This window comes from Pseudobacillus sp. 179-B 2D1 NHS (assembly GCF_045370945.1).
In the GTDB taxonomy this organism is placed as follows: Bacteria; Bacillota; Bacilli; order Bacillales; family Domibacillaceae; genus Pseudobacillus.
Genome location: NZ_JBIQDP010000002.1, coordinates 1 through 115,343 on the forward strand (window position 1 = coordinate 1; position 115,343 = coordinate 115,343).

The 115,343-nt window shown below is 41.5% G+C and carries 111 protein-coding genes and 5 riboswitches (1 of these 116 running past the window's edge); of the genes, 33 read left to right on the forward strand and 78 right to left on the reverse strand.

Going from position 1 to position 115,343, the window contains the following annotated elements; all coding sequences use genetic code 11:
- Nucleotides 1-203 precede the first annotated feature (203 nt).
- A complete protein-coding gene (locus ACH0BF_RS02355; RefSeq protein WP_340854836.1) occupies nt 204-674 on the reverse strand; it encodes a pyridoxamine 5'-phosphate oxidase family protein in 471 nt (156 codons plus the stop codon).
- A gap of 132 nt (nt 675-806) precedes the next feature.
- On the opposite strand from ACH0BF_RS02355, the gene ACH0BF_RS02360 reads away from it, so the two are divergent.
- Complete coding sequence (locus ACH0BF_RS02360; RefSeq protein ID WP_340854838.1) at nt 807-1,007, forward strand: YlaI family protein; 201 nt, start codon at nt 807-809, stop codon at nt 1,005-1,007.
- Between the two features lie 52 nt (nt 1,008-1,059).
- Here ACH0BF_RS02360 and ACH0BF_RS02365 read toward each other — a convergent pair whose 3' ends face one another.
- Both ACH0BF_RS02365 and typA read right to left on the reverse strand, forming a co-directional pair.
- The gene (locus ACH0BF_RS02365) at nt 1,060-1,371 is read right to left on the reverse strand and encodes a YlaH-like family protein (RefSeq protein WP_406908790.1); all 312 of its coding nucleotides are present in this window, start codon (nt 1,369-1,371) and stop codon (nt 1,060-1,062) included.
- Nucleotides 1,372-1,392: 21 nt separating this feature from the next.
- On the reverse strand, nt 1,393-3,228 hold the full coding sequence (gene typA / locus ACH0BF_RS02370; protein ID WP_340854840.1) for a translational GTPase TypA: 1,836 nt from the start codon (nt 3,226-3,228) through the stop codon (nt 1,393-1,395).
- Nucleotides 3,229-3,384: 156 nt separating this feature from the next.
- Between typA and ACH0BF_RS02375 the strand changes: the two genes are divergently transcribed.
- Complete coding sequence (locus tag ACH0BF_RS02375) at nt 3,385-3,570, forward strand: YlaF family protein (RefSeq protein WP_120037011.1); 186 nt, start codon at nt 3,385-3,387, stop codon at nt 3,568-3,570.
- 85 nt (nt 3,571-3,655) lie between these two features.
- Here ACH0BF_RS02375 and ACH0BF_RS02380 read toward each other — a convergent pair whose 3' ends face one another.
- Nucleotides 3,656-4,450 (reverse strand): inositol monophosphatase family protein, encoded by a 795-nt coding sequence (locus ACH0BF_RS02380; RefSeq protein WP_120037009.1) that lies wholly within the window; start codon nt 4,448-4,450, stop codon nt 3,656-3,658.
- Nucleotides 4,451-4,618: 168 nt separating this feature from the next.
- Nucleotides 4,619-4,810: a hypothetical protein gene (locus ACH0BF_RS02385; protein ID WP_120037007.1), complete on the reverse strand. Its 192-nt coding sequence runs from the start codon at nt 4,808-4,810 to the stop codon at nt 4,619-4,621.
- Between the two features lie 159 nt (nt 4,811-4,969).
- Here ACH0BF_RS02385 and ACH0BF_RS02390 point away from each other — a divergent pair, with 159 nt between their 5' ends.
- Nucleotides 4,970-5,590 carry a YktB family protein gene (locus ACH0BF_RS02390; protein ID WP_340854844.1) on the forward strand — a complete coding sequence of 207 codons (621 nt, stop codon included), beginning with the start codon at nt 4,970-4,972 and terminating at the stop codon, nt 5,588-5,590.
- A gap of 74 nt (nt 5,591-5,664) precedes the next feature.
- Here ACH0BF_RS02390 and ACH0BF_RS02395 read toward each other — a convergent pair whose 3' ends face one another.
- A complete protein-coding gene (locus tag ACH0BF_RS02395) occupies nt 5,665-5,937 on the reverse strand; it encodes a UPF0223 family protein (protein WP_340854846.1) in 273 nt (90 codons plus the stop codon).
- A gap of 149 nt (nt 5,938-6,086) precedes the next feature.
- Here ACH0BF_RS02395 and ACH0BF_RS02400 point away from each other — a divergent pair, with 149 nt between their 5' ends.
- Nucleotides 6,087-7,556, forward strand: coding sequence for an aminotransferase class I/II-fold pyridoxal phosphate-dependent enzyme (locus ACH0BF_RS02400; protein WP_120037001.1), 1,470 nt, complete (start codon nt 6,087-6,089; stop codon nt 7,554-7,556).
- 72 nt (nt 7,557-7,628) lie between these two features.
- On the opposite strand, the gene ACH0BF_RS02405 is transcribed toward ACH0BF_RS02400, so the two are convergent.
- A complete protein-coding gene (locus ACH0BF_RS02405; protein ID WP_120036999.1) occupies nt 7,629-7,745 on the reverse strand; it encodes a GapA-binding peptide SR1P in 117 nt (38 codons plus the stop codon).
- Between the two features lie 301 nt (nt 7,746-8,046).
- Here ACH0BF_RS02405 and ACH0BF_RS02410 point away from each other — a divergent pair, with 301 nt between their 5' ends.
- Nucleotides 8,047-8,913: a protein-glutamine gamma-glutamyltransferase gene (locus tag ACH0BF_RS02410; protein ID WP_406908792.1), complete on the forward strand. Its 867-nt coding sequence runs from the start codon at nt 8,047-8,049 to the stop codon at nt 8,911-8,913.
- Nucleotides 8,914-9,056: 143 nt separating this feature from the next.
- On the opposite strand, the gene ACH0BF_RS02415 is transcribed toward ACH0BF_RS02410, so the two are convergent.
- From ACH0BF_RS02415 to ACH0BF_RS02445, 7 genes are all read right to left on the reverse strand, one after another.
- The gene (locus tag ACH0BF_RS02415) at nt 9,057-9,860 is read right to left on the reverse strand and encodes a polysaccharide deacetylase family protein (RefSeq protein ID WP_340854852.1); all 804 of its coding nucleotides are present in this window, start codon (nt 9,858-9,860) and stop codon (nt 9,057-9,059) included.
- Between the two features lie 42 nt (nt 9,861-9,902).
- The gene (locus ACH0BF_RS02420; RefSeq protein ID WP_120036993.1) at nt 9,903-10,163 is read right to left on the reverse strand and encodes a hypothetical protein; all 261 of its coding nucleotides are present in this window, start codon (nt 10,161-10,163) and stop codon (nt 9,903-9,905) included.
- 116 nt (nt 10,164-10,279) lie between these two features.
- Nucleotides 10,280-11,689 carry a dihydrolipoyl dehydrogenase gene (lpdA, locus tag ACH0BF_RS02425; RefSeq protein WP_120036991.1) on the reverse strand — a complete coding sequence of 470 codons (1,410 nt, stop codon included), beginning with the start codon at nt 11,687-11,689 and terminating at the stop codon, nt 10,280-10,282.
- 4 nt (nt 11,690-11,693) lie between these two features.
- Entirely contained in the window at nt 11,694-13,046 is a 1,353-nt protein-coding gene (locus ACH0BF_RS02430; protein ID WP_120036989.1) for a dihydrolipoamide acetyltransferase family protein, read from the reverse strand.
- Between the two features lie 111 nt (nt 13,047-13,157).
- The gene (locus ACH0BF_RS02435; RefSeq protein WP_120036988.1) at nt 13,158-14,135 is read right to left on the reverse strand and encodes an alpha-ketoacid dehydrogenase subunit beta; all 978 of its coding nucleotides are present in this window, start codon (nt 14,133-14,135) and stop codon (nt 13,158-13,160) included.
- Between the two features lie 3 nt (nt 14,136-14,138).
- On the reverse strand, nt 14,139-15,251 hold the full coding sequence (pdhA, locus tag ACH0BF_RS02440) for a pyruvate dehydrogenase (acetyl-transferring) E1 component subunit alpha (protein WP_120036986.1): 1,113 nt from the start codon (nt 15,249-15,251) through the stop codon (nt 14,139-14,141).
- A 480-nt stretch (nt 15,252-15,731) separates the two neighbouring features.
- A complete protein-coding gene (locus tag ACH0BF_RS02445) occupies nt 15,732-16,367 on the reverse strand; it encodes a YkyA family protein (RefSeq protein WP_182917117.1) in 636 nt (211 codons plus the stop codon).
- Between the two features lie 182 nt (nt 16,368-16,549).
- On the opposite strand from ACH0BF_RS02445, the gene def reads away from it, so the two are divergent.
- Nucleotides 16,550-17,104 (forward strand): peptide deformylase, encoded by a 555-nt coding sequence (gene def / locus ACH0BF_RS02450; protein WP_120036983.1) that lies wholly within the window; start codon nt 16,550-16,552, stop codon nt 17,102-17,104.
- Nucleotides 17,105-17,271: 167 nt separating this feature from the next.
- Here the strand turns inward: def and ACH0BF_RS02455 are convergent, their stop codons facing one another.
- Complete coding sequence (locus ACH0BF_RS02455; RefSeq protein WP_406908793.1) at nt 17,272-18,042, reverse strand: Cof-type HAD-IIB family hydrolase; 771 nt, start codon at nt 18,040-18,042, stop codon at nt 17,272-17,274.
- A 535-nt stretch (nt 18,043-18,577) separates the two neighbouring features.
- Here ACH0BF_RS02455 and ACH0BF_RS02460 point away from each other — a divergent pair.
- Both ACH0BF_RS02460 and rnjA read left to right on the forward strand, forming a co-directional pair.
- Nucleotides 18,578-18,787, forward strand: coding sequence for a DNA-dependent RNA polymerase subunit epsilon (locus ACH0BF_RS02460; RefSeq protein WP_120036979.1), 210 nt, complete (start codon nt 18,578-18,580; stop codon nt 18,785-18,787).
- 3 nt (nt 18,788-18,790) lie between these two features.
- Nucleotides 18,791-20,458: a ribonuclease J1 gene (gene rnjA / locus ACH0BF_RS02465; RefSeq protein ID WP_120036977.1), complete on the forward strand. Its 1,668-nt coding sequence runs from the start codon at nt 18,791-18,793 to the stop codon at nt 20,456-20,458.
- Between the two features lie 145 nt (nt 20,459-20,603).
- Here rnjA and ACH0BF_RS02470 read toward each other — a convergent pair whose 3' ends face one another.
- From ACH0BF_RS02470 to ACH0BF_RS02520, 11 genes are all read right to left on the reverse strand, one after another.
- Nucleotides 20,604-21,266: a potassium channel family protein gene (locus ACH0BF_RS02470; RefSeq protein ID WP_120036975.1), complete on the reverse strand. Its 663-nt coding sequence runs from the start codon at nt 21,264-21,266 to the stop codon at nt 20,604-20,606.
- Between the two features lie 79 nt (nt 21,267-21,345).
- The gene (locus ACH0BF_RS02475) at nt 21,346-22,365 is read right to left on the reverse strand and encodes a cytochrome d ubiquinol oxidase subunit II (protein WP_340854860.1); all 1,020 of its coding nucleotides are present in this window, start codon (nt 22,363-22,365) and stop codon (nt 21,346-21,348) included.
- Nucleotides 22,366-22,388: 23 nt separating this feature from the next.
- Complete coding sequence (locus tag ACH0BF_RS02480; protein ID WP_120036971.1) at nt 22,389-23,720, reverse strand: cytochrome ubiquinol oxidase subunit I; 1,332 nt, start codon at nt 23,718-23,720, stop codon at nt 22,389-22,391.
- A gap of 158 nt (nt 23,721-23,878) precedes the next feature.
- A complete protein-coding gene (locus ACH0BF_RS02485; RefSeq protein ID WP_340854862.1) occupies nt 23,879-24,337 on the reverse strand; it encodes a TlpA family protein disulfide reductase in 459 nt (152 codons plus the stop codon).
- 92 nt (nt 24,338-24,429) lie between these two features.
- Nucleotides 24,430-24,972, reverse strand: a complete 543-nt coding sequence (gene ahpA, locus ACH0BF_RS02490) for a biofilm-specific peroxidase AhpA (protein ID WP_120036967.1) — start codon at nt 24,970-24,972, stop codon at nt 24,430-24,432.
- A 323-nt stretch (nt 24,973-25,295) separates the two neighbouring features.
- Nucleotides 25,296-26,417, reverse strand: coding sequence for an N-acetyldiaminopimelate deacetylase (locus ACH0BF_RS02495; RefSeq protein ID WP_340854864.1), 1,122 nt, complete (start codon nt 26,415-26,417; stop codon nt 25,296-25,298).
- Nucleotides 26,418-26,493: 76 nt separating this feature from the next.
- Nucleotides 26,494-27,204 (reverse strand): 2,3,4,5-tetrahydropyridine-2,6-dicarboxylate N-acetyltransferase, encoded by a 711-nt coding sequence (dapD, locus tag ACH0BF_RS02500; RefSeq protein ID WP_120036963.1) that lies wholly within the window; start codon nt 27,202-27,204, stop codon nt 26,494-26,496.
- 121 nt (nt 27,205-27,325) lie between these two features.
- Complete coding sequence (locus ACH0BF_RS02505; RefSeq protein WP_120036961.1) at nt 27,326-28,192, reverse strand: transcriptional regulator CcpC; 867 nt, start codon at nt 28,190-28,192, stop codon at nt 27,326-27,328.
- 31 nt (nt 28,193-28,223) lie between these two features.
- Complete coding sequence (locus ACH0BF_RS02510; RefSeq protein ID WP_406908794.1) at nt 28,224-29,714, reverse strand: MDR family MFS transporter; 1,491 nt, start codon at nt 29,712-29,714, stop codon at nt 28,224-28,226.
- 121 nt (nt 29,715-29,835) lie between these two features.
- Entirely contained in the window at nt 29,836-30,276 is a 441-nt protein-coding gene (cbpB, locus tag ACH0BF_RS02515; RefSeq protein WP_120036956.1) for a cyclic-di-AMP-binding protein CbpB, read from the reverse strand.
- 168 nt (nt 30,277-30,444) lie between these two features.
- Nucleotides 30,445-30,696 carry a YkuJ family protein gene (locus ACH0BF_RS02520; protein ID WP_120036954.1) on the reverse strand — a complete coding sequence of 84 codons (252 nt, stop codon included), beginning with the start codon at nt 30,694-30,696 and terminating at the stop codon, nt 30,445-30,447.
- A 172-nt stretch (nt 30,697-30,868) separates the two neighbouring features.
- On the opposite strand from ACH0BF_RS02520, the gene ACH0BF_RS02525 reads away from it, so the two are divergent.
- From ACH0BF_RS02525 to ACH0BF_RS02535, 3 genes are all read left to right on the forward strand, one after another.
- Nucleotides 30,869-31,111 carry a glutaredoxin family protein gene (locus tag ACH0BF_RS02525; RefSeq protein WP_340854868.1) on the forward strand — a complete coding sequence of 81 codons (243 nt, stop codon included), beginning with the start codon at nt 30,869-30,871 and terminating at the stop codon, nt 31,109-31,111.
- Between the two features lie 269 nt (nt 31,112-31,380).
- Nucleotides 31,381-32,256 (forward strand): metallophosphoesterase, encoded by an 876-nt coding sequence (locus ACH0BF_RS02530; protein WP_340854869.1) that lies wholly within the window; start codon nt 31,381-31,383, stop codon nt 32,254-32,256.
- Between the two features lie 125 nt (nt 32,257-32,381).
- On the forward strand, nt 32,382-32,843 hold the full coding sequence (locus tag ACH0BF_RS02535; protein ID WP_340854871.1) for a YkyB family protein: 462 nt from the start codon (nt 32,382-32,384) through the stop codon (nt 32,841-32,843).
- Nucleotides 32,844-33,043: 200 nt separating this feature from the next.
- Here ACH0BF_RS02535 and ACH0BF_RS02540 read toward each other — a convergent pair whose 3' ends face one another.
- Both ACH0BF_RS02540 and corA read right to left on the reverse strand, forming a co-directional pair.
- Nucleotides 33,044-33,946, reverse strand: coding sequence for a chemotaxis protein (locus ACH0BF_RS02540; protein WP_120036945.1), 903 nt, complete (start codon nt 33,944-33,946; stop codon nt 33,044-33,046).
- A 97-nt stretch (nt 33,947-34,043) separates the two neighbouring features.
- Entirely contained in the window at nt 34,044-35,024 is a 981-nt protein-coding gene (corA, locus tag ACH0BF_RS02545) for a magnesium/cobalt transporter CorA (protein WP_340854872.1), read from the reverse strand.
- A 91-nt stretch (nt 35,025-35,115) separates the two neighbouring features.
- On the opposite strand from corA, the gene ACH0BF_RS02550 reads away from it, so the two are divergent.
- Nucleotides 35,116-36,273 (forward strand): aminotransferase A, encoded by a 1,158-nt coding sequence (locus ACH0BF_RS02550; RefSeq protein ID WP_120036941.1) that lies wholly within the window; start codon nt 35,116-35,118, stop codon nt 36,271-36,273.
- A 48-nt stretch (nt 36,274-36,321) separates the two neighbouring features.
- Here ACH0BF_RS02550 and ACH0BF_RS02555 read toward each other — a convergent pair whose 3' ends face one another.
- The 3 genes from ACH0BF_RS02555 to ACH0BF_RS02565 all read right to left on the reverse strand — a co-directional run bounded on the left by ACH0BF_RS02555 (nt 36,322) and on the right by ACH0BF_RS02565 (nt 38,755).
- The gene (locus tag ACH0BF_RS02555) at nt 36,322-37,188 is read right to left on the reverse strand and encodes an NAD(P)-dependent oxidoreductase (protein ID WP_340854875.1); all 867 of its coding nucleotides are present in this window, start codon (nt 37,186-37,188) and stop codon (nt 36,322-36,324) included.
- 239 nt (nt 37,189-37,427) lie between these two features.
- Entirely contained in the window at nt 37,428-38,213 is a 786-nt protein-coding gene (locus ACH0BF_RS02560) for an SDR family oxidoreductase (protein ID WP_120036937.1), read from the reverse strand.
- A 347-nt stretch (nt 38,214-38,560) separates the two neighbouring features.
- Entirely contained in the window at nt 38,561-38,755 is a 195-nt protein-coding gene (locus ACH0BF_RS02565; RefSeq protein WP_340854879.1) for a hypothetical protein, read from the reverse strand.
- A gap of 220 nt (nt 38,756-38,975) precedes the next feature.
- Here ACH0BF_RS02565 and ACH0BF_RS02570 point away from each other — a divergent pair, with 220 nt between their 5' ends.
- Together ACH0BF_RS02570 and ACH0BF_RS02575 are read left to right on the forward strand one after the other, a co-directional pair.
- On the forward strand, nt 38,976-39,167 hold the full coding sequence (locus ACH0BF_RS02570; protein ID WP_120036935.1) for a YkvS family protein: 192 nt from the start codon (nt 38,976-38,978) through the stop codon (nt 39,165-39,167).
- A gap of 220 nt (nt 39,168-39,387) precedes the next feature.
- Nucleotides 39,388-39,996, forward strand: a complete 609-nt coding sequence (locus tag ACH0BF_RS02575) for a CPBP family intramembrane glutamic endopeptidase (protein ID WP_120036933.1) — start codon at nt 39,388-39,390, stop codon at nt 39,994-39,996.
- 72 nt (nt 39,997-40,068) lie between these two features.
- Here the strand turns inward: ACH0BF_RS02575 and ACH0BF_RS02580 are convergent, their stop codons facing one another.
- A complete protein-coding gene (locus ACH0BF_RS02580; protein ID WP_120036931.1) occupies nt 40,069-41,097 on the reverse strand; it encodes a YkvI family membrane protein in 1,029 nt (342 codons plus the stop codon).
- Nucleotides 41,098-41,283: 186 nt separating this feature from the next.
- Here ACH0BF_RS02580 and ACH0BF_RS02585 point away from each other — a divergent pair, with 186 nt between their 5' ends.
- Nucleotides 41,284-43,434 carry an ATP-dependent Clp protease ATP-binding subunit gene (locus ACH0BF_RS02585; protein ID WP_406908795.1) on the forward strand — a complete coding sequence of 717 codons (2,151 nt, stop codon included), beginning with the start codon at nt 41,284-41,286 and terminating at the stop codon, nt 43,432-43,434.
- A gap of 44 nt (nt 43,435-43,478) precedes the next feature.
- Here ACH0BF_RS02585 and ACH0BF_RS02590 read toward each other — a convergent pair whose 3' ends face one another.
- Nucleotides 43,479-45,185 (reverse strand): M3 family oligoendopeptidase, encoded by a 1,707-nt coding sequence (locus tag ACH0BF_RS02590; RefSeq protein WP_406908796.1) that lies wholly within the window; start codon nt 45,183-45,185, stop codon nt 43,479-43,481.
- 36 nt (nt 45,186-45,221) lie between these two features.
- A complete protein-coding gene (locus ACH0BF_RS02595; RefSeq protein WP_406908797.1) occupies nt 45,222-46,796 on the reverse strand; it encodes a bifunctional metallophosphatase/5'-nucleotidase in 1,575 nt (524 codons plus the stop codon).
- 166 nt (nt 46,797-46,962) lie between these two features.
- Here ACH0BF_RS02595 and ACH0BF_RS02600 point away from each other — a divergent pair, with 166 nt between their 5' ends.
- From ACH0BF_RS02600 to ACH0BF_RS02615, 4 genes are all read left to right on the forward strand, one after another.
- Nucleotides 46,963-48,483, forward strand: a complete 1,521-nt coding sequence (locus ACH0BF_RS02600; RefSeq protein ID WP_340854892.1) for an ATP-binding protein — start codon at nt 46,963-46,965, stop codon at nt 48,481-48,483.
- A gap of 155 nt (nt 48,484-48,638) precedes the next feature.
- On the forward strand, nt 48,639-49,070 hold the full coding sequence (locus tag ACH0BF_RS02605) for a hypothetical protein (RefSeq protein ID WP_120036921.1): 432 nt from the start codon (nt 48,639-48,641) through the stop codon (nt 49,068-49,070).
- A 197-nt stretch (nt 49,071-49,267) separates the two neighbouring features.
- Nucleotides 49,268-50,299: an acyltransferase family protein gene (locus ACH0BF_RS02610; RefSeq protein WP_340854895.1), complete on the forward strand. Its 1,032-nt coding sequence runs from the start codon at nt 49,268-49,270 to the stop codon at nt 50,297-50,299.
- Between the two features lie 14 nt (nt 50,300-50,313).
- Nucleotides 50,314-52,065 (forward strand): B12-binding domain-containing radical SAM protein, encoded by a 1,752-nt coding sequence (locus ACH0BF_RS02615; protein WP_406908798.1) that lies wholly within the window; start codon nt 50,314-50,316, stop codon nt 52,063-52,065.
- Nucleotides 52,066-52,136: 71 nt separating this feature from the next.
- Here ACH0BF_RS02615 and ACH0BF_RS02620 read toward each other — a convergent pair whose 3' ends face one another.
- The 4 genes from ACH0BF_RS02620 to ACH0BF_RS02635 form a co-directional block, all read right to left on the reverse strand.
- The gene (locus tag ACH0BF_RS02620; protein WP_406908799.1) at nt 52,137-52,883 is read right to left on the reverse strand and encodes an anti-sigma factor domain-containing protein; all 747 of its coding nucleotides are present in this window, start codon (nt 52,881-52,883) and stop codon (nt 52,137-52,139) included.
- Complete coding sequence (locus ACH0BF_RS02625) at nt 52,884-53,438, reverse strand: RNA polymerase sigma factor (protein ID WP_406908800.1); 555 nt, start codon at nt 53,436-53,438, stop codon at nt 52,884-52,886.
- A 104-nt stretch (nt 53,439-53,542) separates the two neighbouring features.
- Nucleotides 53,543-54,007: a COG4315 family predicted lipoprotein gene (locus tag ACH0BF_RS02630; RefSeq protein ID WP_406908801.1), complete on the reverse strand. Its 465-nt coding sequence runs from the start codon at nt 54,005-54,007 to the stop codon at nt 53,543-53,545.
- 23 nt (nt 54,008-54,030) lie between these two features.
- On the reverse strand, nt 54,031-54,813 hold the full coding sequence (locus tag ACH0BF_RS02635; RefSeq protein ID WP_120036908.1) for an extracellular solute-binding protein: 783 nt from the start codon (nt 54,811-54,813) through the stop codon (nt 54,031-54,033).
- Between the two features lie 1,238 nt (nt 54,814-56,051).
- Here ACH0BF_RS02635 and ACH0BF_RS02640 point away from each other — a divergent pair.
- Nucleotides 56,052-56,552: a C40 family peptidase gene (locus tag ACH0BF_RS02640; RefSeq protein ID WP_340854911.1), complete on the forward strand. Its 501-nt coding sequence runs from the start codon at nt 56,052-56,054 to the stop codon at nt 56,550-56,552.
- A gap of 129 nt (nt 56,553-56,681) precedes the next feature.
- Here ACH0BF_RS02640 and ACH0BF_RS02645 read toward each other — a convergent pair whose 3' ends face one another.
- From ACH0BF_RS02645 to ACH0BF_RS02665, 5 genes are all read right to left on the reverse strand, one after another.
- On the reverse strand, nt 56,682-57,461 hold the full coding sequence (locus tag ACH0BF_RS02645; protein ID WP_340854913.1) for a TerC family protein: 780 nt from the start codon (nt 57,459-57,461) through the stop codon (nt 56,682-56,684).
- 100 nt (nt 57,462-57,561) lie between these two features.
- Nucleotides 57,562-57,664: riboswitch (yybP-ykoY riboswitch) on the reverse strand.
- A 69-nt stretch (nt 57,665-57,733) separates the two neighbouring features.
- Nucleotides 57,734-60,823 (reverse strand): efflux RND transporter permease subunit, encoded by a 3,090-nt coding sequence (locus ACH0BF_RS02650; protein ID WP_406908802.1) that lies wholly within the window; start codon nt 60,821-60,823, stop codon nt 57,734-57,736.
- A 158-nt stretch (nt 60,824-60,981) separates the two neighbouring features.
- Nucleotides 60,982-62,358, reverse strand: coding sequence for a Na+/H+ antiporter NhaC (nhaC, locus tag ACH0BF_RS02655; RefSeq protein ID WP_406908803.1), 1,377 nt, complete (start codon nt 62,356-62,358; stop codon nt 60,982-60,984).
- Nucleotides 62,359-62,533: 175 nt separating this feature from the next.
- Nucleotides 62,534-64,120 carry a peptide chain release factor 3 gene (locus ACH0BF_RS02660; RefSeq protein WP_120036897.1) on the reverse strand — a complete coding sequence of 529 codons (1,587 nt, stop codon included), beginning with the start codon at nt 64,118-64,120 and terminating at the stop codon, nt 62,534-62,536.
- Between the two features lie 92 nt (nt 64,121-64,212).
- Nucleotides 64,213-64,455, reverse strand: a complete 243-nt coding sequence (locus ACH0BF_RS02665) for a YueH family protein (RefSeq protein WP_120036895.1) — start codon at nt 64,453-64,455, stop codon at nt 64,213-64,215.
- A 356-nt stretch (nt 64,456-64,811) separates the two neighbouring features.
- On the opposite strand from ACH0BF_RS02665, the gene ACH0BF_RS02670 reads away from it, so the two are divergent.
- A complete protein-coding gene (locus ACH0BF_RS02670) occupies nt 64,812-65,870 on the forward strand; it encodes an FUSC family protein (RefSeq protein WP_340854922.1) in 1,059 nt (352 codons plus the stop codon).
- A 148-nt stretch (nt 65,871-66,018) separates the two neighbouring features.
- Nucleotides 66,019-66,276 (forward strand): GlsB/YeaQ/YmgE family stress response membrane protein, encoded by a 258-nt coding sequence (locus ACH0BF_RS02675; RefSeq protein WP_120036891.1) that lies wholly within the window; start codon nt 66,019-66,021, stop codon nt 66,274-66,276.
- A gap of 42 nt (nt 66,277-66,318) precedes the next feature.
- Here the strand turns inward: ACH0BF_RS02675 and metC are convergent, their stop codons facing one another.
- The 5 genes from metC to ACH0BF_RS02700 all read right to left on the reverse strand — a co-directional run bounded on the left by metC (nt 66,319) and on the right by ACH0BF_RS02700 (nt 71,400).
- A complete protein-coding gene (metC, locus tag ACH0BF_RS02680; protein WP_406908805.1) occupies nt 66,319-67,488 on the reverse strand; it encodes a cystathionine beta-lyase in 1,170 nt (389 codons plus the stop codon).
- A 5-nt stretch (nt 67,489-67,493) separates the two neighbouring features.
- Nucleotides 67,494-68,600, reverse strand: a complete 1,107-nt coding sequence (locus tag ACH0BF_RS02685; protein WP_406908806.1) for a methionine biosynthesis PLP-dependent protein — start codon at nt 68,598-68,600, stop codon at nt 67,494-67,496.
- Nucleotides 68,601-68,671: 71 nt separating this feature from the next.
- Nucleotides 68,672-68,775: riboswitch (SAM riboswitch) on the reverse strand.
- Nucleotides 68,776-68,844: 69 nt separating this feature from the next.
- Nucleotides 68,845-69,846, reverse strand: a complete 1,002-nt coding sequence (locus ACH0BF_RS02690; protein WP_406908807.1) for an aliphatic sulfonate ABC transporter substrate-binding protein — start codon at nt 69,844-69,846, stop codon at nt 68,845-68,847.
- 26 nt (nt 69,847-69,872) lie between these two features.
- Nucleotides 69,873-70,631, reverse strand: coding sequence for an ABC transporter permease (locus ACH0BF_RS02695; protein WP_340854932.1), 759 nt, complete (start codon nt 70,629-70,631; stop codon nt 69,873-69,875).
- Nucleotides 70,615-71,400: an ABC transporter ATP-binding protein gene (locus tag ACH0BF_RS02700; RefSeq protein WP_340854934.1), complete on the reverse strand. Its 786-nt coding sequence runs from the start codon at nt 71,398-71,400 to the stop codon at nt 70,615-70,617. The genes ACH0BF_RS02695 and ACH0BF_RS02700 overlap by 17 nt, the downstream gene beginning before the upstream one ends.
- Nucleotides 71,401-71,624: 224 nt before the next feature.
- Between ACH0BF_RS02700 and ACH0BF_RS02705 the strand changes: the two genes are divergently transcribed.
- Nucleotides 71,625-72,881, forward strand: a complete 1,257-nt coding sequence (locus ACH0BF_RS02705) for an NAD(P)-dependent malic enzyme (RefSeq protein ID WP_406908808.1) — start codon at nt 71,625-71,627, stop codon at nt 72,879-72,881.
- A gap of 536 nt (nt 72,882-73,417) precedes the next feature.
- Here ACH0BF_RS02705 and ACH0BF_RS02710 read toward each other — a convergent pair.
- Together ACH0BF_RS02710 and ACH0BF_RS02715 are read right to left on the reverse strand one after the other, a co-directional pair.
- A complete protein-coding gene (locus tag ACH0BF_RS02710; RefSeq protein ID WP_340854939.1) occupies nt 73,418-74,227 on the reverse strand; it encodes a pirin family protein in 810 nt (269 codons plus the stop codon).
- 56 nt (nt 74,228-74,283) lie between these two features.
- Nucleotides 74,284-75,123: a TetR/AcrR family transcriptional regulator gene (locus tag ACH0BF_RS02715; RefSeq protein ID WP_340854941.1), complete on the reverse strand. Its 840-nt coding sequence runs from the start codon at nt 75,121-75,123 to the stop codon at nt 74,284-74,286.
- A 185-nt stretch (nt 75,124-75,308) separates the two neighbouring features.
- On the opposite strand from ACH0BF_RS02715, the gene ACH0BF_RS02720 reads away from it, so the two are divergent.
- Entirely contained in the window at nt 75,309-76,805 is a 1,497-nt protein-coding gene (locus ACH0BF_RS02720; protein ID WP_406908809.1) for a DHA2 family efflux MFS transporter permease subunit, read from the forward strand.
- A gap of 76 nt (nt 76,806-76,881) precedes the next feature.
- Here the strand turns inward: ACH0BF_RS02720 and ACH0BF_RS02725 are convergent, their stop codons facing one another.
- From ACH0BF_RS02725 to ACH0BF_RS02735, 3 genes are all read right to left on the reverse strand, one after another.
- On the reverse strand, nt 76,882-77,652 hold the full coding sequence (locus ACH0BF_RS02725; protein WP_120036872.1) for an IclR family transcriptional regulator: 771 nt from the start codon (nt 77,650-77,652) through the stop codon (nt 76,882-76,884).
- A gap of 120 nt (nt 77,653-77,772) precedes the next feature.
- On the reverse strand, nt 77,773-79,950 hold the full coding sequence (locus tag ACH0BF_RS02730; protein WP_406908810.1) for a malate synthase G: 2,178 nt from the start codon (nt 79,948-79,950) through the stop codon (nt 77,773-77,775).
- Between the two features lie 250 nt (nt 79,951-80,200).
- The gene (locus ACH0BF_RS02735) at nt 80,201-81,439 is read right to left on the reverse strand and encodes a helix-turn-helix domain-containing protein (protein WP_120036869.1); all 1,239 of its coding nucleotides are present in this window, start codon (nt 81,437-81,439) and stop codon (nt 80,201-80,203) included.
- Between the two features lie 135 nt (nt 81,440-81,574).
- Here ACH0BF_RS02735 and ACH0BF_RS02740 point away from each other — a divergent pair, with 135 nt between their 5' ends.
- Both ACH0BF_RS02740 and ACH0BF_RS02745 read left to right on the forward strand, forming a co-directional pair.
- Nucleotides 81,575-81,946 (forward strand): hypothetical protein, encoded by a 372-nt coding sequence (locus tag ACH0BF_RS02740; protein ID WP_340854951.1) that lies wholly within the window; start codon nt 81,575-81,577, stop codon nt 81,944-81,946.
- Nucleotides 81,943-83,511: a sodium/solute symporter gene (locus tag ACH0BF_RS02745; protein WP_120036867.1), complete on the forward strand. Its 1,569-nt coding sequence runs from the start codon at nt 81,943-81,945 to the stop codon at nt 83,509-83,511. The genes ACH0BF_RS02740 and ACH0BF_RS02745 overlap by 4 nt, the downstream gene beginning before the upstream one ends.
- Before the next feature lie 69 nt (nt 83,512-83,580).
- Here ACH0BF_RS02745 and ACH0BF_RS02750 read toward each other — a convergent pair whose 3' ends face one another.
- Both ACH0BF_RS02750 and ACH0BF_RS02755 read right to left on the reverse strand, forming a co-directional pair.
- Nucleotides 83,581-83,745, reverse strand: coding sequence for a hypothetical protein (locus tag ACH0BF_RS02750; protein ID WP_182917114.1), 165 nt, complete (start codon nt 83,743-83,745; stop codon nt 83,581-83,583).
- A gap of 2 nt (nt 83,746-83,747) precedes the next feature.
- A complete protein-coding gene (locus tag ACH0BF_RS02755) occupies nt 83,748-84,515 on the reverse strand; it encodes a TraR/DksA C4-type zinc finger protein (protein ID WP_120036865.1) in 768 nt (255 codons plus the stop codon).
- Between the two features lie 162 nt (nt 84,516-84,677).
- On the opposite strand from ACH0BF_RS02755, the gene ACH0BF_RS02760 reads away from it, so the two are divergent.
- The gene (locus ACH0BF_RS02760) at nt 84,678-85,412 is read left to right on the forward strand and encodes a YqjF family protein (protein ID WP_340854958.1); all 735 of its coding nucleotides are present in this window, start codon (nt 84,678-84,680) and stop codon (nt 85,410-85,412) included.
- 35 nt (nt 85,413-85,447) lie between these two features.
- On the opposite strand, the gene ACH0BF_RS02765 is transcribed toward ACH0BF_RS02760, so the two are convergent.
- The 10 genes from ACH0BF_RS02765 to ACH0BF_RS02810 all read right to left on the reverse strand — a co-directional run bounded on the left by ACH0BF_RS02765 (nt 85,448) and on the right by ACH0BF_RS02810 (nt 95,417).
- Complete coding sequence (locus ACH0BF_RS02765; RefSeq protein WP_406908812.1) at nt 85,448-87,262, reverse strand: PAS domain S-box protein; 1,815 nt, start codon at nt 87,260-87,262, stop codon at nt 85,448-85,450.
- A 154-nt stretch (nt 87,263-87,416) separates the two neighbouring features.
- Nucleotides 87,417-88,073, reverse strand: coding sequence for a thiamine phosphate synthase (gene thiE, locus ACH0BF_RS02770; RefSeq protein ID WP_120036859.1), 657 nt, complete (start codon nt 88,071-88,073; stop codon nt 87,417-87,419).
- A complete protein-coding gene (thiD, locus tag ACH0BF_RS02775) occupies nt 88,060-88,881 on the reverse strand; it encodes a bifunctional hydroxymethylpyrimidine kinase/phosphomethylpyrimidine kinase (protein ID WP_120036857.1) in 822 nt (273 codons plus the stop codon). Before thiD ends, thiE begins: the two co-directional genes overlap by 14 nt.
- Nucleotides 88,844-89,707, reverse strand: coding sequence for a hydroxyethylthiazole kinase (gene thiM / locus ACH0BF_RS02780; RefSeq protein ID WP_120036855.1), 864 nt, complete (start codon nt 89,705-89,707; stop codon nt 88,844-88,846). The genes thiD and thiM overlap by 38 nt, the downstream gene beginning before the upstream one ends.
- 224 nt (nt 89,708-89,931) lie before the next feature.
- Nucleotides 89,932-90,747, reverse strand: a complete 816-nt coding sequence (locus tag ACH0BF_RS02785; protein ID WP_340854967.1) for a uroporphyrinogen-III synthase — start codon at nt 90,745-90,747, stop codon at nt 89,932-89,934.
- A 90-nt stretch (nt 90,748-90,837) separates the two neighbouring features.
- Nucleotides 90,838-91,845: an ABC transporter substrate-binding protein gene (locus tag ACH0BF_RS02790; RefSeq protein ID WP_340854969.1), complete on the reverse strand. Its 1,008-nt coding sequence runs from the start codon at nt 91,843-91,845 to the stop codon at nt 90,838-90,840.
- The gene (locus ACH0BF_RS02795; protein ID WP_340854972.1) at nt 91,845-92,594 is read right to left on the reverse strand and encodes an ABC transporter permease; all 750 of its coding nucleotides are present in this window, start codon (nt 92,592-92,594) and stop codon (nt 91,845-91,847) included. The genes ACH0BF_RS02790 and ACH0BF_RS02795 overlap by 1 nt, the downstream gene beginning before the upstream one ends.
- The gene (locus tag ACH0BF_RS02800; protein ID WP_340854975.1) at nt 92,591-93,388 is read right to left on the reverse strand and encodes an ABC transporter ATP-binding protein; all 798 of its coding nucleotides are present in this window, start codon (nt 93,386-93,388) and stop codon (nt 92,591-92,593) included. The genes ACH0BF_RS02795 and ACH0BF_RS02800 overlap by 4 nt, the downstream gene beginning before the upstream one ends.
- Entirely contained in the window at nt 93,360-94,034 is a 675-nt protein-coding gene (tenA, locus tag ACH0BF_RS02805; protein WP_120038165.1) for a thiaminase II, read from the reverse strand. The genes ACH0BF_RS02800 and tenA overlap by 29 nt, the downstream gene beginning before the upstream one ends.
- A gap of 102 nt (nt 94,035-94,136) precedes the next feature.
- On the reverse strand, nt 94,137-95,417 hold the full coding sequence (locus ACH0BF_RS02810) for an acetylornithine deacetylase (RefSeq protein ID WP_406908813.1): 1,281 nt from the start codon (nt 95,415-95,417) through the stop codon (nt 94,137-94,139).
- Nucleotides 95,418-95,544: 127 nt separating this feature from the next.
- Nucleotides 95,545-95,649: riboswitch (TPP riboswitch) on the reverse strand.
- Between the two features lie 310 nt (nt 95,650-95,959).
- On the opposite strand from ACH0BF_RS02810, the gene ACH0BF_RS02815 reads away from it, so the two are divergent.
- Nucleotides 95,960-96,367: a YuzC family spore coat inner layer protein gene (locus ACH0BF_RS02815; protein ID WP_120036845.1), complete on the forward strand. Its 408-nt coding sequence runs from the start codon at nt 95,960-95,962 to the stop codon at nt 96,365-96,367.
- Here the strand turns inward: ACH0BF_RS02815 and thiW are convergent.
- The 10 genes from thiW to ACH0BF_RS02865 all read right to left on the reverse strand — a co-directional run bounded on the left by thiW (nt 96,364) and on the right by ACH0BF_RS02865 (nt 106,605).
- Entirely contained in the window at nt 96,364-96,861 is a 498-nt protein-coding gene (gene thiW, locus ACH0BF_RS02820) for an energy coupling factor transporter S component ThiW (RefSeq protein WP_406908814.1), read from the reverse strand. The genes ACH0BF_RS02815 and thiW overlap by 4 nt on opposite strands.
- A 62-nt stretch (nt 96,862-96,923) precedes the next feature.
- Nucleotides 96,924-97,032: riboswitch (TPP riboswitch) on the reverse strand.
- Nucleotides 97,033-97,103: 71 nt separating this feature from the next.
- On the reverse strand, nt 97,104-98,066 hold the full coding sequence (locus ACH0BF_RS02825) for an ABC transporter substrate-binding protein (protein WP_340854982.1): 963 nt from the start codon (nt 98,064-98,066) through the stop codon (nt 97,104-97,106).
- Nucleotides 98,067-98,081: 15 nt separating this feature from the next.
- Entirely contained in the window at nt 98,082-98,849 is a 768-nt protein-coding gene (locus tag ACH0BF_RS02830) for an ABC transporter ATP-binding protein (protein ID WP_406908815.1), read from the reverse strand.
- On the reverse strand, nt 98,846-99,868 hold the full coding sequence (locus ACH0BF_RS02835) for a FecCD family ABC transporter permease (protein WP_340856451.1): 1,023 nt from the start codon (nt 99,866-99,868) through the stop codon (nt 98,846-98,848). Before ACH0BF_RS02835 ends, ACH0BF_RS02830 begins: the two co-directional genes overlap by 4 nt.
- Before the next feature lie 247 nt (nt 99,869-100,115).
- Nucleotides 100,116-100,308: riboswitch (cobalamin riboswitch) on the reverse strand.
- 52 nt (nt 100,309-100,360) lie between these two features.
- The gene (locus ACH0BF_RS02840; RefSeq protein WP_406908816.1) at nt 100,361-101,245 is read right to left on the reverse strand and encodes a superoxide dismutase; all 885 of its coding nucleotides are present in this window, start codon (nt 101,243-101,245) and stop codon (nt 100,361-100,363) included.
- Nucleotides 101,246-101,444: 199 nt separating this feature from the next.
- A complete protein-coding gene (locus ACH0BF_RS02845; RefSeq protein ID WP_406908817.1) occupies nt 101,445-102,518 on the reverse strand; it encodes a YkvI family membrane protein in 1,074 nt (357 codons plus the stop codon).
- A gap of 95 nt (nt 102,519-102,613) precedes the next feature.
- Nucleotides 102,614-103,723 (reverse strand): o-succinylbenzoate synthase, encoded by a 1,110-nt coding sequence (menC, locus tag ACH0BF_RS02850; protein ID WP_340854996.1) that lies wholly within the window; start codon nt 103,721-103,723, stop codon nt 102,614-102,616.
- On the reverse strand, nt 103,720-104,550 hold the full coding sequence (locus ACH0BF_RS02855) for a GNAT family N-acetyltransferase (RefSeq protein WP_340854998.1): 831 nt from the start codon (nt 104,548-104,550) through the stop codon (nt 103,720-103,722). The genes menC and ACH0BF_RS02855 overlap by 4 nt, the downstream gene beginning before the upstream one ends.
- A gap of 6 nt (nt 104,551-104,556) precedes the next feature.
- Nucleotides 104,557-105,687: a M20 peptidase aminoacylase family protein gene (locus ACH0BF_RS02860; protein ID WP_340855001.1), complete on the reverse strand. Its 1,131-nt coding sequence runs from the start codon at nt 105,685-105,687 to the stop codon at nt 104,557-104,559.
- Between the two features lie 72 nt (nt 105,688-105,759).
- A complete protein-coding gene (locus ACH0BF_RS02865) occupies nt 105,760-106,605 on the reverse strand; it encodes a MurR/RpiR family transcriptional regulator (protein ID WP_340855004.1) in 846 nt (281 codons plus the stop codon).
- Between the two features lie 216 nt (nt 106,606-106,821).
- Here ACH0BF_RS02865 and ACH0BF_RS02870 point away from each other — a divergent pair, with 216 nt between their 5' ends.
- From ACH0BF_RS02870 to ACH0BF_RS02885, 4 genes are all read left to right on the forward strand, one after another.
- Complete coding sequence (locus ACH0BF_RS02870) at nt 106,822-107,073, forward strand: hypothetical protein (protein WP_340855007.1); 252 nt, start codon at nt 106,822-106,824, stop codon at nt 107,071-107,073.
- Between the two features lie 309 nt (nt 107,074-107,382).
- Nucleotides 107,383-108,507 carry a GerAB/ArcD/ProY family transporter gene (locus ACH0BF_RS02875; RefSeq protein WP_340855009.1) on the forward strand — a complete coding sequence of 375 codons (1,125 nt, stop codon included), beginning with the start codon at nt 107,383-107,385 and terminating at the stop codon, nt 108,505-108,507.
- On the forward strand, nt 108,473-109,990 hold the full coding sequence (locus ACH0BF_RS02880) for a spore germination protein (RefSeq protein ID WP_340855011.1): 1,518 nt from the start codon (nt 108,473-108,475) through the stop codon (nt 109,988-109,990). Before ACH0BF_RS02875 ends, ACH0BF_RS02880 begins: the two co-directional genes overlap by 35 nt.
- Nucleotides 109,987-111,153, forward strand: coding sequence for a Ger(x)C family spore germination protein (locus ACH0BF_RS02885; protein ID WP_340855013.1), 1,167 nt, complete (start codon nt 109,987-109,989; stop codon nt 111,151-111,153). The genes ACH0BF_RS02880 and ACH0BF_RS02885 overlap by 4 nt, the downstream gene beginning before the upstream one ends.
- 62 nt (nt 111,154-111,215) lie before the next feature.
- Here the strand turns inward: ACH0BF_RS02885 and ACH0BF_RS02890 are convergent, their stop codons facing one another.
- The 3 genes from ACH0BF_RS02890 to ACH0BF_RS02900 all read right to left on the reverse strand — a co-directional run bounded on the left by ACH0BF_RS02890 (nt 111,216) and on the right by ACH0BF_RS02900 (nt 113,739).
- Complete coding sequence (locus ACH0BF_RS02890; protein WP_340855017.1) at nt 111,216-112,391, reverse strand: saccharopine dehydrogenase family protein; 1,176 nt, start codon at nt 112,389-112,391, stop codon at nt 111,216-111,218.
- A gap of 174 nt (nt 112,392-112,565) precedes the next feature.
- The gene (locus ACH0BF_RS02895; RefSeq protein ID WP_142927243.1) at nt 112,566-112,769 is read right to left on the reverse strand and encodes a hypothetical protein; all 204 of its coding nucleotides are present in this window, start codon (nt 112,767-112,769) and stop codon (nt 112,566-112,568) included.
- Nucleotides 112,770-112,989: 220 nt separating this feature from the next.
- Complete coding sequence (locus ACH0BF_RS02900) at nt 112,990-113,739, reverse strand: DsbA family oxidoreductase (RefSeq protein ID WP_120036818.1); 750 nt, start codon at nt 113,737-113,739, stop codon at nt 112,990-112,992.
- 193 nt (nt 113,740-113,932) lie between these two features.
- Between ACH0BF_RS02900 and ACH0BF_RS02905 the strand changes: the two genes are divergently transcribed.
- Nucleotides 113,933-115,343: the 5' portion of a sensor domain-containing diguanylate cyclase gene (locus ACH0BF_RS02905; protein ID WP_406908819.1), read on the forward strand. 149 nt of this gene lie beyond the right edge of the window; the window shows 1,411 of its 1,560 coding nt (coding positions 1-1,411); it begins with the start codon at nt 113,933-113,935; the stop codon falls past the right edge of the window.

Here is a 115,343-nt window from a genome sequence, read left to right on the forward strand (position 1 = left end):
GATGCAAGCGATGCTTACTTTCGCTGCCATGAATCTCAAGAAAATGGCCAGCTGGACTTGGCGAGAACCAGAAATGGCTTAAATGATGACCTCGGAGAGGTCTATCTTTCTCTCGAATGGCTTTAAAACTACCGAAAAATCAAAAGGGGTTCGGAATAAGACTATTCCGAACCCCTTTTGTCGACAAACTGAAAAGAGCTGATTTATAAATCAGCTCTTTTTTGTAATGCCTCCAGCACCTGGTTATCTAACTTCTTTGCCGCTTGTTCGTCGTATGTTTTTTCATGTCTTGGTTCCGAGATAACTTTTGATCCATAAAACATTACATCGCGGATTTCCGATACGGAAATTTCAATTATCGCTGTTTGAACAGGTATGCCTGCTGCTTTTTCGGTAAGGATTTTTCCTGTTCCTGATATAGCATAGGCCGATTCATTTGCTAATAAATGAACCGCAACAGCAGGATGATGCTTAAGGTTTCTCACCATACGTGAGTGGCTGTGCACTGCAATGCGCAAAGTATGTTCATCTAATGCACGAATCCAGGAAATGGCGTGAACAGCTGGATGACCGGATTCCTCGTCAATAGTAGCAATAGTAACGAGCCGGTCTTCCTGCAACGCTTCAAATAAGGCCGGTATTAAATAAGTTTCTACTCGATTAGCCACATTCATCCCCTCCCTTTCTCTTTATTATACATGACCCGGTTCTCCCTGCCGAATTTATATCTCTCCTTTTCCGCCCCTGAAGAGACGCTCGGATGCCACTCATGATATAATGAACAAAAAAAGCTGGAGGTAGCTGAAGTGAGAGTTAAATGTATTTTATGCGAAAAAATTGAAACAATTGATGATCAGCTCCCCGTTGCCAAACGGTTAAGAAACCGGCCCATTCATACGTATATGTGTATTGAATGTAACGAACGGATCGCTGAGAGGACAAGAGCACGGATCGCTACCGGCAAGTTTCATATTTATCGTTCAGGCAAGGAGCAGGAAATTTTATAAGCAGGTTTTTCAGTCGCGACAAATAAAAAAAGGACCGCATCAGCTGGTCCTTTTAATTTTGGTTCTCTTCCTTATGCATCTTGAGTCTGAACTTATAGATACCGAGCACAAGGGCGGCAACAATTAGACTCTCTACAACAGGCAGCTGGTAAGACAGGATGAGCAACAGCAGCGACCCGATAATGAGCGATACATACACAACAATATTTTTTACCAAGGATAATTTCTTAGCAAAACCGAGGTTATAGACAAGAACACAAAGCAATATAATAGCCAGCCAGTAAATTCTTACCGCCCAATAGGTTCCTCCAACCCCTTTAATCAAGGCTCCTAGCAGCGGGCTGACGTGTTCTAATCCTTCCACTCCCTATCTCTCCCTTACAAGTTAAATTTCTTCGTATTTTTTCTTTTTCGCTGCCCGCTCCCGTTCATTTTTATCCAGAATTTTTTTACGCAAACGAATAGATTGTGGCGTTAACTCGCAATATTCATCATCGTTTAAATACTCAAGTGCTTCTTCAAGCGACATAATGCGAGGCTTTTTCATTGTAGTTGTTTGATCTTTTGTGGCAGATCGCACGTTGGTTGCTTGTTTCACTTTTGTAATGTTTACAGTTAAGTCGTTTTCGCGCGTATGTTCGCCAACAATCATTCCGCCATAAATTTCTGTTCCAGGTTCTACGAAGATCGTTCCACGGTCTTCAACTTGCATAATTCCATACTGAGAAGCTTTTCCGGTTTCCATGGAGACAAGTACACCTTGACGGCGTCCGCCTACACGTCCCGGCTGCATTGGCTGATAACTGTCAAATGTATGGTTGATAATTCCATAACCGCGGGTCATTGTTAAAAATTCTGTAGTGTAGCCAATTAATCCACGGGCAGGAACCATGAAGATTAAACGAACTTGGCCATTTCCATTATTAATCATATCAAGCATTTCACCTTTGCGCGAGCCTAATGATTCAATAACAGCACCAGTATATTCTTCAGGCACATCAATTTGAACTCGTTCAACCGGCTCACAACGTACCCCGTCAACCTCTTTCACAATAACCTGTGGCTTAGAAACTTGAATTTCAAAGCCTTCCCGGCGCATGTTTTCCAACAAAATCGATAAATGCAGTTCTCCGCGTCCGGAAACGATCCAGGCGTCAGGTGAATCCGTGTCTTCCACCCGAAGACTTACATCTGTCTCCAATTGAGCTTCAAGTCGTTCTTGAATTTTCCGCGCAGTAACAAACTTTCCTTCACGGCCGGCAAACGGACTATTATTTACTAGGAAGGTCATTTGCAGTGTCGGCTCATCGATATGAAGGATAGGAAGAGCTTCCTGGTAATCAACCGGACATACTGTTTCACCCACATTAATATCTTCCATTCCTGAAACAGCAATTAAGTCACCAGCATTGGCTTCTTGAATTTCAATTCGCTTAAGCCCCATGAAGCCAAATAGCTTGGTTACACGAAATTGCTTGACTGTTCCGTCGGTTTTCATTAACGCTACTTGTTCGCCAACTTTAATCGTTCCTCGGAATACTCTTCCAATTCCAATACGGCCAACATAGTCATTATAATCGAGCAGAGCCACTTGAAATTGAAGCGGTTCACTGCTGTTGTCAATCGGTGCAGGAATGTGCTCAATAATAGCTTCGAATAAAGACTCCATATTTTCGTCTTGCTTATCCGGAGACGTGCTGGCTGTTCCATTAATACCCGAAGCATAAATAACCGGAAACTCAAGCTGTTCGTCGTTGGCATCAAGTTCAATAAACAGCTCAAGCACTTCATCAACTACTTCTTCTGGACGAGCAAAATCACGGTCAATTTTGTTCACTACAACAATCGGACGCAGATTTTGTTCAAGTGCTTTTTTCAAAACAAAACGCGTTTGCGGCATGCACCCTTCATAAGCATCCACAACGAGCAAAACACCATCCACCATTTTCATAATACGCTCTACTTCGCCACCAAAATCGGCATGCCCAGGCGTATCTAATATATTAATTTTTGTATCTTTATATTGTATAGCTGTATTTTTTGCAAGGATTGTGATTCCGCGTTCTCTCTCAATATCACCTGAATCCATCGCGCGTTCCTCTACGTGCTCATTGCTTCTAAAACTACCCGATTGTTTAAGAAGCTGATCAACAAGAGTCGTTTTCCCATGGTCAACGTGGGCGATGATCGCAATATTTCTTAAATCATTTCTTGTATTCAAATTAGTTCCTCCTGACTAATAAAAAACCTTCAAATCATAAAAGTCGCTTTTGTAACTGGATTATTATATCACAAGTTGTATTAAAATCCTAATTGATATTAAAGGTTTCTCTCCCTCAAAAAATCTTGTACAATAAAGAAAAAGGAGGCTCCTGTTGTGAAAGAGATTAAATGGATTTTTGTATTCTTTGCCGTTGCTGCTGCAGCCTGCATGATCGGCATGGGAATTGCTATAGGAGAACAAAGTATACTAGGTCTGGCTTTATGCATAGTAGCTCTTGTTGCAGTTATGGGATTTGGCTTCTCCACAAAAGCAAAAATGAGAAGAGCCGGAAAACTATAGCCTTAATTAACTGGATGTCTATCATCCTCCTCATATATTCTATAAATCAAAAAGGATGCAGCCTCAGCTGCATCCTTTTTGATTCTCATTTTTTTAATAAAAACTCGTTTAGTATTCGTCCATGAAGTATCGGAGCTCCCGCAAAAACACTGTTTGTTCCCATCATATTCAACTTGTCTCCAGATAAATTCGTTACTATGCCCCCAACTTCTTCCACCAAGATTTTCCCGGCAGCGAAGTCCCAAGGAGATAACCTCATGGATAAATAACTATCTAGCCTCCCTGATGCAACATAAGCAAGCTCTAACGCAGCGGATCCATAGGAACGTGCTCCCCTCACCGTTGTCGCTAGCTCCACAAGCTTCTTTTCGTCAAAATACCTGTTCTTTACGAGCCAGGTAGCATTAACAGCGATAAGCGCTTTCTCGAGCGGCACCTCTTTTAGAGAAGGCAACCTTACTCCATTCATGTAAGCTCCATTTCCACGTTCCGCATAATACAACTCATCATGAGCCACATCATAAATATAGCCTAAACGCCCAATGCCGTCTTCATAGATGCCAATTGAAATGGCGAAATGACGCTGCTGATGCACAAAATTCATCGTTCCATCGATTGGATCAATCATCCAGACAATCCCTTGCAGGGAAGCAAGCTGATCCCCCTGCCCTTCCTCCCCTAAGATAGAATGGCCAGGATAGGCCTTGCGAATGTTGGAAATAAAAAACTGTTCTGTCTCTTCATCAATGTTTGTTACTAGATCGTTCGGATTCGATTTTGTGTGAATGCTTAAAGAATGTTTAAAAGATTCACGTATAGAAGCGCCTGCTTCCATAATCCACGTCTTTACCTGCTGATCCACTTCCGTCCAATTTACCATAACTATTCCTCCACCGTGGAAAATTATGTAACGTGCCTCTACCTACATAGAATTATAGTATATCTCTTTACTTTTGCAAAACAAAAACGGCCCCGCACAATATTTATAGCGAGTCCGTTCTTTATTTATCGTTATCAATTATCATTTCACCCATAAAACTACTTTTCATTACGCTTCCATTTTCAGCATTTGTTCACGAAGAATGTTCAGCTTCTCCTTTGATTTCTCCATTTGATCGTCATTCTTTGCTTTCATCGCCTCGTAAAGTACAGCCAGCTCATAGTCCAGCTCCAAGCGAATAACTGCTAATTTCTCCTTTGATTGCGTGTATGTTTGCATCCCATTCATTACTTGTTTCATTTGTAAGCACTCCTTTTATTTTTCTGTTATTTATACTTCAGTAAGTCCTTTCCCTCAACTAATAAGTCACTTTGCTTTATTTGTTTCTATTGCATAGTATTTCTATTTGCTTATTTTTTTATGATAAAATATCTTCAACAAGCATTAGGAGGATATTTTATGAATTTCACTGGTTTTACTCAGGCCGATTTTGATGTTTTCCAAATCGCTGGCTTAGATGAAAGAATGACAGCCTTGAAAGCATTGATTCGGCCTAAACTAGAATTTTTAGGCGATCAGTTCTCCGGAGAACTAAGTGTCCTGGTGGGAAATGAAATGTTTCCACATGTCGCTAGGCATGCCCGTAGAACAGTAAATCCGCCAAATGATACATGGGTTGCATTTGCTGACAATAAACGCGGGTACAAGAAACACCCTCACTTTCAAATTGGATTGTGGCAATCACATTTATTTATTTGGTATGCTGTGATAGACGAGTCTCCGAATAAAGCAGATATCGGTGCTCTTCTTGAGGAGAAAATATCCTATTTGCGAAAACACATCCCCGGTGAATTTCTCTGGTCCGACGATCACAGAAAACCGGAAGCGACCAAGATGAAAGATTTGTCTGATGAGCAATTACTCCATTTGTTCCAGCGCCTCCAATCCATCAAGAAATCGGAAATTCTTTGTGGTGTCCACTTGCCAAGGGAAAAAGCCATTCAGTTGACCGGCCCCGAGTTAGTGGCTTTTATTCATGATGTATTTGTAAAATTAATACCCCTATATAAATTGTCTTAAACAAAAAAGGCCCTTCTAAAATACATTTTCAGAAGGGCCTTTTTTGCTACATATTCTTTAGATAAAACGTGTTTCTATCTCATTTTTATTTTTTGATCTGCAGAGGCAGACTTCACTTGCTGGATGGTGCGGTAAGAGGAATATCCACTTATTTCTTCAAATTCATTGCACAGCCGCTTTTCCTCTGACTTGCTCGGCACAATCTCTTTAAACCGACGGTAGACAGTCATCAGCTCTTCTCTACTAATTCCCGTTTCATACGCGCGCTCAATTGCTTCAAAAAATTTAATCACGTCAATCACTTCCTCTGTGGACCAATCTGGTGAAAATGGATATGAATATTCCATCGACGGCTCCCTCCTCGTTATTCTTTTTTATTTCTTATTGCATATTCCCCAGGTCGCTAGGCAAAGCTTTATGAACATGCTATAATTTCTTGTGCTTTTAAAGCTCTTGCACAATTAGATACGTTATAATAAATGAGGTGAAAAGTAAATTGTCACAATTTGATACACCATTGTTCACCGGCTTAAAGGCTCACGCAGCAAAAAACCCGGTGCAGTTTCATATTCCAGGCCATAAGAAAGGCAGTGGAATGGACCCTGAATTTCGCCAATTTATTGGAGAGAATGCTCTTTCTATCGATTTGATTAATATATTACCCCTTGACGATCTTCATCACCCTCAAGGCATGATCCAGCAGGCTCAGGACTTGGCGGCAAAGGCATTTGGAGCGGATCATACGTTTTTCTCCGTCCAAGGTACAAGCGGAGCCATTATGACGATGGTGATGACCGTTTGCGGACCTGGAGATAAAATTATTGTCCCCCGAAACGTTCATAAATCTGTCATGACAGCTATTGTCTTTTCTGGCGCTGTACCAATTTTTATCCACCCGGAAGTTGACCCGGATCTCGGAATTTCCCACGGCATTACAACGGATGCAGTTCTCCGAGCATTAACCGAACACCCCGATGCTAAGGGATTGCTTGTGATCAATCCAACCTACTTTGGCATTTCTGGCGATTTAAAACAAATTGTTGAAATAGCTCATTCATTTAATGTACCTGTTCTTGTTGATGAGGCACATGGGGTTCATATTCATTTCCACGACGAACTGCCAATGTCTGCTATGCAAGCGGGAGCAGATATGGCAGCAACAAGCGTGCATAAGCTTGGCGGCTCTTTAACACAAAGCTCTGTTTTAAATGTAAAAGAAGGGCTTATCCCAACGAAGCGTGTTCAAACTATCTTAAGCATGTTAACAACAACTTCCACTTCTTACTTGCTGCTTGCTTCTCTTGATGCTGCACGGAGGCGTCTTGCCACTGAAGGAGAAAAATTGATTGATGAAGCTCTTTCACTTGCCCACTCGATTCGTGAGCAAATCAATGAAATCCCTAACTTATACTGTGTAGGGGCTGAAATACTCGGATCAAAAGCAACTTATGATTTTGACCCGACCAAATTGATCATTTATGTAAAACAACTAGGTATTACAGGACACGAAGCAGAGAATTGGCTAAGAGAAAATTATAATATTGAAGTAGAGCTTTCAGATCTATATAACATTCTTTGTATTGTGACACCGGGAGATACGGAAAAAGAAGCAAACCTTTTGCTTCGCGCTCTTACTCACATGGCTGATGTATTTGAAGGAACCGAAGAAAAGATGCGCACAAAAGTCCTTCTTCCTGATATTCCATTACTGGCATTATCGCCGAGGGATGCCTTTTATGCCGAAACTGAAGTAGTGCCGTTTGAGGAGTCAGCCGGCCGGATTATCGCTGAATTTGTGATGGTCTATCCGCCTGGAATCCCGATTTTTATTCCTGGGGAAATTATTACAGAAGAAAACCTCACGTATATTCAGAAAAACCAGGAGGCAGGTCTACCAGTCCAGGGACCCGAAGATTCTGAATTAAAGACATTAAGAGTCATCAAAGAGCGAAAAGCGATTATTTAATAATAGATGAAAAAACGCCGAAAGCAGCTGCTTTCGGCGTTTTTTCATCTATTAAATGGGTCTGTCCGTCAATTAGTCCTCCAGCTCAGTTTCTTCGTCACAGCCGCAGTAAGAATAAGCAACAGAAACTTTTTCGTCTTCAAAATATTCTATTGTGCTCATACACGCTTTGCAAATAATTGTGCCCATGTTACACATCCCCTTCAAATATTTTGTATGCGCTTTTATAATTTAAATAAATAATAATATAACACATTTCATTTTTCAAGCCTAAATTGTATGGCACATTTACCTTTTATATACTTTTATTAAACAGGCATAGCGTCACTGGGAATGGCAGGACGTTTATTCAAAAAAACTTTGCTATTTATACATAATTAGCTCTCCCCTATAAAAATCAGCGCAGAAAAAATGGCAGACATATTAAAATAAAGCCTAAATACATTAGGTAATAGTATAAGTAATAGGGAAATGGGGAAGGGGGGAGAGCATGATACAGTTATCAGGAATGCCATTTTACCAAAACACCATGTGGCCGGCCGATCGGATTGAAAGCATTATTTTTCAACGAATGAACGATGCTCCGGACGTTTATTCTTATCAATCTATTAGCGAGTTATTATTTGAAATCCGTTTACGAAAAAACATCATAGCTAGCGCACGAAAGATGAATGACGGCGATTCACAATTTGAGCCCTTTGAAAAATCTCGGTGCAATCCTCAGTACTGGTATTTGACAGCAGTCGGGGGTTTTCAGTTAAAGCGCGGCGCACTGCCCTCCGAAGCTATTCGGGACATTTATCGGAATAGTTCACTCTATGCATTTGAATGCGCTACAGCCAAGATGATTATCTATTATCATGCCGTTTTACATAGCATCGGAGACTATTCTTTTAACCGTTTCTTCCAAAACATTTATTTATACAGCTGGCATGCTAATCCTGCTCTTGGAATAGAAACAGTGAAGACAAACTATTTCCTGCCCGGAGATGTTGTTTATTTTAATAATCCTGACTTTGATCCAAACACCTCCTGGTGGAGAGGAGAAAATGCTGTCGTTCTTGAGGATGGCACATGCTTTGGACACGGCTTAGGGATAGAAACTCCCTCGCAAATCATTCATGCCCTAAACAAAAGAAGAAAACCAGGAAGCAGTCAATCCGCCTACCTCAAACAATCAGCTACAAGACCCTCTTTTAAACAGTTAGAAAAATTATCACTTCTGCCACGTGGCTATAATACTCATCCAAAACAGCTCATCATCTTTCACAATAAAAGCTCTATTTCAATGGAACGATATCTACTCTATTTAAATAAGGCCTATCAGCAAACGCCCCATATATATCCATTTATGTAATGGGGATAAATAAAGCTGTAACTGGTGAGCCACTGTCCGGCTGAAAATCTATTTTTTCCGCAGGCTAATCTGTTTCTGCGCAGAAACAGATTAGCCTGCGGAAGTCCTGGCAATAAAAGTCGAAAATGGCCCCCCGCCGCCATTTACTCTTGATTTTGCTCTGTTGCAATCATTTTAGGATCAATGATCTCATAGCCCTTTTCCTGCAGGCCCGTAACCATTACACTTAATGCTTCTTTGGTCCATTGCCTATCATGCATCAGGATATTTGCTCCGTTCGTTAACATTGGTGTATTCACCATCACATCTGATAAGCTTTCTTTGGTCATGTATTCCTTTTCCCAATCGTAGCCATATGTCCAATTCATAATACTCATCTTTTCTTTTCGGATTAGCTGTCTCGAAAAATCTGTGTTACTGCCAAATGGAGCGCGGAAAAAGACAGGGCGTTTGCCAATAGTTTTTTCAACCATTTCATTCACTTTTAAAATCTCCTCTTTCTGTTCTTCCTCTGACAAACTTTTTAAATCTTTATGAGAATAAGTATGATTGCCGATCATAAACCCCATTTGATCTATTTCCTTCAGCATTTTTTTATTTTCCTCGTTCTCCAAAAACTGTCCATTTACAAAAAAGATAGCAGAAACGTTTTCGCTTTTAAATATTTTAGCCATTTCCAATGCGTATTTGTCTGGTGCATCGTCAATAGTAAGCAGCACAACTTTAGGATTGGCTGAGCCGATAGGTTCGATTGTCCAATTGTTCTGGTTGACCCGATAAAGTGGTGCCTCTTGTTTGGCTTTCATTTCCCTTTCATCTTTCTGCTTCTCGGCCGGCTGGCCCATCACTTTCTTTTCTACAAGTGGTGCCTCCTTCTGCTCTTTATCACTCTGTCCGCTGCATCCAGACAAAACTAAAAGAAGTATTAAAATGGTTAATTTTCTCATCTTTTCCCTTCTTTCCATTTGTTTCTTTCAGTGTAACAAAGTTTAAAAAGAAGCAGAAAAGATATGAAGCAGCTGATCAATAGTAAGTTTGCCTGTCCAATAACAAAGCAAAGTAGTAACCGTCATAAAAAACCCTTTTCGCTGGGAATGCAATATTTTTTGGGCGGCTGACATGCAAATATAGAAAAAAACAATGAACAACAGTCCTTGAAATGTTTTTGAATCTCCATTGGATAGCCAGGAAGCCAACGTATAAAAGCTCCAAATCATTAAATGGAAAATAAATATAATATAGTAATTCATAGTCCCTCCGCCTATCTCTTATTGTTTCCTAATACAGTTTATGGCTGCAGGGACAAATTCTTAACTAAATAGACATAAAAAATAGAACTGCCTGTGGGCAGTTCTATTTTTTATCTTTATTTTACAATATGGATAGGTGTGCCAAGAGCAACCTCAGCTGCCTCCATAGAAATTTCCCCTAAAGTTGGGTGTGCATGAATCGTCATAGCGATATCTTCTGCTGTCATGCCTGCTTCAATAGCAAGTCCTAATTCAGCGATCATATCAGATGCGCCAGACCCAGCAATTTGAGCACCGACAATTAATCCGTCTTCCTTGCGTGTAACAAGCTTCACGAATCCGTCTGTGCTGTTAAGCGCCAATGCACGGCCGTTAGCTGCAAATGGGAACTTAGCTGCAATCACTTCTATTCCCTCTTCTTTCGCTTCTGCTTCTGTGTAGCCAACAGTCGCCAATTCAGGCTCAGTGAAGCACACAGCTGGAATAGCCATATAATCAATTTCAGAAGGCTCGCCTGAAATAGCTTCCGCTGCAACTTTTCCTTCATAAGAAGCTTTATGAGCTAATGGAGGACCTTGTACAATATCCCCGATCGCATAAATATTGGATACGCTTGTACGGCACTGCTTGTCAATTTCGATTAAACCGCGATCTGTGATTTTAACACCAGCTTGTTCAAGACCAAGTTCATCTGTGTTTGGCTTGCGGCCAACTGTAACCAGTACATAATCAGCTTCTACTTTTTCTTCTTTTCCGCCAACTTCGTAAGTAACGGTTACACCGTTTTCTGTTTCTTCGGCTGACTTAGCCATTGCTTTTGTAACAATCGTTACGCCTTTTTTCTTCAGGTTGCGTTTAACGAGAGCAGACATTTGCTTTTCAAAGCCGTTTAAGATCTCGTTAGCTCCTTCAAGAATAGTTATTTCCGTGCCGAGGTTTGCATAAGCTGTAGAAAGCTCAGCACCAATATATCCACCGCCGACAACAACCATCTTAGCCGGTACTTCTTTCAGTGCCAAAGCACCTGTTGAATTAATAACACGCTCAGAAAATTTGAAATTAGGGATCTCAATTGGATGAGAACCAGTTGCTACAATTGCGTTTTTAAACTTATATGTTTGGGCAGAATTTTCATCCATTACACGGAGTGTATTCGCATCAACAAAATAAGCTTCCCCACGGACAATTTCTACTTTGTTGCCTTTTAAAAGTCCTTCTACTCCGCCAGTCAGTTTTTTAACGACACTGGCTTTCCATTCTTGAACTTTTTCAAAGTTAACTGTAACATTTTCAGCTACAATTCCCATGTCATCTGAATGTTTAGCCTGCTCAAAACGATGAGCTGCTGTGAGTAACGCTTTAGAAGGGATACAGCCGACATTTAAGCAGACGCCGCCCAGTTCTCCTTTTTCAACGATGGTCACTTTCTGTCCAAGCTGTGCAGCACGAATAGCTGCCACGTATCCACCAGGGCCTGCTCCGACGACTATCGTATCAGTTTCGATTGCGAAATCTCCTACTACCATTGTATTACGCCTCCATTAATAAAAGTTCTGGATCATTTAATAAACGCTTGATATGATTAAGCGCATTTTGAGCTGTTGCGCCATCAATCATTCGGTGGTCAAAGCTCAATGATAATGCTAACACAGGTGCGGCTATAATTTCACCATTTTTTACGATCGGTTTTTCTGCAATTCGACCAATGCCTAAAATAGCTACTTCCGGATGGTTAATGACCGGCGTAAACCACTGCCCGCCAGCAGAGCCGATATTCGTAATTGTGCAGCTTGCGCCTTTCATTTCTGCTGGAGAGAGCTTTCCATCGCGTGCTTTATTTGCCAGTTCATTAATCTCATTTGAGATAGTAAACATTGATTTTCGATCCGCATTTTTTACAACTGGTACAAGAAGGCCTTTATCCGTATCAGCAGCAATACCAATATTGTAATAATGCTTATGAACGATTTCGTCTGTGCTATCATCAAGCGATGTGTTTAAAGCCGGGTACTCACGAAGTGCACTTGTTAAGGCTTTTACCACGTAAGGAAGGAAAGTCAGCTTAATGCCTTTTTCTTCAGCGATCGCTTTGAATTTCTTGCGGTGAGCCCAAAGCTTGGTCACCTCTACTTCATCCATTAATGTAACATGTGGTGCTGTATGTTTAGAATTCACCATCGCCTTGGCGATCGCTTTGCGAATACCACTCATTTTCTCACGTGTTTCTGGGAATTCACCTTCAGGAATAACAGGTGCAGCTGCGCTTTCCTGCTTATTCGTTTGCTGTTCTACATCTACCGCTTCCTGCTTAGCTGCCGGTTCTTCTGCAGATTTCTGGTCACCAGCAACAAAGCTATCGATATCTGCCTTCAATACGCGGCCATTTTTACCAGAGCCAGCTACTTGACGAATATCTACGCCATTGTCACGTGCATATTTACGAACAGACGGCATCGCTACGATACGGCGGTTCGGATCTACTTCTGCTGCAGCTGGCTGTGCTCCCGCTCCAGTAGCCTCTTCTTCTTTTTGCACAGGCACTTCTTCCTTCTTTACATCCTGGCCTGCTTCAGCTGTCGATTGCACTTGAGCTTCGGTCTTTTCTTCTCCGTCTCCGTGCCCTTTAAACTGCAAATCCTCATAGCCTGGAGCATCAATTCTGACAAGAACGTCCCCAACAACCGCTACTGTTCCTTCACTGACTAAAACCTCTTCTACTGTTCCTGTAACAGGAGAAGGAATTTCAACGACGGCTTTATCATTTTGCACTTCACAGAGGATGTCATCCTCTTCAATTTTGTCGCCCGCTTTTACGAACCATTTTACAATTTCGCCTTCGTGAATACCTTCACCGATATCAGGTAATCTAAATTCAAATGCCAAAGTCTTCACCCTCCTAATTAAGTTAATCCTCTCAACAATCGTTACATTAGGAGAGATCTCAGACCTGCCTCAAAGAGACCTGAGATCATCTGCCCTGTGCGATACCGATTATTAAAAATCGAGTACTTTCTTCGCTGTTTCAATAACGTCCTTAAAGTTTGGAAGCCAGACTGGCTCTGCTTGTGAAAATGGATAAACTGTGTCCGGAGCAGCTACACGTAGCACTGGTGCATCCAAGCTTAAAATAGCGCGCTCATTGATCTCCGCTACCACATTAGCTGCAATTCCTGCTTGTTTTTGAGCTTCCTGAACAACGATGGCACGTCCTGTTTTCTCAACAGAGGCTACAATCGTATCAATATCCAATGGTTGAATAGTACGAAGATCAATCACCTCTACAGAATGTCCTTCTTTTTCCAGCTCTTCCGCCGCTTTGATTGATTCATGAACCATTGCTCCATAAGTAATGATCGAAAGGTCTGTTCCTTCACGTTTCACTTCCGCTTTTCCAAGAGGAATCGTATACTCTTCTTCCGGCACTTCTTGGCGGAAAGAACGATATAATTTCATGTGCTCAAGGAAAATAACCGGATCGTTGTCGCGGATCGCAGAAATCAAGAGTCCTTTTGCATCGTAAGGTGAGGACGGAATTACAACTTTTAAACCTGGTTGTTGAGCAACAAGTCCTTCTAAGCTGTCCGCATGAAGCTCTGGTGTATACACGCCACCACCAAACGGAGAACGGATCGTAACTGGAGCAGAATAGCTGCCGCCTGAACGGTAACGAAGGCGGGCTAACTGACCGCTGATAGAATCCATTACTTCATAGACAAAACCAAAAAATTGGATTTCAGGTACTGGACGGAATCCTTCAAGAGCAAGTCCAACAGCAAGACCGCCGATCCCTGATTCAGCAAGCGGTGTATCAAATACACGATCTTCACCAAATTCTTTTTGAAGGCCTTCCGTTGCTCGGAAAACTCCTCCATTTACTCCAACGTCTTCCCCAAAGACCAACACATTTTCGTCGTTCTTTAGTTCTGTGCGCAGAGCGTCCGTAATAGCTTGGATCATTGTCATTTGCGCCATGGCTTACTTCGACTCCTTCTCTTTATAAATTTCATATTGTTCTTTTAAGTTTGCAGGCATTTCTTCGTACATATGAGCCATTAAGTCTGTTACTTTTTGTTTTGGTGTTTCATCCGCTTTTTTAATGGCTGCTTTAATTTCCTCTTTTGCCCGTTCAATTACAGCCGTTTCTTTTTCTTCATTCCACAGGCCTTTACCTTCCAGGTATTTACGGAAGCGAACAAGTGGATCTTTCTTCTCCCATTCAGTATCCATATCATTCGTACGATAGCGTGTTGGATCGTCCCCTGCCATCGTATGAGGACCGTAACGATAACAAATCGTTTCAATTAAAGTTGGTCCCTCTCCGTTTAAAGCTCGCTCCCGGGCTTCATGGGTAACAGCATAAACAGCTAACGGATCCATTCCATCTACTTGCACGCTTGGAAGGCCTGCTGCAATCCCTTTTTGCGCGATTGTTTTGGCCGCTGTTTGTTTTTCACGTGGAGTTGAGATGGCAAACTGGTTATTTTGGACAATAAAAATCGCAGGAGCATTAAACGCACCAGCAAAGTTAATGCCTTCATAGAAGTCACCTTGTGAAGAGCCGCCATCTCCTGTATATGTAACCGCTACCGCTTTTTTGCCTCGTTTTTTCAAACCAAGTGCCACACCGGCATTTTGGATGTATTGAGCTCCGATAATGATTTGTGGAGCAAGTACGTTAAGACCTTCAGGCATTTGATTTCCGTGGTAATGTCCGCGGGAGAACAAGAAGGCTTGATATAAAGGAAGGCCGTGCCAAACGATTTGCGGAACATCACGATATCCTGGTAAAATCCAGTCCTCTTTCTCTAAAGCGAAGTGAGAAGCAATTTGTGATGCTTCTTGTCCAGCAGTCGGTGCATAGAATCCAAGGCGCCCTTGACGGTTCAATGAAATAGAACGTTGATCAAGAATCCGCGTGTAGACCATACGCGTCATTAATTCTTCCAACTGCTCATCAGTTAATTTAGGCATCGCCTCTTCATTAACAATTTTCCCTTCTTCATTTAAAACCTGGACCATTTCAAATTGGTCTTCAATCATTTCAAGTGTCTTTTTTGCATCGAATTGTGCCTTCTTTTTAGCACTCATGAAAGCCACCTATCCTTTCTTTTTTATTGTGCATAGTTTTCTTGTTCAACAAGCCATCCTTCAATCTTCTGTATCGCACAAATGTTTCAGATGGGGTGATTTATGGTCAGCTCTGTACTAGTAGAAATCCAATGTACACTAGTACAACAACTTGTTTACAGACATAAGTCTATAATAACATTTAACTGAAAGTCAAACAAAATTACCTTTTTCAAAAGGAAGTTGTTGTTTTCCCCTAATCCCCCCTGCCAAAACTGTATTACTGCACCAAATCATCTGTACTATAAAAAAACCCTTTTCTCCAAACTGTTATAGATTAGTTTTTGCGGGATATCTTTTCCTTCGTTTATACATGTATATCCTTTCCCTTTGAAAAAGAAAAAAAACCGGGAAATTTACGTATCCCGGCTTGTTTCAATAATTGGATGGAAGTAGTAGCAGGCAGTATTCCCTTCCTTCTCCCCTCTCATTCTGTCACAGTTATTTACTCTCTATAGACTTCTCTAGTGCAGTTTTTTGTTTATTAAATGTACGGGTTAGTTTGTTAAACCGCTCATTGGACATTTTCAACTTATCATTTTCTTTATTAATTTTGTCAAGCTGTTCCTCCACATCTGACAATGTGGTTGTTTCTTTCCCGAGTATATAATAGAGCTTCTTGTCTAATCGCAAAACTTCATTATACCGTTTCGCTACATCCTGGTGCGCTTTATACCTTTCATTCATTGTTTTAATTAATCCGTCTAGCTCCCCTCTCACTTGTTTGTCTTCCAGTCTTTTCTTTAATTCATCCAATTTAGAAAATTCATCCGCTGCTTTTTTCATCGCTTCCTGTTCAGCAAAAACTTTTTCTTTACGGTCATTTAAATTCTTTTCTGCCTTTTCCTGCAGAGCTGACCACCGCTTTTTCTCTTTCCCGCTGCTAGTCATCATTTTTTTGTAAATGCTCATTTCTTTCTTCTCTAGCTCTTTTAACGGCTGCTGCTGCTTAACAAACTCTTCTTCTGCCTCTGCTGTTTTTTTTAAAACAGCAGAAATCTGTTTCTCGGTTGATCCCCCGCAGCCTGTTAACAAAATAATAGCTAGTCCATAGGAAATCATGCGCTGTTTTTTCATTTCAGCCTCCCCCATTCAATCACGTTCACACTTTTCTTCATATGTATCCAGAGCGGTCTTGCTGTTTTCCTTACATATCCTTTTTTTCTTCTGCCGAAACATCCAGCTGTTTCGTTAACAATCTGCTGTTTTTTTGATAAACTATTCCCTAAAGATCGCCCCACAGAAAGAAGGTACACATTATGATTACAATGAAAGACATTGTTCGGGAAGGACATCCAGTATTAAGAGAAAAAGCGGCTGATATAGCGTTGCCGCCAAGCGAGGAAGATAAAGAAATAGCTAAAAGCCTGTTGGAGTACGTTCAAAACAGCCAAGATCCGGAAACAGCAAAAAAATTCGGTCTTCGGCCTGGTGTTGGGCTTGCTGCTCCACAAATTGGTCTATCCAAACGCATGATTGCTATTCAAGTAAACGATGATCATGGAGAATTAATTAGCCATGCTTTAATCAATCCAAAAATTGTGAGCCACTCTGTAGAAAAGGCTTACCTAGTTTCCGGGGAAGGTTGTTTATCAGTAGATCGAGATGTGCCCGGATATGTGCACAGATATGCACGGGTAACAGTAAAAGCTGTTGATCTCGATGGAAAAGAAATAAAATTACGCTTAAAAGGAATGCCTGCTATTGTGGTCCAGCATGAAATTGATCATTTAAACGGTGTCATGTTCTACGATCATATCGATCCAAACAATCCTTTTTCCGTTATTGAAGGATCGACTCCCATTGAACGCTAATAACCAAGCGGGCTGCCCCGCTTAACAGCAAAAAACTAAGCCGTCCCCTTTAAAGAAACGGACCGTATAAGTACCATAAAAAATAGTCAGTCCGGCCTGAATTTTTTCAGGCCGGACTGACTATTTAACAATAAAGCTCCTTTTCAAAACAGCCGCTTCCCTGTCTGCTATATAAGCTCTAATTTTTTTAGAGCAAGATAAATGCCGTCTTCTGCTACATCGCTTGTCACCATGTCAGCAATTTCTTTTACAGGCGGAAGCGCATTTCCCATAGCTACCCCTGTGCCAACAAGCTTCAGCATTTCAATGTCATTTAATCCGTCACCAAAAGCATAGACATCCTCTATCTTAAAGTTTAACCGTTCCATCATTTTTTTGATCCCTTCGGCCTTCGATCCTCCTGCCGGCAGGATATCAAGAGAATGAGGATGCCAGCGAATGAAAGTAAATTCCGGGAACTGCTCCCGGTAACTCTCCTCCTCTTCTTTCCCACAGAAAATTAGCGTTTGATATAGGTCGCTGCCTTTATAAAAATCAGAATGGATTTCTGGATAAGGAAATTTTAAGCTAGCGAGGCTTTCCTCCACATACGCATCATGGGAGCGACTGGCCTTCATCATTTTTTCATTCATATAAACAAGTGAATGCCCTCGCTCACTCGCATACTTATTTAGCCTGTCCAGTGAGTCAGTCGCCAGAGGATTAATATAAATCACCTCATCTTCAAACACTACATATTGGCCGTTAAAGCTGACAAATGAATGAATATCGAGCTCTTTCCGCAAATCGGCGAACATAAACGGCGCCCGTCCTGTGGCGATCGCTGTGTACACGCCTTTATCTCTGAGTAATTGTAACGCTTCTTTTGTTTTTGCTGGCAACTGTTTATTATGATCCAGCAAGGTTCCATCTATATCAAAAAATACTAATTTCGTCACACAAACAGCCCCTTTTCCTTTTCACATCTTTTCCCTCTCAAAGCTACCTTAACTCCCTGTTAAAGTCAACGAACCATGCCCTTTGGCGTTTTTTACCACGCCTAATTAGACATAGCTTTATCCATACTAACTAACAGGTGACGGGCAGTATCTTTCCATTTTTCTTTTTATTTAAATCAACTTATGTTAAAATAAACCTAAGGAGTGATCCACTATGTTAAAGAAGCTAAAGAAGAAGCTTGCCAAACAGTGGAGAGACATGCTCAGAAGAAAATCAATCGCATAATAAAGAATGGTGTAGCCCTTCCTTTATGAAGGGCTGTCTTTGTGTATAAATACAAAAATTTCATCTATTTCTATTTAAACAAAAGCAAAGATATGAAAAACATGAAAAAAAATTAAACATTCTTTATAATAAAGAAAAGCGAAAAGCGGACTGATTGCCAAAGGCAGTCATGATAACACGAGAGGAGCTGTCCCTGAAGCTTTTCAGGTGTGCAGTTTTGATATATTAATCGGACAAGGAGAGAAACAAATGATCTTTAAAGTGTACTATCAAGAAAACAGAAATGAAGTGACTATACGTGAAAATACAAAATCCCTCTATACAGAAGCGGCTTCGGAACGGGAAGTACGTCAGTCACTAAAAAACCGCCCTTATAATATTGAATACATCCAAGCGATTGAAGGACCATACTTAGCTTATGAACAACAATCGCCAAATTACCGATTGGAGAAGCTTTAATTTATGAAAGCCGTTAAAAATGATCAAACAGCTGTTTTTGCCCTTGGCGGTTTGGGTGAAATCGGAAAAAACACCTATGCGGTACAATTTCAAGATGAGATTATCTTGATTGATGCTGGAATTAAATTCCCGGAAGATGAGTTACTGGGTATTGATTACGTCATTCCCGATTACACATATTTAGAGAAAAATGCCGATAAAATTAAAGGGTTGTTTATTACCCACGGACACGAAGACCATATCGGCGGCATTCCCTATTTGCTTCGCCAAGTAAATGTACCGATCTATGGCGGCAAGCTAGCCCTTGGCTTAATCAAAAACAAGCTGGAAGAACATGGATTGCTGCGCCAAACGAGAATGCATGAAATCCATGAAGATGATGTGATTAAGTTCAGAAAAACGTCTGTGACTTTCTTCCGTACAACTCACAGTATTCCGGATTCCTATGGTATTGTAGTCAAGACTCCTCCAGGTAACATTGTACACACAGGTGATTTTAAGTTTGATTTTACACCAGTCGGTGAACCGGCTAACTTAACTAAAATGGCTGAGATCGGCAAAGAAGGTGTGCTTTGCCTCTTATCCGACAGTACAAATAGTGAAGTTCCAAATTTCACCATGTCTGAACGCCGGGTCGGTGAAAGCATTCAGGACATTTTCAGAAAAGTAGAGGGACGCATTATTTTTGCTACATTTGCTTCCAATATCCACCGTCTACAGCAGGTCGTAGAGGCAGCTGTAGAAAACGGCCGAAAAGTAGCTGTATTTGGCAGAAGCATGGAAGCAGCAATTAACATCGGCCAGGACTTAGGCTATATTCGTTGTCCAAAAGACACTTTTGTCGATAATCAGCAACTTAACCGCCTGCCGGCTGATAAGGTAACGATCCTCTGTACCGGCAGCCAGGGAGAGCCAATGGCTGCTCTATCCAGAATCGCTAACGGCACCCATCGCCAAATTCAAATTCAGCCAGGCGATACAGTTGTTTTTTCCTCGTCACCTATTCCTGGCAACACGATCAGCGTGAATCGGACCATCAATGCTCTCTTCCGTGCAGGAGCGGAAGTTATTCACGGTTCATTAAGCAATATTCACACATCTGGTCACGGCAGCCAAGAAGAGCAGAAACTGATGCTGCGCCTGATTAAACCTAAATTCTTTATGCCGATTCATGGGGAGTACCGGATGCAGAAAATGCATGCTCAGCTAGCTGTTGACTGCGGGGTTCCTGAAGATCATTGCTTTATCATGGATAACGGGGAAGTCCTTGCCCTTAGCAAAGATTCTGCCCAGCTTGCTGGAAAAATCCCTTCAGGCTCTGTTTATATTGACGGAAGTGGAATTGGGGACATTGGCAACATCGTGTTGCGCGACCGCCGCATCCTCTCTGAAGAAGGGCTCGTTATTGTCGTGGTTAGTATCAATATGGAAACGTACAAGGTAGAAGCAGGCCCCGACATTATTTCGCGCGGATTCGTCTATATGCGTGAATCAGGTGATTTGATTTATGAAGCACAAAGCATGTTAAACAAACACATTCACCGCATGCTCAACCAGAAAACCACTCAATGGTCTGAGATCAAAAATGAAATTATCGATACGCTCGCTCCTTTCCTCTATGAGAAAACAAAACGGCGTCCGATGATACTTCCAATTATCATGGAAGTATAATGAAATAAAGCCCGCTTATAGGACTGGCTCGAAACGAATGCGCCGGAGCCAGTCCTTTTACTTTTTCTTATCAAACAAAAAGATGCAGCTATTGGCTGCATCTTTTTGTTTGATTTACTCTTTTATGTTTTTATGTTTGTAGTGGTTACGCGTTCATTACTTTCTGCTCAAAACGATTAATATCGGAATCAGCGCCAATGACAATCAGGATGTCCCCTTCCGCTATCTTCTCGTCAGCCTGGGGGGAAACGAGGATTTCTCTTCCTCTTTTAATAGCCACAATGTTGATGCCATATCTTGCTCGGATATCTAAATCAATCAATGAATTTCCTGACAAGACCTTATTTGCCACGATCTCCATGATGGAATGCTCATCAGATAATTCCAAGTAATCAAGCACATTATTAGAAATCATATTATGGGCGATTCTCCGGCCCATGTCCCTCTCCGGATGAACAACATGATCCGCTCCGATTTTTCTAAGCACTTTTTCATGATAGTCATTTTGCGCTTTTGCTGTCACTTTCTTGACGCCAATTTCCTTTAACATTAACGTCGTTAAAATGCTCGACTGAATGTCATCACCAATCGCTACAATGACATGATCAAAATTGCGAATGCCAAGACTTTTCAACACCGACTCATCCGTTGTATCCGCTACAACAGCGTGTGAGGCAATAGCAGCAAATTCATTGACGCGGTCCTCGTCAACATCGATCGCCATCACTTCCATTCCTTGTTCTGAAAGCGCCCGACAAATGCTGCCGCCAAAGCGACCAAGGCCTATTACCACAAACTCTTTTTTCACATGAATTCCCCCACTAGTTCATCGAAGTTTCATTACCTGACCATTCTATCACAGAAGATAGAGCGATACGATAGTGTACTTATTGTTTTTTCCCCTTTACATACTCCGCATCGAATAGGAATAGCTTCATTAACAAATAGAGAGAGGGAATTAACAGCAGCAGCCCTAGCACAAAAACAATAACCAGCGCAACAGCCATTGTTTCATTCGTTACACTTTCATGCAGGACAACGTGCGGATACAAAATATATGGTAAATGGGATGCTCCATAACCAAAGAAAGCAAAAAAGAATTGCAGCATAACTAAAATAAACGCCGTGCCGAAATTTCTCCTTATATAGATCAGACAAGAGGCAATGATAAAGCAAAGCAGCGATAACGCAAACATCCACCAGTACTCACTCACTGCCTTATGAAAATGTTCAGGGTTATGTTCCCGCAGCGAAACAAACACAAGGAAGCTGGCCACAATTGTCGGCGGGCTCCACAGCAAGGCAAATTTACGCAAGATCGTCCGTGCCCCTCTATCATCTGCCCGGTCTGCATAATAAGTTAAAAAGGCAGCACTAATGAATAAAACAGAAACGATAGACAAGATTACTACACTCCAGGAATAGGGACTTGCAAACAATTCTTTTGCCAAAAAAGTAACCTTATCCCCTTCTACTTTTAAAAAGCCCCCTTCAGAAATGGTTAAAGCCGTTGAGAGTGAGGCAGGAATTAACAGCCCTGTCGCTCCGTATAAGAATAAATAAGCCGTACTGCTCCTGGAGCCATAATTATTGAATGCATAAAACGATCCACGGATTGCTAACAAAATAATCGCTATGCTGCCGGGGATCAGCAAGGCTGTTCCAAAATAATAAGCCGTGCTTGGGAAAAAACCTACGATCCCGACAAAGAAAAAGACAAAAAAGACATTCGTTACCTCCCATACGGGCGATAAGTATCTAGAAATTAAATCATTAATCAAGTGATCTTTTTTCGTTATTTTTCCATAATAAGCGAAAAAGCCGGCACCGAAATCGATGGACGCAACGATCAAATAACCGTATAAAAATGTCCATAGAACAGTAATACCAAGAAGTTCTAAATTCATGGCTCTCATCCTCCTCTAACTGATCAAAGGTTTGGGAAACGCTGTTCCAACTCGGCTTCTGCCGGTGTATGTTTAAACATACGAATTAACACAAAGACACAAATAACTCCGAGCACCAAATAAAGAAGAGCAAATAGGATAAACGTGAGCCCCACCCCATCGCCTGTCGTCGCAGCTTCTGACACCTTCATATATCCGTTTAATATCCATGGCTGGCGCCCTACCTCCGCGTAAATCCAGCCAAATTCAATTGCCAGCATAGAGAGTGGCCCACCGGCTGTAACCAACCATAACAGCGGTTTATTCAGTTCATTAAACCGTTTAATTCTATCCATCAAAATATATACGCCAGAAACCCCCAGGACAAAAAAGCCGATTGAAACCATAAGGTCAAACATATAGTGCACCCATAACGGCGGACGTTCATCTTCTGGAAACTCATTCAATCCGATTACTTTCGTGTCAAATGAGCTGCCGGCTAAAAAGCTTAAAAACCCTGGAAGGCGAATCTCATTCTTTATTTCGTTGTTTTCATCGAGTGTGCCAAACAAAATAAGATCGGCGCCTCTCTCTGTCTCAAAGTGCCATTCTGCAGCCGCCAGTTTCTCAGGTTGCTCTTCAGCTAAGAATTTCGCCGATACATCTCCAGCAAGCGCTGTAAGTATAGAAAAGATAAATGTACAAATAAGTGTTAAACGTAAAGCCTTTCTCTCATACTGTCCTCTTTTCCCTTTAATAATCGCAACAGCCGCGATAGCTGCCAGCACAGCAGCAGCCGTCATATAAGAAGTCGTTAATACATGGAAGACCTTGGAAGGAGTAGCCGGGTTTAACATGGCAGCGATCGGATCAATATTAACGGCTTTTCCATCCTTAAGTTCAAATCCCTGAGGTGTGTTCATAAATGCATTAACGGTGGTAATAAACAAAGCTGAAGCGGAAGATCCAATCATAACTGGAATGGTTAATACCCAATGTGTCATTCTGTTTTTGAATCGATCCCATGTGTATAAGTAAATCCCTAAGAAGATAGCTTCAAAGAAAAAGGCAAATGTCTCCATAAATAAAGGCAGCGCAATCACTTGCCCGGCTACCTCCATAAAACTCGGCCAAAGAAGCGACAATTGTAATCCAATCGCTGTTCCTGTTACAACACCAACAGCCACTGTAATGGTAAATCCCCGAGCCCAACGTCTTGCCAACAGTAGATAATAGGGGTCATTTCTTTTAATTCCAATAAATTCGGCAATAGCAATCATTACAGGAACCCCTACACCAATTGTGGCAAAAATAATATGAAATGCTAATGTCATTGAGGTCAGCATCCGGCTGAGCATGACACTATCCAGTTCCATTAAGAGACCTCCTTATTTTTACACTATTGAATTTATTTTACCTCTTCTTTTCATTCTAAACACCGGGCACAAGAAAATGAAGGAATCTTACCAAAGATTTTGTGATTTTTTTCACAAATTTATATAAATAAAAACCAGCTCATCAGCTGGTTCGTTTTTTATTGTGCATTTTTCTCTGTTTCATCTAATACGCGATTCACACGCTTTTCTAGCATTTTCATGCCGCTTCCTCCGGCTTGGAAATGGCGGAGATTGCCGTCTTTATCAAACACATAATAAGCAGGAACATATTGGTTTTCAAATGCTTCTGTTAATTTATGCTCACTGTCTACAAAAATCGGCTGTGTAATTCCATGCTCTTCTGCTACAGATTTAATTTCTTCAAGGTTAAGATCATCTTCAGAGCGGGGCATATGTACAGCTACGACATTCAGTTTGTCGCTGTATTCATCGCGGAATTCATTTACTTTTGGCATTGCTTCTTTACATAGATGACAACTGATAGACCAAAAGTGGATAAGTGTTGGTTTTTCACCAACCAATTCATCTTTTGTCACTTCGCCATTCAACCAGGCAGTTGCACCGTTTAATTCCGGCATTGGTTCTCTTAATTTCATTTAAATAGCCTCCCTCTTATTTCTAAAAAAGACCTAACGAATAAGTTAGGCCTTTTTGTTTGTTACGCTCAGTTATTTCTCTGTAAAAGATCTTACAGAGTTTTTTGACCTGGCTTCCAGTTTGCAGGGCAGAGTCCGCCTGTTTGAAGCGCTTGAAGCACACGAAGAGTTTCATCTACATCGCGGCCGATGTTATTGTGGTTTACTACTTGGTATTGAAGTTCGCCTTCTGGATTGATGATGAATAACCCGCGAAGTGCTACGCCTTCTTCTTCAATTAATACGCCATATTCACGGGATACTGTGTGGTTTGTATCAGCAGCAAGTGGATATTTCAGATCGCCAAGACCATTGTCTTTACGGTCTGTATTAATCCATGCTAAGTGAGTATGAATTGTATCAGTAGAAACACCAATTACTTCTGCATCCAAATCTTCGAACTCATCATAGCGGTCAGATACAGCAGTGATTTCTGTTGGACATACGAAAGTAAAGTCCATTGGGTAGAAGAATAATACTGTCCACTTGTCATTTTTCATGTTTTCTTCAAGACTTACTTTTCCAAACTCCTTATTAGCCAATACTGCGTCCATTTCGAAACGTGGAGCTTGTTTTCCTACCATGCGTTCTGCCATTTCTAAAATCCCTCCAAAATAGAATTCAATTATAAATGAGAAAGTAAAAGATTATTCTCAATTACTTTCCTTATCACAGTTATTATAATAGATGCAAATATCGGCGTCAACAACTGTTTATAATAATTTTAAAAAAGAAATTAATACAAAAAATTCTGCAGGCTTTCTAAAAAAACACCCTCTATTGTTGTTCCCTGCCACGCTTTTTTTAACGCTATCATTTATATCCAGTGTATCATGTTCTTTCCTTACAACCAAATAATAACCCCTCTACAGCTATCCTGGAGGCCTTATCGACAAGAGTAGGGAGAATGGAGCGGCTGTTAAGTAAGCGTTTTAAAATAATTCGTAAGCGCATCAATTCCAACTGTAATCGCTTTTTCATTCGGATTCAGCTTTGCGTGATGAAGTCCGTGTTCAGAGCCTACCCCAAGCCAAAACATTAATCCCGGAATCTCTTTCAGCATATAGCCGAAATCCTCGCCTGTCATCGCCTCTGTGCAAATAACGAGTTCAATGTCCTTCTGGCGTTCCATGAAGGAAATAAAACGTTCGGAGACATGAGAGTCATTATTTACTTGATAATAGTTACTGCCATAATCGATGGTAGCTGTGCATTCAAAGCCCATTTCGATCCCCTTTACAAGAGCTTCGATCCGTTTTTTTACTTTGAGCATTGACTCCGCGGACAAAGTGCGAATTGTTCCTTCGATGCGTGCGGTTTCCGCAATCACGTTTTGAACGGTTCCGCCAGTCAGCTTTCCGACTGTAACTACTGCACTGTCGAGTGGATTCACATTCCTCGACACAACCGTTTGCAGCTGGGTAATTAAATGGGCCGCTGCAACGACCATATCCTTTGTCTCATGTGGAAACGCCGCATGTCCTCCTTTTCCAGTTAAATCGATAAATAACTCAGAAGTGTTTGCGAATAATAAGCCCTCTTTCGTCGCGATTGTCCCTGCCGGGTATTCAGGAGCAATATGCAAGGCATATATTTCATCTGGCATCCACGCTTTCATCTCTTCACTTTTTATCATCGGCTCTGCTCCTCCGGGTCCTTCTTCAGCCGGCTGGAACACAAACAGCAGATCAGGGTCAATTTCATTATGAACAAAATAAGTAAGTACCCCTAAAGCAATGCTCATATGCACATCATGACCGCAAGCATGCATCATCCCCGGATGTGAGGAGCGAAATGAGAGGCCTGTCTGCTCTTCAATCGGCAGGCCATCCATATCCGCTCGGTAACCAATTATCCGGTGGCTTGTTTTGCCTTTGATTTTAACAAGGATGCCAGTTTTCCATGTCTTAACTTCTAATCGCTCTTGTGGAAGAGAGTTCAGATACTGAAGGATATAGCTTTGTGTCTTATACTCATTAAACCCTAACTCAGGAATTTGATGGAGGTCTCTTCGGATACTTATAAACGGACTGCTTCCCACTTTCTTCACTCACTTTCTTTAATAAAGAAGCACGGGCTGCAGCCCGTGCTTCTCTTGAATTTCTCCTACATGCTGCTTACAGTTTGCGTAATTCCTGCATGATTTCTGTTTTTGACTTTGTTTTATCGTCAATTTGTTTAATGACTTTTGCCGGTGCCCCGACTGCTACTGAAAACGGCGGAATATCTTCTGTAACGATTGCTCCTGCCGCAACAACAGATCCTTGTCCGATTCTTACACCTTCTAATACTACTGCATTTGCACCGATTAACACATCGTCTTCCAGAACAACCGGTTGTGCAGAAGGCGGCTCAATAACTCCTGCCAGCACTGCCCCAGCGCCTACATGACAGTTTTTCCCAACAGTAGCACGTCCGCCAAGCACCGCATTCATATCAATCATCGTACCTTCACCAATAACTGAGCCGATGTTAATAGAAGCGCCCATCATAATTACGACATTGTCACCAATTTCTACTTGATCGCGAATGATTGCTCCCGGCTCAATACGCGCTTTGATCCCTTTTAAATCGAGCAAAGGAATCGCTGAGTTGCGGCGGTCATTCTCTACTACATACTCTTCGATTTTGCCTTCATTTTGTTGAATGGCTTCAGAAATTTCTGACCACTCACCGAATACTACACCTGAACGGCCTTCGATAAATGTTTTGGAAGAAGAACCAAAGTTAATGCCTTCGAGTTCACCTTTTACATATACTTTTACTGGCGTTGATTTTGTGCTATTGCTGATAAAAGAAATAATTTCATGTGCATCCATCATTTTCATGCTATGTATTCCTCCTACTAATCATATGTACTGCGAAAAATTTTAAAATTTTGCTTCGCATTTCTTCTTAATTTATCAGAGTAAAGAACATTTCACAAGAATATTTTTACACGCTGTCCCTTCATTTGCACTCTTCCACGATCTCAATAAATGCTTGTACCTGCTTTAATTCAAAAGCCGCATCATACCCGAGAAGCCATGTGTCTCGGCGAAGAGGCCGCTGTTCTTCATCAAGCAAAGGCAGTTTATATACATCTCCTTCAGCTTCATCCAACGTAATTGCCGGTAAAATCGCATAGCCAATTCCATTAAACGCCATCTGCTTGCACGTTTCTATCTGGTCAACAATGATCGATTGCTTCGGCGCCATTTGAAACTGACGATGCCACCATTCTTGAATTTCTTGGTAATAGGTGGAATCGCTTTTAAATTGAATAAAAGGCTTATCCGAGGTTAATATCTCCTCTACATTACGGATTTCTTTATCTACTAAGAACAGGCTATCCTCAAATAGATGAATTTTTCGCCCTTTCCACTCGGGCGTTCCTCTGATAATGCCAATATGTACTTCCCCTTCATAAAGAGCTTTGGAGATTTCACTGCTCCAGCCTGTCATTAAAGAAATTTTGGCATGGGGATATTTTTTTACGAAGCGTTTTAATACCTTTGGCAGCCACTTTTGACCAACAATGGACGCACAGGCAATCTTTAATGTACCGTGGACTTCCGATTCTAATGCGTGAATATTTTCAAGCACTTTCTCCCTTTTTTCTACGACTTCTGCAGCAAATTGAACAATGATTTCTCCAGCCGGCGTTAGAGACAAACCTTTCGTCGAGCGATTAAAAATTTTCACTCCCCACTCTTTTTCAATCGTTTGCAGCCGCTGGGACAGCGCCGGCTGTGAAACAAAAAGCCGTTGCGCTGCCTTTCTCATATTCATTTCCTCTGCTAAAACCTTTAATAATTGAAATTCCGAAAATAGCATATTGTCTCCCTCCGAACAACGAACGAACGAATCATTCACCCTTTTTTAACAATAATAGGAAGAGAAAAGAAAATACAGCAAAGATACATACCACTACATAAACAGCATGCAACGAACCCGCCAATCCTTCTTGAAGCATGTGGAACATTTTATCTGAAAGCTGGCTTTCCTTGCCGCCCAGCAGTTCATTAATAGAATCAACGGAAAGGGACCTCATCTCTTCATCCGGCTGATTGTGCAAGAATGATTGCAGCCGACTGTTTAAAACACCACCGAGCAAGGCAGCCCCTACAGTATTTCCTAAGTTCCTCATAAACATATTGGCAGCAGTGGCTGCCCCACGCTGATCCCACTCTACGGAGTTTTGAATGGAGACAATGAAAGCAGTTGATGTAAGTCCCATCCCTACCCCAACAAAGAAGGAAGAAACAGCCGCCCACCAAGGGCCGCTTTCTGCATTCATGAAGATAAACAAGACGCTGCCTAAAATAAGGGACAAGCCACCAATAATTGTTGTTTGGCGATAACCGATAGTCAAAAGCATCTTCCCTGAGAGCGTTGAAGCAATCGGCCACCCAATAGACATCGCCGTCAACGTAAAGCCAGCTACTGTGGCACTCTCCCCCATAACTCCCTGCACATAGGTAGGCAGAAAACTAGAAATGCCGATAAGCATCACACCGGTCGTTAAGGAGACAATATTAGCGATTAATATTGAACGGACCTTCCATAGGTTGAAAGGCATCATCGGGGAGGAAGCTCGTCTTTCCACCCAAATAAATAGGATAAAAGCTAGCGCTGAAATAGCAAACAATAGAACGCTCTTTCCTGAAACCCAAGGAAACTTGGAGCCGCCTTCTACTAATAAAAACATGAGGCTAGAAATTGAAATTAAAAATACGAAAGTACCAGCGTAATCAATTTCCGGCTTTTTCTTTTCCATGTTTTCATGTAAAAATAGCCATAAACCGGCAATCGCCAATACACCTAACGGTAGGTTAATCCAAAATACAAAGCGCCAGCTGATAAATTCCACGAGCAGCCCGCCAAGTGCAGGACCGGTCACTGCCGAAATTCCCCATACACTAGAAAGATATCCTTGCACCTTCGCACGCTCTTCTTTCGTATAAATGTCGCCAACAATCGTTGTGGCAATTGGCATGACAGCCCCGGCTCCAATTCCTTGAACAAGACGAAAGAAAATAAGCTGTCCCATTGAATCGGCCAAGCCGCATAAAAAAGAGCCTATAAGAAAAATTAAAATACCGATAATCAGTACCGGCTTGCGCCCAAAAATATCAGACAGCTTCCCGTAAATAAGCACGGTAGCTGCGTTCATCAATAAATAGGAAGAAAACACCCAGCTATAGAGAGAAAAACCACCCAAATCCGCCACGATATCAGGCATAGCCGTAGAGACGATTGTCGCCTCAATCGCTCCCATGAACATAGCGAGTATAACTGCCGCTAACACCAAGGGCCGCTTTGTCAATTTTCTTTCTTTACGTAGTACATTATCCAACTTCCCTATCCTCCTTACAGACCTACAAAAAAACCGGGCCTTCACGAGAAAAAGCAGAGAAGCTTTCGCATTTCTCATGCTTCTCTGCCTGAAGGGAATCCGGTCAGAAATAAAGTTTTATTTATTTAAGCTGATCCACATGGTAATTCAACTGCTTGAGAATCACTCTTCTGGTCAATATGCCTTGAAATTCCCCTTCCTCATTGGTTACACATAAAAAAGGGTGATTGATTAATAGTCCAAGCGCTTTTCGAAAATGATCATGAATAGTAAGCCATGGCTTATCTGTCGCCATCACTTCCTCCACTCTCATATGTTCCAGCTTCTCAAACTCAATTCTCTCCAACCCGAGGATCGCTTCGGTAATCATCGGTGAGCTAATTAGCCCTTGAAGCCTATATTTAGCATCTAGTACTGGAATAGCTGTATATCCGCTTTTTGTTAAGATCAACAAAGCATGCTCTAAATTATTCCCAGGTTGTACATGGGCAACTTTTTCGGCAGGAATAATATAATCCATAATGTTCGTATGAAGGACATCTTTACTTTCAAAAGAAATCATCTGATTACTACCCCTTTACACTTTTCTGAGAGATGTCTTTTTTATGGTCATGCTGATGGCACTCCCATTCGTTCAAGGCGCTTTCTTTAATTATAGCAAATTCTCCCCATACATTTCCATGATTGCCAAAAGCCCCGCTTAAATGTAAGCAGGGCTAGAGTATGACTATTACTGCTGTTTTTCTTCCTGGAGAAGTTCAAAAATTTCAATAGCAGTCATGTCAATGTCATCAAAAGGATACTTATTGCCCTTTCCGTCTTTATCATATACTTCCAGTTCAAATGTATCTTTTCCCGGGAAAAACTTAACCTGGCAAAGCGTCTTGCCGTTTACCTCGAACAAACGCTGTTGCACCTCTCCGTTTTCTCCGCCCTCTTGCAATGATTTTAATCGTTGAATAATGCCTGTTAATTGTGACATAAAATTGATCGGCCCCTTTCACCTTGTACTATTCGATATTTATTTTGGTTTTGACTGTCCCGTATCTGTTTGATATAAAATAAATAGGCAAAAGAAATATACCATACATCTATTTTATATCCAACTATTTTATTTTTAATATTGTATTCAAAAGAAATAAAGGAGAAACTGAATGAAGCCCATTATTTTATATACCCAGCCTGACTGTCCGCCATGTCAAATAATCAAACTATTTCTAAAGGATCGCGGAGTGGGCTATGAGGAGAAAAATATTTCTGAGGACCACCTGGCAAGGCAGGAGTGGGAAATTAGATGGAATGCTTCCTCCACCCCTACGGTAGTCGTTCACGACGAAGCAGTGACTGGCTTTGACCTTGAAAAATTAACGAATTTGTTAGAAAAGCACGGAATGTAAGGACACTTCATAAAGGATGGCAGTGATAATTCTCTGTTTCATCCTTTTTTCTTGCAGTTATTTCACTGACAATCAAGGAATATAGTAAAGTGATAAACAGGGACAGACCAATTTCATGTAAAATAGCACTGTCTCCCTATATGAAAGAACAAGCAATGAGCGAACAAAAGAACGGACATTGTTCAACCGCCTAATGCAAATTAATTTATTAAATCTCTTTTTTTCACTACTATAAAGAGGTCGAACTTCAGTTGAAAGAGTGAAACTATATGGCAAAAAAAATTTCTCGCCGGTCATTTTTAAAACAATCTCTTGCATTCTTACTCTCTCTATTCGGACTGGCAGGAGGCGGCTATTCCTATGCTAGATTTATTGAACCGAAACGTCTGCAAATCATTGAATTAGATATTTCCCACGAATTAATTCCACGAGCTTTTCATAATAAACGGATTGTACAATTCAGTGATACTCACCTAGGCTTCCAATATACGTTGCAACAATTAGAGGAGCACGTCCAAACCATTCATTCACTCGATCCAGACTTCATCTTCTTTACTGGTGACCTGTTGGATAGACCGGATGACTATCAATCATCAAAGACAAAGGAAGTCATCTCTATTTTGCGCAAACTAAAAGCCCCTTTAGGCAAATTTGCTGTTTACGGGAATCATGATCATGGCGGATATGGAACTGATTTGTATAAGTCAATTATGGAGAAATCAGGATTTACACTTTTAAGAAATAACTCGGTGGAATTAAGACATCTTAATGAAACGATTTATCTACTTGGCATAGACGATGCTTCGCTGGGACAACCTAGCTTTAGTCAAACTACAAAGAAAGTCAAAAAAGACCAGTATCTTATTCTGCTTTCCCACGCACCAGACCTTGCCGATGAGGCGGCAGATGCCGGCATTCATTTGCAATTGAGCGGCCATTCCCACGGTGGGCAAATCCAGCTGCCCTGGTATGGAGCGTTGTACACTCCTCCCTATGCGGAAATTTATAAAGAAGGACTATACAAGATAAAAGGTAATCCCCCCCTAACTCTCTATGTGAATCGCGGCTTAGGTACAACAAGGCTTCCTTTCCGTTTCTTATCTATTCCGGAGATTACCGTATTTACGTTAAAGTCTATAAGGTAACGGAGAAAGCTATTTCTACCGCTTTCTCCTCTTTTATATAACAAAATTAAAATTATTCAGATACTTTTCAATCAACTAAAAAAAGGTTATAATGGGTTAAAATTAGTCTGAAAGGAGTCTTTTCATTGAGTACTCATAGAGAATCTCCTGCCCATTCTCCATCTACTTCAAACCTCGCTAAAGCAATCTTTACTGTCAACCGGCATGCTAAGACAGCTATAAACCCTAAATATTTATATTTATTAAAGAAAAAAGCACTTTTGAAGATGATACAGGAAGGACGGGCGGAGAAAGCCGGCCTTCACTTTTCCAATAATCCAAAAAATAGTCAGCAGCAGTCCGATGTCCTTGTCGTATGCGGCGACTATACGTTTCACATTCCGCCTTGCAAAGAAGACTTTGCGACTCTTCCTCATTTCGGTAGTTTGGATAAGAAAAAGCGGAACCCGAAAACTTATATGAATTTAACAGAAGCAAAGAAACTCTTACAATTATATACCGGCTTTATGGAAAAAAATGAGCCCTCTGTTCCCCGCAAAAAACAATACCATAAACCGGTATTTAAACCGCTCGGCCAATCTTACTAGCATAGGGTCTAAGCTTCTCCATTCAGAGTTTTCAACTAACTCTTTCTTTTTTGGGAAACCCTGAATGGATGAGAATAGCCTCTATCCTAAAAGATGCCTGTGATTCCCCATTAGAAAAGCATGCTGCCAAAGAACTTTATATAGTGAATATAACAAAAAACACCGGGCGTGATGACCTTGGTGTTTTTTATGTTATATGTTTAGAGAACGAGTCGATCAATATGCTTGATGAGTTCTGCGATTTCTGGTTTGCTTACTTGGGCATCAGCCCCTACTTCGTCTCCTTTGTGGCGCAAGTCTTCAGTAATTAACGAAGAAAAAATCACAATTGGAAGATCTTTCAGCTGGGTATGTTCCTTTACCCGTTTAGTTAAATGGTGACCATCCATTTGCGGCATTTCGATGTCTGTAATTAAAAGCTGTGTCCCTTTTCCGGCAGCTACTTCATCTGCCTGACTCTCCAAGTATGACAAAGCTAGCTTGCCATTTTCAAAAAATTCTACAGCATCATATCCCGCTTCAGCAAGTGTATCACTGATCAGTTTTCTTAATAGCGGAGAATCTTCTGCTACAACCAGTCTTTTGCCCGAACGCTCCCTTTTATCAAGTTGCTTGATTTGCCCAACATGAATACCAGATTGCGGGTTAATGTCTACAATGACTTTCTCGAAGTCGAGCAGTAAGACCATTTCACCATTTATTTTAATAACGCCGATTACTTGGTTGCCGCCTCCCTGGTACATGTCAGATGGCTTTTCAATGTCTTCCCACGAGATTCGGTGAATTCGGGTGACATTCTGAACATGAAAAACGACTTTTTGCTTGTTAAATTCAGTAACAATATACTTATCCGTCTGCCCTGATTCCTGACCAGATAATCCCAAAACTTTTGCCATGTTTACTAGCGGCAGCACTTCCCCGCGCAGCTGGATAATTCCTTCAATATGCTCATGGGCATGTGGAATAAAAGTGACAGCTACCGGCTGAATAATCTCCTTTACTTTAATAACATTGATTCCATATTTATTGCCATGCACTTCAAATTCAACGATTTCCAGTTCGTTTGTTCCACTTTTTAATAGAATTCCATTTTCGCTATTCATTCATTTATCCCCTTATATTTCAATTTATCTTATCATTAATAATGTCGGTTTCTTTCGGGGAATATTTAGACAGATCCTATAGAACAATCACAAATCCTTATTTAAATCGCTTCTTTTTCTTTTTATGCAACTGAAGCCATCCTGCTTTTACAAATATAAAAAACATAGATACGGCAATTACACCCATAACGGCAAGAACAATAAAATACCCGTAAGAAGTGTGTAATTCAGGCATATGATCAAAATTCATGCCATAAATCCCCGCGATAAATGTTAAAGGCATAAAAATCGTTGTGATGACCGTCAATGTCATCATAATGTTATTCATTTTATCCGAGTTTACGGACAAATAGCTGTCACGAACGTCTGAAGAAAATTCGCGGTATGACTCCAGCATCTCCACCAATTTCATTAAATGATCATGAATATCACCAAAATAGATGTGCCGATCCTCTATATATTCGAGCCGGGTTGAGTTCAGCAGCCGATAAAGAAGGTCTCTCATTGGGATAATGGTCCGTCTCAGTTTTGACATATCATGTCGGATATCAAATAATTGGTCAATTAAATTATTCCCTGGATTGGTATCCAGCTCTTCATCTATGCTGTTTAAGGCATCCTCCACATGATAAATCAGCGGAAAGTACTCATCCACGAATCGGTCAATCAATCTATGCAAAATAGCGACTGGGCCCTGTTGCAGTCTCTCATTTTCCAACAGACTTTTCCACACTTCATTTATTTCGGCTATAGGCTGCAAATGAACAGTTACCATCATTTCTTTATTCATGAACACGCCAGTTTCTTTTCCCTCAAGCGTTTGCTGATCAAGAGCATGGATAAGAAAAAAAGCGTAATCCTTATAAAAGTCTAATTTAGGCCGGCCACTTTGATTGTCAAGGCAATCCTCTACCGCCAGAGGGTGAAAACGAAAAAAACGTTTTAGCACTTTTGCTTCCTCTTCATCTGGATTGAAGAAGTCTACCCAATACCAAACTGTATCTTGCGCTTTCACCTCTTCTAGAGAGGAATCAAAGACAAGTTGACCGTCTGTTTTTAAGATACAAATTTTAATCATATTTTTCTCCATTGTTTTCTTCATTTTCACTGGTGTCTGTCTCGTTCAATGCTACAATATATTATATCCATACAGAAAGGCGGAAACCTCATTGGAACACCTTATTAATAAACAAGTAAAAAACATTCAGATTTCTGGAATCCGCAAGTTCTTTAATCTGGTCGGCGGTGTTGATGACATGGTCTCTCTTACAATTGGCCAGCCTGACTTCCTTACGCCAGAACACGTAAAAGTAGCGGGCAAAGAAGCAATCGCTGATAACTTTACAACCTACACTCATAATGCTGGTCTCCTTGAATTGCGAAAAGCGGCAGCCGATTATGTACATAGTAAATACCATTTATCGTATTCTCCCGAATCAGAAGTCATTGTGACCGTTGGAGCTAGCCAAGCAATCGATATTACCCTGCGCACGCTGTTGTCACCGGGTGATGAAGTAATTTTACCAGGTCCCGTTTATCCTGGCTATGAACCAATTATCCAGATGTGCCAAGCAACTGTACGCACAGTTGATACACGGGCAAGTGGATTTAAATTAACTGCAGGGTTGATAAAAGGAGCCCTAACAGATAAAACAAAAGCAGTGATTTTGCCCTATCCGTCTAATCCAACCGGTGTGAGTTTAACAGAAGCGGAATTAAAAGAGATCGCTGACCTTTTAAGAGGAAAAGATATTTTTGTTATCGCAGATGAAATATATAGCGAATTAACATTTGACGCTTCCCATGTGTCTATTGCTTCTTTTTTAAGAGAGCAAACCATCGTATTAAATGGGCTGTCTAAGTCACATGCAATGACAGGCTGGCGGATCGGCTTCTTATTTGCGCCTGAAGAGATCGCCAAGCATATGTTGAAAGTCCATCAATACAATGTATCCTGTGCTTCCTCTGTCTCACAAATGGCTGCGTTAGAAGCTGTGACAACTGGCATCAATGATGCTCTACCGATGCAAGCTGAGTATAAAAAGCGGCGGGATTATGTATTCGATAGGCTTTCCAATATGGGGTTGGACATTGTAAAGCCAGACGGGGCTTTTTATTTCTTTATTGCTATTCCTGATTGGGTGCAAGATTCTTCTTTCGACTTTTGTTACAAACTGGCAATGGAACAAAAAGTAGCTGTTGTTCCCGGCAGCGCCTTTTCCGAGTTCGGTGAAGGGTATTTCCGGCTTTCTTTTGCTTGCTCAATGGAAGAATTACGTAAAGGACTTGATCGCATCGAGGCATTTTTAAACAAAACAAAAAATTAAAAGCGCTTGGAGCCGGCCGGTCAAGCCGCCTCCGAGCACTTTTTCCACCTATCCCCAATATTTAAACAGTGCTTGTGTTCCGCTGGCTTCCTCCCCTCTTGAAGCCAGCTCTTCATACATCTTTTTAGCCAGCGATAGGCCCGGCAGCTCCAATCCCATTTTTTCTGATTCTTCGATCGCTATTCTCATATCCTTTATGAAGTGCTTTACATAAAAACCCGGTGCAAAGTCTCCCCGGATCATTCGCGGGGCCAGATTAGATAAAGACCAACTGCCTGCTGCCCCTGTAGAAATGCTCTTTAACACGCTATCCAAATCAAGTCCAGCCTTTTGTGCATAGAGGAGCGCTTCGCAAACACCAATCATATTTGTTGCAATAGCTATCTGATTGCTCATCTTTGTATGTTGCCCTGCTCCCGCTTCTCCTTGATAGATGATATTACTCCCGAGCGTTTGAAGGAGCGGCAACACTTTTTCAAATGCAGCTTTGTCCCCACCGACCATGATAGCAAGCGTTCCATTTCTTGCACCTGTATCTCCGCCCGAAACTGGTGCATCCAGAGCATCTATTCCTTTTGCTTTTGCTTGTTCATAGATTTTTCGAGCAAGGCTAGGCTGCGAAGTGGTCATGTCGATCACCACCTGGCCTTTCCTTCCTCCTGCCAGGATCCCCTCTGCTCCTAAATATACTTCCTCTACATCATGAGGCTCGCCGACAATCGTAAATACTGCATCTGTTTGACCGGACACTTCAGCTGGCGTTTGGCACCATACAGCCCCTTTAGTGAGCAATTCCTCCGCCTTCTCTTTTGTACGCGTATAAAGAAATAATTGGTGTCCTGCCTCCTGCAAATGGTGCGCCATGCTTTTTCCCATTACTCCTGTACCGATAAACCCAATTTTCATTGTCTGCATCATTTTCCCACCTTTATATTAAAAAACCAGCACCTACCTAATGTTAGGCAGGCAACTTTTACTAACGAATAATTATTTCAAACATATATGTTCTACGGATATACAACAAAAAAAAGACCTGCCATTCAGCAGGTCCCAAGAAAAGGGGGTTGTGAGTGAGAATCTCCAATTGATCATGCTTGGTTATATACTTCCCACTATCCTGCCGAATTAAACCATAAAAAGAAATTTTTTTGTTGTTAAATGGATCGAATCATGCCGCCATCCACCAAGAAACTGCTGCCTGTCATGTAGGTGTTCGCATCAGAGGCTAAGAAAGCGACTACATTAGCAAACTCTTCCGGTTTTCCATACCGGCCAAGCGGTATTCTTTTCTTTATCTGCTCACCCAATTGCTCAACGGAAATTCCTTGCTTCTCAGCATTAATCTCATCTAGATATTTCAGACGATCTGTAGCAATGCGTCCTGGTGCCACTGTATTAACTAAAATTCCATAAGGAGCCAGCTCTTCTGCCAGCGTTTTAGAAAGGCCTACAATTCCTGTACGAAATGTGTTCGATAAAACCAATCCGGAAATCGGCTCTTTAATTGAAGAAGAAGCAATATTAATAATCTTGCCTCCTTGTTTTTTCAAGTAAGGCAACGCTTCTCGTATTGTCCGTATGTACGATAATAAATTCAACTCAAATGCCTGTTGCCATTGCTCATCTGTCATGTCGACAAATGATCCGGCTGGTGGTCCCCCTGCATTATTAACTAAAATATGAATCGTCCCAAATTTCTCAATCGTTTTGTTTACTAATGACTTAATTTCCTCTGGTTTTGTAATATCGCAAACACTATAATCAACCTGGCTCACATTCTCTCTCTGCAGCTGCCGTTTTACCTCTTCCAATTTACCGCCGTTTCTGCTGGCAAGCATAACATTTGCCCCTTCTTCCGCCAATTTTGTAGCAATGGCTTTCCCAAGCCCCTGGCTTGAGGCAAGAACTAATGCTGTTTTTCCTTGAAAAGATCCATCCATCTTAACAGCCTCCCTTCTTCTCTCTATTATTATAGTATATTTCGAATTTTCCTTCATTTGTTGTCTCCTAAGATAATCAGAAAAAGTGTAAATGAATCATGGGGGCAGTACGTTGTGCACTTATAAAAATGTAAAATGATCTACTTTCTCTAAGAAGATTCATGCACGTAAAAAAGGGGGTGTGAACAATAAAAAAATCCGGACAGTAATTTGTCCGGATTAAAATGGGGGGAAAAATGAGAATGAAAAGGCTTGAGTAAATCCTATCATGTACTGTTACTTATTATTACCCGTCTTCTTCGGTTTAAACATTTTTTTGATATTTTTATTTAATGAAAAGCGATTCATCAGCTTCTTGGCTCTTTCATATAATAATATATAACAGAACCCCCCCGTTGTGCCACTCCCCTAAAGTGTTTAAAATCTTCTCTTTTTACCAGCTCTCGTTGAAAAATCAGAAAGTGCTCGTTGCTTACGTGACACTCATTAATTTCACCGTTTTTCAATTGATCCATCAGGTTTTTTGCATCAGTGGCCGTCATATTTTCCCTTCTTTCTGAATTTTTCATCTTATTGGGCAAAATACTTTACTCTTTTACAAAAATAAGGCAAACTGTAAAGTAATTCTTTTTACCATTTATTATAATGCAAAAATGATTGACATCTTTTCCTGTTAGGCCTTACTTTCAAAAGCTTAATATAAATACAACCGAGAAACAACAAGGAAAGCTTTTTAATTTAATCTGTGAAGGAGAGATAAAAATGACGAAAGCAGAAGTGGGGAATGTGATTAAATTTAAAAATGGGTTACAAGGAATTGTTGAAAAAGTAAATGAAAACTCAGTGATCGTTGATCTAACGATTATGGAGAACTTCAGAGAATTAGAAATGGAAGAAAAGACAGTGGTCAACCATAAAAACTATACAATTATCCAATCTTCTGTAAACGCTTAAAAAAGCAGCCGTATATAAGTATACGGCTGCTTTTTTAAGCGTCCTGCATTTTTCTTACACATTGTCAATCTTCTAGGCCCTGATTGTACAGCTATTCTCTTTTGGGCTCCATCCGCCCCTATCAATCTTCCTCTTTTCTTCATTTCAAGGGATTTTCATTCTATTTTTTACATCCTTTTGTTAAAATAAGTGCTGTATGAAAAGAAAGGAGTTCAGAAAGATGGCACTTATTAAGGATTGGCGGCTACTTTTGAGTATCATTCTTGCGCATGTGCTGCTCTACATGACATTCTCAGATCGTGATATATTTTGGTATTTATATACAGCTGCAAATCTTTTCTTCATTAGCTTTGCCATTATTAGCGAAAAGATAGATGATAAGCAAAAGACACGCAGTTATTTAAAATATGGTGTTTTATCCGGACTGCTGTTATATGCTCTCTTCTTTGTGGGGCATCTCCTTCTGCCGGTCCTTCCTTTTTCATGGGAAAAACAAGTAGCCAGTATGTACAAGTGGTACTCTCCCCAGTTCTCCTGGCATTATATTGTATTAATACTAGTTTTTATTCCCGGTGAAGAGCTGTTTTGGCGCGGATTTATTCAAAAACGCCTTTCAGTCTATTTCAATGATTTGACAGCAATCATTGCCGCTTCCATGCTGTATGCTTCCATTTTCCTCTACTCAGATAAATTCATTTGGGTTCTGGCAGCCTTTGTTGCTGGCTTGTTCTGGGGGTCTTTGTATGTGTGGAAACGCAGCATTCCAATGCTTATCATCTCTCATCTTGTGTTTGATGTGCTATTAATTGTGCTGTTTCCGCTTTTATAATAAATAGCCACATCAGCAGGCAATAAAGAAAACAGCTGCTTTCTGTGATAAAACGGACTGTAACAGTCCGTTTTATTTCTTCCAGAGCAATACAAGAAAAACTAAACTGATGAACCCAAATAATGGATATAAAAACCCAAGCAATGCACCATATGAAATTTGACTAAGCAAAAAGCCAGCAGAAAATATGATAACTAATAGAATAGCCGGCGGCCATGAAAGATGGACCTGTAACTGCTGTTTCAATCCATACACATTTCCGATTACAGATGTAAAAATCTCTCCGTAAATAAGAAAGGCATAAACAAAATGAAACGCTGGAATGAGCCATTCAACAATCTGTGCCATAGGTATCTCATAATTGGCAACGTTGACTAATTGAATTAAGCTCACATGGCTTGCGAGCATTAAGCAAGTTAATATTGCCCCTCCAAGAAACGCTCCTCTTTTGATCGTCTGCCTGTCCTTTATCTCAAAAGCTAGCGGCACAAGAACAGCTTGAGCCAAGGCTAAATTAAATGCAGCGTAGCTGAATGGAGAAGTCCACAGCTTCCACGAGTGATCGGCTGTTCCCTCCTTAAAAATGATTTGCCAGAAGTCCGGCTGCTCTACAGCTTTTCCAGCCGCATATATATGAAAAATTACCATAAGCGGGACAACGAATACATTGACAGCAAGCAATCCTGATATTCCCTTTTTCATAATCAAAAAACCGGCGGCTATGCTTAACAGGATGCCTATATTAGCCGGGATTTCGAATCTTTCCTCAAATAATGCTCCTGTTCCTGAAAGCATAACCCCTGTGACTCCAATCAGCATAAAGAATTGAACAAAAGTAGCCACTAATCCAAGCTTCTCACCAAAAAGATAAGCATTAAACTCTTCAAAGGACTTTGCCTGCACATCAATGGCTGCCAGCATAATTTTGGCTCCCAGAAAGATAAACAGACCACCGCTCACCATGATTCCAAGCAGTCCATAAAAACCAAATTGAGAAAAAAACTGAACGATCTCTTTTCCAGTCGCAAACCCCGCTCCAATGATGGTCCCTATGTAAACTGCCGCTATTTGGCAGGCTCCAATCCACGACTTCAAAAGCATCCCCCACTTTAAACGTGTTAGTTCACCTTATGCTTGTCTTCAGCTTTCAAGAAGAAAAAAATATTTTTTAACAAAATAGTTGAAAGTCAAAAAAGGTCAGAGTATAATAAAGTCATAAGGTCAAAGTTAGTCAAAGTCAAAAACTACTTCACTTATAAAAATAATAAACGGAAAGGAATGAAGTGCATGTTGTGTCAAAATTGTCATCAACATCAAGCTAATGTTCAATTCCGTATGAATATTAACGGAAAAACAAAACAACTTTATTTATGCTCAAACTGTTATCAAAAAAATAAACAACAAATGGGAGATGGTGCGATGAACTTTCAACAATTTGGAGGATTTCCCTTTGACGATTTAATGAAAGGTTTCGGTTTTTCTCAGATGAATGGTCAAGCAGCCCCTTCACCAAAAATGCCGACACAACAAACGGGTGGCAATGGCGGAAACGGCTTTCTGGACCAGTTTGGACGTAACCTAACAAACATGGCCAAGAGCGGTTTAATTGATCCAGTGATCGGTCGCGATAAAGAAATCAGCCGTATTATTGAAGTATTGAACCGCCGCAATAAAAATAACCCTGTATTGATCGGTGAACCAGGTACAGGGAAAACAGCCATTGCGGAAGGCCTAGCCGTCAAAATTGCAGAGGGCGATGTACCAGCTAAATTAAAAGAAAAAGAAGTGTACTTGCTAGATGTAGCTTCTCTTGTGGCTAACACAGGGATTCGCGGACAATTTGAAGAAAGAATGAAGCAATTAATTGCGGAGTTGCAGCAACGTAAAAATGTTTTGTTATTTATTGACGAGATCCACTTAATCGTCGGTGCCGGCTCTGCTGAAGGCTCGATGGATGCCGGCAATATTTTGAAACCCGCTCTTGCTCGCGGCGAATTGCAATTGATCGGCGCAACTACTCTGAAGGAGTATCGTCAAATTGAAAAAGACGCTGCGTTAGAACGCCGCTTCCAGCCAGTTCAAGTAAGTGAACCAACAGTAGAAGCAACGATCCAAATCTTGACTGGCTTGCAAAAACGCTATGAGGACTTCCATGAAGTCACCTTTGCAAAAGAAGCGCTGGAAGCTTGCGCAAAATTGTCCCATCGATATATTCAAGACCGCTTCTTGCCTGACAAAGCAATTGATTTGCTCGATGAGGCTGGCTCAAAACTGAATTTAACGATTGATACTCAAGATAAAGAATCAATCAATGAACGCCTTGCTCAAATTGGAAGAGAAAAAGAAGCGGCCTTACAACATGAAGACTACGAAAAGGCAGCAAAGCTGCGTGATGAAGAAACAAAATTAGAAGAAAAACTGCAAGGCGCGGAAGAAACAGTTGAACGTCCAGTCGTAACAGTTGAACATATTCAACAAGTAATTGAAGAAAAAACAGGTATCCCTGTCGGCAAGCTTCAAGAGGACGAACAACAAGCTATGAAGCACTTAGAGAAAAACTTAGCAAAAAAAGTCATTGGACAAGCAGAAGCTGTTCAGAAAGTAGCCAAAGCGATCCGCCGCAGCCGTGCCGGCTTGAAATCACAAAACCGTCCCATCGGTTCCTTCTTATTCGTCGGTCCGACTGGTGTGGGGAAAACAGAACTAACAAAATCGCTCGCTGAAGAATTGTTTGGCTCTAAAGAGGCCATGGTCCGTCTTGATATGAGTGAATTTATGGAAAAACACAGCGTATCTAAATTAATTGGTTCCCCTCCAGGATATGTTGGCCATGAAGAAGCAGGACAGCTGACAGAGAAAGTGCGGCGCAATCCGTACAGCATCATCTTGTTGGATGAAATTGAAAAAGCTCATCCCGATGTACAACATATGTTCCTGCAAATCCTCGAAGACGGCCGGCTTACTGACAGCCAAGGACGTACAGTCAGCTTTAAAGACACGGTTATCATCATGACAAGCAATGCTGGAACAGCGCAAAAAACTATTACTGTCGGTTTTGAGAAAAATAATGCAGTAAAAGAAAGCTCTATTTTAGATTCACTTGGCAGCTTCTTTAAACCAGAATTTTTGAACCGTTTCGATAATATCATCGAATTTAAATCACTTGAAAAAGCCGATTTACGTCAAATTGTTAATTTGATGCTCGCTGAATTGAACGCTACTTTGGAGGAACAGTCTATTACACTCGAAGTCACAGAAGAGGTCAAAGAACGGCTAGGTGAATTAGGCTACCATCCAGAATTCGGAGCCCGCCCGCTTCGCCGTGTGATTCAAGAACAGCTTGAGGACGGAATTGCCGACTTTATCCTTGACCATCCAGAAACAAAACAATTAAAAGCTGTATTAAAAGACAATGATATTCATATCATCGCTGCTTAAAACTCAAAAAGCGTCTGAAGCTCCTTCAGACGCTTTTTTTATATTTATTTGTGATTAGCTATTAACTGTTCCCCTGCTTGGTGAAGCCACTTTTCAATCGGTTCAATGACTCTTTCAATACAGCCTTCTTCAAACGGAGAGATTAAGCCAGCTAGTTTGACTATCTCTGTGAAAGACAAGCTGCCCCCAACCCGGCAAATTTCCACGTAATCCTCCCACGCTTCCTTGCGGTCTTCTCTCATCCGCTTCCAAAATTGGAGAGCACACACTTGAGCAAGAGTATAATCAATATAATAAAACGGTACTTCATAAATGTGCCCCTGGCGCTGCCAGAAGCCCCCTTTCTCTAAATATGAAATGCCATCGTAGTCACGGTGTGGCAAGTATGCTTCCTCAATCTCTTTCCACACGGCTTTTCTCTCTTCAGGAGTCAAATCTGGCTCTTCGTATACTCGATGTTGAAATTCATCCACGGCTGCTCCATAAGGAAGAAACAAAATAGCTTCGCTTAAGTGAGCATATTGATACTTATCTGTGTCCTCCTTAAAAAACAATTCCATCCACGGCCAAGTGAAAAACTCCATGCTCATTGAGTGAATTTCACACGCTTCATAAGTTGGCCATAAATATTCTGGAACGGTAAAGTTCCGGCTCGAATAGACTTGAAAGGCATGCCCCGCTTCATGCGTCAATACATCAATATCCCCCGAAGTTCCATTAAAGTTAGAGAAAATAAATGGAGAGCTGTATCCGGGAATATATGTGCAATATCCTCCGCCTGCTTTTCCCTTTTTTGCTGTAAGATCCATCAACTCATGATCAAGCATAAACTGGAAAAATTCGTCCGTTTCCTGAGAAAGTTCCTGATACATCTTACGGCCATTTTCTACAATCCACTCTGCTGACCCCTTCGGCTTGGCATTTCCCGTCGTGAATTGATAGCCCTCATCGTAAAACTTTAATTCCTTTAAACCAATTCGGTCTGTTTGAGCCTTTCTTAGCCTTGTAGCAAGCGGAACAATATATTTCTTGATTTGCTCGCGGTAGCCTTTTACCATCTTTGCATCATAATCCACTCGATTTAAACGAAAATAGCCAAGCTCTACAAAATTTTGAAAGCCCAGCTTGCGGGCAATTTCTGTACGGATTTTTACTAATTCATCATAGATGGCATCAAATTGGGCTTCATGACGAGCAAAAAAATCAAAGCGAGCTTTTGTCGCCTCTTTTCGTACAGAACGATCCGCAGCTTCTGTAAAAGGTTCGATTTGAGCAAGAGTGAATGTTTTTCCCTGAAAATCAATTTGAGCAGAAGCAACAAGCTGTGTATATTGCGAAGACAGCTTGTTCTCCTTTTCAAGCAGCGGCAATACCTCTTGTGAAAAAGTTTTCACTTGTGCTTCAGCTAAGAGAAAAAGCTGTCTGCCAAAAATGTTCTCAAGTTCATCTCGAAAAGAGGAAGCCAAAAGGGCTTCATTTATCCGCGAGGAAATCCCTTCCATCCTTGGAGAGATTTCGTCCATATACTCTTGTTCCTGCTTGTAAAATGAATCATTCGTATCAATTGTATGTCTGATATGGCAAAGATCCATCATTGTGCTGAGATGGCTGCGGATCTCATTCATTTTATGTAAGGCATCTACTTGCTCTTCCACATCCTTTGCTTCCTTAAACTGTTCAAGACTTTGATCAATCTCTTTTTCCGCTCGTTCAATATCAGGACGTTCATACGTGTATTCACTAAATTTCATACTTGTTGCCTCCTTTTATTCTTTGCTCTTCTATATTTAATAAACGACTCTCCAATTGTGATTAGCCTCTGCTTTAATTGTTCCATGGCTTTTTATATAATTAGCGAGCAATTCTGCCATATCGTCTTGGATTTCTTTAATTACTTTTTTCCCTTTGAACATAAAGTAGTCACCACCCCCGCCTGCACGATAATTATTCATCACTACCCGGTAGAGACGGTCTGCCTCAACAGGTTCCCCATGGTAGGTCAATTTCTCAATTCGGCTGCCTGGGGCCTGATGGACATTAATCGTATAATTAATTCCTTCCCACATATCATAATTATAATGCTGCGGCTTAGGGTAAGAAAATTTCGAGCTCACCCCGGCTCTTCCGTCTGGCAGTATAGTAAAGTAAGAAGCAGAACGCTCCAACGCCCTCTTCATCTCCTCACCAGTAATCTCGATAACAGCTAATGAGTTAGGGTAAATATAGTTTGAGACAATGTCCCTCATTGTAGCCTTGGATGGAAGACCCTTGGCTTCATTATGGAAGAGCGCCGTACAAGAAATATCCGTCTGTGCCGCCTCCATCTGTACTCGATTAACCAGCTCAATAAGCGGATGTTCCTTCAATCTTGCTTGAAAAGGATCATCAATCTGCATGTCCCCCTCTATTGTGCCGATCACCTCATCGAGCCATTGCTGTGTTTGCTTTTCTTCTTCTTGGGCTAATTCAAGGATCGCTCGGTCAGCTTCAAAGCCCTTGGCTTCTATAATCTCAATCGAAACGTTCCCCAGTTCTATTTTTTCTTGCGATACATGAAACTCAGCGGTTACTTGGCCAATAGCTGTTCCGCTAAACCCAGGCTGAACGACAGCCACGCCATTTACGAACTCAGCAGCTATCCGATGTTGATGCCCGGTGAGCAGCACATCAATCCCCTCTACTTCTGTGCAAATACGATAAGCCTGATTTTCTCCCTTTTCTTTCATTTCAATTCTTTCTTTCTTCGAAAGATCTACTTCAAAGCCGCCATGATAAGAAACAATCATCATGTCCGGCTTTTCTACTTCTCGAATATAACGAACCCATTTATCGGCAGCAGCAACTGCATCGGTAAAAATCAATTCAGAAATATGTTCAGGCTTTTCCCAGTTAGGAATATATCCTGTGGTAATGCCAAGTACAGCAGCCTTGATGCCGCCAGCAAAGCTTTTTATAATATAAGGCTGTCCGAAATAAGGCTGATGTGTTTTTTTATGTAAAGTATTTGCACTTAAAAAGGGAAAATTGGCGTCTTGTGAAGCTTTATCTAAAATTTCCAATCCGTAATTAAATTCGTGGTTGCCTAATACCGCTGCGTCATATTGGAGAGCATTCATCGCCTTAATCATTGGATGAATACCGCGGCGCAATGAACGGAAATAAAAGCTAGCCAGTGGTGTTCCCTGAAGAAAATCTCCATTGTCTATTAAAAGCACATCATCGCTTTCTTTCCGTACTTTTTTTATAGCAGTGGAGAGCCGCGCCAGACCGTGAGCAGCTAGCTCATTCGTTCCGTAATGGATGGGAAAAATCGCTCCGTGTACATCACTTGTCTCAAGGATCTTCAGCTGAATCTTTTTCATTCTTCTCCCCCTACAACCGTTATTTATTCTTTTATTCAACTTACACGTTTTTCTTCCATTTTAAAAGAGTCGCCTGATGAAAATTTTTCCTTCACGTAAAGAAGAGAAAATAATAATAGTTTGCTATAATGAAACAGCAATGACTTTCTTAAAAGGACGAAACCGAATGAATAAACGTGAACGATCGATATATTTCTTTATTGTGGTGCTCCCAGCGATTCTATCTATCATTGGCTGTTATCACTTTCTCGCTGAACGTGCTGTTGAACAGCAGCGGGAAAAACTAGAGTGGGCGGCCACCCTTCATCGGAATCAGCTGGACCAATTCATTAACGAAACAAAAGTCAGCATGGATATTCTCGCCGTCAGTACCGAAGAGGAAGTTCAAACTTTAGGTAAAAAAATACAAGCATCAGATAAAGTGCAAACCATATTAAAAAGAATGGTTGGAAAGGACCCGCGTTACGGAGGCATTTATATACTGGATTTTGAAGGTAATCTGCTCATCGGAACAAACGATTTACTAAAACAATACAACCTCAGAAACAAACCATATATCAAAGAAGCCCTATTAACGAAAGACACAGCTGTTTCCGATGAAGCGGAAACATTGTCTAATAATCAGCCTGTGATTGCTATTGCCACACCAGTAATGAAAGATGAACATGTAGAGGCGATTCTCGTGTCTCATATCCGGCTCGATTATTTGAAAAATATTATAAGAATGCTAACACCCGAGTATTCCGTTTCTATCGAGAACGCAAAGCAAATACCTATTTTTGCTGTTAACGAAAGACTGAATTCCGAAGAGATCGAACAGACCGTCGAGTACCCTCTCGCCCAACTGCCTTGGAATTTAATAGTCAAGACTAATAAATCTGATGAAAATCATCTGCTTCCTCTTACTCTACTATTTGGTGTAGCCATTATTGTCCTTCTTCATATCATCTTTTTACTTGTAAAGTATATGATGTTAAAAAGACAAACAAAGTTTGAAAGAATGCAGCAGGAAGCACAAAAACTGGAGTTGATTGGAACGTTAGCCGCGAGTACAGCTCATGAAATACGCAATCCACTAACTGGAATTAAAGGACTCGTCCAGCTGTTAAATGAAAAATACAACCATCCAGAAGATGAATTTTACTTTGATGTAATTAATAAAGAAATTGGACGCATCAACCAGATTGTCAGTGAATTTTTGATTTTAGGTAAGCCAACTGCCCAAAAAATCCAAACTGTTGATATGAGAGAAATTATTTTTGACCTAAACCCGCTAATTCGTTCCGAAGCTAATTTGTATTGTATTGAGTATGAATTAACGCTTCCCGAGCAAGAACTTTGGGTACGAGTGAACACCGATCAGATGAAGCAAGTCCTCCTGAATCTTACAAAAAATGCCTTTGAAGCGATGGAAGAGGGAGGAAAATTGAGCTTAAATGTCTTAAAAGGAGAAGAAAATTGTTACATTACTATTGCCGATACAGGGTCTGGTATTACAAAAGAAGATTTGGAATTAATTTTCAAACCATTTTTCACTTCAAAGGAGAATGGGACGGGACTCGGCCTTGTCGTTTGTAAGAGAATTATTGAATCGTTTGACGGCGTCATTGAAGTAGAAAGCGAATTTGGTTTTGGTACTGTTGTAAACATTATTCTTCCTCTTCAACCTCCTTGTCTTGCTGAATAAATGCTTTTTAATAAGAGACCATTGCAAGCTATACTTGCAATGGTCTCTTAATTATTTATGTAATTTTTATGTTTATGTTCTCTCGAAACAGGTTATATAGCATAGGGATACCGCCTTCAGAAAAACAACTTAAGAGAAATAAAGGAGAAAGAGACATGACTAAGATAGGATGGAATGAAGCGGCATTGGAATGGCACAGTGATTTTTTAAAAATTTATGACCCGTCTATTCACACATATAGAAAAATTCGTTCTCTTGATGAAGCAAAACAATTGATTAAACAATCCTCAGAGCCTTTTATTCGTACAGCTGCTGCGATTTATGCCTTGTCTATGGCAGCAGTACGCGCAACCTATACAGAAACGCAGATTTTCATTGCAAAGCTTGAGAGAGAGTCTCGTCGATTAAAGAAAATGCTTTCCTATTCTCCATTTTCCAGAGAATTGCTTGATCATTTATTGGAAGCAGGAAAGAAATCTCAATCAATTAATGGGATAAAAACGGATATTTACCATGAAGCAATCCGCTTATCTATCAAAATTGAAGATTATTTTAATATAGGAGAAAGCTTAAAACGCCGGGCTTGATAGCCGGCGTTTTTTTAAAAGATTTATCACTTTTTCGTTTTATTCATTTGCCTTTTCCCATAGAGATGTTTATATTTGGCTGCCTGCTTCCTTTTTGCATCATGGCGATTTAAACAGTTTTCCTGTATAATGCTATGTTGTATTTAAAATGATGTGGCAGCCGATGGTTACATAATACTTTTAATTAGGTGGAATTTATGTCTAAAAGAGATTATTATTTTGATAACGCAAAATTTATTTTAATTGTTTTTGTCGTGTTCGGTCATTTTATTCGCTCGTATATCGGTGATAATCCTGTCATCTTCGCTTTGTATACAACCATCTACTTGTTTCATATGCCAGGGTTTATTTTAGTATCAGGTTTTTTTGCTAAAAGCTTTTACAAAAAGGGCTACGTGAAAAAAACGGCCCAGAAAATTCTATTGCCCTTTTTTATTTTCCAAATTATCTATTCCTTTTTTTATTTTTACTTATACGAGGATAAAGCGCTCCATCTCGACTTGCTCGTACCTCATTGGTCCTTATGGTTTTTATTAAGCTTGTTCTTTTGGAACCTATTGCTCGTCATTTCGGTTAAATGGCTAAAAATAAAGCCCGCGGTTCTGATTACTGCCTCCTTCGTTGTTGGTATTGCTATCGGCTGCATTGACGGCCAGCTGGACGTGTTAAGCTTTGCCCGTACGTTTATTTTCTTCCCGTTCTTTTTAATCGGGTATTATTTGAAAAAGGAACATTTCAACCTTCTCGCTCATAAATCTGTTCGTGCTGTTTTATTTCTCGGAGCGCTTGCCGTCTTCTATACGGCTCTTCAATTCCCAGATTTTGACCAGAGATGGCTGCTTGGTTCTTTCTCCTTTGCAGATTTAGGAAGTTCCAATGCAACTGGAATGCTCTACCGGATCGGTATTTATGTGTTAAGCTTTATCATGATCGCTGCTTTTTTCACTTTTGTGCCAAAAAAGAAATTCTTTTTTACCGACTGGGGTAGAAATACACTGTATGTTTACTTATTGCACGGCTTTGTAATCAAAACCTTCCGTGAAAGTGAAGTGAAAGAATCAGCTGAATCCATCGTCCTGCTGTTAATCGCTTCTTTATTTTTAACTATGCTGCTCTCTTCATCAGTAGTGACAACTGTGGCGCAACCGTTTATAGAAACAAGATGGTCCAAGCTAAAAAAAGTATTTTCTAATCGATATGAGGAAAGTAATATATCAGAAAAGCTATAAGGAGAATTTTATTAATGAACGTCGTTCTCAGCACATTAAACGCGAAATATATTCATACGAATTTGGCCATCCGCTATTTAAAAGCTTTCGCAGAACCAGACTATCAGGTGGAGCTGGCTGAATACACAATCAAGGATCCTGCCATTAACATTGTCACAGATCTGTATAAGCGCCAACCCGACATATTAGGGTTCAGCTGCTATATTTGGAACATAGAAGAAACACTCACTGTCATTAAAATGATCAAAAAGGTGCTTCCTGAAACAACGATTATTCTTGGAGGACCAGAAGTTACTTATGATGTGCCCTATTGGCTTGAGCGGATTCCTGAAGCCGACTTTATCGTCATTGGTGAAGGGGAAGAAACGTTCAAACAGCTGCTCAGTGAAATAGACGGGAAGCAAAATTGGAGTGGTGTCAGCGGAATCGGTTACCTGGAAAATGGACAACCGAAGATTAATCCACAACGAAATAAGTTAGATTTACGTGACTTGCCTTCGCCCTTTCGGTTTGAAGAAGACAAATCACAACTATCCAAGCGAATTACGTATATAGAAACAAGCCGCGGCTGTCCGTTCCGCTGCCAGTTCTGCCTTTCTTCCATTGAAGTGGGCGTCCGTTATTTTAACCGTGAGGCTATTAAAGAGGACATTCGTTATTTAATGGCCAATGGAGCAAAAACCATCAAGTTTGTCGATCGAACATTTAACATTAGCCGCAGCTATGCGATGGAAATGTTTCAGTTTCTTATTGACGAACATGTTCCCGGAACCGTTTTTCAATTTGAAATTACCGCTGACATTATGCGGCCCGAAGTAATTGAATTCCTTAACGAAAACGCACCTAAAGGATTGTTCCGGTTTGAGATTGGGGTACAGTCAACGAATGACACAACCAATGAGCTTGTCATGCGCAAGCAAAATTGGTCCAAGCTCGTTCGCACGGTCACGATGGTGAAAGAAGGCGGAAAGATTGATCAGCATCTTGATTTGATTGCCGGTTTGCCTGAAGAAGACTATCGCTCTTTCCGTAAAACATTTAATGATGTCTTTGCACTCCGGCCAGAAGAACTGCAGCTTGGCTTTCTGAAGATGCTGCGAGGCACTGGCCTGCGTATACGGGCAGCTGAACATGATTATGTTTATATGGATCATGCACCATATGAGATTTTAGGTAATAATCTCTTATCTTTTTCAGATATTGTAAAAATTAAGCAGGTTGAAGATGTGCTTGAAAAGTACTGGAATGATCATCGCATGAATGAAACAATTGAATATCTCGTGACCCATTTCTTTGATACACCATTTGACTTTTTTCAGTCTTTTGGGGCTTATTGGGAAGAACAAAGCTGGGGCAGAATTGGCCATCAGTTGGAGGACTTGTTCAAACGTCTGCAAAAGTTTTTGCTTGCTGTCCATCCAGAGCGTTATCTAGAAATTGAAAGCATGATGAAATACGATTATTTAATGAACCAGCGGTACAAACCTAGAAAGCCTTGGTGGGAACCTGCACTAAAAAAACAGGAACGTTCTTTTCTTTATCAAAAAATCTTACAAAATCCTCTCCTCCTCGGCCCTGAATTTGCCAAGCTCGGTCTGACAGAGAGAGACATATATAAACATACGATGATTGAACCATTAACGATGTCCTTCGTAGACGGCAGCTGGTTGAAGCGTCCTAATTATCTTGTGGCTTATTTTGAACCAACAACTGGCCAGCCAACCATTTTCTTCATGGAAAACGAAGCAGCAACAAAGGCCATCTAATAATAAACTTTCCTTCATGCCATCAGGCTGATTTCCTCTTGTCAGGAAAATCAGCCTGATTTTTTTCGCAATTAGGAGGAGCCAACAATTTTTTCCCCACGTGGCTCGATACTGTATTGATCAGGCTCGACTGTAATGCCAATCTGATCAAACTTCAAATCCTGCGCAAGCTGATATGTCAATATTCCGGCTCCACTTTCATCCGGTTTAAATATGCCAGCGCTTTCCCTCTTGCCGTTATTTAGCAGCCATACTTGGTAAACTTCTGACCCGGCCAACTGCGGCAAATGGTTCACTTGCACAACCAGGCTCCTTGTCTTTCCCTGCTGCAATATAACAGCAGAGCCATCGGTGTTTAGATGTTTAACTCCAACCTCCGCAGCCTGGAGAGAGAATGTAGATACTACTCTCGCAGGCTGTTCATTGTTTCGGCTGCTTTGAGCCATTTCATTGCGCAAATGACTATTGGCAAATACTAAAACAATGACAAGCCCTGTTAATAAAAGAACGGTTATACTAGCTGCGGGCGGGAACTGTTTAAAAAGTGCATTTGTCCATTCATTTATATAAGCCCTCCCTGTTTTCTTTTCATTTTCTTCTTTCTCATCAAAAATAAAGTCCATCACTTCTGATTTTAACGTTTCCGGTACCTCTTGTTCCTCTATGTCTAAATATAAGGAATGCCAGACATCGGTCATTTGCTCATACTCCTTTAAACAGTCAGGGCAGCGCTGCAAATGCTCTTTGAACCTTCTCTTTTTCCTTTTATCCAGATCATTGGCAATAAATGAAAGCAGGTAGTCACATTCCCTGTCCATCTACAAATCCTCCACTTCTAGATACTTTTTTAATTGTTTTAAAGACTGATGCAACCTGCTCTTCACCGTCCCGACTGGTTCATTCTCCATTTGAGCGATTTCTGTTAAGGAAAAACCTTTCCAATAAAATAAATCAATTAATCTTTGTTGTGCCGCATTTAGCTTGTTTTTCGCAGCTGATACCGCGTTGGAAGTTAATCTTTGTTCTATTTCATCCACAGGATTAGTCCATTTCATAAAAGTATGCTCATAAATTTGCTCATTATTTTTAATATGCAGACTATCTTTTCGAATATAATCCACACACACATTCCGTGTAATCGTCAAAAGCCAACTAATAAATTTTCCTTTCGTAGAATTATAGCTGCTCTTTGTCGTCCATAGCTTGAGAAAAACCAGCTGAACCATTTCCTTAGTCGAGTCTACATTCCCATTTGAAAATTTAAACGCGAAGCTGTAAATCAATTTTGCATAACGGTCATACAGCTCCTCCAGGGCAGGCCGGTGTTTGTTCATCACCAGCCTCATTAACTCCTCGTCGCTTTTCCCCTTCAATTAATCCCACCCTCCTTACAGTAGCCAACTATTCCCGGTTCATTAAGTTCCCTATACAATAAAGAACCGCCGCTCCTGCGGCCGTTCTATGAATCTATCTTTCCCTACTGAAAATTAATATTTTTATTTACAATATACCAAACGCCCTTTACTCCCTGTCCCTTTCTATCTCCTTCCTGTTTGTCTCCGGCAAAGTAATAAAGCGGATAACCTTTATATGTTACTTGCTCTTGCCCGTCATCCTCTCTTGTTATAGACCCAAAATCTTCTTTCTTGTATCCTGTTGGCACTTCAAACTCCTTTTCTGTAAATGGCGGCCATTTTTTTAAGCATTCACCTCTGCAATTGCTTGTCCCCTCTTTATCCTTTTTAAAATAATAAAGAGTGATCCCTTTAGAATCAGCGAGATATTCACCAACCGATTGATCTTCAAGTAGCCTTAACTCTGGTGCTTCCTTTACCGGGGCATCTTTGACCGCTGCTGATTCACTCGGGTTTTCTGCTTTTCCACATGCTGACAAAACGACTAAGGCTGAAAATATACATAGGAGCCATCGTTTTTTATTCATTCTTTCCCCTCTCCTTTCATTGCTTATTTCCATCCCCATTTTTGAAACACTTGATGGGACTCTTCAGTCTTTAAATAGTTAATAAACAATCGGGCTTCTTTCCTATTATCTGTTCTCTTAGCCATGCTAATTGGTGTCCCTCTGTACAGCTTATCTTGCTCGGGAAGTTGTATTAGATCGGTGGCATCTTTCAGCCGATAATGCCACGATTCATAAGTAATCCATGCATCGTACTTAGAGTTCTTTTTCCATAATTCAATCGCTTCCGCACTTGTTTTAACGGATATCCTGATGTTTTTTCTGATACCTGGAATTAATCCTTTTCTCCCCGCTAAGTCTTCCCAAAGCCCAAATTGGCCTGCTCCATTTACATCAATGATTTGAATGCCTTTTTTCGTTAAGTCGTCCAGCGACTGAATATTCTTAGGATTACCTTTTCTAACTAAAATTCCTGCCGGACGTGTATAAAGCTCTGTCCTTGTTTTTTCGTCAATTATATTAGGGTAGCTCAGCATAAAATTAGTGAGCATATACTCTGAACCGCCATAAATGATATCCGCATCTTCCTTGGCTTGATCGATCCATTTTTCTTCCGGCCCGCTCGTTACTTCTACTTTTATTCCCGTTTCTTTCGCAAATCGAGTGGCAAGTTCATCAATTGGACCAAAGGGGCCACCCGGTCCATAGACTTTTACGCTGTTTTCTTTGTTCATGGCCTCTCCTTTTTTAAGTACAGCTGAGGGAATGATCCCAAATAAAGCAAGCAACATAACCAACAATCCTGTTAACCACACACCTTTTTTCATTTTTGCCCTCCTCCTTATCGCTTTGCTCCTTTACATTAAATAACGATTAAAAACAAAGAACGGTTTTTATTCATTGCTTATTTCAAAAAATGCAGCTATTTCTATAGTCCGATAAATAGATTCTTTTTATTGCATAAATCGTCAGAAACAGCTGTATTGGTATGAAAAACTTCTTAACCAGACTCTTCAAAACTCATTGATATTTATCAAAAATTGGATATTACTAAACCTAAGAAACTGTTTTTCACGAGGACATCCGTGTTACTGCGCAATTCTTTTAAATTTTATCCAGGCAGGGTTAATCCCCCTTATTAATATAAGAGCCAGAATTCCTGTAATAAACTTACAGGGGCTTCAAAAACAGTAGTCTTAGACTTGCTCTTTTCCAAGAGATTCTTCATTGGTACGATAGGATGCTGAAAATAGACAGCGAACTAGCACACGAAACTCAGGCTAAACTCTTTCTTTCAGTGCAGCTATTATGTAATGATTTTTAAGCTTTTTATTATACTTTTCTCCTCTTTATTTTGTATAGTAAAATTATGAAGGGCATCCAATAAAAGGAGGTGAATGGCAACTGGGTGTAGAAAAACATTTACGATATCTATACTCTTATATCTTCTCTGAGCGGATGCAACCTTTTGCCTGACCCAGCCATTTTAATTTAGGCACTGCAAGTCACAAAAGCAGCAGAAGCTAATGAAAGCTCTTTTCCATTCTCCCCCTTCTTGTCTTCTGAGGCGGTTATTGTGACGCCGATAGAACTTGTAGGGAGACAAGCAATCTAAACAATTGTCTTTAAGAGAGGTGGAATGGATAAGCTCTTCGTTGTTTATAAAACAATGCCCCCTCTTCTCTATTTGTTCATATGTAAAAAAGAAGGAACAGGGAGAAAAGATAGGAAAAGAGGGTAATAGATACAATATCAGCTGGATGACAGCTGCTGAGACGTGCAAGAGGGATGCCGGCAGGCTGGAAGATCAGAGAACTATCAAGGACTCTCTCTTTTAAAAAAGGAATAGTGTTTGCTATCGGCGTGTATCCAGAAAAAATTGAAAACCTATAGAAGCAGGCTCTCTTTTTATGAAACTCGCCTAGAAAGAGAGAACAGTAGCAATGAATGGCAAAGCGGAACGGGGCTTATCCAGTCTAATGCAGACAGCTGCTCCTTAACAAACTAGCTGGACCATTCATGTGAAGCTACAATTACTTTAATGATGACAATGGAGGAATGTAAAATGAAAAAGAAAATAGTTGGTTTCGGATTAGCAACAATGATGGTATGTTCTGCGGGTACTTCAGTATTCGCTTCATCTCCTGCTGCACCTTCACAACAAACGGCTCAAAAACTCACACCCCAGCAACAAGTTAAAAATATTACCGATTATGCTCTTAAGCTGAAAGGTGTGCCTTTTAAAGCGGGGGGAACGACAATTAAAGGTTTCGATTCTTCCGGATATGTTCAACATGTCTACGGAAAATATGGGGTAAAATTACCACGCAACTCAGCAGAAATCTATAAAAAAGGAAGTCCAGTTGCTAAAGATCAGCTTAAAAAAGGCGATTTGGTTTTCTATAACACAACGGGAAAGAAAGGCAACACAATTAGCTTTGTAGCCATTTATTTAGATAAGGGTCAAATGATCGGTGTTTCCACTAAAAACGGAGTATCTATTATCGATATGAACAACAGCTATTGGAAAACAAAATATGTAGGTGCCAAGAGAATCATTAAATAACCTCTCTATTATTCGATGATTTTCATTATTTCTGAACTCACATAACTAAAGCGCAGCCGGTGGCTGCGCTTTAGTTTGTAGATAGAATTTATCTTCAACTATCATTCATTTAAGTGTTGACGTCATGATTTATTGCTCGGATATGTTAACTGGTCCTTTTTTTCTGGCAAAGATATAACCTCCGAGAGCAAGAGCCACAAGAACAATCCAGAATGTTAATTTCCATGGAGTAGATTCAGGGAAATGCTCATCAAGAATATGCACTTTCGGATGGGATAAGGTAAAGACTGCTAATTTTACACCGACCCAGCCTACAATCATAAAGGCTGCTGTCTCTAATGTTGGATAATTTTGCAGCAACTTAACAAACCACGTAGCAGCAAAACGCATAATAACTACACCAATTAATCCACCAAGGAACATAACAATGAACTGTCCGGCATCAATTCCGCCAATATGGAACCATCCAGTCGGCTGCAGAGTAACGGCTAAAGCTACAGCTGCCAGCATGGAATCAATCGCAAAAGCGATATCTGCTATTTCTACCTTTAATACTGTCACCCAGAAAGAAGAGCCTTTTGATTCTTTCACTTCATGCTCTTCCTCCTCACCCTTTCCTTTGTTCTTCCATGTTTTATACAAGTGGTTAAAAGAGATGAAAAACAGGTAAAGGGCACCGATGGCCTGTACTTGCCACACTTTCACTAGAAACGTAATGAGAAATAAAGCGATAAAGCGGAAAATAAAAGCTCCGACCAACCCATAGAATAAAGCCTTCTTTTGCTTCTCTTTTGGCAAGTGCTTAACCATAACCGCCATAACCACGGCATTATCAGCGGCAAGAATCCCCTCAAGCGCCACTAGTACGAGTAGTACCCAGCCGTACTCCAATAACATTGCTGCATCCATTGATAAAATCTCCTCCTGTAATCCTTTAGTATTTTTCTCCAATTTCTTCAAATTTAAACAACAAAAAAGACCTTTGCCTTTAATAGGCAAAGGTCTTGCTGGACATGCTTCTACTCATGTCAACAAAGCCGATGGATACCATCCATGAATTGACGACTTTGTTTTAGGTAAGATACCTAACGCTACTCCCCTTTGACTTGCGTCACTGAAGATTCTGTTGTTTGTATCTTCAGTATAAATCTTCCTAGGCAGCTTGTAAACATTTTTTTATTTTAATTGTCTTTTTTTATTTCATTGCCTTTTTTCTTATTTAGGTTTCTGGTTTCTTTGTCAAAGAAACTATAGACAACAGGAATAACGAATAGAGTTAACAATGTACTCGACAATAGGCCGCCGATCACAGTAATTCCCATCGGCTGGTTAATCTCCGTACCCCCCCCAAGCCCTGCTGCCAGCGGAACAAGGCCAAGGATGGTTGTTAAAGCCGTCATTAGAATTGGACGCGCCCGATCTTTCGCCGACTCTATAATCGCCTCATAACTGTTGAGCCCGCTTCTCTTTCTTTGGATAATGTAATCCACAATCACGATGGCATTATTAACGACAATGCCGGCGAGAATAAGTATACCAATTACGGCCGGTATACTTATTGGTGTTCTCGTCATTACCAGGGCAAGAGCGACGCCAACGACCATAAGCGGTACAGTAAACATGATAACAAATGGATACTTAAATGATTCATACTGTGCAGCCATGACAATGTAAATTAGGACAATGGCCAATACAAGCGCAAGAATCATATCATTAATAGAGCTTTCCAATAAATCCCGATCGCCACCAAATGTAATCGTTGTGTCCTCAGGTAGATCAAGTCCAGCTATCTTTTCATCTACCTTTTCAGAAACAGCTCCCAAGTTCGTACCGGCTGTATACTTCGTTGTAAACTGTACAGCCTCCTGTTGGTTAATGCGCTGAATCACTACCGGCCCTTGTTGCACTTTAATATCTGCCAATGTCTCCAATGGGTAAAAGTTGCCTGCCGGAGTCTTTATGAGCAATTTTTTTAGCTTATCTACATTTTTCGTTACTTGTTCATTATAGCGGACAACTACCGTTTGGACGGCAGAGTTTTTATTGATAATTTGTGTAGCAGTGACCCCTCTCGTTGCATCATTAACAATGGAAGCAATTTGCGCCGGAGCCAGCCCTGCTGCCAGTGCCTGATCTCGCTTGATCTTTATTTGTATTTCTTTTACAGTTTCTTCTCTATTCGTTGATACTTCTGTAATGTCATTGATGCTGGCAACGGCTTTCTCTACTTTTTTAACTGTGTGATCAAGCCGTTCCGGATTCATATCACGTACGTTAAACGTTAATGTTTGCGGGCTGGAGCCTGATGCCGACTGCATCTCGAATGTGACTTCCGCCGTCCGGTTAACAAGACGGGCAGCCTTCTCGACATCCGGTTTCACGTCATCAACAAACGCAAAAACAGAGCGTTCTCTTTTTTCAAGCGGCTTTAATTTTACATATAGCTCGGCCTTATTGGAAGAACCGGTGCCTCTAAAGGAATCTTCCTGAGTCGAGCCTACAAGGCTAACATAGACGTCTACATCCTTCTCTTTTCCTAATTCTTTTTCTATCGCTTCAACAACTTTATTTGTCTCTTGTAAAGAAGTTCCCTGCTCCACTTCCATTCGAATGTTAAAAAAGCCCTCATCGGTTGCCGGGAGAAATTGGGAGCCAACCGTTGTCAGCCCCCATCCACCGACAACAAGCATAACAAGCGATATCAGAATGACGAGCAGCCGATGGCGCAATGACCAGCGAATGGCCGACTCATACCGCTCGGCAATCTTTGGTTCTTTTTTTATGTTTTTCTGGGACTCGGGAAGCTTCAGCCACCGGCTGGCCATCATCGGAATAACGGTCAAGGCGACGATGAGGGAGGCTGCCAGGCTAAAAGAAATGGTCAAGGCAAATTCTTTAAAGATTTGACCGAGAATTCCCGAAATGAAAACAACCGGTAGAAAGACAGCCACTGTTGTTAATGTGGAAGCCGTAATGGCTGCTCCTACTTCCTTCGCTCCATCGCGGGCCGCCTGTCGGGAATCTTTCCCCATCGATAAGTGACGGTAAATATTCTCAATGACCACAATGGCATTATCAACAAGCATGCCGATCCCCAAGGCGAGTGCTCCAAGAGTCATAATATTCAAATTAAAGTCGGCGAAATACATAAGTACAAATGTAACGATCACCGAATAAGGAATAGCTACTCCAATAATAAGAGGGCTCTTCACATTCCTTAAAAAAGCAAACAAAACAAGCATGGCTAACACTCCGCCCAAAAGAAGCGAACTGCCGATGTTTCCAATAGCTAGACGAACGTAATCCCCCTGGTCAAACAAAATATCCGCTTTAATGCTTTCGTAGCGCTTTTCTCCCATCAATTGGTCAAGCTTCTCTTGGAATTGTTTAGATACTTCTGCTGTGTTGGCATCAGCTTGCTGCAAGACGCTTAACAGAACAGCAGGATGCTTATTGGCTCTCGTAAAGCTGCCTGTTTCTTTTTTCTTTGATTGGACAGCAGCCACATCACCAATCGTAATCTCTTCTCCACTAAGTGGATTAACTGTCACTACTAGATTTTTCACTTCTTCCACATCTGTCAGTTGGCTGACAATTCTCGTGGTCAGCGACATGCCCTCTGATTCAACAGGACTGCCCGGAAGAGAAATATTATTCGCTTGGATTAATTGCACAATATCAGACTGTGCTAAATGGTATTGTTTCAGCTTTGTCTCATCCAATTGAATGACAATCTCCTCATCAAGCGTGCCGGAAACGTTTACACTAGCGATCCCCTCGACTGTCATTAAATCTTTCTCCAACTGATCAGCCAGCTCTTGCAACTCTTTTTCATTTCCAACGGACTGCAGAGATAATTGAATAATAGGAAATTGAGAAGGGTCAAACTTCATAAATTGAGGCTTGCTTACATCTTTCGGAAGAGGCGTCCGATCAATTCGCTGGAGAACATCCGATTGAACATCATCAATGTTTGTGCTCCAGGAAAATTCCATGAGAATCAAATTAGAACCTTCTCTCGTTGTCGATGTAATGTTCTTGATCCCTGGAAGGGTCGATAAGCTCCCTTCCAGCGGTTTTGTTACTTTTTCAACAACCTCTACCGGGCTTGCCCCTTCATAAGAGGTGACAACAACGGCAATCGGAGGATTAATATCAGGAATCAATTTCAATGGTATTTTTAATAAAGAAACTACGCCGAGAATGATTATTAAAAACATAACTACGGTCGTAAAAACAGGTCTCTTGATAGAAAAGTTGCTGATTCTCAAAATAAATCTCCTTTCGGCTAGTTTTCACTTTTAAATGATTTGTCCTTTTAACTATAATGCACTGCTATATACTGTTCAACTTTAATGGCAGATTCATACAACTAAAGAAAAATCCATAAAAAAGAAGAACGCACTGTGCGTTCTTCTTTTTTATGTGACTACTTTTTTGTTAATGTCCACCCAGTCATCCCATACAAAATAGTAAGCACTGGACTTAATAGACAGAAAAAAGCAAATGGTGCATAATCGATAGTCGCCACGCCAAGCATCTTCGTTATAAATACACCACATACGCCCCAAGGAACAAGTGGATTAATAACTGTGCCGGCATCTTCTAATGTTCTCGATAAATTTTTTCGCGCCAATCCGACTTTCTCGAATTGATGTTTAAAAGCTTCTCCTGTTAGTAGAATCGATAAATATTGCTCACCAATAATAAAGTTAATGCCGATCGCAGAAAAAGCGGCGGCTGCCACTGTGCTGCCCACTTTTCGTAAATACTGCTCAATGGCTTCAAATAAGCGAGGCACGATGCCAAGCGAAAATAAAAGTCCACCCAATCCCAAAGAGAGCAAGACAAGGGAAACAGTAAACATCATGCTGTCAAGTCCCCCTCTTGTCAGCAAAGCATCCACATCCGCATTTCCTGTCTTTGACACAAAGCCAGAAAATAGGATGGTCCATACTTCAGCAAAAGATTTCCCAGAATGGAAAAAAGATAGCAGCACGCCGAATACGGAGCTGAGGGCAAGTGTAACAATTGGCGACACCCTCTTCAACGATAAGACGAAAAGCAGCAAGAGAGGCAGCCATGCATACCAATGAATGAGATCCATTTTTTCTAATGCCACCTTAATGGCCTCTACTTTCGGAAATTGTGTCTGTTCCACTTGCGGTGAAATAACACCGAATAAAACAAGTGTGATAAAAAAAGCGGGAACGGTTGTCCAGCACATATTACGTATGTGCGTAAACAAGTCCACACCGACAATGGATGCTGCCAGGTTCGTCGTATCTGAAAGCGGGGACATTTTGTCTCCAAAGAAAGCGCCGGATACAATAGCTCCAGCTGTAATGGCGGCTGAAGCATCCACAGCCTGGCTTACCCCTAGAAAAGCAACACCAATCGTAGCAACAGTGGTTAACGAACTTCCAATGCCTAGTCCGACGATCGCTGTCACAATAAAAACAATGCTATAAAAAAAGTGCGGGGTAACAAGGTCGAAAGCTGTATAGATCATTGTAGGAATTGTACCTGACAACATCCAACTGCTAATTAGCACACCAATAAGAAAGAAAATAAAAACAGCACCCATTCCGCTTTTTGCCCCGTCAATCATCCCCTCTTCCATTGCTCTTAACGGGATTTTTTTAAAAGCACCATACGTAAGCAACACAAAAATAGCAAGCAGAATAGGAATATGCGGCACAGATTCAAGTTTGATGATCGAGAAGCTGATCAATGCTACGATCATTATCGTTAAAATAAGTGCAGCCGACAAAGAAGGCTTTGCCTTTGATTCAATTCTAAACATTATGTCCACCTCAAATGTTGTCCCTAACTTTTTTGCTTGAACGCTTTTATGCGTTGAAGTAACTCTATTCATTATTAACGACGATGATTTTACTGTCAATCGTTTTTTTAAAATAATAACTTTTAAAAAAATAGTCTGTCCTGAGGACAGACTATTTTTTATACAACTATTGCAATTAACGTGTTTCTTCTTCCAGTGGATGATAAAGCTTAATTTGTTCATTTTTATCCTGAAACCAGCGGAGCGCAAATTCATTCTCAAATAAAAAGACGAGCTTTCCTTGTCGGTCTTTCACGAGTAAGCTTCGTGAACTGGACAGGCTTTCTTTCACTGCCTCTTCATTTTCCACCCAGCGGGCAATTTTAGATCCCATCGGCTCCATGATCACCTCGGAATTGTATTCACCTTTCATCCGATGTTCAAACACTTCAAACTGCAGCTGGCCGACCGCACCGAGAATATAGTTTTCGGTATGCAGTGTTTTATAGAGCTGAATAGCTCCTTCCTGAACAAGCTGTTCAATGCCTTTATGGAAGCTTTTTTGCTTCATTACATTTTTAGCGCTCACTTTGACAAATAGCTCAGGAGCAAACTGCGGCAGCTTTTCGTATTGGAAGAGTGGCTTTCCACCCACTAGTGTGTCGCCAATCTGATAGTTCCCTGTATCGTACAAACCAATAATGTCCCCGCTAACCGCTTCGTTCACGGTACTGCGGTCATCTGCTAGAAACTGTGTTGACTGTGACACTTTTGATGTCTTGCCTGTTCTTGTCAGCGTAACACTCATCCCCCGCTCAAATTTCCCTGAACAGATACGGAAGAAAGCAATTCGATCACGATGGGCCGGGTTCATATTAGCCTGGATTTTAAAGATAAATCCAGAAAACTGTTCGCCGGCAGGATCAATTTCCCCTTGGTCAGACTGACGCGGCTGAGGAGGAGGAGCAAATTGCAAGTATGTTTCTAAAAACGTCTGAACACCGAAATTAGTTAAGGCACTGCCGAAAAAGACAGGTGTCAGTTCTCCTTCTGCGATTCTTTCTTTAGAAAATTCATTGCCCGCTTCTTCCAACAGCATAACTTCTTCAAGCATTTGATCATATAAAGCAGATTTTTTAATTTCATGGTCCACTGCTAATTCTCCCTCGTCATTGAGAGGAAGAAAGCGGTCTTCTTCTTTCTCCGTACGAAATTGTTCGATCCGTTCGTTGAAGCGGTCGTAAATACCGAAAAACTCTTTTCCCATGCCGATTGGCCAGTTCATCGGATAGGATTCAATACCGAGCACCTCTTCAAGCTCTGCCAGCAGTTCAAGTGGCGGTTTCGATTGACGGTCTAATTTATTAATAAACGTAAAAATTGGGATGCCCCTCATTTTACATACTTTAAATAGTTTCTTTGTCTGTGCTTCAATCCCTTTAGCCGCATCAATAATCATGACGGCACTATCCACCGCCATAAGCGTACGATACGTATCTTCACTGAAATCCTCATGCCCCGGTGTATCAAGAATGTTCACATGACAATCTTGATAATGGAATTGCATAACGGAAGAGGTAACGGAAATTCCCCGTTGCTTTTCGATTTCCATCCAGTCTGATGTAGCAAACTTTCCAGTTTTCTTTCCTTTTACTGTCCCGGCATCGCGGATTGCGCCTCCAAACAGCAGCAGTTTCTCAGTCAATGTCGTTTTCCCCGCATCTGGGTGGGAAATAATTGCAAATGTTCTCCTGGAGAGAACTTCTTCTTTTAATGAAGCCATATGGTAGCCAATCCTTTCAAAAATAAAATCCGTTCGCCTGTTGTTCACTTTCTACAAGAAATTAATATAGCGGAAAAAGTATTTTACGTCCATTACATTTCGCATGTCCATTGATAAATGCGCTGGGCTATTTCCAAAGCCGCCTGTTCATCCAAAGACGTGCGATTCAAAGAAGCTGTAAGTCGCTCTACCAATTGCTCTCCTGACTCTTCATAAGTAAAAGAATTCGACCATTCAATAGAAGGAACAGCGATAACAAATGTTTCCTCTTTTTTATTCTCATAAATAAATACTTTTATTTCTTCACCGTTTGAATAGCTTTTTCTGATTTTCACGTTGAATCACCCTTATTTAAGACTATATACATATACTTAGACATTTTATCCATTTAATGAGTTACCCTCTTGCTGTCTATCTAATCATTCCATTATAAACTATACACTTGCAAGGCTGACAAGAAAAGATGAAGAGAGAAAAAGTATACATGATCTTTGGAGAGTTCTCGACTTTGTTGCTATTCTTCTCTTCCCCTTCTTTTAGAAGGAATGAAAACCTTCAATGGTCATGGTGTTCATCTGAGCAATCAGTCCTTTATAGACAGCTTTTGATACCGCCTTTTTTCCCTCCAAAAGCGTTTACGGTATATGGTATACTCGGTTGTACGACAAAATGAAAAAATTCAGGTGGTTTTATGCATATTTTCCGACTTCCCGGCAGCCGTATTATAAAAACAGGGACGGCTGTTTTTATCACAGCTATTATTTGTGAAGCCCTTAACTGGCCTCCCGTTTTTGCTGTCATCACCGCGATTGTTACAATTGAACCGACAGTCGCTGCTTCCATTCAAAAAGGACTTATTCGTTTTCCTGCTTCTATCATTGGAGCAGCTTACGCTATGCTGTTTACCTATTTATTTGGGCACAGCGCACTGACATTTACACTGGCAGCCGTGTTGACTATCTTTACTTGCTCAAAACTTAAACTTGATGCCGGTCTGCTCGTTGCTACCTTATCGGCCATAGCGATGATTGAAGTAACAGAGGCCCACTTTGCACAGGCTTTCTTTACACGTCTTGGCACCACAAGCATTGGCCTGATTGTTTCGACACTGGTGAATTTATTTATTATGCCTCCTGATTATTCAGCCGAGATTTCAAAGAAGCTACATGTACTTCATACGAAAACGTCACGGTTATTAATCGATACAGTTGATGCTCTTTTAGAAGAGAAACATGCAGATAGCTTTAAGTTCATTTATCAGTCAGACCAACATTTATTTGAGAAAACTGAAACACTTTGTCATTTTCAACGAGAAGAATGGCGCTATCACCGTTCTACACAAGAAGAGCGCCGAAAAGTTCACTTTCACGTAAAAAAACTAGAGACACTGCGGCAAATTCATTTTCATCTTGGAAATTTACTCACTCTTGATCCTGAGCCTCTCTTCTGGAATTACACGCAAAAAGAACGTATTCGTCAGTCTGTATTGATATTAGCCTCTTTTATTGAAGATCCATCTAAACAGTTAGAGCGCCCATTACATGAGTGTATGCAGCCTATTATAGAAGAGTTCTGGTATGCTAAAGCGGAAGCAGGTGCAGAATCTGAAGAAATGAACAGACTTTTTTCCATTGAAATCTCTCTTCTTTATGAATTGCTTGCTATTTTTGAATTAGCAGAAGAATTGGAGTCACACTCTATCTTCCTGCAAAAGCAATCATCCCCTCCTTTGTATGATTATAGGAAATAAGCTTGTTGCTTTTTCCCACTTTGTGAAATTATAAACCAATTTTGGAAACTTTTTTTCTTTTTTTAGTTGACTTTTTATGTTTTATATGAATGAATCCGGGAATAAATAAAGCAAGCACGGAACATAAAAAAAGTAAGGAGGAAACAAAATGGGCTTTATAATGTTTTTAATCGTCGGAGGAATCATCGGCTGGTTAGCCGGACTTATTTTAGGCAAGGACATTCCAGGTGGCATTATTGGTAACATCATTGCTGGTATCATCGGCGCTTGGATTGGTGGTGCACTTCTTGGAGATTGGGGTCCTGACATCGGCGGTATGGCGATCATCCCAGCTTTAATTGGTGCGATCATTCTTGTATTCGTTGTAAGCTTTATTATGAAGAGCATGAGTCGTGGCCGTGCTTAATTCTAATAAAAAACGGAAAGCTAACGCTTTCCGTTTTTTATTTTACAAAGAAATAGGTAATTTCACAACTTGCAAGGCTTCTTCAAAGTCATTGATTAAATCCTCCACAGATTCCAGGCCGACCGACAACCTTAACAGTCCGTCTGTAATCCCTCTCTTATACCGTTCCTCCCTCGGCATAGCGGCATGAGACATTTTTGCCGGATAAGACAAGATTGACTCTACTGCTCCGAGGCTGACAGCAAACACGGGAATCTTCACCTGATTAACGAACTTACGCACAGCCTCTTCATCTTTTAATTCAAAGGAGAGCACAGCTCCCGGACCAGTTGACTGGTAAGAATGAACGACGTGTCCCTCATGATCAGATAATCCTGGATAATAAACTTTTTCTACAAGCTCATGTTTTTGTAAAAACTCAGCTAATTTTTGTGCGGATTTAGAAGACTGTTCAAGCCGGACATGAAGAGTTTTCAAGCCTCTTAGCACAAGCCAGGCATCTTGCACACCAAGAACGGCTCCAAATGAATTCTGCAAAGCATACAAGCGATCACCCAGTTCTTTGTCTTTTGTTACAGCCAGGCCGGCTAGTACATCGCTATGTCCCGATAAAAACTTAGTAGCGCTGTGCAGAACAAGATCTACACCAAAATCAAGCGGACGCTGCAAAGCTGGTGTAAGAAATGTGTTATCCACAAATGTCAGGCAATTATTTGCTTTAGCCAATTTAACAATTCCCTTTATATCCGTTACTTTCAGCAATGGATTGGACGGCGTTTCCATATAAATTAATTTCGTATTCTCTTTTATGTTTGAGGCCACTTCATGCAGATTCGTCATGTCCACAAATGTATGTTCAATACCGAAACGGTTCAAGACACTTGTGACCATGCGATACGTGCCGCCGTATACATCTTCTGTAATTAATATATGGTCTCCTTTAGAAAGCAAAAGAAAGGCCGTAGAAATGGCTGCCATGCCTGATGAAAAGGCAAAGCCCCGCGTGCCGCCCTCAAGTTCAGCAATGGCAGTTTCTAACGCTTCTCGCGTCGGATTCCCAGAACGGCTGTAATCATAACTGCCAAATTGATCAAAGTCCTTTTGATGGAATGTAGAAGCATGCTGAATCGGTACACTGACCGCTCCGGTTCCTTCATCGAATTTATGGCTGTTATGCAATAGTTTTGTTTGGAAAGAATAATTATCACTCATATTTTTCACCCCTTCATGTTCTTGAAAGCTTGTGTCAAGTCATCAATTAAGTCGTCTGCATGTTCAATTCCTACTGAAAAGCGGAGCAGGCGGTTACAAACACCATTTTGAATGCGAACCTCTTCAGGCACATCCATATGTGTCTGCGTTGCCGGATAAGTAATGAAACTCTCGACTCCCCCAAGGCTTTCAGCGAATGTAATAAGCTTCAGATTTCTTAAGAAGTCGTCCACCCATTTTGCTGATTCTAACCGAAAAGAGAGCATTCCCCCCCGTCCCGGATATAAAACATCAGTGACCTCCGGGCAACATCGCAGAAATTCCGAAATTTGCTTTGCGTTTTGCTCATGTTGTTTCATACGCAGGCTCAGCGTTTTCATCCCCCGTACTAACAGCCAGGAATCCAGCGGGGCCAAAACAGCTCCGGCAGCATTTTGCATCTCTCCCACTGAAAGCGCCAGCTTCTCTCCTTTTACTGCGATCAAGCCGGCCAGCACATCGTTATGGCCTCCTAAATACTTCGTTGCACTATGAATGACAATATCAGCTCCCTGAGTTAGCGGACGCTGCAAAAGCGGCGTGTAAAACGTATTGTCAACGATCAACAACAAGTCATGCTCTTTTGCCAATGCTGCCACTAGTTCAATATCTACTTCCTGCATAAGCGGATTAGTCGGTGTCTCCAAAAAGATCACTTTTGTTTTTTCTGTTATTTTCTTTTTCGCTTCACTGATATCCTGAAAACTGTCATATACAAAAGATAAGCCGAATTTTTTCCATCCTTTCTCAAATAACCTATATGTGCCTCCATATAGATCAGCAGAGACGAGCCACTCATCCCCAGGTTCAGCCAATGCAAGAAGTGTCTGGATGGCCGCCATGCCTGAGGCAAAAGCAAAGCCTGCATCCCCGCCTTCCAAATCAGCAATCGCTTGTTCGACAATTTGTCGTGTTGGATTTCCTGTGCGTGTATAATCATAGCCGGTTGAACGGCCAATTCCCTCATGACGATAAGCAGTTGAAAAATAGACAGGTGCATTCACTGTTCCCGTTGCTGTTTCGCTGCGATTCCCAATTTGTGCTAGCAATGTATCAATGTGTGTATGTGACATGTTCTTCTCTCCTTTATGTATGCGCGAAAAATAAAAAAGCCTTCTTAAGAAGAAGGCTTTTGATTATCTTCCTCTCATCTTCCGGGATGAAACCCGCTGGAGTTAGCACCTTGACTTTACGTAGCCGGTTGCTGAAGCATCATCGGGCCAGTCCCTCCGCTTCTCTTGATAAGAACCTATGAAATTTTAACTTTTTTTAAATGTACAGTAAAAAGATAGAAATGACAAGAGTTTTTTCAATATTTTATTTTTTGGCAAATTGATTATCAATCAAAGCAGTGAAATCAGGCTGTTTTTTTAGGAATTTCAAGTCATATGAAGAGTCAGCAAATTCCTGCACAACTTTTTCATTTATGTCAGCTGTGTACGTAATTCTTTTCCATGCACTATCAACCACATCTTTTGCCAATTCTTGTTTTGTATCTTTTTTAATCGCTGCAATCGTTAACTTTTTCGCTTCTTCTGGATTATTGTTAATAAAATCAATCGCTTTTTTATGAGCATCTACAATATCTTGCACAAGTTCAGGATCTTCTTTTATTAATTTACCGCTCGTGGCGAGTACGGAGTTAGGCAATGTCGTACCGAAGGCAATTTCATCACTATCCACAATAATCTTGGCTCCCTCTTCTTTAACAAGCAAGGAACCCCATGGTTCAGGAACAGCAGCAAGATCTACTTTGCCTGATTCAAACAGACCTGCATATTGGGCCGGCTTGCCTGTTGTATGCTTCATGCTACCACCAATCCGGTTTGATTCAAGACCGAAATCTTTAACGAATGTTTCCATTTGGACGTCATGTGTGCAGCCAACACCTGGAGTAATAAATGTTTTGCCTGCAAAATCTTTAACAGAATTAATTCCGCTGCCTTTCCGGGCAACGATCACTGTGCCACCTGAAGAACTGCCGGCGACAATTTTCACGTCCGCTCCATTAGTAAAGTTGTTCATTACCGGTCCAGGCCCGACAAGCCCTGCCTGAACGTCTCCTGTTTTCAGGGCAACCATAAATGCCCCGCCATCCGGGAAGGATTTATATTCAACATCTACATCCTTACCAAGCGCTTCCTCGTAATACCCCTTTTCCCGGGCGATCATTGCCGGCACGTGGTCAAGGTTGGGAAAATATCCAATGACGACTTTCTTTTTCTCTCCAGATTTTCCTTCTTCCGCTGAGTTGCAGCCGGCCAGTACACCCGCCAGCAAAAGCAGAATGAAGCCAAAATAACCAAGCTTCTTTTTCATATTCTCTCCCTCACTAACTAAGAATGTTAATTTGTTTCAAGTCCCCAGCGCCGCATAACATTTTTCTCTACTCTTTGGAAAAACGCATAATCTACGATGCTTCCGATAATACCAATCAAAATCATGACAGCAATAACCAGGCTCATGTCTCCAAAATCAGAAGCATATTTTAGTGTGTATCCTAATCCTGGTCCTGTGCTCAAAATTTCAGCAGCCATTAGAGCGCGCCATGCAAACGCCCATGCTAGCCGAACCCCTGTAACCGCATAAGGGATGGCCGCTGGAAAAATAACTCTTATGAATAAATCGATTCCTCTTGAGCCCATTGTTTGTGCAGCCCGAATATAGAGCGGAGCCACACTTTTGATTCCCATTCGCATATTAATTGTCATAACGAGCGTTCCGCCAAGAACAACAATGAAAATAACGGATTTTTCATTCAATCCAAACCACATAATAGCAAGCGGCAGCCAGACAATACTCGGTACGCTTTGAAGAGCTAAAATAAGTGAACCGAGTGTTTCATCAGCAGTTTTTGATTTGGCAAGCAAAATACCGATGCCCACTCCCAGTACTAAAGAAATAAGCAGGCCGACGAACAAGCGCTCAAAGCTGGCAACTAAGTCAAAAATCAAAGTTTTATCTTCAAAGCCGCGAACAAGTGCCTGCCAAACATCCGTCGGCTTCGGCATTACATCCGGTGTCCAGCCGCCAGCTCGCACAATTCCTTCCCAGGCAATAAACAATACGATAAAAAAAACAAGCTGTTTAATGATTCGCTGCATAGGCCAGTTCCTCTTTTACTACTTTATCGATTTCATTTTTCAACAACAGGCTAATTTGCTTTTCAAGCTGGATAACTTCTTTCTGATCAAATTTCCGTGGCCTTGGTATATCCACTGGAATGTCAGCAATGATCGTCCCTGGCTGTGTTCCCATAACAATGATGCGGTCAGATAGCTTAATAGATTCAGAGATGCTATGGGTAACAAATAGAATTGTTTTTTGTGTTTCTGTCCAAATCTTTTCAAGCTCTGCATGCATGCGTGCCCTTGTCTGTTCATCCAATGCACCAAACGGCTCATCCATAAGCAATACTTTTGGATTCATGGCAAGTGCCCGGGCAATCGCTACCCGCTGCTGCATTCCTCCCGACAGTTCATGTGGATAATGGCCAGCATAATGGGAAAGTTGGACCATTTGCAAAAACTGGCGAGCTGTTTCTTTCGCTTCTTTTTTATTCATTTCTTTTTTAAGAGGGAACATGACATTTTCCTCAACATTCAGCCAAGGAAATAAAGCTGCCTGCTGGAACACCATGCCTCTGTCTTTTCCGGGTTTTTTGATTGTTTTTCCCTCGAGCTTAATTTCACCGGATGAAGCTTCACTTAATCCTGCGACCATAGATAATAATGTTGATTTTCCGCAGCCGGAAGGCCCAAGTATCGAAACAAATTCACCCTCATTTATTACAGCGCTCACATCAACTAATACATCATTTGTAACTTTATTATTCGTAAACTGTTTATTGACATGGTCTATGTGTAAAAACATGTAATCACCATCTTTTTTATTAATCATATTTATCTAATCGGATTTATTTGTATTATATACTTTATGCTTGGAAAGTCAATTGTTTACTAAAAATTTTTTCTTTTAGTTAATTAAATTTTCTGATTCTTCTGTTGATTATCTTTTTAGGATGTTATAGAATTAAAAACATTACTTCGTAGCGTAACTGTAGCATGAGCGTGATTAATTAAGGAGAAGAGGAGATTATGAAAAACTTAAAACAAGAAGCACTGGAAATTCACCGAAGCCACCAAGGAAAGCTAGAAACAAAGGCTAAATTAAATGTTAAAAATTTAAAAGATTTAAGCCTGGTTTACTCTCCTGGAGTCGCCGAGCCTTGTCTCGCCATTCAAGCAAACAGCGAAAAGATTTATGATTATACAATGAAAGCGAATACTGTAGCTGTCATTTCTGACGGCACTTCCGTATTAGGGCTTGGAGATATTGGAGCAGACGCCTCTTTGCCGGTTATGGAAGGCAAAGCGATTCTGCTGAAAAACTTTGCCGGTGTGGATGCTTTTCCTCTCTGCCTTGATACGAAAGATCCCGAAGAAGTCATTAAAACTGTTAAGTTACTCACTTCATCTTTTGGAGGAATTAATCTGGAAGATATAAAAGCACCCCACTGCTTTTTTATCGAACAGCGCTTAAAGGCAGAACTGGACATTCCTGTTTTTCACGATGACCAGCATGGTACAGCGATCGTCACACTAGCTGGTTTGATTAACGCCCTTAAACTTGTGAATAAGACTTTCGACGAAATAAAAATTGTTATTAATGGGGCAGGTGCAGCTGGCATCGCCATTGCAAAGCTTCTAAATAATTTCGGTGTAAAAGAAATCATCATGTGCGATACAAAAGGAGCTATTTATCAAGGCCGCCCATGCGGAATGAATCCGATCAAAGAGGATGTCGCCTCCTTTACAAATGCCAAAAAGGCAGAAGGACCGTTAGAAGAGATCGTGAAAAATAGTGATGTTTTTATCGGTGTCTCTGCTCCTGGGGTATTAACACCTGAAATGGTTCGTACGATGGAAAGAGATCCAATTGTTTTTGCGATGGCTAATCCTAATCCAGAAATTACTCCTGCTGAAGCAAAAGCAGCCGGTGTAGCGGTGATCGGTACAGGCCGATCAGATTTCCCTAACCAGGTAAACAACGTTCTTGCTTTTCCAGGGATTTTCAGAGGGGCGCTTGATACGAGAGCCTCAGACATCAATGAAAAGATGAAAGCAGCTGCTGCCTACGCTATTGCTTCTCTTGTTTCCGAACAAGAACTGTCAGCTGATTATATTATTCCTTCTCCTTTTGATGCACGTGTCGCTCCTGAAGTGGCTGCCGCTGTGGCACAAGCTGCCATCAGTTCAGGTATTGCCCGTAAACATATTGATATTGATTCCTTACGCACTAAAACGTATCAGCTTTCGGCGATTCAAGTAGAGCCGGCCGAAGTTGTTTTTTAACTCTATACGCTCAACCCGGCAAAACATTCGTGAGCCACTATATAGGCAGAAGCTGAAAAGAAGAAATGGTATTTGTCTAAGAAAGTGCATAAAAAAGAGAAGCACCTCGGTGCTTCTCTTTTTTGTTATTTCCTTATACTGATAACAGCCCATAATACGGTCATTCTTTTACTTGTCACGATGTTTTTTATTGAAAGTGTGGCTCATCTAACTGCTGCTTAATGGTTGAACGCTTACATTTCAGTGTTTCTGAATCTTCCCTAATGAAAGATTTTAGGTCCACAGTATGATTGGCTGTTCTTTCCCCTGCAACGGTAAGGCCTTTCCTCTTTAGATCCCCTCTTAATTATAAGGCTCTCCATGAATATACCAACTATCATTAATATTGCCTTATGAAAATCTATACCATTTATTAATTTTCTTCTGTCCCCTCCACTGTTTACAGTACACAAAAAAACCGAACTCACTTTTTTACTGCGTTCTCTCGTTTCTTCCTTTTATAATGGCTTACTTATTACCTTTATCAACAAGCCTCTTTATTTCGCCTCAGGCCCAAACTTTCCTTCCTGAAAATCTTGAAGAGCCTGACGAATTTCCTCACGGGAATTCATCACAAACGGCCCATAGGATACGATAGGATCTCCTTGTGCCTGGCCAGAATAAATGAGCACTTTTGTGCGTTCTGCTGACTCCACACGGAAGGACGAGCCTTTTGTTAAAGTAGCAGCATATCCTTGCTCAAGAATGACGCTGGTTTCACCAAATGCTGCCCGTCCGGCAAGAACGTATATAAAGGCAGTGTCATCGACCGGCAATTCGTGAATGTATGTCTCCTTTGCCGGAAGCAAAATTTCAGCCATCGAAAAAGGAATGAGCGGCTTCATCGGTCCTCCGTCACCGGCAAACACACGCACCATTGCAGAACCTACTTTTTTTACGGGAACATCCTCTGCGTAAATGTCCTGGTAAAAAGGAGTGGAGTTTTTCAGCTTAGCCGGTAAGTTGAGCCATAGCTGAAGGGAGTGAACAATGTCATCATCTACTGCTTCTTCAGCATGCCGAGCTCCAGCGCCTGCGTTCATATATTGTACATCACCTGGCCCAAGAATGCCTCTTCCACCTTTATTATCTATATGTTCAAGTCGGCCATCCATTACATATGTCACAGTTTGAAAGCCTTTATGGGGATGGTCAGCAAACGTTCCTCGTTTAAACCAATCTTCGGCCAGCATGATAAACGGATCTAATTCATGCATTTTCTCCGGCGGCAGAACAAAAGCCTGCTGAATATGAGGAAATCCTCTCTCATTAAACTTTACCTTCCATGAGTCAAGTATGCTGCGCATGATACATTCCCTTCCTTTGCTTTATTTTAATATAGAAAGTTACTCACACTAGACATTTAGCTTTTTAAATATTGAGCAATCAGATCGTCCAGTTCTTCCCTGTCATCAATTGCCCGGACCACAGCTTCTATAATAGCAATGCGAGGCTCTGCGCTACTTATTTCATTCTGCAAAAAAGTCAGAAGCTCACTTTGATTAGGACTGGCTTCTTTTTGCAAAGAGCTGATTTCTTGCATAATGGCACTTTTCTTCTTTTCCTTGGATAACGTAGATTCAGGAAACCATTTTTCAAGAAATCGCGCCCCAAGGAGAATATCTTTATTTCTTTGCACATCTTCTACCGCTGTATCCATTCGGCGCAGTCCATAAGCAATGATTCTTTTCAGATCTATCGTTTCTTTTTCCGTAACCATTGATAAATGAATGAATTGTTGAATAGTCCCCAAAAAAACAAGCGTAAGATCCAAAGAGTATGGCTTTGCCTGCTCGCCATAAAGCTCAATAATACGGCCTTGCATCCACTTCAATTCTTCTAAGTAATGCTGCTTGACAAGCTGTTTGAGTTCTTCTTCTTCAGAGGCAAATACCCCTTGAAACAAGGCAAACAAATTATTTCTTTTATTAACCTCCATCGTCATAGCCAGCTGATCACTGAACCCTTCACGATCAGCTACTGGCCGACCGGCAAGCACGGCTGTTCTCTGCTTTTTTATTTCTGACTTAATGTTCTCGAAAATATTAATTAATAATTCACTTTTAGAAGAAAAATAATTGTAAAAAGTTCCCTTAGATATATGGCTTTCATCTAAAATATCTTGAATGGAAGTAGCGGCAAACCCTTTTTCTACAAAAAGAGAGTGCGCTGCCATCATAACCTGGCGTTTACGATTGTTCATTTCATCACCTGAATGTTATTGTTTATACTGCCTGTACAAGTTAATCGTAGCTCATATTGTTATAAGAATCAAACTTATGAACAAAACGATATTTTTTTATTGATTTTTTTATACCATCGGTATATGATTAAAAATTGTTAGAACTAGAGTTCAAAAACTATACACCTTGTATGGGAGGAATTTATATGAATACACAAGGAGCTGTAGAAAAGCCGCCTTATGGCATGATTGCGATTTTATTTATCGGGGCTTTTGTTTCTATTTTAAATGAAACTCTTTTAAATGTAGCTCTTCCATCTATCATGAAGGAATTCGATGCATCTGCATCAGCTGTACAATGGCTGACAACCGGTTATATGCTAATTAACGGTGTGTTAATTCCCGCCAGTGCTTTTTTTATTCAGAAGTTTACAAATAGAAAACTGTTTATTTTGGCCATGAGCCTGTTTACAGCCGGAACATTGCTGGCCGCTTTCTCTCCGTCGCTCAGCATACTTCTTGCTGCCCGAATGATCCAAGCAGCTGGCTCTGCTATCATGATGCCGCTTTTAATGAATGTGATGCTTTTTAGTTTTCCGGTCGAGCGCCGCGGCGCTGCAATGGGACTGTTTGGCCTCGTCATGATTACCGCGCCGGCCATCGGACCTACGTTATCCGGTTGGCTTATTGAGCATTATTCATGGCGCACATTATTTGATGTCGTTCTTCCGATCGCAGCCATTACACTTTTGCTTGCTATCTTTAAATTGAAAAACATTACACCGCAGCGTGATATCAAACTTGATATTCTTTCACTCATTTTATCAAGCATCGGTTTTGGCGGCCTGCTGTACGGTTTCAGCTCTGCAGGAGAAAAAGGCTGGGACTCCGTATATGTATATATCCCGATTGCTGTGGGCTTCATTAGCCTATTGTTATTTATTATCCGCCAGCTTCGCTTGGATGAACCGCTTTTAGAATTTCGAATCTATCGCTATCCGATGTTCGCACTTTCTTCGGCTATATCGGTGGTCTTAGCTATGGCCATGTTTTCTGCTATGTTGTTAATGCCTATCTATGTGCAATCTTTACGTGGCATTTCCCCGCTTCATTCGGGACTATTAATGTTGCCTGGGGCACTTGTTATGGGTGTTATGTCACCGATTACCGGCAAGCTGTTTGACAAATTCGGCGCCCGTATTCTGTCTGTTATTGGTTTGATCGTTACGATTTACACAACACACTTGTTCAGTGACTTAACACTCGAAACATCTTATGGCTATTTAATGATGCTATATACATTGCGCATGTTCGGAATGTCCATGGTTATGATGCCTGTCATGACAAACGGCTTAAACCAGCTGCCTCAAAGCATGAATCCGCACGGTACAGCGATGAACAATACGCTTCAACAGGTTTCAGGTGCGGTTGGCTCTGCTTTTCTCGTCACTTTGATGCAAAATCGCACAGAATCGGAAGCAGAAAAATTGGCTGATGCCGCAGCGAAAAATTTAACTGCCGGTGCCCAGCCTGACCCTGCTCAAATAGCTGAGATGAAGACACATATTATGAATGAAGCCATGCTTAACGGCATTAATTTCTCTTTTTCAGTATCTGTTTATATTGCCCTCATTGCTCTCATTCTCTCTTTCTTTATAAAACGTGTTAAACCGGCAAAAGAGCTTGGCGCAGCAGATCGCTGATTTGAAATATAGCTGTTTAATAAAAAAGCAAACAGGGCATCTGGAAATCTAAGTTTCCGGATGCCCTGTTTTTAACTTATTGGCCCTTATAACCAAGCCGTTTTGAGATGGCTTGTCCTGCTTGAATCATCCGGCTACTTAACGAGCGCATTCTTTCATCGGTCATTCGCAACGTCGGGCCAGAGATGCTTACCGCTGCCGCTACACTGCCTGTATGATCAAATACAGGAGCAGCTATGCAGCGAATCCCTATCTCATTTTCCTCAAGGTCCAGCGCATAGCCGTTCTCTTTCACTTTAGACAACTCTTCTAGAAAAGCGTCCTTCTCCACAATGGTAGAAGGTGTATGGGCTGGCAGGCCCTTTCTTTCCATAATAGCGAGCACATCTGCCGCAGATAAATGAGAAAGAATGGCTTTGCCGACTGACGTGCAATGAACAGGCGCTCGTTTTCCGACCTTTGAATGCATGCGCAACGTTTCGTTGCCATCAAGCTTTTCAATATATACTACTTCTCCTTGGTCATAAACAACAAGATGAACGACTTCATTTGTTTCATACTCAAGTTCTTTCAGTACAGGCTGCGCTTCAGTCCGGACGTCAAGAGAGTCGAGCAATTTGGAGCTAATATCAAGAAACATATAACCGATCCGGTATTTTCCTGTGGTCTCATTCTGTTCAATATAACCGTACTGACTCAACGTAGCCAATATACGAAACACTGAACTTTTGTTGATATCCATTTGTCTGGAAATCTCTGTTACACCGAGCCCTTGTCTGGAATCGCCTACAAGTTTGATAATATCAAGCGCCCGTGCAACTGACTTCACCATATTATCCCTTTCCAATTGACAGGCCCCTTTCAATGAAAATAAATAATTTTATTTATCGCCGAAGAGGCTAGCCTCCAATCGGCCAGCCTCTTTGTATTATCTCTTATTAGAAAAAAATAATAAACCCTACAGACTTTATTGAGTAACACTGTATTTCTCTTTTGCCTCAAGACGCCGTTTATGCAGAATGGGCTCTGTGTATCCATTCGGCTGTTCACATCCTTTAAATACAAGTTCACATGCAGCCTGGAATGCCACCGACTCTTCGTAATCCGGTGCCATTGGACGATAATCCTCATCTCCTGCATTCTGTTCATCCACTACTTTTGCCATCCGCTTCATCGTTTCCATCACCTGCTCTTCCGTACAGATGCCATGGCGCAGCCAATTAGCAATGTGCTGGCTGGAAATGCGAAGGGTCGCCCGATCTTCCATTAGGCCAACATTGTTAATATCTGGCACTTTTGAACAACCAACGCCTTGCTCTACCCAGCGGACAACATAGCCGAGGATGCCTTGTGCATTGTTATCCATCTCCCGCTGAATCTCTTCCTTACTCCAGCTTGCCTTCTTTTCGAGCGGGATTTGCAAAATCTCGTCTGTGTACTCTTGTTTATTTTGTTTCACTTCATTTTGTACCTGCTGGACATTTACCTGGTGATAATGAAGAGCATGAAGAACAGCAGCAGTCGGTGATGGCACCCATGCCGTATTAGCTCCCGCTTTGATATGGCCAATTTTCTGCTCCAGCATAGCTGCCATCATATCCGGCATTGCCCACATTCCTTTACCTATTTGAGCATGCCCCTGCAAACCTGTTTCCAGTCCGGCAGCAACATTTGACTTTTCATAAGCCGTCAGCCAGACAGAGGATTTTATATCCCCTTTGCGAATAACAGGTCCTGCTTCCATAGACGTGTGTATCTCGTCTCCAGTTCTGTCAAGGAAGCCTGTGTTAATGAAAGCAATCCGCTCTTTAGAGGCCCGAATGCAGTTTTTCAGATTAAGAGACGTCCGACGTTCTTCGTCCATTACACCAATTTTTAATGTATTTCGTTGTAAGCCCAATAAATTCTCGATCCGGTCGAACAATTCACAAGCAAACGCTACTTCCTCCGATCCATGCATTTTTGGCTTGACTATATAAATCGACCCTTGGCGCGAATTGGCAAGCTTTGAACCGCCAGAAATCGAATGCTTAGCAATAGCACTTGTAACGACCCCGTCCAAAATGCCTTCAAATACCTCCTCTCCATTTTCATCCAGAACGGCATTGATGGTCATTAGATGACCGACGTTGCGAACGAACATCAAGGAGCGGCCAGGCAATTTTAATGTACTTCCGTCCAATGCTGTATAGCAGCGGTCCTCATTCATCCGGCGGGTGATGGTTTTTCCGTTTTTCTTGAATGAAGCACTCAAATTCCCTTTGATTAATCCAAGCCAATTGCGGTAAACAAGCACTTTATCTTCCGCATCGACAGCAGTCACCGAATCTTCACAATCCATAATGGTTGAAAGCGCAGCCTCCATTAGTACGTCTTTCACTCCCGCTGCATCCGTTCTTCCAATTGGATCATTTTTGTCGATTTGGATTTCCAAATGGATACCGTTATTTTTCAGAAGGACAGCAGAAGGAGCTCCTGCTTCTCCACAAAAGCCTTGCAGCTGTTCTTTGTGTTTTAACCTCGTTTGTCCGCCGCTCTCTAGTGTAACGATTAATTCTCCACCTTCAATGGCATATTTTACACTCTCTTTGTGGGAACCTTTTTCAAGCGGCACCGCCTGATCAAGAAAATCCCGTGCAAAAGCGATCACTCTTTCTCCCCGTATAGGATTGTAACCCCCGGTTTTCTCAGCGCCGTCTGTCTCGGGAATAGCGTCTGTTCCATAGAGCGCATCGTATAAGCTTCCCCATCGGGCATTAGCCGCGTTGATTGCATAGCGGGCGTTATTCACCGGTACAACGAGCTGAGGACCAGCCTGCAAGGCAATTTCTTCATCCACATTTTCTGTCGATACTTCAAAATCTTCTCCCTCCGGCTCTATGTAACCAATTTCTTGTAAAAAGGATTTGTATTGATTAAAATCAAATAAATTTTCCCTGTGCCATTTATCAATTTTTTCCTGAAGTTCATCGCGTTTTTTTAACAGTTGACGATTTTTGGGTGTTAATTCAGCGACAATGGCGCTAAATCCGTCCCAGAATTGCTCCTTTTCTATGTCTGTTCCCGGCAATACCTCATTATTAATAAACTGAAGCAATTGCTGATCAACTTGTAAAGTCCCTGCTTTTACATAATTCATTTTCATCCCGCCCTTTGTTTCTTATTACGCAACAGCGTTTCTTAAATATCTAAAAAAAGATTAACACAAAAGCCTGAAAATTACAATTAGTTATTTTGAAAATCAGAATCGGGTGAGTAATCATGCTTGATGATAAGACACTAAAAAGCCATCGTTTTTATTAACGATGGCTTCCAACCATAAAATCTTATCGTACTGCTAAAATACCCGCTAGAAGGCTCTATTAAACAAGAAATCATAAACCGACTGGTTGGTTTTAAACGAAAACAATCTCCTTCGTCATTCTAAATTCTCTTGGAGTAGCTCCAACAAACTTCTTAAAAGTTGAACTAAAATAATTAGGGGTATTAAAGCCGGTTAAATCAGCAATCTCTTCTATTGTATAATTGGTTTGCCTCAGCATTCGCACTCCATTTCTTAGTCTCACGAAGGTAACGTACTCTGAAAAAGTATTACCTGTTTCTTTTTTAAATAGCCGAATAAAGTGGGAATAGCTCAAATTGACATGCTTCGCTACATCTCTTGCCGTCATCTCTTCTCCAAAACGATTATGAATGAATTGTGTGCTTTTTTTGATATCCTCCTCTGTAGATATCTCTTCGTAATAGCGGAGGGAAACTTCGCGAAAGGGCGGCAGGCTTCTCGCAAGTTCTGCTTCTTTAAAGGAATGATGGAGAAGATGAGGATCATTATATAGAGAACCGACCCCTATATAGATTTGAATTCGGTGCTGTATCAGCAGATTCTTTATAATCTTCTCAAATATTATCCTTCCTTCATCCCAGTCCTTCAAAGAACAAACACTTTCCGGCTGTCGAAACAAAACAAGCATAGATTTACGAAAAGGAATGAAATACAGGCGAGAGACTCTGCCTGCGAACGCTTTGTTAAAATACGAGCAAATCAGCTGAGCTGAGAGGTTTTCATCAGCGGGAGTACAATCTAGATGAGAAAACCCCTCAACATAACAAACGGCATTTGGGAAAGTATTCTCTTTAAAAACGGACAGAGCATCTATCATTATGTTTTCCTGTTGAATGTTTTGGTGCAAGAGTTGTCTTAGCACGTAATTTTCCAGCGATTCGTTCTTCTCTCCATCGTACGCAGGAATCACTTTCTTTCCTTCCAACTGAAAAAACACAGCCGGCTTTTTTTTCAACAGCCTTAACACATCATCTATGCTGCGGATAAAAGCAGATTTTTTCATAGGATGCAGGAGGAGAGAATGAACTTGCAGCTTGAGGGCTAATGGTGAGGTATGATAGTAGTTTCGATCTAAAAGTACTATGTAAAAACAGTTTTGGCGCTTCATTAAACGGGATACTTTCAACCAATCGCTTAATTCACTTATTTGGCAAACTTTGATATGGGCTTCTTCATCATTACAGAATGGGCTCTGAATAAAAAATTGCTGTTCGTATTTTTCGTCAATCCACTTTTTTAACAAGGCATAAGATGTTGGTTTAACATTCTTCAGACAAACCGTGTATTTCATTCGCTATCTCCTTTCCTCCCATATTTTAACATCCGCATTTAGCTAAAACAAGCAATTTTTTATAATATTCAGACATTATTTTGTAAGGGCTTACACTTCCTCGCTTAGTATACTAGTGGTAAGGAGGGATGGCTCTTGAAAAAAGAATATGAGATGACAGACCGTTCAATGGGAACCATTGATGTAGACAACCTTCAGCCGCTTGATAAAGAAACTCGACACATCATGAAATCTGAACTTCAAACAGGAATAGGACTTTCAACGGCTTACTATGCTTTTATTTTTTTTATACCGGTCATTAACTGGTATGCAGAGGATTTCGCCTTCAGCAAATTTTGGGGCGGCATGTCTGTTACATGGTTTCTGACTACTATCGTTGGAATGGTGATGGCCTTTGTGATCGCTTATGTTCATACAAAACGCTATGAAAAAAGACTGGCCCGCTATGATACATCTTCAGAATTACAGAAGGAAAAGGCAGATAATAAAGGAGGAAATAGCGCATGATGGAAGCACTATTGGAACCAAAGTATTTTTTCACCTTCCTCTTAATGGGTACGATTGTCTACATTACTTATTTATCGAAGAAAAATTCTAATGCCAGCGAATTCTTCGTCGGTGGGCGTTCGTTCGGCTGGTTTACAAATGGTTCAGCTATAGCAGGGGACTATTTGAGTGCAGCCACCTTCCTCGGGCTCGCCGGTTTGACCTTCTCCATTGGTTATGACGGGGCTTTTTATACGTTCAGCTTTTCCATTGGTTTAACGTTGCTCGCTATTTTTGTTGCAGGTCCGCTTAGACGTTTCGGTGCTTACACGGTAGCAGATTTTGTGGCTTACCGTTTTCACAGCAAACGTGCCCGGTTGGTAGCTGTGCTCGTCGTTCTGTCTATTTCTGGCTTTTATGCTGCTCCTCAGCTGCTCGGTGCAGCACAGATTTTAAGCATGTTCTTTGGCACTTCCTATGAATTCGGCATTATTTTCACATGTGCTGTAATGATCCTGTATGTCGGGGTCGGCGGTATGAAAGGAACTACTTTAAATCAGGCTCTTGAGCTTTGGATCCGCCTCGGTGCCTTCATTTTAATGGTCGGTGCAGCTATTTATGGCGGTTTGCATTATGATAAAATTCTTTCTGCTATTACAAACTTCAGCGGCTCAGTAGCCAATACGGCTGCTTTCACTGAAGATGGAAAAGAGGTGGTGGCTAACGGAGAAGCATGGGCAACTTCTGGAGTATTAACACCTAATTTTCTGCATACCGTCTCCTTAATTGTCGGCCTGTCACTTGGAACCATCGGACTTCCTCACATTTTATTACGCTTTTATACAAATCCTAGTGCAAAAGCAGCACGTAAATCGGCTTTAATGGCTATTGGAATTGCCAGTGTCTTTTTTTTATTCGCTGTCTACTTGGGGGTTGTCGGCCGAGCCCTTTTCCTCGAAGGAAATTTAAATGCTGAAGTAATGAAAAACCTTGTCACCGGTGGAGACAATATGGTCGTTCCTTCCATTGCAGAAGTGCTCGGGGGCAAATGGCTGCTCGGCCTTGTAATTGCAGGAGCATTTGCGGCTATTTTTTCTAATCTTTCCGGATTATTTATTGCTAGCTCTGGCGCTTTAGCCCATGATCTATACGCTTCCTTCTCTAAGAAAGAACTGTCACAGAAACAGCGCGTAACAGCTGGAAAAATCGCTATTTTAATTCTTGGCGTTTTATATGGGGTGCTTGGCCTATTAGTAAAGGAAGCCTCTATTGGCCACCTTGTTGCTCTCGCTTTCACAGTAGCAGCTAGCACTTTTACACCGATTTTTTTGTTTGGAATCTGGTGGAGGGGCATGACAGAAAAGGGAGCGATTGCTGGTCTCCTTGTTGGATTGGCTGTTTCCATGATTATGATCTTCTGCTCCCCTATTCTTCCTGAGGCTTTACAATTTAAGGTACCAGGGATTATCACAGTGCCGATTGGCTTCCTAACAGTATACGTCGTTTCAAAATTCGATCGGAAAGTTCCTGCCGATGTGAATGCCTTTATGAAAAAAGTCCACTCAAAGGAAAGTGAAGTCGCTTAAATTGGAAAACACAAAGGACTGTCCATCCCTGCATCTATCTTACTGTTTTCTGGACAGTCCTGTTATTGTTTACTCTTTTCCAATCTCTCTGCCCGTAGCACCAGGCGCCATGTCTGTGTTTCCTTGGCCATTGGCATCTTCATCATTGATTGTCGGCCTTTTCTTTGTGCTACCGACATATACAGATTTGTGTTTTGCTTGCTGCTTTCTAAATGATTCAAAATCCCAGTTCACCGTTATTCCCTCTCCTCTCTTTCTTCTACGTAAGGATCATGTTCAAATGCTGGCAAGTCACCAAAGGTCGTCATGATTCCTTCCTCATCTAAATCTTCCTCATATTTTTCATGTTGCTCATTGGGATAAATGATAATATCCCTTCCGTTAATATCTACACCGACGAAGTTTTCATAATCCTCTACGTAGCCAACATTTTCATCCGATTCGATATACATATCATTGTAATGATCAGGCGGATCGATGAAATCGGACGGAGATTCAGATGTCCCCCATCTGGCCACGTCCTGCCACGCATCCTCTGCATCAAAAACAACCGATTCATCCGCACTATCATCGAAGTCAAACTTACCAAATGGTGGCATAAGCACCCCTTCTTCTACTGGACGGTCATGGGATATGATTTTATTCTGTGAATGATCAATACAGTAAGCCGTGGCAGGGAGTGCTTCAAGACGCTCTAGCGGAATCTCTTCTCCGCAAATCTCACATTTGCCGTATTCGCCACGTTCTATTGCCTCAAGGGCTCTTACCACATTTTTCAATTGGTTTTCTTCATGTTCATTAAGCGCTATATCTTTTTCTCTTTCAAATAATTCCGTTCCTTCATCAGCCGGATGATTATCATAAGAAGACAGCTCGCCCGTTGATTCATGAGAATGAGCTCTTTCCAATCCAAAATGTTCATTTCCCTCAAAGCGCTCTTCCAGCTCTTGCTTTTCTTTTTCCAACTGAAGACGCAGTTTAGATAATTGTTCTGCTGTTAGCATATCGCACCCCCTTCTTTAAAATGTCGACTCATTATGTAGTATGAGTAAAAACAAATAACTTAATCAAAAAGCTGAAGAGAGCGTAAAGGAGAAGCAGCGTTTGAACAATAAAAATAAGGAAATAATAAAGTAAAACACCATTCAATGAAAGGAGAGCTTAATTTGAATGAAGCCTTCCTGCATTTAAAACACCGGCCGCTCCCTCTGCCTCCTTCCCATTGGGTGATGACGCAAACGTGGTCCAACGTATTATTTATGCACTGGCCTATTCATCCAGTCACTATGAAAAACCTGCTCCCTCCTTTTCTTCAGGTTGACTTATATGGAGGCATGGCATGGCTGGGTATCGTTCCATTCCAAGTATCCAGCATGCGTTTTCATGGATTGCCCCCCATTCCGTTGCTGCGTTCTTTTTTGCAACTAAATGTTCGCACATATGTCATGCACAAAGGCGTGCCAGGAGTTTATTTTTTTAATTTGGACGTAAATCATTTGCCTTCTGTTATTGGGGCCCGTCTTTTTTATTCACTGCCTTTTCGCCAATCAAACATGGCAGCCGTTGTAAATAACAGCTGCCATTTTCAAAGTTCTTATTCTGTTGGACAAAACCGGGAAGAGCTTGATGTTTTTTACAAGCCTGTGTCTCCCTCTTATTCAGCAGAGAAAGAAACATTTGATTATTGGGCATCGGAGCGCTACTGCCTCTTTACAGAAAGGAGAAATAAGCTGTATCGGGGGGATATTCACCATACAAGATGGGCCTTGCAAAAAGCAGAAGCAACAATTTTTCGTAATACGATGGCCTCTTTCCTTACACATCATTATTTTCAGCAGCAGCCTATTCTTCATTTTTCCAAAGAGAAAAAGGCATTTTTTTGGCCTTTGCAAAAGATGTAAGGATAAAAGAAAACATGTACTTGCTCGCCACTTCTTTATGAAAGATTGTAAGCGGAAGGGAGAAGCACACGTGCGGTGGTCCCATCTCCTTCCCTGCTTGTAAAATGAATGGTGCCTTCATGATTTTCAATAATTTTGTAACACATCATTAGCCCCAGCCCTGTTCCTTTTTCTTTGTTTGAATAAAAGGGTTCACCTAAACGTTCTAGACGCTCGATCGGCATGCCAGCCCCTTCATCTCTCACTTCAATCGCTACTTGGCTGTCACTCGTTATGCTGGTAGTTAAATAGATATTTCCTCCTGAAGGCATGGCATCAATGGCATTTTTTATTAAATTTATAATGACTTGTTTGATCTGTTTAGGCTCGCACTGTACAAAAGGAAGATTCTTATCAAAATCCTGATGAATATCCACACTGTATAAAAGCGCTTCCGGTTTCATGAAGACTACAACCTCACTCAGTACTTCATTAATATTACTGAGCTTCATCTGTACATCCTGATGAGGCTTTGCCAGTATTAAAAATTCATTCATAATAAATTCAATTCTTTCTAACTCGGACAAAATAATATCTGTATACTTATTATTCGTTTCTTGAGCGAGCAGCTGCATAAATCCTTTTACAGATGTAAGCGGATTCCTAACCTCATGGGCAATGCCTGCCGCCAGTTGGCCGACCGCGCTTAACTTATCCCACTTCCGGATCATCTGTTCTCTTTTCTTTAATTCGGTAATATCCCTGCTAATGTTAATCCAGCGGTTAATAGTTCCATCCTCATCCGCAATCGGTGTCACTTTTGTCGTCATCCACCCTGGCTCTCCTGATTTGTTCTTTAGTACCCGATATTCAAGCTCCTTTGTCCCGTTCGTCGGTTTACAAAAAAATTCAACGACATTTGGCAGGTCTTCCGGGTGACAATTTTCCAATATGATCTCCGGCTTTTCGTACAACGTCTCTATATTAATATTAAAGAACTTTTCGTAGGAAGGACTAATATAGAGAAACTTATTTAACTTCAAATCAAAAAGGCTGATCATTTCAGTAATATTCTCTGTAATATCTAAAAGCAATCTTTCTCGCTCAGCAATGACTTTATTTTGCAGTTCAACAAGCCGCCTTGTTTCATAATACTCAGTTAAGTCTTTCGTTAAAATTAAGCAGAGAAACACACGGCCAGTCCGTTCATAAATAGGAGATATAGTGGCAGACACCGGAAAAGTAGTTCCGTCTCTTTTTTTTCTGACTGTTTGAAAGGTAACAGGCTTTTTACTTTTACGCACTTCCTCAATTTTCTCGTGCCATTCATGCCAATGGTCTTTGGGTATAACTGGAGAAGGGCGTCCGATGATCTCCTTTTTTTTCCAGCCATATAGCTGTTCGAATGCTTCATTTATCAAAAGAACTCGCCCGTATAGATCAATGATATATCCCGGGTCCTCTGTATGATTGGCCAGAAAGTACAGCCAGCTGCCCTCATTCTCTTCTTCAATAGGTTCAGCGATCACTCGTATCCATCCTTCCTCTGTTTTCTCCGCTTCTTGCCAAAATAAATGTCCATACCTCCCATTTTTATAAGAATAACGGCTCGTGAAAGGAGTAAATGAAGTGCTTTTCTCTAAAAATAAAAGCCGACTAGCTGCCTCCTCTCGATCTTCTTCATGAATGAAATGGAAAAAGGACTGATTCGTTCTGTCTGAAAGAGAAAGAGCCATCAGCCTTTGAAAAGCTTGATTAGCGTACTTGATATTCCCTTGTTCATCTAGTAAGAGCAATATATTTCTTGCCTTCTCTGCGAACCATTTTACTGTTTTATTCGCAGCAGCCTGTTCTGTACACATTTCATCCATCACCGCTCCCTTTTTCCTTTATTATGTAGGAGTTACTATTCGTTATCAGCAAAAATTATTCGACAAAATTATACATAATCCTTTAATTTTTCATATAAAAAATGCTTTGAATAAGAAAATTAATTTTCTTATTCAAAGCAGGAGTGTCGTTTATCTACTTTCTTGAAATAGCTCTTCTTAATTGCTCTGCTGCCTCTTTCGGCGATGGCGCTTGGCTAATGGCCGTGATCACTGATACTCCATTCGCTCCATTTGCTACTACTTCAGCTGCATTGCCTGCATGAATGCCGCCAATCCCTACGATGGGTATAGATATGCCCGCAGCCCTTATTTCTTCAATTAGACTGGTTCCTTGAACCGGTTTTGTATCAGTTTTAGTAGAGGTAGGAAATATTGGACCAACCCCTAAATAATCTGCCCCATCCTCAATGGCTTTTTCAACTTCCTCCATTGTATGGACTGAAATTCCAATAATCTTTTCGGGCATTATTTTACGGACAACTGAAAGAGATTCATCCTCCTGGCCGATATGTATGCCATCGGCCTCTAGTTGAACAGCCAGCTCGACATCATCGTTCACGATAAAGGGTACAGAATGATGACGGCAAACCTTCTGAAGTTCAGCTGCCAATTCAAGTTTTTTCTCACCAATCAAGGCATTAGAGCCTTTTTCACGAAACTGAAAAAAAGTAATGCCCCCGGCAATGGCCTCTCTCAGGGTCCTTATCGGATCTATCAAACAATTAGCGCTGCCCATAATAAAATAAACTTGAAGAAATTCTTTTATGCGCTCTTCACTAATAGGCCGCATCGGTAGGCACCCCTTTTCTTTTAAATGCCCAATGGTTGGTTGGGCCATGTCCTTTTCCAATTTTCAAATCCATCTCAATGGCCGCTTGTACGTAGTTGACAGCCACATCAACTGCCTTTTTTATCGCTTGTCCCCGAGCAAGCTCTGCAGTCATAGCTGCAGCAAATGTACAGCCCGTCCCATGCGTGTTTTTAGTTAAAATGCGATTATTTGTGAAGTAAAAAAAGTCTTTGCCGTCATACAGAAGATCTATTAGTTTCTCGTCGTCTTCTGCATGTCCTCCTTTAATGACTACATGTCTGGCTCCTAACTTATGCAGCTTCTCGGCAGCCCGCTTGCGATCATCAAGAGATCGAATCATCATGTTTGTCAGCACCTCTGCTTCTGGAATATTGGGAGTCACAACCATAGCAAGCGGGATCAAATACTCTTTCATTGCTCTGATGGCGTCTGTCTGCAATAGAGAAGCCCCTCCTTTAGCAATCATGACCGGATCAACGACAACCTGTTTCCAGCCAAATCTCTCAATCCCGCGAGCTACTGTTTGAATAATCTCGTCGCTGAATAGCATTCCGGTCTTCAGAGCATCCGTTCCCATGTCCTCACCGATTGCTTCAATTTGTGCCTCTACTGCTTTCGGGGTCATTGGGTAAACACCATGCACACCGAGTGTATTTTGTGCCGTGACCGCGGTCAGTGCAGACATGCCGTATACGCCAAGTTCCTGGAAGGTTTTTAAGTCGGCTTGAATCCCTGCGCCCCCTCCGCTGTCAGAACCGGCGATCGTCAGTGCTTTGCTCACTTCCATTTTCTCCACCTCCATTAGTTAAAAGGGTTTCTATTTTGGCAAAGGCTTCAATATTCTTTTCTTCGACCTTAGCCAGCTGGTTTAAAAATTCTATTTGAAAACTTCCGGGCCCTTCCTCACCGCGAATCTTCATAGCCGCTTCTGCTGCTACTCCATATACTGCGACGGCACTAGCTGCCGCAATTCCTATATTTTTCTCCACGGCACAGAATGCACCGATCACCGCACTTAACAAACAGCCAGTGCCAGTCACTTTCGTAAGCATCGGATGGCCATTACGGACAACGAAAAGCGAATTCTGGCCGGCGATAATATCTGCCTCCCCTGTAATAACCGTGGTCATTTGCCATTTCGCCGCTGCCTCTTTAGCAAGCTCTATCAGGTTCCCCTGGTTTTTCCCAGCGTCTACCCCCTTAATCGCCCATTTCTTCCCGATCACATTTGCAACTTCCGCCGCGTTCCCTCTTAACACATCGACCTTTACCTCATTGATAATTCGAGAAGCAGCTGCTGTCCGGTAAGCCGTTGCCCCTGCTCCCACGGGATCGAAGATAACCGGCACTCCTGCCTCATTGGCTGCTTTTCCTGCTATGATCATAGATGCTACTTTTTCTTCATCTAATGTACCAATATTTATCACGAGCGCCCCGGCGATCCTTGCCATATCTGCCGCTTCTTCTTTTGCGTGCGCCATGACAGGAGAAGCCCCGAGAGCGAGCAATCCATTGGCTGTAAAATTTGTAACAACTACATTCGTAATATTGTGTACAAGCGGGCTTTGCGCTCTTACTTGTGCAAGTGTTTGACTGACGACTCGATGATTCATTTTTTCGCTCCCTCCGAAATTACTAGTAAAAATCAAACTAAAAAGCACGGAACCGGCGCCCGTGCTCTTTTGATCTCCACACTTCCCTGCGCTGGCATTATCCAACAGGTTCACACGGTCTGCAGCGGCATAGCTGTACTCTCAGCCGGCATCCGCCAGCTCCCGGTTTCCAATATTCTTTTCATGGCATTTATTCTTTAGCTTATTTAATAGCTTTTACTTTCTTATCGATCTCTGTGCTGATAATACCGTGACAGCTCCATAATCAGGGCTCCCATTCTTTCCAACTCCGGCACAATCATACGGGTAACGCCTTCTTCTGCCAGCGCTTCAGCCGTTACTTTTCCGACCGCGCCAGCTAATGGCCCAGAGGCAAAGGCAGCAAGCAGTTCTTCTACCTTGCCTTTTTGCTTGGCATGTTCAAACAGCGAACGCACTTGAATCGCCGTTGTAAAACAAATGGCCTCTATTTCTTTGTTTAAGATTTCATTCAGTGTTTTCTCTACTACTTCCTCATCAGGTGCGTGATGACGGTAAGGCAATAAGTACTGAACGTGTGCCTCTTTCTCATGTAAAAACTTCGTCAATGACGGTGCTTTTTCACCGTGCAGTTGAACAGCAACACGTTTCTTTATGAAATCTTCTTTTTCGAGTGCCCGAATCAATCCGGCTGTAGTCCCGTCATCATCTACTGCAACAGGGCTTATGTCTATTTTCTTTAAAGCGGCTACCGTTTTATAGCCTCTAGTAGCTACCTTTGCCTGTTGCACCACCTGCAAAAATTCGTTCCTTATTCCCAACTGATCAGCAGCATTTACTAACGCTTCCGTGCCGATACCTGTCGTGAAAATAATCCAATCCGCCGGCTGGCTGATCAGTTCTTTAATTTCAGGTCCAACTGCTTCCTCTGCTAAAAATACCGTTCCCTGTAAGGGGCGGACGAGAGGCAGACCGCCTTGCTTTTCAATGATCATACTCATTTCTTCTGTTTTCCTTGAGCCCGCAATGACAATTCTTTTTCCTTCCAGTCCTTTTCCCACGCCTGCTTCCCCTTTCAAACTTGCCTTTTCTTCATCCTAACACAAAAAACCAACTAAATCGCTAGACTTTTTATGTTTTAGCAAGTTTGATCACTCAGCAATGTTTATAAACAGCTCTTCTAATTTAGGCTCTTTTTTAATCAAGCCCGTTTTCTTCATCCATTCGGCTGTTTCTATCCACGGCTCTTTCGTTTGGCTTCCAAAGCCTTTCTCTGACTTCATTTTTGGAAGAAGAATCTTAAGACTTTGTTTTTCCACCTCTTCTATAAGCGGAAAATTAGCCTCATCCTGCTTGCTTAATAAAATTTGCAAGGCTTCATCAGGGTGCTGTTCGGTATAATTAAATCCTTTTTCTGCCGCCCGCCAAAAGGCTTTGATGGCATCTTGCTGTTTCTCCCACGTTTCGTCACTCGTAACTGCCACCAGCTCATAGAAATTAGGTACGCCATACTTTGTTGGGTCCAAATTACTTGTTTCATATCCTTCATGCTTTAACAGCGGCACTTCGTGGTTAATATAGGCTCCGACCACTGCATCGGCTTTTTTCGTCACAACAGCCGAGTTTAGTTCAAAACCAACATCAATCATTTTTACTTTTTCTGGATCCCCTTTATCTTTTTCCACCATTGTGCCAACGATCGCTTCATTTAGAGGAATACCAGTAAATCCGACTGTTTTTCCCTCTAAATCCTTCGGAGCCTTGATTGGGCTGTCCTTTAAAAACATCACTCGATTTAATGGGGATCGGACAATAGCACCGATAGATTTTACGTTCACTCCCTGTTCTGTCCGCGCCATAATAACGTCGGGTTGATAAGAAATACCAAGTGTTACTTTTCCAGTAGCAGCTAGATTGATGGGATCAGTCGGGCTGGCTGGAAACTGAATATCCACGTCAACTCCTTCCTCTTTAAAGTAGCCTTTTTCTTCCGCTACGTATAAGAAACTGTGAACGGCGTTGGGATACCAGTCAAGCATAATTGTCACTTTTTCTTTCTGTTTCTCTCCGGCTCCTGCCGCTGTTTTCTTTTCACTTGCATCGTTAGAACTGCAGCCGGCAAGCACTATCACAAACAATGCCAGTAACCATTTTCTCATTATGACTTCCTCCATTTTAATGATTTTTGCTCAATGAATTTTACAATGACAAATAGAACAATGCCGATCGCCGACAGCAATACAATCGGAGCAAAAACAGCCGCCCCATCAAATTGAGTCATCATTCGTCGGCTGAAATAACCGAGACCAGCCTGTGCTCCAAGCCATTCTCCGATGGCAGCTCCAATCACGCTTAATGTAACAGCTACCTTCAGTCCTGAATAAAAATGAGGCAAGGCGGAAGGAACAACTAGCTTGGTAAATATCTCTTTCTTCCCTGCCCCCATTGTCATCATTAGCTCTTTCAACTCTTTACTGGCTGATTGCAGCCCATCATATGTATTCACCGTGATAGGAAAAAATGTGATCAAAACAGTCACAACTACTTTGCTCCAAATTGAGTAACCGAACCAAAGAACAAAAATGGGGGCCAGAGCAATAATCGGGATCATTTGTGAAGAAATGATCAGCGGGTAAATCACTTTTTCAGCGGCTGGGCTCACACTCATCCAAACAGCCATTCCGGCGCCTAGTAAAATGGAGATAGTTAAGCCAATTAAAATAATGACTAGCGTAATTGGCAAGTGTTCAATGAACAGCGGTTCTCTTAATTCCCACAGCTTACTGAGAATGCCGGTCGGAGGCGGGAGAATAAATAGCATATTGACCATTCGTGCCGTGATTTCCCAAGCCAGGAAAAATGCTAAAATTGTCAAAGCAGCTGGCCATGTGCCCCTGTTGCTTTTCATAGAATCACCTTCCCTCTCAGCTCCTCCAGCAAATAGTCCTTCCATTCAATCATGGCTGGCTTGTTCAAATCTTTTAAGCTTCTTGGCCGGTCAATCGGAACAGTCACTTCCTGAAACGCCCGAACCGGTCTTTCTTGAAAAATAAAAATGCGATCCGACAGAAAAAGCGCTTCACTGACGTCGTGAGTAATCAATACAATGGTTGCTTTTCGTTTTTCCCACTGGGCCATGAGCCACTCCTGCATAGCCAGCCTTGTAATCGCATCCAGGGCACTGAAAGGTTCATCAAGCAAAAGAATGTTTGATCCGCTCAATGATGTCCGCAAGAAAGAAACGCGCTGTCTCATGCCTCCAGATAGCTCATGAGGGTACCGCCCCTCTGTTCCTTCTAAACCAAATTCTTTCAGCAAAAGATGAACTTGCCTGCGTGCTTCTTCTTTCCGGATTCCTCTCAATTCAAGAGGAAGGGCGGCATTTTCGATAATTGTCCGCCACGGCATGAGCAGATCTTGCTGAGGCATGTAACCGACCTTTCCAAGACGTGATTCCTGCTCTTCCCCATTGATTAAAATTCGTCCCTCATCCTGATTTTCAAGCCCGGTAATTAACCGGAATAGTGTACTTTTCCCTGATCCGCTTGCTCCGATAATAGAAATGAATTCGCCCTCATAAACCTCCGCATTTATCCTCTGCAAAATAGGAACAACGTGCCTGTTTTTTTTGTCTTTATAGGAAAAGGTAACATGTTGAAATTCAAGAACTTTTTTATTCTTCTCCCGGCCACATTTGCTCATGAAACGCCATCTCCCAGAACATATACTCATAACGGGTTGTATTTAAGAAAATTTCTTCCAGTCTCGCAAGCTCTCTTTCACTCTTTCCTGCTGTATGCTCATCTAAAAGCTCAATACACCATGTGGCGAGTTCACCAAACTCTTTAGATGAATACATTTTGATCCAGTCACCATATAACTCATGCTCGCTGGCTCCTGGAATTTCATTTAGCTCTTTGCCGATCTCCCAATAGCTCCACGCACATGGAAGAAGAGCGGCAATCAACTCGGCAAGCGTGCCATTCTGACTGACATGAAGCATGTAATGCGTATAAGCAAGCGTAATTGGAGACGGCTTGGCCTGTTCAAGCTCTTCCTCAGAAATGCCAAAACGGGCTGCATACTGGCGGTGAAGTGCCATTTCAAAATTAAGTGTTTCATTCAGCAATGAAGCGAATTTCCCCATCGTTTCTACATCTGTTGCTTTCACTGCTCCAAGGGCAAATACCTTAGAATAATCAATTAAATATAAATAATCCTGAACCATATAAAAACGGAACTTCCGCTGGTCGAGCGTGCCGTCCCCAATTCCTCTCACGAAAGGATGATGATGATTTTTTCTCCAGATCGGCTGAAGTTTTTCATGAAGCCTTTCACTGAACTTTATATTCGTGCTACTCACTTTCATATGTGATTCCTCCTCTAAAGATCATCTATACATATTTCTGTTGTGCCTATAGCTGTTCACACCCCAGAGTATTCATCTTACCTATCCATGCTTCGGTGTGTGACACCAAGTGTAGATAAACGACAAAATCACTTTCGTGTAATCGACAAGCTGTTCAATCGACAGCTGCTCATTGATCGAATGAGCATTCATTAAATCCCCCGGTCCATAGATAACGGTAGGAATACCGGCATCAGCAAGCCATCCCCCATCTGTAACAGTTGGGGAAATATCAATCATCGGAGCCTTACCAAGCACATCTGAGTGAGACTGGGTGAGAATTTGTACAGCAGCGTGACTCCCATCTACTTCAAAAGAAGGAAACACTTCTCCCCTTTCTTCAATCATTGATGTGCCACCCCACTTAAATGAAGGAGGGTTATGCCTCATCCATACATCTCCGTTTGCTACATGACGAATATGATCTTCCACCTCCTTAGCTACCTGTTCATAGGTTTCATTGGGATAATAGTGAACAGTAATCCAAAGCCGGCATTCGTCGGCAATAAAAGCGGCGTGTCTCCCGCCTTCAATAACAGCGGGATTAATTGTATTTGTCCCCGGCAAAAATCCTGGATAGCTTTTAGTTACCGCCCAGTGGCGCTCCAATTCCTGCAGCCCTTCAATGATTTTCATCATTTTTTCTATAGCACTGGCTCCAAACAACTTTCCGCCGGCATGTACCATATTTCTTCGAGTCGCATCGTGATACGTTTGGTTGCTTTTTAAAGTAATCCAGCCTGTAATCACGCCTCCCTGCCCTTGTATATGTAGATCACTCGTATCAACAACTACCGCAAAGTCCGCTTTATAGCCCCGTTTGCAGCACTCCAGCGTACCAGCTTCACCTACCTCTTCACCGATAACCGATTGAAAAAGCACGTCCCCCGGAAGCGTCATTCCTGCATCATGGAGCAGCTGTAAAGCGAATAAAGCACCAGCAAGCCCTCCTTTCATGTCAGCGGCCCCGCGTCCAATCACTGATCCCTCCTTGACAACAGCCTGAAATGGATCGGCTTTCCACCCCTCATCTTCATGTATTTCTGCCACGTCTATATGTCCATTAATAATTAAACTTTGGTACTTCTCAGCATCTGTCCCTGGCCATCTTCCAACAACATTCGGGTCATTTGGGTGCACGTCCCATCTATCTACCGAAAAATCTAAGCCTTTTAAAAAATCAGCTATAAACGACTGGGCTTCTGCAGTATTTCGTGCCGGAGGAGCAGGCGTTTCGAAAGAGATCAGCTTCTTCAATAAATGAACGATCTCTTCCTGACGGCGCTCCACTTGTTCCAGGAGTATATCTAGCTTTTTTTCCATAGCCATCCCCTCTCTATTGACATGTAGACTAATATTATTACCTACACGTAAAAAAACCGCTCCTCATCAAGGGAAGCGGCTGTATAATTTTTTATCTTGCTGCAGGATTAGAAAGACTGCAGTTCAATATCAGGATACGACCTCTTCCCTCCGCTGGCATTATCCAGTTCAGGTAATAAGGGTTGAGGCCATTTACCTCTCTCAGCTTTTGCAAGCACCCCCAAGGACCAACTATTCAATTAGATTCTGCTGTTAGCTTGATCGTAATCACCAGTAATTTTCAATAAAATTTATGCTATTTAAATAGATAGTATTGATCATTTATTTTTCCCAATAGCCGTATATTAATAGAAGAGGCTAAAGATAAAGACTCCTCTGTACACATCAGGCTAATTGGAAAAAATCATCTTGCAAGGACCGTCACCTCATACGGAACGAAGTGGCCATCGGGTCATGAGTTCTACAGTAAAACAGATAACGAAGAAAGCAAGCATTTGTTAATGGCTGAGAAGTCTTACTTTTTAGGAAGGAGTGACACCGGGTTGTATTATTCTTATCCGTTTCAAAATCTTTACATGGCCCCGTTTGCAGGCACTTATCCTCACCATCGAGCCCTTCAACCAGTGGCCTCATGTCATCCTCCGTCCTTAAGGCCTTATCCTGAAGTGAATCCTGCTTTATTTAAACAATCCGCTCAATCAATCAAGCAGCTGCTGAATGAAACAAATTTGCTGTTAAATAAATTAACAGATAGCAGCGACTTTGCTCTTCGATTAATGACTGCTGCCCAGGCTGCCAATCGGCAAGAAGTGGAACGGCTGGTGCGATCAGCTGGTATATCAAGAAAAACAAATATTTCATTTAACCCTGATTCCTTCCGAATTGAGCTCAGAACCACTGCAGCAAACTTAGAATGCTGCAAGTTGGCTATTGCCCTTCGGTGGCGTTAAGGCTCTAACCGATATTTCCATGCGTTCAATTTAACTAGTCGCCTTACGAGCAAGAGACCGATAATTGATCCTGACAAGCTGCTGACGAGAAAAGCTGGCAAGAAGAAAAAAGCACCAGCCGCTGTTCCCATCAATATCTTTGCATAGGGAACGGCAAATAAAGGAGCAATGATTCCTGACCCAGTCACTTCTCCGATAGAAGCGGCCCATGTTCGGCTTGTTTTTTGATAAATATAGCCGGCGAGAAATGCACCAATCATGCCTCCCGGAAATGCTAGAAGTGAACCGGTTCCCATTAAATTTCTTAATAAACCAGTAACAAAGGCGATCATTACCGCCGGCCCCGGGCCAAGCAGCACACCGGCAATGACATTTACCGCATGCTGGACAGGGTAAGCCTTCGCCACACCGGCGGGAAACCAGACTAGCGAAGAGCCGAAGGTGGCAATCGCAGTAAATAAAGCCATATAAGCCATTTTTTGTACTCGATTCATTCGCATTCCCCCATACGAAAAAGCCGCATCCTCATCTGGATACGGCTGCAGTAAGTAAAATAGTGATAAATAATCTACTTTCCTACGCTGGTATCAACCAGATCAGGTTCAAAGAGTTGAAAAGCCATGTGCTTTTCTCTCAGCCTCTAACAGGCACCTCTAGTAGCTTCTTAATATTAACTTCTCTTTTATTATAGATGGAAATGATGAAAATGGAAAGAGGCGTCAGTAAGATTCTCTTTTTATTTTGAAAACTTTTCCGGATAAAGGCCTTCTGCTAATGTCTTCAGTGCTAATGGTGCACGTATGCCTTCCGCACCAGCCGACAAAGGCATAGTTATAATTCGGTTATTTTCAATAGCCTCTACATCAGCCAATTCTTTTTTTGAGAGCAGAAATTTTTTCTTTTGCTCTGCCGTTTGATCCCCGTAATCCATAATGACAATAACATCTGGATTGCGCTCGATTACCGCTTCCCAGCTCACACTCGTCCACCCCTTATTCACATCCTGGAAAATGTTTTTTGCCCCCGCCTTTTCAATCAATTTTGTTAAATAGGTATTGGCAGCAGTAAGCGGTTTGTCTTCTCCGCTGTCATAGACAAATACTTTTAATGGCAGACTAACAGTCCCAATTTGCTGAACTGTTTCGTCTATTTCTTTTTTCATTGAACTAACAAGATTTTCCGCTCGCTTTTCGATGTGAAAAATCTTTCCGATATTTTTAATGTCGGTATATACATCTTCCAATGTCGGGGATGTTTTGCTAGAAGACTGCTGAACATAAACAGGAATACCTGCGGCCTCCAGCTCTTCCGGGGTGCCGAGAGTCTTTTCTGTGAAGGCACTTTTCCACCCGGCATAAGCAAAATCAGGTTCAGCAGCAAAAAACACTTCTTTGGACGGGTACTGTGCCGCCAATACTGGCACTTTTCTATACGCCTCCTCCAATTCGGGAAGAATGCGATCATCCAGATAAGCTGTGCCTACCATAGAGTCTTCAAGCCCAAGCGCAAGCATGATTTCAGTTGCATGCTGATTCAATGCTACCGCTCTCTTTGGTGCAGCTGCCGTTCCCCATTCATCTGTTATCTTCTCCGCCGTTTTGCTGGCCGAACTCGAACTCTCATGATTGAAGCTCGCAAAGACCCATAGTGCAGCTATGCAAATAACTCCAGTTAAAATCCATATATTTTTTTTAATCATTTTGTTTCCCCCTTTTCACACATGAGCCAAAAATGTAATATGCGGTTTGTTTGTCCGCGGATGTATCTGGATCTCTCCATCTACTCCAAACACTTCTTTCAGCATGTCCTTGCTTAAAACCGCTGAGGGTGTTCCAGAACAAATCATGCGTCCCCCGTTCATAACGTATATATAGTCGCAATAGAACGCGGCCAGATTTAAATCATGCAGAGCAGCCAAAACAGTAATCGGCAGCTTTTTGACAAGGTCGAGCAGTTGCAGCTGATGTCTGATGTCTAAATGGTTGGTTGGCTCATCAAGAATAACCATGCCCGCCTTCTGAGCAAGTGCTCTCGCAATAAACACCCGCTGTTTTTCTCCCCCAGATAACTGCTGAAAGCTACTTTGGCCATACTCGACCATGTCTACATAAGCTAAAGATTCGTGAATAATCTGTCGGTCCTCTTCTGTTTCATGTTGAAAAAATTTTTTATAAGGGTGACGGCCCATTGCTACGATTTCTTCAACGGTAAAATCAAATGGCACAGCAGCCTCTTGACTTACGACAGCCAGTTGTTTTGCTGCTTGCTTTGCCGGCATTTCATGCAGCCCTTTGTCATTAAGCCATACCTTTCCGCTATCTGGTGTTAAAATCCGAGAAGCGTTCTTCAATAAAGTGGATTTCCCACTTCCATTAGGACCAATAACGCCAATGAACTGTTTATCAGCCGCTTGTAGTGAAATATCGTCAATGATAAACTTGCCGTTTGCTGAATAACTAACATTCTCAACGAGTAGTTTCATCGGCCGCCTCCCCCAAACGAATAGGAGCTGTGCCGCAAGAGCCAAATAAAAAATGGCCCTCCACAAAAAGCGGTAACTACACCAATCGGCAGCTCCTCTGGCGCAAGCAGCAAGCGGGCTGCTGTATCTGACCAAATCACAACGAGCATGCCAAGCAGTGCACTAACTGGAATCACACGCTTATGGTCGGAACCGAGCAATAGCCGGGCTAGATGAGGCACCATTAATCCTACAAAGCCAATAGAACCACTCACTGCCACTACTGCACCGGTAATTAAAGAAGCAACAACAATAAGGATCTTTCGAAAAACATCTGTATTTACTCCAAGTGTTCCTGCCGCTTCTTCCCCCATTAACAAAGCATTCAACGATGAAGAGGCAGATAATAAAAAGAGGACACTGCCAGCAATTATTAGCGTCGGAATCGCTAAGTGTTCCCACTTGGCTCCAGCAAGGCTACCCATCATCCAAAACATGACTTCTCGAATCCCCGATTCTTTCGGTGCTAATGTCACAATAAAATTGGTTACAGCGGACAGCGTCATCGAAACAGCTACACCGGCCAGCAATAGGCGTGTCGTGAGAATCTTTCCGCCTTCCTGGGCGATTATGTACACGGCTCCCATTGCTATCATGGCACCGGTAAAAGCGCCAGTAGTTAAGGCATATTGTCCAAAGACAGGCAGAGCGCCAAATAAAATAACGAGCGTTGCTACTACTGAAGCACCTGAAGATACGCCTAAGATATAAGGATCGGCAAGTGAATTTCGTACCAATGCCTGAATGACAACTCCTGCTACTGCAAGACCCGCTCCTGTTACAGTTCCGAGCAATACACGCGGCACCCGAATGTTCCAAATTATGTGTTCCTGAGCCTTATTCCAGTCTGCCTCTATGTAATTGCCCACCCAAGGTGCATGTGAAAGGATGATCTTCCATGCTGTAACAGCTGGCATATTAACCGGCCCTAGAGTAATAGACCATGTAATAGAAAATAAAAGGAAGACAGCAAGTCCCATGAGTAAATACAAATAACCCTGCTTGTTCGCGCGGAAAACAGCTGAGAAAACAAAGGATGATCCTCTTTTCTTTCTTATCCATCCTGCAAACGCTAGCTTCAATGTTCCATCTCCTCTCTTTTTTATCAGCACAGAAAGAAAGCCCTGTTCTTATCGCTAAGAACAAGGCTTGGGTGTGTGAAAACAGCACAAAAAAGCAACAGAGACTGCTTTGTCTTCGGCCACCTTTCCTTTCCGCGAAGGCATCATAGGGGATCAAACCTGGGTAGGTCTCCTGGCTTACGGATCTGCGCGCTTTTTTCGTCTTCCCTGATTTCTCAAGTGACATCAATGAAAAAAGAACTTTCCGATTACAGTGGCGGGACCGCTCGGGATTTGCACCCGATTCCCTGTTACCCTTTGCTGTCTGTTGCAAAGGCACCCGGTTCTCTTATATAAAGTTTTTCATTGCTTACCAGTGTAATATAGTTTCCATGAATAGGCAATGCCTTTTCAATGCCCCCTCGCTTTTCTCATGCGTCCCTCTACTTCATCCCAACAAACAATGTTCCACCAATTATCAATATACTCCGCACGCTTATTTTTATATTTCAAGTAGTAAGCATGTTCCCAAACATCAAGTACAAGTAAAGGAACTACATCCCATTGGCTTAAGTTTTGATGTTTTTCAGCTTGCAATATTTCTAATCGCTGAGCTTGCGGCGACCATACGAGAATGGCCCATCCCCCTCCCTCTACTTTCTCGGCGGCTTTGGAGAAGTGTCTCTTAAACCCATCGAAGCTGCCAAACGACCGGGAAATCTCTCGGTTTAATTCACTTGAAGGCTTTCCCCCTCCGTTTGGGCACATGATTCTCCAAAAGATCGAATGTAAATAATGCCCGGCACCATTGAAAGCAAGCTCTCTCTCCCAATGCTTGACGAGCTCAAAGTCATTATTTTTTCGTGCCTTTTGCAGCTCCAGCTCTGCTTTATTCAAACCTTCTACATAGCTTTGATGATGCCGGTCATGATGAAGCCTCATTGTTTCTTCATCAATATAAGGCTCTAAAGCATTGTACGCATAGGGGAGAGGGGGAAGTTTGTGGTGGCCAATAGGAACCTGTTCAGCTCTTTCTCGCTCTTCCTCCTTCTCTTTTTCGTTTTCTTCAGCAAACAGCCCTTCATGAAGCTGGCGCCACTCCTGATCTAATCCCAAAATCTCACTTTGGATTAAATGAATCTCTTCTTCTTTCATATTCGATAAACGATTATCCATCTTCTCTACCTGGTTTTTCCACTTTTCCACCTGATTAAGGTCAATTAATTCATGCTGCAAAGCACATAAAGCCTCACACCATTTTTTAGCTTCCTTTAAATAACTGCGGTATATCTCCATCTGCCCTCCTCCTTTCAGCTCGTAATTTCAACATATGCATTGTTTTTATATGCGTTCTTCTTCCATACTCTTCCCTCTGCCTAACAAAGCAAATGAAGAGGACCGTTATCAAAAAAGAAAGAGGGGCTATGCAATCCCTTGGCAAAACAAAAAGCTGCCCACCAGTTGGTGTTCACTTAACTGGTGGATAGCTTTCTTATTAGCTTGATATCTTCATTTCATTCTTAAATGGTTGCTTAAATCTAAGCCAGGCGAAAATAACACCGATAATTAAGATCAAACCGAGGTAGCCAACAATTGGATACAAGGTGCCTACTAATTTAACGAATCCGACGAAGCTTGCCAGAAAAGCGGCCAATGTAGAAATAACTACTGTCGGAGTAAAAGACTTACGATGGGCCGGTACGATTCGCGCAGCAAAAGCATATATCATTCCGACAGACGTATTATAAATCATCGCTAACAATACAAATGACATAAAATAACCTGTGATTGGCGAAATACCATTGGCAATGTGAACAATCGGCATAGCGGCCTGCTGACTGGCTCCGAAATCTAAAAGCATTGTCAAATTAATTAATAAGATCAATAAGCCAAGGCCAATGCCTCCAAAAATACCTCCAAGCCCAGCCGTTCTCTCATTCTTTTCAGCTCCTCCCATCAATGTCAAAATAGCTGCTCCAGCCGCAATGTTGTACGATACATATAAGATGGCTCCTATCAGCCAATGAGAGGCTGCCGTATTTTCTGTTTGGCTGATTTGAAAAATATCCGAAACATTCCCTTCATAACGGAAAACAGAGTAAATAAAAACGATAAAAATCATGATAAATAGGAAGGGAGTCATCAAACTAATCGCCGAAATAACTTTTTGAAAATTGAAACATAGAGTGACAGCAGTTAATACCGTCATTATAAGACTTCCATACAAAGGAGCGATACCAAATTGCTGTTCGAAAATCGATCCGCTGCCGGCAATCATTACTGCCGCAACGCCAAATAAGAAAAAGGTGATAAGGGCATCAACAAACATCCCTATCCATTTCCCGCAAATTAAATAAATAACATTTTTATGAGAATCGGTTTTAAGACGAGAGCCGATTTGCAGCAATTGCATGCCTAAAAAAGCAAATAGAAGAGTAGCCATACATGTTCCTGCTATGCTAATCCATCCAAAGCTCGTAAAAAATTGCAATATTTCCTGTCCGGAAGCAAATCCTGCCCCTACAATGACTCCGATGTATGCGCCTGCAATTTGAAAAGCTTTTTTCATTCTTCTCCCTCTTTCGTTTGAATATTCTGAATTCATTAGGTGTGGACAAGAAAACCTGTTGATGCCAGGTTTTCTTAAATGTCATACTCGCCAAATTACAGTGAATAGGCTTTTTCTTTCAATGTAAATTGCTTCACCGCTTCGAGATCAATATCATAGCCGATTCCTGGCTTGTTCGGAACTTGAATAACCCCATCGTGCACTGTTACTTCTGGTGTGACAATATCCTTCTCCCAATAACGGGAAGAAGCAGCCGTATCACCCGGGAGTGTAAAATTACTTAAGGTAGTTAATGCCACATTATGCGCTCGTCCTACACCCGCTTCAATCATTCCTCCGCACCAAACAGGAATATTGTTCTCCTTGCATAAATCATGAATCCGTTTAGATTCCGTCAATCCACCGACACGGCCAATTTTAATATTGATAATTTTACAGCTGCCGAGCTGCAAAGCTTTTCTGGCATCTTCATAGGAATGAATGCTTTCATCCAGACAAATCGGTGTTTTTAATTCTTTTTGAATAACCGCATGGTCAATGATATCATCCGATGCAAGCGGCTGTTCAATCATTGTTAAATTGAATTCGTCTAGCTTCTTCAATTCTGGCAGGTCCTCGAGACGATAAGCTGAATTGGCATCAGCCATAAGTTGGATATCTGGGAAAGAGCGACGGATCTCTCTGATGACATCAACATCCCAGCCCGGCTTAATTTTCACTTTGATTCGTTTATAGCCCTCTTCAACATGCTCTTTAATAATAGCTAAAAGATCATTCACCGTATCTTGAATACCGATGCTAATCCCCACATCAATCGTTGTATTGTCTCCTCCTAGAGCCTCATAAAGCGGGATTCCTTCCCGTTTAGCGTGCAAATCCCACACCGCTCCTTCAATGGCCGATTTCGCCATGTTATTTTTTCTGATCGGCTCAAATATCTCTGAAATTTCATCGGGATGAGAAATTTCTTTGCCTTTTAATAAAGGAATCAAGAAATCTTCTATCATATGCCAGTTTGTTTTTAGCGTTTCTTCATTATAAGAAGGAGAGACAAAAGCAACAGATTCTCCCCAGCCGGATACTCCCTCTTCATCTTTTACCTCTACGAGAATAAATTCTTTGTTTTCGATGGTTCCGAAGCTAGTAGTAAAAGGAAATTTCATTTCCATCTGTAAATGACGTAAAATAATTTCTGTTAATTTCATTTTTCCTCTTCCTTTCCTGCAAATTGAATATTCTTTATGAATAGATAATAGTTCACCAGTTCTTGCGGACGTTGAATGAGTTTTACAGCTGTATATCCGTTAGCGAATAGTTGTAGAAAAACTTTCCGTGTATTCATTCTCCAATCCAAAGCTAAATCAAATGATTGGCTTTTAATCTCTTGAAATTTTCGAGGAATCGGGACGAGCAATGCCTCTTCTCTTTCTAAATAATCAGGATGATGGAGGGACATTTTCGGCCATCCTTCTGTTGTTCTTTCATATTCTGCGAAAACTTTTGCCTTTTCTTCTGTAAAAGTAAAGGAGGTGTTCACGTAATCACTTTGAATCCACCAATCCACCTTCAATCGATCCGTTGGAAGACCGGCATTTAATCCATCCTCCATTTTACCGTAACAATTCACTTCATATGTGGAACAAACAGCTTTAAGCTTCGTTAAATTTAAATAAGCGTTTACGCTTTCGAGCGGATCGAACGTCCATGTTACCTGCTCATATCCAAGACGAGAAGCCTCTTGTTTTTGGGCGTTTTTCAACGCTTCACCAATTCCTTGCTTTTGATAATCAGGATGGATGCCAAGCATATGCGAACATAAGTAAGAAGAGCCATTTGAAAAACCAGCAAAGCTGTAACTAAAGCCAATTAATCGTTCTTCTTGAAAAGCACCTACTAACAAACCGCCATTTTTATGGGCGGTGAGCGTTTGATGGATCGGAATCGGCTCCATATTCCACGTGTCTCTTTCCAGCTGCTGCATTTTTTCAAAGTCTGTTCGATCATTAAATAACCGAATATGGTAATCTTGCACGTTTCTTCACCCTTTCATCCGTTCAAACGTTTGTATAATTGTTTCAGCCAATATCTCAATTCCTGGATAAAGAGCGTCTATCTGAAAAGTCATTTCAGGATGATGCAGACCCGGGCTTAAATCACAGCCTAATCCGAGCATCGCTGCCTTTACTTCCGGCCGCTTCACTGTGTAAAAATGAAAATCCTCTCCTCCAGTTGTCACGATAGGCGGGACGACATTTTTTTCCCCCAGCACTCTGCTGATCGCATTCTCCATTATATTAGAGGCTTCTTCTGAAACGATAGCCGCTGCCGTTTCGGCTTTTGTTTCTAAATGAATAGACGCTCCGTGAACAACTTCTATTCCTTTGCATGCCTGAACAATTTTCTCTGTCAGTGCTGCCATCACTTCGTTAGTCTGTGCGCGAACATCAATTGAAAAGGTCGCTTTTCCTGGAATAATATTACTCGATTCACCGCCACTTTGAAATTTCGTCATTTTCACTGAATAAGGAATAGACGGATCCATATGGATTTGCTGCATGGCTTGAATGAGCGAGGAACCGATCTCAATGGCATTCTTTCCGAGATGTGGCCTGGCACCATGAGCATCTTCTCCAATAATTTCCCCAGCAATAAACTTGGCTGCTCCATGCCGAATTCCCGGAGAAGCCTGTCCAAAGGATAACTCTTGAATGGGCCGCAGATGAACACCGTAAAGAAAATCCAAGCCATCAATAAGTCCCTTCTCTATCATTTTTAAGGCTCCGGTTCCTTTTTCCTCAGCTGGTTGAAAGATAACGACTAATCGTCCAGGAAAGTAATAATTTATTTTTTTCAGTAATAATAAGGCACCAACAGCCATTGTCATGTGGGCATCATGGCCACACGAATGATTGGCTTGAAATCGGCCGTTGACTTCCTGCCAGAGAGCATCAATATCACAGCGTAGTCCAACTGCCGGTTTCCCTTGGCCCATTTCTACAATGAGACCTGGACAGTCATCAAACGTTCTTACCGTGAACCCTTCATTTGTTAAATAATTGGTTAAAAAAGCGGTTGTGTTGACTTCCTGCCAGCTAATTTCCGGATGAGAATGCAAATAATCATATAATTGCCGTATAGCTGGTTTTAGTTGTTCAAGCTGCTTTTTCATAAAAAACTTCCTTTCTACCGATACAAAACAATGAATATTCAGTTTTTTCTATTTTAAGTAATTAATGATCGATCAATAATAAAATAGATGATCGGCATTTACCTGTTCATATTTTCGCTGTCGCTCCTTTACTTCCTCTGGGTATTGAACATACAAGCTTGCCATTATGGCATTAAGCAAGGAAAACAGCGGAGGAAAAACATCCAGAGTCGATCGCTCCTGGCTTCCTATAGCAAAAGTTAGGTCGCTGAATTCAGTGATCGGTGCTAGTCCAGAATCGGTCAAGCTTATAACAAACGCTCCCCGTTCCTTTGCCTTCTCTGCTATTTGAACCGTCTCCTTCACATATCTATGAAAAGTGATGGCAATAAAAACCGAATGTTCATTCATACTTTGTAGGACAGTTACAAGGTCATCAATCCCAGGCTGCACTAACTTCACCTCATCCCGTACAAGGCCCAATGTAAAAGCAAGCCATTGAGCGGGAGCAAAGGAGGTTCTCATTCCTGTCAAAAAAAGCTTGCCTGCTTCCATTATCCTGCTAACAGCCAGCTGAACGTCTTCTTCCTTAATAGTATCAATAGCTCTTTGGATGTTCTCCGCATCCTTTTCCATCACTTGAGCGAAGAAATGAGGCTCCTGAGCCATTTCCATCTTGGAAGAATAATAGCGGTTTAAGCTGCTTTTATGCTGAATAAGGTATTCGCGAATAATGGATTGCAGATGAGCATAGCCCTGTAACTCGAGCGAATAACAAAAACGAATAACTGTTGTTTCGCTGACAGCAATTTGTTTGCCCACTTCACTCGCAGACAATAAAGCAATTTTTTCAGGAAAATCAAGAACGTATTTCCCTACCTTTTGCTGACCTTTTGACAAGGAAGCATATCTTTCTTTTACTTTAGCTAATATTTCCATGTCCACTTCTCCCTAAATTGAAGCGTAAACAACATTTTTGTTTTCGGTGAAGCTTATGCTTCATAATAGAATATAAATTATCACAATTTTTGTTTATTAACAAGGGATTTTTTTCAGATAATTTCGTAAAAACACACTTCCTAAAAAAACGAAGAATATTTTTAGACAATCAGGGAAAAGAGAAAGCAATGAACTTCGCTAGAAAGGAGAGAAAATATGCAGTCAAAGTGGGTAAAACTAGCAGCTGGACCCTTCCTTACTGTCATGCTTCTGGGAGCATGCAGCGGCAATGAATCAGAAGAAGAAAAACCAGTAATGGAGGAGCCGACGGATAAAGTTGAGGAAGATGAAGATAATCAAGGTGGTTCCACTGAAAAAAATGCCGAAAATGATGGCAATTCTGAGGAAGATGAAAGAGAAGAAGATCCAGGTATTGATAAGGAAGATACAAAAATGGACGGAAATTAACAGAACAGCTCTGCACCGTATTTTACTAAAATACGGTGCAGAGCTTTTTTAGTACAGGCTCTGTTATACTTGCGTGTTGATTTTCACTGCAGGCGGACGCTTTCCGCGGGCAGTCTGTGACCCTCCTCGTCGCATGCGCGCTTGCGGGCTCTCACCAGGACGCTCTTTTCCCGCTGGAGTCGCTGCCTTCCGTTGCAATCAACGATGGAAAAAACAATATTCATCTTTAACAGAGCCTTAGTATAAAAAAGGGAAGAAAAGAAAAACTAGCCTAGAGGTCAACTAATATACGGAAATAAAGGTGGTCCTATGTACAAAGCCGATTCCATTACTCCTTTTCAACTTATTTTACTGGCGATGACGGCGATCGGTTTAAAGAACCATGTATTTGCTATTTCCCCTTTAGTTCAAACAGCAGGCCGCGATGCATGGATTGCTGTAGTGATTACAATGGTCCTTGCTTTTATTTGGATCCCACTTTTTTTATACATACAAAAAAGAACGGATAAGCAGCCTTTATTTAAATGGCTAGGAACAAAAATCGGCAATAAAGCGACTGTAGTCCTTGCCATTATCTTTATCGGTTACTTGGTTTTAATGGCAGCTGTTACTGCGCGGGAAACGATTACATGGGCAAACATTATGTTTTTGCCTGAAACACCCGCTTTTTTTCTCATTGTGCTATGTAGCTTCGTTTGCTGGGTAATGGCCACAACCAATTTAAGAACATTAAATATCCTCAATATATTTCTATTGTTTTTCATTGTCATTTTTGGCTTCTTTGTCGCCATTGCAAATATTCAACATAAAAATTACTCTTTATTGCTGCCGATATTGGAACATGGCTATGATCCGATAATGAAAAGCCTCATTTTCCAAGCATCAGGGCTTGCTGAAATTTTTATCTTTTTGCTGCTGCAACACAAAATAAATGCCCCGCTCCGTTTTCGTCACTATGCAGCCATTATCATTATTTTAACCGTGCTTACGACCGGGCCACTCATCGGGGCGATCATAGAATTCGGTCCGGTCGAGGCGGCTAAACAGCGCTTTCCAGCCTATGAAGAATGGGGACTTGTGTCGCTTGGTACATTTATTGAACACGTCGATTTTTTATCTATCTATCAATGGATGTCCGGTTCATTTATCCGAATATCACTTATTTTTATTTTAATGAAAGAAATTCTTCCTCTAGAATCAGAAAAAAAGAAAAATATAACGCTCCTATTCATCGCTCTTGCTGTGACAGGGCTGGTTCTAATCCCGATAACTGATTTCACCTTTTCCAAATGGCTCATTTTTATTGCTTTGCCGGCCAGTTTCTGGTTTTTCTCCGCGTTTACTGTTTTGTTCGTCTTACTCGCCATTTTTTTCGGAAGTAAAAAACGGGGGTCTACAAATGAAAACAAAGAAAATTCGACTGAAAAACGTTGAAGAATTAGTGAAACAGAAAAAGAAGGAGCGAACGCCGTCAGCTCAACACTCTTCGCTTACGGTAAGCTCTTTAAAAGATTTGTTCCAAAAAAATAAAGACGTTCAATTTACAGAATTAGCTTTTAATGACGATCCCATTACGCTTGTCTATTGCAGCGGATTAGTCCATGCTGATCTTCTTAAATCAACGATCCCAAAAAGGCTAGAAAAATTTTTTGCAGTCCATAACGGGGCAACAAAAGAGAACATTCACTCGTTGCATGTCCCTTCCCTGCAAATAGTAACGGAAAAAGAAAAAGCGGCAGAGGATATTTTTTCCGGCATGCTTCTCATTGTTTTTCCTGCCGACAAGCTGGTTGTTTCCATAGATATTGCTGATCGGCCGCAGCGAAAACCCGAAGAAACAAATACAGAAGTCAGCATTAAAGGTCCGCGGGATAATTTCATTGAGGATATTACAATCAATCACGCATTGATCAGAAAGAGGCTAAGAACGGTTTCATTGGCAAGCGAGTCGTTTGAAGTCGGAAGAAGATCAAAGACAAAAGTTTTAGTTTTGTATATGGACGATATATCCGATAAGGCGACTTTGGAACAAATTAGACAGCAGATAGAGAAGATCGACATTGATGCATTAGTAAGCGGCACACAGCTGGGAGAATTAATGAATGATGACCCTTACGCCTTTTTCCCACGCCACTCTTATACTGGAAGACCAGATTTTGCTGTTCAATCCTTATTGCAAGGCCGGTTTATCATCTTAATTGATGGTGTAGCCTACGCATATATTACTCCCGTCAATTTATTCTTTTTGCTGAAAAGCGCAGAAGATATGGAATATCCCTATGCCTTTAATTCATTTGAACGCTTACTAAGAGTGGCAGGCATATCAATCGCAACCTTTCTTCCCGGCTTCTGGGTGGCGCTCACTTCCTTCCATCAAAACCAACTTCCTTTAACCCTGCTGGCAACAGTGGTGGAATCTCGAAGCGGCGTTCCCTTTCCAACAGCGTTGGAAGCCATTTTAATGATGCTGTTATTTGAGCTGTTCCGGGAAGCTGGCTTAAGAATGCCGCTTGCCATCGGACAAACACTGAGCGTTGTTGGCGGCTTAATTATTGGGGATGCAGCCATTCGCGCCGGCTTAACGAGCCCCTCTATGCTTGTCGTTATCGCCGGTTCCTTTGTGGCCATGACTACGCTTGTTAATCAGTCATTTATCGGGGTTATCTCGCTTCTTCGCTTTTTCGTTATTATTCTCGTGGCGCTATTTGGTTTTTTCGGTTTCTTTGCTGCAATCTTCCTCATTGGTATTTACGCAGCACGAATTCGCACCTTTGGTGTCCCTTATTTAGAGCTCGCGACCCGCTTAAGCTGGAAGAATATTCTTAAAGCGATGATGCGTTTGCCTGCACAAAAAGACGATAAGCGAGCAAGCATGCTTGATCCCATCGATGCTACTAAAAAGGATGGGCGGCGATGAAGAAAAAAATGAGACGATTTTCGTACACCGGATTGTCGGCCCTGCTCCTTCTTTTGCTAACAGGATGCTGGGATTCCTATGAGCCTGATCGCATGGTTTATGCCCATGCCATAGGGATTGATTATAAAGATGGCTATTATACCATTTACCTGCAGCTTCTTAATTTAGGGATACTCGCTAAACAAGAGTCCGGGTCAGGCAGTGATGAAACAAAAGTAGAGGTTGGAAAGGCATCAGGCAAAACAATAGATCAAGCGATATTTAATTTGTATGAATCTTCCCAGCGCCGTGTTTTCTGGGGGCATTTAGCCGCCATTATTTTCACAGAAGAAGCCCTGCGAGCGCAAGCCGTAAGTCATGCAGTGGACTTATTTGACAGGTATCGTGAAACCCGGTATCGGATGTGGATGTACGCAACAAGAGAGCCGCTTGACAAATTATTAACCACAGTGCCTGTCATGCAGCTCTCTACGGCTCTTTCCAGGCTGGTTGATCCATACGCCTCCTACGATCAACGTTCCATATTAAAACCGGTAGATATGAGGGAACTGCTCATATTTTTAAATGAACCTCCACATGAAGCGATCATTCCATTAGTCGGCACAAACGAAAATAACTGGCGAACAGATAGCGGGAAGCGAAAATCTATTCAGTTAGAAGGAACCGCTATCGTCACAGCAAATTCCTTAAAAAAAGTTTTGCCACTGGAAAAATCAGCAGGACTAAAGTGGGTCAATAAAGATTTGAATCGAGAAGACTTACGAATAAGAAAAGGAAAATATAAGCATACGAGCATTTTAATTAATCACTTGGATGTGCATATAAAGCCTATTGTCAGGAAGGAAGGTATTCGCTTCACAATAAAAGTGAAAGCGAAGGGAGACCTCAGGGAATTAGATCAGCTTGCAAACCTTGCAGAGCTGGAACGCGAGGCAGCAAAAGTGATGGCACTGGAGATAAGGAACACCTTCAAGACAGGGCTGGAGGCTGATGCAGACGTACTGCGCTTATCGGAAGTTTTATACAGAAAAAATGTGCAAGCATGGAAGAGAGTGCAGCAGCAAGGCTCGATTCCATTAACAGAACAATCGCTTGAAAGCATACATGTCGGAGTTAAGATTGTCGAAGGAGAAAAACAGCGTAAGTATCCTACTTTAAAATAAAGATTAGTGAAAAAGCTGTCGTAAAACCGACTATTTAGTTGGCTTCATGACAGCTTCTTTCCTCATGACGATTGTATGGATGACTCTTGTCTTTCGATCATTTCTTTAATGATAACGCCACGCTTTGCCATTTCCTCCATGTACTTGCCACCAGGAACAATTTGCTCTGGAGGATAGACACCCGGTTTATTAATCGTTCCATTTCCAATCATTTGAGCAACAACGGAAATTGTATTGGCCGTTGCTCTCGCCATGGCGGTTACATTGTTAACAGTATCCTTGTATGTGATCATTTCATACGTACAGCTGGTCTTATGGTCTCCTTTTATCCCTTTTGTTTCGACTCTTAACAATACCACATCTTCTTTATCTCTCAAATTTACAATTGGATCGAGAGCTTTCAATAACACATCACGTGGTTTGATTTGCGTACCATTCACATTTACGGCGTAATCTGAACGTGTCAAATTCAAATCAACAAGTAATTTGAATTTTTCTGCATGCCCTGGATAACGTATCGTTTTATATTCCAGACAGTCAAGGGTCGGATAGGAATAGGAAAGCGTCGACGTTCCCCCTGCAGTATGAAATGCTTCTAAAGGACCGAACTTATCAAAATAAACGGTTTCCACTTCTGACAAAGAAGGAATTTCTTGTTTCTTCCCATTCCTAATGATAAAAGAAGCATCCGTATAATGATCAAATACCCCCTCCATTGAAAATACGTGATTATATTCAAGGGGTGGTTCCGGCCGCAGCGGAATGCCTCCTACATACAGCTTGATCGATTCAGTCTTATCAAGTTTACTCACACCGTATCCTGATAAAATGTTAATCATTCCTGGAGCCACACCAAGATCAGGAATAAGTGTAATACCAGCTGTCTTCGCTTCTTCTGACATTTCCAACACCCGTTCCGTTGCCTGGCCAATGTGACCACCTAAATCAACTGAGTGCACACCGGCTGCAATGGCTGCCTCTGCTACAGATACGTTAAACGAATAGAAAAGCGCGTTAATAACAACATCATGCTTTTTCATTAAATGAATAAGCTGGCTTTTATTAGAGGCATCCACGAAAGCTTCAGTTAACTTTGAAGATTGTAAGATTTCACATGTCTGCTTTGCTTTTTGGATATCGTAATCAGCCAGCGTAACTTCGGCCACCTCTTTACAATGCACCAAGTCTCTCGCGGCTTCTTTGCCCATTAGTCCGGATCCTAATACTAAGACGCGCATGTTTGGTTCCTCCTCATTTTTACTTTTTACACCACAGTATATGAGTTAGAATCCATTTCTTGCCCTGGAACATTATAAACAAGACAATTATTCAGCCCTGTATGAATTCGCTGCCGGACCCTCTGCTATTACTTTTCTTATTTTTCTCTTTCTTAAAATAAAGACAAATAAGGATCATTCAATCATTGTAGTCACAATTCCAAGAAGCGTGCTCTCTATTCGTCGAAGAACAATATGAACCAACGCTGACAATGATGGCAGCTCGCCTGGTTGAAGAAAGAATAGTTGTATCAGCTCTTGGCGAACAGTGATCTCCGAGTACGTCAGCCATCCTTGCCGCTCACTTAATAGCCATACCCATCGCGTAATTACCACCATGATCATTACAAATGTCGATGGAAGGAAAGAAATCTTCTCTTTACTTATCGCTATGCCACCTGTCCCATCCGCTTATAGCACACACTCTTTCTTAGTATCTTACTGAAAAATGCTGAATCCTTATACAATGTTGTAAATATACATAATTGGCCTGATAAAAAGAGCATGTCACCCATTAAGGTTTCACATGCTCTTCTTTCATCCCTTCTTTTTATTCCATTCATTTGTTTGACTGTGCGTTTTTAGTACTCCCTGTTACCTCACAGCCTTCCTCTGTGCAAACCGTTCCCTTTTCAATGACTTCGGATGATTGTTGCGGCCTAAGCTTTTCTTCAAGCTCTTCTTCCCATGCCTTCTGCAAAACAGATGCAAACACTTCAACCGGCTGTGCACCGGAAACTGCATATTTGCTATTAAACACAAAAAATGGGACACCCTGCACACCAAGTGTGCGTGCTTCTTCTTCATCAGCTCTTACTTCCTCGGTTAAACAATTTCCCTTCAGGAACAAAGTCACTTCTTCTCGGTTCAACCCCACTTCACTGGCAATTTCCGCTAATACATTGCCATCACTTATAGGCAATGAATCAGTAAAATAAGCCTTCAATAGTCTCTCTGTTATCTCTGCTCCCTTGCCTCTTTCTGCAGCAAATTTAGCTAGGCGATGGGCATCCAGCGTATTCACCGGCTTCATATTTTCAAAATTAAATAGCAAACCGGCTGCTTTTGCTTGTTCACCAATACTAACATTAGCCGCCTTTGCCTGCTCAATACTCATTCCATATTTTTCAGCAAGTATTTCATGAATGACTTTGGAAGGTTCTTTCGGTGCATGGGGGGTAAGCTCATAACTTTTAAACCGGACGTTTACCCGTTCCCTGTATGGAAACTTATCTAATGCTTCTTCCAAGCGACGCTTACCGATATAACAAAATGGACAAACAAAATCTGACCATATAACAATCTCCATCTTTTTACTCCTCTTTTTTTAAATTTTCACTTCTTTATCATAACCGACAGAGTTCGTAACAAAAAGTGGGGTTGTTTGACTATTTTCCCATTTTAAGAAAGTTCCTCTTGGCAAGGTAAAAGTAATCCATTATTATAGTTATTTTAGACATCAAAAACAAGGCATTTTACTATAAAAAGAAGGAACTATTTTTATGAAAGTATCTTTCAAACATTTAATTTTATTTGTTACTCTTGCCTCTGTATTGTTTACTCTTTCTGTCAGTCTGTATTCAGGTTATCGTCTCGAAAGAGAAACGCTCGTGAAGAATGCTTTGGAAACTAATCGCGTGTACGCTGAAAAGCTGGCGCGAACAACAGAGGATTATTTAAAATCCACCTTGCAAGTTTTACAGAATAGTGCTCAAACGGTTGCCCCTTCCATGAAGGGAAATGAGGAAGCCCTTTTAAATGAAGTCAATCGTCTGAAAAGCCAGTCAGATATGTTCAATTCTGTTGCCGTAGTGGATCAAACCGGTAAGATTTTAGCTGTCTCGCCAGAACACCTTAACCTGAAAGACAAATTATTCAGCGCATCGGGCGCTGTGCAGGCGCTAAAAGAAAAGAAACCACTCATTTCCAAGCCATTTATCTCAATTACCGGGCGTTTAATTATTATGATTTCTTATCCTATTTTTAGTGAAAGTGAAGAGTATCTTGGTTTCGTGGGCGGGACAATTTATTTAAAAGAAAGAAGCATTCTCAATCAATTGCTTGGTGAACACTTTTATCATGATGGCTCCTATGTTTACGTGGTGGACGGCGATGGCCGGGTTATTTATCACCAATCTCCGGACCGGATCAACGACATGGTCTCTAAAAACCCTGTCGTTCAAAAATTAATGAACGGACAAAGCGGGGCTCAGCGGGTGACTAATACACAAGGAAAAGATATGATAGCCGGCTATGCAACCATCCCTGTGGCTGAGTGGGGAGTGGTATCACAACGCCCTTCTTCTGCTGTTCTATCTCCTTCAAATAAGATGATACAACGGATGCTTCTCACATCTCTACCGCCTATTCTTATTTCTCTGGTTATTATTTGGTGGATCCTAATCAAGATAACTCGTCCTTTACAGCAGCTTGCTTACCTGGCAGAAAATTGTTCGGACAGCCGCCAACCACAAGATATCAAAAAAATTCACGCTTGGTATTATGAAGCGATTCAGTTAAAAAAGGCATTATTGAGTGGCTTCCACGTTCTTCATGAAAGAGTCAGTGACTTCCAACAGCAGTCATCGACGGATCCGTTAACCGGATTATATAATCGCAGAGCTATGAATGAACATCTTGTCCAATTGGCTGCAAATAAAACTCCTTTTTCTATTATTCTTTTAGACATTGACCATTTTAAAGTCGTCAATGATGTATACGGTCATATGGTTGGCGATGAAGCGCTTGTCTTTCTTGCCGATTTCATCAAAAGAACAGTTCGCGAAGAAGATATTTGCTGCCGCTATGGAGGAGAAGAGTTTTTAATTATTCTGCCAAATGCGGATCTTAAATTAGCTAAGCACATAGCGGAAAAATTGCGAAGCTCTTTAGCAGAAACAAACAGCCCTACCG

What these genes read in the sequence shown, in the direction of transcription:
- ACH0BF_RS02355 (WP_340854836.1), bottom strand. Translation starts at nt 674, where the DNA reads ATGAATGTGGCTAATCGAGTAGAAACTTATTTAATACCGGCCTTATTT.
- ACH0BF_RS02380 (WP_120037009.1), bottom strand. Translation starts at nt 4,450, where the DNA reads ATGGTAAATTGGACGGAAGTGGATCAGCAGGTAAAGACGTGGATTATG.
- ACH0BF_RS02385 (WP_120037007.1), bottom strand. Translation starts at nt 4,810, where the DNA reads ATGAAACAAGTAATGAATGGGATGCAAACATACACGCAATCAAAGGAG.
- ACH0BF_RS02390 (WP_340854844.1), top strand. Translation starts at nt 4,970, where the DNA reads ATGAATTTCACTGGTTTTACTCAGGCCGATTTTGATGTTTTCCAAATC.
- ACH0BF_RS02395 (WP_340854846.1), bottom strand. Translation starts at nt 5,937, where the DNA reads ATGGAATATTCATATCCATTTTCACCAGATTGGTCCACAGAGGAAGTG.
- ACH0BF_RS02405 (WP_120036999.1), bottom strand. Translation starts at nt 7,745, where the DNA reads ATGGGCACAATTATTTGCAAAGCGTGTATGAGCACAATAGAATATTTT.
- ACH0BF_RS02410 (WP_406908792.1), top strand. Translation starts at nt 8,047, where the DNA reads ATGATACAGTTATCAGGAATGCCATTTTACCAAAACACCATGTGGCCG.
- ACH0BF_RS02415 (WP_340854852.1), bottom strand. Translation starts at nt 9,860, where the DNA reads ATGAGAAAATTAACCATTTTAATACTTCTTTTAGTTTTGTCTGGATGC.
- ACH0BF_RS02420 (WP_120036993.1), bottom strand. Translation starts at nt 10,163, where the DNA reads ATGAATTACTATATTATATTTATTTTCCATTTAATGATTTGGAGCTTT.
- lpdA (WP_120036991.1), bottom strand. Translation starts at nt 11,689, where the DNA reads ATGGTAGTAGGAGATTTCGCAATCGAAACTGATACGATAGTCGTCGGA.
- ACH0BF_RS02435 (WP_120036988.1), bottom strand. Translation starts at nt 14,135, where the DNA reads ATGGCGCAAATGACAATGATCCAAGCTATTACGGACGCTCTGCGCACA.
- pdhA (WP_120036986.1), bottom strand. Translation starts at nt 15,251, where the DNA reads ATGAGTGCTAAAAAGAAGGCACAATTCGATGCAAAAAAGACACTTGAA.
- ACH0BF_RS02445 (WP_182917117.1), bottom strand. Translation starts at nt 16,367, where the DNA reads ATGAAAAAACAGCGCATGATTTCCTATGGACTAGCTATTATTTTGTTA.
- def (WP_120036983.1), top strand. Translation starts at nt 16,550, where the DNA reads ATGATTACAATGAAAGACATTGTTCGGGAAGGACATCCAGTATTAAGA.
- ACH0BF_RS02460 (WP_120036979.1), top strand. Translation starts at nt 18,578, where the DNA reads ATGATCTTTAAAGTGTACTATCAAGAAAACAGAAATGAAGTGACTATA.
- rnjA (WP_120036977.1), top strand. Translation starts at nt 18,791, where the DNA reads ATGAAAGCCGTTAAAAATGATCAAACAGCTGTTTTTGCCCTTGGCGGT.
- ACH0BF_RS02475 (WP_340854860.1), bottom strand. Translation starts at nt 22,365, where the DNA reads ATGAATTTAGAACTTCTTGGTATTACTGTTCTATGGACATTTTTATAC.
- ACH0BF_RS02480 (WP_120036971.1), bottom strand. Translation starts at nt 23,720, where the DNA reads ATGGAACTGGATAGTGTCATGCTCAGCCGGATGCTGACCTCAATGACA.
- ACH0BF_RS02485 (WP_340854862.1), bottom strand. Translation starts at nt 24,337, where the DNA reads ATGAAATTAAGAGAACCAATGCCGGAATTAAACGGTGCAACTGCCTGG.
- ahpA (WP_120036967.1), bottom strand. Translation starts at nt 24,972, where the DNA reads ATGGCAGAACGCATGGTAGGAAAACAAGCTCCACGTTTCGAAATGGAC.
- dapD (WP_120036963.1), bottom strand. Translation starts at nt 27,204, where the DNA reads ATGAAAATGATGGATGCACATGAAATTATTTCTTTTATCAGCAATAGC.
- ACH0BF_RS02505 (WP_120036961.1), bottom strand. Translation starts at nt 28,192, where the DNA reads ATGCTATTTTCGGAATTTCAATTATTAAAGGTTTTAGCAGAGGAAATG.
- cbpB (WP_120036956.1), bottom strand. Translation starts at nt 30,276, where the DNA reads ATGATTTCTTTTGAAAGTAAAGATGTCCTTCATACGAACATTATGGAT.
- ACH0BF_RS02520 (WP_120036954.1), bottom strand. Translation starts at nt 30,696, where the DNA reads ATGTCACAATTAACAGGCATTATTCAACGATTAAAATCATTGCAAGAG.
- ACH0BF_RS02525 (WP_340854868.1), top strand. Translation starts at nt 30,869, where the DNA reads ATGAAGCCCATTATTTTATATACCCAGCCTGACTGTCCGCCATGTCAA.
- ACH0BF_RS02530 (WP_340854869.1), top strand. Translation starts at nt 31,381, where the DNA reads ATGGCAAAAAAAATTTCTCGCCGGTCATTTTTAAAACAATCTCTTGCA.
- ACH0BF_RS02540 (WP_120036945.1), bottom strand. Translation starts at nt 33,946, where the DNA reads ATGAATAGCGAAAATGGAATTCTATTAAAAAGTGGAACAAACGAACTG.
- corA (WP_340854872.1), bottom strand. Translation starts at nt 35,024, where the DNA reads ATGATTAAAATTTGTATCTTAAAAACAGACGGTCAACTTGTCTTTGAT.
- ACH0BF_RS02555 (WP_340854875.1), bottom strand. Translation starts at nt 37,188, where the DNA reads ATGCAGACAATGAAAATTGGGTTTATCGGTACAGGAGTAATGGGAAAA.
- ACH0BF_RS02560 (WP_120036937.1), bottom strand. Translation starts at nt 38,213, where the DNA reads ATGGATGGATCTTTTCAAGGAAAAACAGCATTAGTTCTTGCCTCAAGC.
- ACH0BF_RS02565 (WP_340854879.1), bottom strand. Translation starts at nt 38,755, where the DNA reads ATGACGGCCACTGATGCAAAAAACCTGATGGATCAATTGAAAAACGGT.
- ACH0BF_RS02570 (WP_120036935.1), top strand. Translation starts at nt 38,976, where the DNA reads ATGACGAAAGCAGAAGTGGGGAATGTGATTAAATTTAAAAATGGGTTA.
- ACH0BF_RS02575 (WP_120036933.1), top strand. Translation starts at nt 39,388, where the DNA reads ATGGCACTTATTAAGGATTGGCGGCTACTTTTGAGTATCATTCTTGCG.
- ACH0BF_RS02580 (WP_120036931.1), bottom strand. Translation starts at nt 41,097, where the DNA reads ATGCTTTTGAAGTCGTGGATTGGAGCCTGCCAAATAGCGGCAGTTTAC.
- ACH0BF_RS02585 (WP_406908795.1), top strand. Translation starts at nt 41,284, where the DNA reads ATGTTGTGTCAAAATTGTCATCAACATCAAGCTAATGTTCAATTCCGT.
- ACH0BF_RS02590 (WP_406908796.1), bottom strand. Translation starts at nt 45,185, where the DNA reads ATGAAATTTAGTGAATACACGTATGAACGTCCTGATATTGAACGAGCG.
- ACH0BF_RS02595 (WP_406908797.1), bottom strand. Translation starts at nt 46,796, where the DNA reads ATGAAAAAGATTCAGCTGAAGATCCTTGAGACAAGTGATGTACACGGA.
- ACH0BF_RS02600 (WP_340854892.1), top strand. Translation starts at nt 46,963, where the DNA reads ATGAATAAACGTGAACGATCGATATATTTCTTTATTGTGGTGCTCCCA.
- ACH0BF_RS02605 (WP_120036921.1), top strand. Translation starts at nt 48,639, where the DNA reads ATGACTAAGATAGGATGGAATGAAGCGGCATTGGAATGGCACAGTGAT.
- ACH0BF_RS02610 (WP_340854895.1), top strand. Translation starts at nt 49,268, where the DNA reads ATGTCTAAAAGAGATTATTATTTTGATAACGCAAAATTTATTTTAATT.
- ACH0BF_RS02615 (WP_406908798.1), top strand. Translation starts at nt 50,314, where the DNA reads ATGAACGTCGTTCTCAGCACATTAAACGCGAAATATATTCATACGAAT.
- ACH0BF_RS02620 (WP_406908799.1), bottom strand. Translation starts at nt 52,883, where the DNA reads ATGGACAGGGAATGTGACTACCTGCTTTCATTTATTGCCAATGATCTG.
- ACH0BF_RS02630 (WP_406908801.1), bottom strand. Translation starts at nt 54,007, where the DNA reads ATGAATAAAAAACGATGGCTCCTATGTATATTTTCAGCCTTAGTCGTT.
- ACH0BF_RS02635 (WP_120036908.1), bottom strand. Translation starts at nt 54,813, where the DNA reads ATGAAAAAAGGTGTGTGGTTAACAGGATTGTTGGTTATGTTGCTTGCT.
- ACH0BF_RS02640 (WP_340854911.1), top strand. Translation starts at nt 56,052, where the DNA reads ATGAAAAAGAAAATAGTTGGTTTCGGATTAGCAACAATGATGGTATGT.
- ACH0BF_RS02645 (WP_340854913.1), bottom strand. Translation starts at nt 57,461, where the DNA reads ATGGATGCAGCAATGTTATTGGAGTACGGCTGGGTACTACTCGTACTA.
- nhaC (WP_406908803.1), bottom strand. Translation starts at nt 62,358, where the DNA reads ATGTTTAGAATTGAATCAAAGGCAAAGCCTTCTTTGTCGGCTGCACTT.
- ACH0BF_RS02660 (WP_120036897.1), bottom strand. Translation starts at nt 64,120, where the DNA reads ATGGCTTCATTAAAAGAAGAAGTTCTCTCCAGGAGAACATTTGCAATT.
- ACH0BF_RS02670 (WP_340854922.1), top strand. Translation starts at nt 64,812, where the DNA reads ATGCATATTTTCCGACTTCCCGGCAGCCGTATTATAAAAACAGGGACG.
- ACH0BF_RS02675 (WP_120036891.1), top strand. Translation starts at nt 66,019, where the DNA reads ATGGGCTTTATAATGTTTTTAATCGTCGGAGGAATCATCGGCTGGTTA.
- metC (WP_406908805.1), bottom strand. Translation starts at nt 67,488, where the DNA reads ATGAGTGATAATTATTCTTTCCAAACAAAACTATTGCATAACAGCCAT.
- ACH0BF_RS02685 (WP_406908806.1), bottom strand. Translation starts at nt 68,600, where the DNA reads ATGTCACATACACACATTGATACATTGCTAGCACAAATTGGGAATCGC.
- ACH0BF_RS02690 (WP_406908807.1), bottom strand. Translation starts at nt 69,846, where the DNA reads ATGAAAAAGAAGCTTGGTTATTTTGGCTTCATTCTGCTTTTGCTGGCG.
- ACH0BF_RS02695 (WP_340854932.1), bottom strand. Translation starts at nt 70,631, where the DNA reads ATGCAGCGAATCATTAAACAGCTTGTTTTTTTTATCGTATTGTTTATT.
- ACH0BF_RS02700 (WP_340854934.1), bottom strand. Translation starts at nt 71,400, where the DNA reads ATGTTTTTACACATAGACCATGTCAATAAACAGTTTACGAATAATAAA.
- ACH0BF_RS02705 (WP_406908808.1), top strand. Translation starts at nt 71,625, where the DNA reads ATGAAAAACTTAAAACAAGAAGCACTGGAAATTCACCGAAGCCACCAA.
- ACH0BF_RS02710 (WP_340854939.1), bottom strand. Translation starts at nt 74,227, where the DNA reads ATGCGCAGCATACTTGACTCATGGAAGGTAAAGTTTAATGAGAGAGGA.
- ACH0BF_RS02715 (WP_340854941.1), bottom strand. Translation starts at nt 75,123, where the DNA reads ATGAACAATCGTAAACGCCAGGTTATGATGGCAGCGCACTCTCTTTTT.
- ACH0BF_RS02720 (WP_406908809.1), top strand. Translation starts at nt 75,309, where the DNA reads ATGAATACACAAGGAGCTGTAGAAAAGCCGCCTTATGGCATGATTGCG.
- ACH0BF_RS02730 (WP_406908810.1), bottom strand. Translation starts at nt 79,950, where the DNA reads ATGAAAATGAATTATGTAAAAGCAGGGACTTTACAAGTTGATCAGCAA.
- ACH0BF_RS02735 (WP_120036869.1), bottom strand. Translation starts at nt 81,439, where the DNA reads ATGAAATACACGGTTTGTCTGAAGAATGTTAAACCAACATCTTATGCC.
- ACH0BF_RS02745 (WP_120036867.1), top strand. Translation starts at nt 81,943, where the DNA reads ATGATGGAAGCACTATTGGAACCAAAGTATTTTTTCACCTTCCTCTTA.
- ACH0BF_RS02755 (WP_120036865.1), bottom strand. Translation starts at nt 84,515, where the DNA reads ATGCTAACAGCAGAACAATTATCTAAACTGCGTCTTCAGTTGGAAAAA.
- ACH0BF_RS02765 (WP_406908812.1), bottom strand. Translation starts at nt 87,262, where the DNA reads ATGGATGAAATGTGTACAGAACAGGCTGCTGCGAATAAAACAGTAAAA.
- thiE (WP_120036859.1), bottom strand. Translation starts at nt 88,073, where the DNA reads ATGCGGCCTATTAGTGAAGAGCGCATAAAAGAATTTCTTCAAGTTTAT.
- thiD (WP_120036857.1), bottom strand. Translation starts at nt 88,881, where the DNA reads ATGGAAGTGAGCAAAGCACTGACGATCGCCGGTTCTGACAGCGGAGGG.
- thiM (WP_120036855.1), bottom strand. Translation starts at nt 89,707, where the DNA reads ATGAATCATCGAGTCGTCAGTCAAACACTTGCACAAGTAAGAGCGCAA.
- ACH0BF_RS02790 (WP_340854969.1), bottom strand. Translation starts at nt 91,845, where the DNA reads ATGAGAAAATGGTTACTGGCATTGTTTGTGATAGTGCTTGCCGGCTGC.
- ACH0BF_RS02795 (WP_340854972.1), bottom strand. Translation starts at nt 92,594, where the DNA reads ATGAAAAGCAACAGGGGCACATGGCCAGCTGCTTTGACAATTTTAGCA.
- ACH0BF_RS02800 (WP_340854975.1), bottom strand. Translation starts at nt 93,388, where the DNA reads ATGAGCAAATGTGGCCGGGAGAAGAATAAAAAAGTTCTTGAATTTCAA.
- ACH0BF_RS02810 (WP_406908813.1), bottom strand. Translation starts at nt 95,417, where the DNA reads ATGGAAAAAAAGCTAGATATACTCCTGGAACAAGTGGAGCGCCGTCAG.
- thiW (WP_406908814.1), bottom strand. Translation starts at nt 96,861, where the DNA reads ATGAATCGAGTACAAAAAATGGCTTATATGGCTTTATTTACTGCGATT.
- ACH0BF_RS02825 (WP_340854982.1), bottom strand. Translation starts at nt 98,066, where the DNA reads ATGATTAAAAAAAATATATGGATTTTAACTGGAGTTATTTGCATAGCT.
- ACH0BF_RS02830 (WP_406908815.1), bottom strand. Translation starts at nt 98,849, where the DNA reads ATGAAACTACTCGTTGAGAATGTTAGTTATTCAGCAAACGGCAAGTTT.
- ACH0BF_RS02835 (WP_340856451.1), bottom strand. Translation starts at nt 99,868, where the DNA reads ATGGGACTTGCTGTCTTCCTTTTATTTTCTATTACATGGTCTATTACT.
- ACH0BF_RS02840 (WP_406908816.1), bottom strand. Translation starts at nt 101,245, where the DNA reads ATGGAGATATACCGCAGTTATTTAAAGGAAGCTAAAAAATGGTGTGAG.
- ACH0BF_RS02845 (WP_406908817.1), bottom strand. Translation starts at nt 102,518, where the DNA reads ATGAAAAAAGCTTTTCAAATTGCAGGCGCATACATCGGAGTCATTGTA.
- menC (WP_340854996.1), bottom strand. Translation starts at nt 103,723, where the DNA reads ATGAAATTAACAGAAATTATTTTACGTCATTTACAGATGGAAATGAAA.
- ACH0BF_RS02860 (WP_340855001.1), bottom strand. Translation starts at nt 105,687, where the DNA reads ATGAAAAAGCAGCTTGAACAACTAAAACCAGCTATACGGCAATTATAT.
- ACH0BF_RS02865 (WP_340855004.1), bottom strand. Translation starts at nt 106,605, where the DNA reads ATGGAAATATTAGCTAAAGTAAAAGAAAGATATGCTTCCTTGTCAAAA.
- ACH0BF_RS02870 (WP_340855007.1), top strand. Translation starts at nt 106,822, where the DNA reads ATGCAGTCAAAGTGGGTAAAACTAGCAGCTGGACCCTTCCTTACTGTC.
- ACH0BF_RS02875 (WP_340855009.1), top strand. Translation starts at nt 107,383, where the DNA reads ATGTACAAAGCCGATTCCATTACTCCTTTTCAACTTATTTTACTGGCG.
- ACH0BF_RS02880 (WP_340855011.1), top strand. Translation starts at nt 108,473, where the DNA reads ATGAAAACAAAGAAAATTCGACTGAAAAACGTTGAAGAATTAGTGAAA.
- ACH0BF_RS02885 (WP_340855013.1), top strand. Translation starts at nt 109,987, where the DNA reads ATGAAGAAAAAAATGAGACGATTTTCGTACACCGGATTGTCGGCCCTG.
- ACH0BF_RS02890 (WP_340855017.1), bottom strand. Translation starts at nt 112,391, where the DNA reads ATGCGCGTCTTAGTATTAGGATCCGGACTAATGGGCAAAGAAGCCGCG.
- ACH0BF_RS02895 (WP_142927243.1), bottom strand. Translation starts at nt 112,769, where the DNA reads ATGGTGGTAATTACGCGATGGGTATGGCTATTAAGTGAGCGGCAAGGA.
- ACH0BF_RS02900 (WP_120036818.1), bottom strand. Translation starts at nt 113,739, where the DNA reads ATGGAGATTGTTATATGGTCAGATTTTGTTTGTCCATTTTGTTATATC.